The following is a 115343-nucleotide window of genomic DNA, read 5'->3' on the forward strand; positions in this document are numbered from 1 at the left end:
GGGTGCCGACGACGGCTGCCCCTTCTGCTCGATTCCGGCCAAGTCCGACGAGGACGGTCTGATCGTCCGGCGCGGCCGGCTGGTGTACGCGGTGCTCAACCTCTACCCCTACACCGGTGGCCATCTGATGGTCGTGCCCTACCGTCATGTGGCCGACTACACCGACCTCACCGAGCCGGAGACCGCCGAGCTGGCCGCGCTGACCAAGCAGGCGATGACGGCCCTGCGGACGGCCTCCGGGGCGCACGGCTTCAACATCGGCATGAACCAGGGGACCGTCGCCGGCGCCGGCATCGCCGCCCATCTCCACCAGCACATCGTCCCGCGCTGGGGCGGCGACACGAACTTCATGCCGGTCGTCGGTCATACGAAGGTGCTGCCGCAGCTGCTGGGCGACACCCGCAAGATGCTGGCGGAGGCCTGGCCGGGCGAGCAGTGACACGGGGGCCGCCGGTCCGCGGCCCCCTCACCCGTACGAGCCCGTACGAGCCCCTACGCGCCTCTACGCGTCGTAGAGATCCGCCTTCTGTGGCGCGACGTCCTGCACCTGCGTGCTCAGGAAGCCCGCCCGCGTGCCGAACTCCTTGGTGTCCACGCCGTTGTCCCGCAGGACCCGGATCGCCGCCGCGTGCACGACCCGCAGGACCGGGGTCGCGGCGCGCAACGCGTCGTCGGCCATGAAGCGGTGCCGCCACGGCTTGTCCGCCCAGGCGTGCCGCAGACCGAACGGCTCGGGCAGGGCCAGCGAGCCGCCGAGCCAGTTGAGCAGCGGTGGAAACCGGGTCAGCGGCGCCCGGGCGGTGAGCCGGACCACCTCGTCCGCGTCGACCAGCGGCAGCTTGATCTTCTTGGTCTCCCAGAACTTGACCTGCTTGGCGACTTCCTTCTCCTTGGCCGCCGGCTTCGTGGTGAACAGTCCGTGCACCGGCCCCAGGGCGTGCCCGGTGACCTCGATGCGCAGCGTCTCGTGCAGCACGGTCACCGTGATCAGCATGGTCAGGACCAGCTGCCCCTCCCACAGGGTCCACTGGACGCCCAGGTAGTGCCGGTCGCCGCCGCCGAACTGCTGCTTGTTGCAGATGTCCTGTATCGCGTGGGTCTTGACCTGGTAGGCGTCCACGTCCGTGCCTCCCGGCCGGGACACCTCCTTCGCGCCCTCCGCGATCGGCGTGACGATCCAGTGGCGCACGGACGGCTTCGGGAAGCCGCCGGTGTTGATCGTGTTGCGCTCCAGCATGCGCAACTGGTCGTGGATGGAGCGGATGACGTCCCAGCTGCGGAAGGGGTGGATCTCCCGGGTCGGGTCGGCGGACACCAGGTCCTCGGCCAACTGCCAGCTGCCCCACCGGGTGCCCATGCCGAGTATCCCCTTGGGACCGGCGTAGAAGACCGAGTTCGACTGCTGTTCGGCGCTGAGCGTGGCCAGGGACTGGCGCAACTGCTCGGCCGCGGTCTCGCCGGGGTTGCTCGGCACCGCCTCGGGCACCTTCGCGCCGACGCTGCTGCCCGCCAGCAGACTGGCCCAGCGCTCCCTCAGATCCCTCGCGGTGCGCTCGCAGATCTGCTTGGCCCAGAACCAGCCGACCACGGGCAGAGCCACGCACGCGCGTGCGTACAAGCCCCAGAAGCCGGAGAACGGCATCTTGATCAGGAAGAGCACCGCGAGCGCGCCCATCGCGACGAGCAGCGCCGTGGCGAACGCGCCGGCCTGCTTGTCCTCACGCCTGGCGATGTTGGTGCGCAGTATGAAGACCATCAGCCAGACGAGGAGCCCCGGCAGGAAGAGCACACCGCACAGCACCATCACGGCGGTCAGCCAGTTGTCGCGGTCCCGGCGGATGTTGTTCGCCGCGAGACAATGCTCGACCACGACCTGCGGCTCGGCGCCGAAGGACTGGATGAGGGGCTTGCGGCCCACGCCCAGCATGCGGGTGATCACGGCCGTGGAGAACGCCTCACCCAGGTTGGGGCGGAAGATCTTCGCCCACCGGCGGCCGCCCTTGACGGCCGACTGGTGCCATTCGTTGTTGGCCTTGAGGATCTCCTCCACCGGATTGTCCCGATAGGCCGCCGAGGCCAGAGCGAACGTCGCCGTCTGCGCCTCGTCGCCCGTGCGCGGCACCTGCGGACCGAAGATGTCCGCGTAACCGCCGTCAACGGTCATTCCCGCCCCCGATCGCCGCCGGACTCACCCACTGCGGCTTTCCCGACTTCCTTGCTTCGCACACCTGTTGATCAGGTCATCAGCGTATCCGTACGCGCTGACATTAATCGGCGGACGGCCGAAGCCGCCCGCCGATTCGGAGGGGAGCGTTCCACGAACGTCACCCGAGGGGCCCCGGACGCCACTTGTGCGCCGTCCGGACCCAACTACGAGGCGACCCGCGCCTCTTCACGGATCCGCTCGGCGATCTGCGGCGGCATGGGTTCGTGCCGCGCGTAGGAGCGGCTGAAACGCGCGGTGCCGTGCGACAGGGACCGGAGGTCGACCGCGTACCGGCCGATCTCGATCTCGGGCACCTCGGCCTTGATGAGCGTGCGCCCGCCGTTGGTCTGCTCGGTGCCCAGCACCCGGCCGCGCCGCCCCGACAGGTCGCTCATCACGGCGCCCACGTAGTCGTCGCCGACCAGCACGGACACCTCGGCGACCGGCTCCAGCAGATGGATCCTCGCGTCGGCCGCCGCCTCCCTGAGGGCCAGCGCCCCGGCCGTCTGGAACGCGGCGTCCGAGGAGTCCACGGAGTGCGCCTTGCCGTCCAGCAGCGTCACCCGGACATCGATGAGCTGATGGCCGGTGGCGACCCCCTTGGCCGCCTGCGCCCGTACGCCCTTCTCGACGGACGGGATGAACTGCCGCGGCACCGCGCCGCCGACGACCTTGTCCACGAACTCGATGCCCGAGCCGCCGGGCAGCGGCTCCACCTCGATCTCGCAGATGGCGAACTGCCCGTGCCCGCCGGACTGCTTCACATGGCGCCCGCGCCCGGTCGACGTGTCGGCGAAGGTCTCGCGCAGGGAGACCCGGTGCGGTACGACGTCCACCTGCACCCCGTAGCGGCTGCGCAGCCGCTCCAGTGCCACATCGGCGTGCGCCTCGCCCAGGCACCACAGGACGACCTGGTGGGTGTCCTGGTTCTGTTCGAGCCGCATGGTCGGATCCTCGGCGACCAGCCGGGCCAGGCCCTGCGAGAGCTTGTCCTCGTCCGCCTTGCTGTGCGCCTGGATCGCGAGCGGCAGCAGCGGGTCCGGCATCTCCCACGGCTCCATGAGCAGCGGGTCGTCCTTGGCGGAGAGGGTGTCACCGGTCTCCGCGCGGCTGAGCTTGGCCACGCACGCGAGGTCGCCCGCGATGCAGTGCGACAGCGAGCGCTGCTGCTTGCCGAAGGGAGCGGACAGCGCGCCGATGCGTTCGTCGACGTCGTGGTCCTCGTGCCCGCGGTCGGCGAGCCCGTGCCCGGAGACATGGACCGTCACGTCCGGACGCAGCGTCCCGGAGAAGACCCGCACCAGCGAGATCCGGCCGACGTACGGGTCGGACGCCGTCTTCACGACCTCCGCGACCAGCGGCCCCTCGGTGTCGCACGCCTTGATATCACGCGGCTTGCCGTCGATGGTCGTCACGCCCGGCGTGGGGTGCTCGAACGGTGTCGGGAAGCCGCCCGTGATCAGCTCCAGCAGCTCGACCGTGCCGAGCCCCTGCCTGGCGCCGTCGGCCGCGGGGGCTGCGGCCAGGACCGGATGGAACACCCCGCGCGCGACGGCCCGCTCCAGGTCCTGCACGAGCGTCTTGAAGTCGATCTCCTCGCCGCCCAGATAGCGGTCCATGAGGGTCTCGTCCTCGCTCTCCGAGATGATCCCCTCGATCAGCCGGTTGCGGGCATCCTCGATCCCCGGCAGCAGGTCCTCGCCCGGTTCGGACTCCTTGCGCTCCCCGGACGAGTAGTCGAACAGCTTCTGCGACAGCAGTCCGGTCAGCCCGGTCACGGGCGCGTGCCCGTCGGGGCCCTGCGGGGCGCGCAGCGGGAGATACAGCGGGAGCACGGCGTCGGGGTCGTCGCCGCCGAAGGCCTGCGCGCAGATCCGCGTCATCTCCTCGAAGTCCGCCCGCGCGGCCTCCAGATGCGTGATGACGATCGCCCGGGGCATCCCGACGGCCGCGCACTCCTCCCACACCATGCGTGTGGAGCCGTCCACCCCGTCCGAGGCCGAGACGACGAAAAGGGCCGCGTCCGCCGCTCGCAGACCGGCCCTGAGTTCCCCGACGAAGTCGGCGTATCCGGGGGTGTCCAGAAGATTGATCTTGTACCCGTCCCATTCGACGGGCACCAGGGAGAGCTGTACCGAGCGTTGCTGCCGGTGCTCGATCTCGTCGTAGTCCGAGACGGTGCCGCCGTCCTCCACGCGGCCCGCCCGGTTCACTGCTCCCGCGGTGAGCGCGAGAGCTTCCACCAATGTCGTCTTGCCCGATCCGGAGTGGCCGACCAGCACCACATTCCGTACGGACGCGGGGTGGTCGGCCGCTGTTGCCCTGCCGGCGGCTCCGGGGTGTGCGTTCGCCTTGTCGCCCATGGCCTTGCCTCCCGTGCACGGTGAGGTCTCTGTGGGCGCGGACATGCGGACCCGCGTGCGGTGCGGCTCCGGTGACGCCCGCGGTCCTTCGAGCTTTCCACTCCCGTCACGGTGCGTCCATACGACGGACGCGATCGCCCGGTGACCTGGATGCCACGAGCCCGTGACACGGCTACGGGTGCCCGGCCGTCACCCACGCGCGCGCGTGGCTACGATGGGCCAGCCGGTGGCCAGCAGGGGCCGCGCGGCGAAACCGACCCTCGGGAAGGCCATGCTGAACAAGTACGCGCGTGCTTTCTTCACGCGTGTTCTCACGCCGTTCGCCTCGTTTCTGATCAGAAGGGGCGTCAGCCCCGACACGGTCACACTCCTCGGCACCGCCGGAGTGGTCGCGGGCGCGCTGGTCTTCTACCCCATGGGCGAGTTCTTCTGGGGCACGGTCGTGATCACGCTGTTCGTGTTCTCCGACCTCGTCGACGGCAACATGGCCCGCCAGCTCGGCCGCTCCAGCCGCTGGGGCGCCTTCCTGGACTCCACGCTCGACCGCGTCGCCGACGGCGCGATCTTCGGCGGCTTCGCCCTCTGGTACGCCGGGGGCGGCGACGACATCACCCTGTGCGCGGTCTCCATCTTCTGCCTGGCCAGCGGCCAGGTGGTGTCGTACACCAAGGCCCGCGGCGAGTCGATCGGGCTGCCGGTCGCCGTCAACGGCCTCGTCGAGCGCGCCGAGCGCCTGGTGATCGCCCTGACTCTGGCGGGCCTCGCGGGCCTGCACAAGTTCGGCGTGCCCGGCATCCAGTACCTGCTGCCGATCGCCCTGTGGATCGTCGCCGTCGGCAGCCTGATCACGCTGATCCAGCGGGTCGTCACGGTCCGCCGGGAGTCCGCGGAGGCCGAGCAGGCCGCGGAGGCCGTGCAGGCCGCGGACGAGCCCTCCGCCACCGGTCCGGCTGCCGGGGAGTCCCGGGAGCAGGGGAGCGAGGCCGCGAAGTGAGCGCGCAGGACCGGCTGACGGACTCGCTGTACGGCCTCGGCTGGGGCGTGGTGAAGAAGCTCCCCGAGCCGGTCGCCGTACGCCTCGGCCGGAGCATCGCCGACCTGGCCTGGAAACGGCGCGGCAAGGGCGTGCTCCGGCTGGAGAGCAACTACGCGCGCGTGCTCCCCGACGCGAGCCCTCAGCGTCTCGCCGAGCTCTCGCGCGCGGGCATGCGCTCGTACCTGCGCTACTGGATGGAGTCCTTCCGGCTGCCCGCCTGGAGCAAGGACCGCATCAAGAGCGGCTTCGACCCCAAGGGCCTGCACCACCTCACCGACGGACTCGCAGCCGGCAAGGGCGTCGTCCTCGCGCTGCCGCACATGGCCAACTGGGACCTCGCCGGCGCCTGGGTCACCACCAAGCTGGAGACACCGTTCACCACGGTCGCCGAACGGCTCAAGCCGGAGACGCTGTATGACCGTTTCGTCGCCTACCGCGAGGGCCTGGGCATGGAGGTGCTCCCGCACAGCGGCGGCACCGCCTTCGGCACGCTGGCCAGGCGGCTGCGCGACGGCGGTCTGGTCTGCCTGGTAGCCGAGCGCGATCTGTCGTCGTCCGGGGTCGAGGTCCGGTTCTTCGGCGAGGCGACCCGCATCCCCGCGGGCCCGGCTCTGCTGGCCCAGCAGACGGGCGCGCTGCTGCTGCCGGTGACCCTCTGGTACGACGACTCGCCCGTCATGCAGGGCCGGGTGCACCCCCCGGTCGAGGTGCCCGAGACAGGTACGCGGGCCGAAAAGACGTCTGTCATGGCACAGGCGCTGGCCGATGCCTTCGCCACCGGGATCGCCGACCATCCGGAGGACTGGCACATGCTGCAGCGCTTGTGGCTGAAGGACCTCGAGCCCCGACCGTCGGACGGGGCGCGCCCGTGAGGATCGGCATCGTCTGCCCGTACTCCTGGGACGTACCGGGTGGTGTCCAGTTCCACATCCGCGATCTCGCCGAGTACTTCATCCGCCTGGGCCACGAGGTGTCCGTCCTCGCCCCGGCCGACGACGACACCCCGCTGCCGCCGTACGTCGTCTCGGCCGGCCGCGCGGTCCCGGTGCCGTACAACGGCTCGGTGGCCCGTCTGAGCTTCGGTTTCCTGTCGGCGGCACGGGTGCGCCGCTGGCTGCACGACGGCGAGTTCGACGTGGTGCACATCCATGAGCCGTCCTCGCCGTCGCTCGGCCTGCTGACCTGCTGGATCGCTTCGGGACCGATCGTCGCGACCTTCCACACCTCGAACCCGCGCTCCAGGGTCATGGTCGCGGCGTACTCGATCCTCCAGGCCGCCCTGGAGAAGATCAGCGCCCGGATCGCCGTCAGCGAGTACGCCCGCAACACGCTTGTCGAACACCTCGGCGGCGACGCGGTGGTGATCCCCAACGGCGTGGACGTGGACTTCTTCGCCAAGGCCGAGCCGAAGCCGGAGTGGCAGGGCGACACGATCGGCTTCATGGGCCGCATCGACGAACCCCGCAAGGGCCTGCCGGTGCTGATGAAGGCCCTGCCGAAGATCCTCGCCGAGCGCCCGGGGACCCGGCTGCTGGTCGCCGGGCGCGGCGACGAGGAGGAGGCGGTGGAGTCGCTTCCCGAGGAGCTGCGCGCGCGTGTGGAGTTCCTCGGCATGGTCAGCGACGAGGACAAGGCACGCTTCCTGCGCAGCGTCGACCTGTACGTCGCCCCCAACACCGGCGGCGAGAGCTTTGGGATCATCCTGGTCGAGGCCATGTCGGCGGGCGCCCCGGTGCTCGCCTCCGACCTCGACGCCTTCGCCCAGGTTCTGGACCAGGGCGCGGCGGGCGAGCTCTTCGCCAACGAGGACGCGGACGCGCTCGCCGAGGCGGCGGTACGGCTGCTGGGCGACCCGGCGCGGCTGTCCGAACTGCGCGCGCGCGGCAGCACGCACGTCCGCCGGTTCGACTGGTCGACCGTCGGGGCGGACATCCTGTCGGTCTACGAGACGGTGACGTCGGGCGCGGCGGCGGTGGCGGCGGCGGACGACGACCGGGGGTGGGGGCTGCGGGCACGGCTGAGGCTCGCCCGCGACTGATCGCCGACCTCGGGGCCGGGCTGGGCCGGAGTCGGTGAGCGGATCACGGCACCGGTTCACCGGCCCTCGGCAGCGCGGACCGGTCGGACCCCCGGGCACGGCTCCGCGTCGGCTGCCGCTTCCCGCGTCGACCCGCCCCGATAGCCTTGCTGCCCGTGACTCCCACCCTCATCTGGATTCTCGTCGCGCTGGTCGCGATCGGCCTTTATCTGAGCTGGACCGCGGGCCGTCTCGACCGGCTGCACGCCAGGATCGACGCCACGCGCGCGGGCCTGGACGCGCAGCTGCTCCGCCGGGCCTCCGTGACCCAGGAGCTGGCCACCTCGGGCGTGCTCGATCCGGCCGCGTCGATCGTCCTGTACGAGGCCGCGCACGCCGCGCGGCAGGCGGAGGAGGAGCAGCGGGAGGTCGCCGAGAGCGAGCTGAGCCAGGCGCTGAGGGCCGTGTTCGCGGAGCCCGCCCAGGTGGAGGCGGTGCGCGAGGCGCCCGGGGGAGAGGCGGCCGCCCATGAACTGACCGAGGCGGTACGCCGGGTCCCCATGGCCCGCCGCTTCCACAACGACGCCGTGGGCGCCGCCCGCCGCCTGCGCCAGCACCGCAAGGTCCGCTGGTTCCGCCTGGCCGGCCACGCCCCCTTCCCGATGGCCTTCGAAATGGACGACGAGCCACCGGCGGCCTTGGTGGACCGGGCCGGGTAGGGGTTATAAGACGCGGCTTCCGGCTGGGAAGCCGGGTCACGAGTCGCCGGGCCCTGGTGGACCGGGGCCGGGCCGGGCCATGACTGACGTCGGCCGCCAACGTCCTTGCGTGTCCTGGAGGGCTACCAGATCCGGCCACCGAGTTGCGCAGCTCCCCCGCACTGCCCATCCGCCGCTTCGCTGGCTGGCGCGGCCCGCCCCCCGAACCCCACAGCGGAAAAAACGATCCACCGCCTCCCCATTGGCCCTTGCTGTGGCCTGGTCCGGTGGCGTTTCCTCGGTGCTGCAGCAGTCCCTTTCACTTCAGCGAGGTCAACCCGTGTCCAGCATCGAGAACCAGGCTCCCGAGACCGGCACCGCGCGCGTGAAGCGCGGTATGGCGGAGCAGCTCAAGGGCGGCGTGATCATGGACGTCGTCACGCCGGAGCAGGCGAAGATCGCGGAGGACGCGGGCGCCGTCGCCGTCATGGCGCTGGAGCGGGTCCCGGCCGACATCCGCAAGGACGGCGGCGTGGCGCGCATGTCCGACCCGGACATGATCGAGGGCATCATCGAGGCCGTCTCGATCCCGGTCATGGCCAAGTCCCGCATCGGCCACTTCGTCGAGGCCCAGGTCCTGCAGTCCCTCGGCGTCGACTACATCGACGAGTCCGAGGTCCTCACCCCGGCCGACGAGGTCAACCACTCCGACAAGTGGTCCTTCACGACCCCCTTCGTCTGCGGTGCCACCAACCTGGGCGAGGCCCTGCGCCGCATCGCCGAGGGCGCGGCCATGATCCGCTCCAAGGGCGAGGCCGGCACCGGAAACGTCGTCGAGGCCGTCCGCCACCTGCGCCAGATCAAGAACGAGATCGCCAGGCTCCGCGGCTACGACAACCACGAGCTGTACGCCGCCGCCAAGGAGCTGCGCGCCCCGTACGAGCTGGTCAAGGAGGTCGCCGAGCTCGGCAAGCTCCCCGTGGTGCTGTTCTCCGCCGGTGGCGTCGCCACCCCCGCCGACGCCGCGCTGATGCGCCAGCTCGGCGCCGAGGGCGTCTTCGTCGGCTCGGGCATCTTCAAGTCCGGCGACCCCGCCAAGCGCGCCGCCGCCATCGTGAAGGCGACCACCTTCTACGACGACCCGAAGATCATCGCGGACGCGTCCCGCAACCTCGGCGAGGCCATGGTCGGCATCAACTGCGACACGCTCCCCGAGACCGAGCGCTACGCCAACCGCGGCTGGTAGCCACTCATGAGCACTCCTGTCATAGGCGTCCTGGCCCTCCAGGGCGACGTCCGGGAGCACCTCGTGGCCCTGGCCGCGGCCGACGCCGTGGCCAGGCCGGTGCGGCGCCCCGACGAACTCGCCGAGGTGGACGGCCTCGTCATCCCCGGAGGCGAGTCCACCACCATCTCCAAACTGGCCGTCCTGTTCGGCGTGATGGAGCCCCTTCGTGCGCGCGTGCGCGGCGGCATGCCGGTCTACGGCACCTGCGCGGGGCTGATCATGCTGGCCGACAAGATCCTCGACCCGCGCTCGGGCCAGGAGACGATCGGCGGCATCGACATGATCGTGCGCCGCAACGCCTTCGGACGTCAGAACGAGTCCTTCGAGGCGGCAGTCGACGTGAAGGGCGTTCCGGGCGCCCCTGTGGAGGGCGTCTTCATCCGCGCCCCCTGGGTGGAGTCCGTCGGCGCCGAGGCCGAGGTGCTCGCCGAGCACGGCGGCCACATCGTCGCGGTCCGTCAGGGCAACGCGCTCGCCACGTCGTTCCACCCGGAACTGACCGGCGACCACCGCGTGCACTCTCTCTTTGTCGACATGGTGCGCGCGTACCGGACGCGGGAGTCCTTGTAGGATCTCAGGCGTTGGTTGCAGAGATGGGTTACGCGAAGGAGACAGGCAGATGTCCGGCCACTCTAAATGGGCCACGACGAAGCACAAGAAGGCCGTGATCGACGCCAAGCGCGGCAAGCTCTTCGCGAAGCTGATCAAGAACATCGAGGTCGCGGCGCGCATGGGCGGCGTGGACCTGGACGGCAATCCGACGCTGTACGACGCCGTGCAGAAGGCGAAGAAGTCGTCGGTTCCGAACAAGAACATCGACTCCGCGATCAAGCGTGGCGGCGGTCTCGAGGCCGGCGGCGCCGACTACGAGACGATCATGTACGAGGGCTACGGCCCCAACGGTGTCGCGGTGCTCATCGAGTGCCTGACCGACAACCGCAACCGCGCCGCCTCCGACGTGCGTGTCGCCATGACCCGCAACGGCGGCAACATGGCCGACCCCGGTTCGGTGTCGTACCTCTTCCACCGCAAGGGCGTCGTCATCGTCCCCAAGGGCGACCTCACCGAGGACGACGTGCTCGGCGCGGTCCTGGACGCGGGCGCCGAGGAGGTCAACGACCTGGGCGAGTCCTTCGAGATCCTCAGCGAGGCCACCGACCTGGTCGCCGTCCGCACCGCTCTCCAGGACGCCGGGATCGACTACGACTCCGCCGACGCCAACTTCGTCCCGACCATGCAGGTCGAGCTGGACGAGGAGGGCGCCAGGAAGATCTTCCGGCTGATCGACGCCCTCGAGGACAGCGACGACGTCCAGAACGTCTTCGCCAACTTCGACGTCAGCGACGAGGTCATGGAAAAGGTCGACGCCTGAGCCGACGCTCAGCTGCCAACGGGCCGACGGGACACACCCGTCGGCCCGTCGCTTTGTCGGTGGCACCCGATAGCCTGCACAAACAGGCGAATCGAAGAGAGGGGGGCGCGTGCGCGTACTCGGGGTGGACCCCGGTCTCACGCGATGCGGCGTCGGCGTGGTCGAGGGGGTCGCTGGCCGCCCGCTCACGATGATCGGCGTGGGGGTCGTCCGCACGCCCGTGGACGCCGAGTTGGGGCAGCGGCTCGTCGCCGTCGAGCAGGGCATCGAGCAGTGGCTGGACGAGTACCGGCCCGAATGCGTCGCCGTGGAGCGGGTGTTCAGCCAGCACAACGTCCGTACGGTCATGGGCACCGCCCAGGCCAGCGCCGTCGCCATGCTGTGCGCCGCCCGCCGCGGCATCCCCGTCGCCCTGCACACCCCGAGCGAGGTCAAGGCCGCCGTCACCGGCAGCGGCCGCGCCGACAAGGCCCAGGTCGGTGCCATGGTCACCCGCCTGCTGCGGCTCGACGCGCCGCCCAAGCCGGCCGACGCCGCCGACGCCCTCGCACTCGCCATCTGCCACATCTGGCGCGCGCCCGCCCAGAACCGACTCCAGCAGGCCGTCGCCCTGCACGCAGCCACAGCACGGAAAGGCCGTACGGCATGATCGCCTTTGTGAGCGGCACGGTCGCCGCACTCGCTCCCGACACCGCGGTGGTCGAGGTCGGCGGTGTCGGCATGGCGGTGCACTGCACGCCGAACACGCTGTCGACCCTCCGTCTCGGTCAGCCGGCCAAGCTCGCCACCTCCCTGGTCGTCCGCGAGGACTCCCTCACCCTGTACGGCTTCGTCGACGACGACGAGCGCCAGATCTTCGAGCTGCTGCAGACCGCCAGCGGAGTCGGCCCGCGGCTGGCCCAGGCCATGCTGGCCGTGCACGCCCCGGACGCCCTGCGCCGGGCGGTGGCCACGGGTGACGAGAAGGCGCTCATCGCCGTGCCCGGCATCGGCAAGAAGGGCGCCCAGAAGCTGCTCCTGGAGCTCAAGGACCGGCTCGGCGAGCCGCTCGGCGCCCCCGCGATCGGCGCTCCGGTCAGCCAGGGCTGGCGCGACCAGCTGCACGCCGCCCTGATCGGCCTCGGCTACGCCACCCGCGAGGCCGACGAGGCCGTCGCCGCCGTCACCCCGCAGGCAGAGGCGGCCGAGGGCACGCCTCAGGTCGGCCAACTGCTGAAGGCCGCCCTGCAGACCCTGAACCGCGCCCGCTAGGAGAACGTCAGTGAACTGGGACGACACCACCGACGAGTCCGCCGTCGAGCGGCTCGTCGGTGCGTCCGCCGACCGTGAGGACCAGGCGGTGGAGGCCGCCCTGCGCCCCAAGGACCTGGACGAGTTCATCGGCCAGGAGAAGGTGCGCGAACAGCTCGACCTGGTGCTGCGGGCGGCACGCGCGCGGGGGGCCACCGCCGACCACGTGCTGCTCTCCGGCGCCCCCGGCCTCGGCAAGACCACCCTGTCGATGATCATCGCGGCCGAGATGAACGCCCCGATCCGGATCACCAGCGGCCCCGCCATTCAGCACGCCGGCGACCTCGCGGCGATCCTCTCCTCCCTCCAGGAGGGCGAGGTTCTCTTCCTCGACGAGATCCACCGCATGTCGCGGCCCGCCGAGGAGATGCTCTACATGGCGATGGAGGACTTCCGCGTCGACGTCATCGTCGGCAAGGGCCCCGGCGCCACCGCCATCCCGCTGGAGCTGCCCCCCTTCACCCTGGTCGGCGCCACCACCCGCGCGGGTCTGCTGCCGCCCCCGCTGCGCGACCGCTTCGGCTTCACCGCGCACATGGAGTTCTACGAACCCGCCGAACTGGAGCGCGTCATCCACCGCTCGGCCCACCTGCTCGACGTCGAGATCGGCTCCGACGGCGCCGCCGAGATCGCGGGCCGCTCCCGCGGCACGCCCCGTATCGCCAACCGTCTGCTGCGCCGGGTCCGCGACTACGCCCAGGTAAAGGCCGACGGAGTCATCACACGGGACATCGCCGCGGCGGCGCTCAAGGTCTACGAGGTCGACGCCCGCGGCCTCGACCGCCTCGACCGCGGAGTCCTGGAGGCCCTGCTCAAGCTCTTCGGCGGCGGCCCGGTCGGCCTCTCCACGCTCGCCGTCGCGGTGGGGGAGGAGCGCGAGACCGTGGAAGAAGTGGCCGAGCCCTTCCTCGTCCGGGAGGGTCTGCTCGCCCGCACCCCGCGCGGACGGGTCGCCACTCCCGCCGCATGGGCACATCTCGGCCTCACCCCGCCCCGCTCGGCAGCCACGGGAAACGGACAACAGGACCTGTTCGGGACGTGACGCGATCGTGACGGCGCGGGCATTGGCCGGGTCAGGAACCCTGGTGCCATGCTGAGCGTTGTTCACTGCGCGCGGACTCGCTTAGACTCCGCCGATGCCGCCCTTGTCGGCGGCAGACATACCCCCAACCATCAGGCCGCTCACCTCGCGGTCGCGTGAAGGAAGTACCGACCCGTGAGTCTCGTGACCCTCCTCCCGTTCATCGTGCTCATCGGGGCCATGTTCCTGATGACCCGCTCGGCCAAGAAGAAGCAGCAGCAGGCCGCGAGCATGCGGAACGACATGCAGCCCGGCAGCGGCGTCCGCACCATCGGGGGCATGTACGCCACGGTCAAGGAGGTCAACGAGGACACGGTCCTCCTCGACGCCGCTCCCGGCGTCGATCTTCTCTTCGCGAAGAACGCCATCGGTGCCGTCCTGACCGACGACGAGTACAACCGCATCGTCCACGGCATCGAGCACGACCTGAAGTCCGACTCCGACGTCGTCCCCGACGACGCCTCCTCCCTCACCGACACCGAGACCGACGAGTCCGCCGACGAAGCTGCCGCCGCCTCCGACGAGAAGTCCGTCGACCTCGGTAAGAAGGACACGGCAGAGGAGCCCGCCGACGACGCGCCCGCCAAGGCCGACGCCGGGACCGAGGCCGCCGAGGCGAAGTCGGACGACGAGCCGAAGAAGACCGACGGCGACTCCGACGCGAAGTAGTCGCACTCCGGGGCGCGCGGACCAGCTCCGCGCGCCCCGGACCTGCGCGGCTCGCACGGAATCCCGACACCAGTCATGGCCGCCCGCCCGCCGATCCGGCGCGAGAGCGGCCCGAGAGGGAGTACGAGAAGGTGGCAGCACCCAAAAGGGGCCGGAGCGCGAGTGCCCAGAGCAAGCCAGGGCGCACGCTGGCCCTGATCCTGATCGCCATCGTGGCGCTCACCGGTGGAATGTTCCTCTCCGGACACACCACCCCGCGTCTCGGCATCGACCTGGCCGGAGGCACCAGCATCACGCTGGAGGCCAAGGCCGAGCAGGGGTCCGCGATCAACAAGGCCAACATGGACACCGCGGTCGACATCATGAACCGCCGTGTCAACGGCCTGGGCGTCTCCGAGGCGGAGGTGCAGACCCAGGGTGATCGCAACATCATCGTGAACATCCCCAAGGGCACCAACTCCAAGGAGGCCCGCGACCAGGTCGGCACCACCGCCAAGCTGTACTTCCGTCCGGTCCTGGCCCAGGAGGCCACCGGCGGCGCCGCGGCCACCTCGCCGAGCCCGTCCGCCAGCGGCTCCTCGACCGCCTCGCCGAGCCCCTCCGCGAGCAAGTCCGGCTCCACCGGCGAGAAGGCGACCTCGTCGTCCTCCCCGTCGGCCTCCGCCACCTCGCAGGGCCGCGCCGTCACCGACGCGCTGAAGGCCGACTCCACTCCGTCGGCGTCCGCGAAGGCGTCGAGCTCCGCGTCCCCGTCGGCCTCCGCGAGCGGCGGCACCGGCACCTCCGCCGCCGACGCCAAGCTCCAGGCGCAGTACACGGCCCTGGACTGCTCCAAGAAGGCGCAGCGCAACACCGCCGGCGACGGCGCCAAGCCGACCGACACCACGGTGGGCTGCGGCGAGAGCTCCGGCGTCTGGTACAAGTACCTGCTCGGCCCGGCCGCCGTCGACGGCACCGAGGTCAAGAAGGCCCAGGCGGTCTTCGACACCCAGACCGCCGCCGGCTGGCAGGTCACCATGAACTTCAACAGCAAGGGCGCCAAGAAGTTCGCGGACATCACGGGCCAGCTCGCGAAGAACACCCAGCCGCAGAACGAGTTCGGCATCGTCCTCGACGGCGAGGTCGTCTCCAGCCCCTACGTCAGCTCCTCGATCACCGGCGGCAGCGCCCAGATCTCCGGCAGCTTCACGCAGGACGAGGCCCAGAACCTCGCCAACATGCTGTCGTACGGCGCCCTCCCGCTCTCCTTCAAGGAGCAGAGCGTGACCACGGTGACCGCCGCGCTCGGCGGTGACCAGCTGCACGCCGGTCTCCTCGCCGGTGCCATCGGCCTCCTGCTGGTCGTGATCTACCTGGTGGCCTACTACCGGGGCCTGTCGCTCGTCGCGATGGCCTCGCTGCTGGTCTCCGGCATCCTCACCTATGTGCTCATGGCGCTGCTGGGCCCGGCCATCGGCTTCGCGCTGAACCTGCCCGCCGTGTGCGGTGCCATCGTCGCGATCGGTATCACCGCGGACTCGTTCATCGTGTACTTCGAACGCATAAGGGACGAGATCCGGGAGGGCCGCTCGCTGCGCCCCGCCGTCGAGCGGGCCTGGCCGCGCGCCCGGCGCACCATCCTGGTCTCCGACTTCGTGTCGTTCCTCGCCGCCGCGGTGCTGTTCATCGTGACGGTCGGCAAGGTCCAGGGCTTCGCGTTCACGCTCGGTCTGACCACCGTGCTCGACGTCGTCGTGGTCTTCTTCTTCACCAAGCCGCTGATGACGCTGCTGGCCCGCCGGAAGTTCTTCGCGAGCGGCAGCAAGTGGTCCGGCCTCGACCCGAAGAGCCTGGGCGCCAAGCCACCGCTGCGCCGCACCCGCCGCCCCGCCCCCGCCCACACGAAGGAGGCGTGAGCATGTCGAAACTCGGCAACCTCGGCGCCCGACTGCACCGTGGCGAGATCAGCTACGACTTCATCGGTCACCGCAAGCTCTGGTACGGCATCTCGATCCTGATCACCATCACGGCGATCCTGGGCCTCGGGGTACGCGGCCTCAACATGGGCATCGACTTCCAGGGCGGCGCGGTCTTCACCACGCCGAAGACCAGCGTCTCCGTCTCCCAGGCCGAGGAGTACGCGAAGGAGGCCTCCGGCCACGACGCGGTCGTCCAGAAGCTCGGCAACGGCACGCTGCGCATCCAGATCGCCGGCATGGACACCCAGCAGTCCGACGAGATCAAGAACAAGCTCGCCACGGACTTCAAGGTCGACTCCGAGAAGATCGCCGCCGATCTCGTCGGCCCCAGCTGGGGCGACCAGATCGCCAACAAGGCCTGGCAGGGTCTGGCGATCTTCATGGTCCTCGTCGTGATCTATCTGGCGATCGCCTTCGAGTGGCGCATGGCCATCGCGGCGCTCGTCGCCCTGATCCACGACATCACCATCACCGTCGGCATCTACGCCCTCGTCGGCTTCGAGGTCACGCCGGGCACGGTGATCGGTCTGCTGACCATCCTCGGTTACTCGCTCTACGACACGGTGGTCGTCTTCGACTCCCTCAAGGAGCAGACCAAGGACATCACCAAGCAGAACCGCTGGACCTACAGCGACATCGCCAACCGTTCGATCAACGGCACCCTGGTCCGCTCGATCAACACCACGGTGGTCGCGCTGCTGCCGGTGGCGGGCCTGCTGTTCATCGGTGGCGGCTTCCTCGGCGCGGGCACGCTCAACGACATCTCGCTGTCGCTGTTCGTCGGTCTCGCCGCCGGTGCGTACTCCTCGATCTTCATCGCCACCCCGCTCGTCGCCGACCTCAAGGAGCGCGAGCCGGCCATCAAGGCCCTGAAGAAGCGGGTGCTGGCCAAGCGCTCGCAGGCCACCCCCGAGGAGGACCTCGCGGAGGTCCGCGGCGACTTCGTGGACGACGGTGAGCCGGAGGACTCCGCGCACGCGGTCGTCGGTCCGCGCACCCAGCCCGCCTCCCGCGGCCGGGGCCGTGGCCGTCCGTCGGGCAAGCGCCGATGACCGGACTCGTAGACGTCACGGCGTTGCTGCTCAGCCGTATCCGCGATGTGGCCGACTACCCGGAGCCGGGGGTGATGTTCAAGGACATCACCCCGCTCCTGGCGGACCCGGCGGCGTTCACGGCGCTCACCGACGCGCTGGCCACGGTCGCCGCGAACACCGGTGCCACGAAGGTCGTCGGTCTGGAGGCCCGGGGCTTCATCCTCGGCGCCCCGGTCGCCGTCCGCGCGGGACTGGGCTTCATCCCCGTGCGCAAGGCGGGCAAGCTCCCCGGGGCGACCCTCAGCCAGGCGTACGACCTGGAGTACGGCTCGGCGGAGATCGAGGTGCACGCGGAGGACCTGTCCGCCGACGACCGCATCCTGATCGTCGACGACGTGCTGGCCACGGGCGGCACCGCCGAGGCGTCCATCGAGCTGATCCGCCGCGCGGGGGCCGAGGTGGCGGGTCTCGCGGTGCTGATGGAGCTGGGCTTCCTGGGCGGGCGGGCCCGTCTGGAGCCGGCCCTTGCGGGCGCCCCGCTGGAAGCGCTGCTGGTGGTCTGATCGCCGACAGCACCCCGCACGCACTGCGTGACGGCCGTTCCGGAAGACCGGGACGGCCGTTTCGCATGCGGGAGCGAGGCGCCCCGCCCGATCCGGCGGAATTCCGGCGGCAGTCCCTCGTGTTCCACAGGTAGACGACCCTCACATCGGCCTGAAGGCGATCCCGGGGCGCAGGATCGCTACCATGGGTTCTCCGGAGCCTGACCTGGGGACCCGGATCGCGCACGAGGAGTCCTCTTGCCAGACGAGGCCCAGCCACTCGCCCCCGGTGCTGAACGCCTGGGGGGACCTCCAGCCGCCGAGCCCGAGCCCGCCTCGGCGCCCGCGGCGAAGCCCGCGCCGGACGCGAAGAACGCGACGAGCGACGCCCGCGGGCCGGTCGAGCACGCCCAGTCCGCGCCCGTCGACAAGCCGGCCGAGCCGCCCCGGCCCAAGCCCGCCTCCGCCGAGTCCGCCGCACCGGCCACCCCGGCGGCCCGCCCGAGTGCGGGCCAGCCCGCCCGCACCGGCTCCTCCAACCGCGTCCGCGCCCGTCTCGCCCGTCTCGGCGTCCAGCGCTCGAACCCGTACAACCCGGTCCTGGAGCCCCTGCTGCGGATAGTGCGCAGCAACGACCCGAAGATCGAGACGGCGACGCTGCGCCAGATCGAGAAGGCCTACCAGGTCGCCGAGCGCTGGCACCGCGGCCAGAAGCGCAAGAGCGGCGACCCGTACATCACGCACCCCCTCGCGGTGACCACCATCCTCGCCGAGCTCGGCATGGACCCGGCGACCCTGATGGCCGGGCTGCTGCACGACACCGTCGAGGACACCGAGTACGGCCTCGACCAGCTCCGCCGCGACTTCGGCGACTCGGTCGCCCTGCTCGTCGACGGCGTCACCAAGCTGGACAAGGTCAAGTTCGGCGAGGCCGCGCAGGCGGAGACCGTGCGCAAGATGGTCGTCGCCATGGCCAAGGACCCGCGCGTCCTGGTCATCAAGCTCGCCGACCGGCTGCACAACATGCGCACCATGCGCTATCTCAAGCGCGAGAAGCAGGAGAAGAAGGCGCGCGAGACGCTGGAGATCTACGCGCCGCTCGCCCACCGCCTCGGCATGAACACCATCAAGTGGGAGCTGGAGGACCTCGCGTTCGCGATCCTCTACCCCAAGATGTACGACGAGATCGTACGGCTGGTGGCCGAGCGGGCGCCCAAGCGGGACGAGTACCTGGCCATAGTGACCGACGAGGTGCAGTCCGACCTGCGCGCGGCCCGGATCAAGGCCACCGTCACCGGCCGCCCGAAGCATTACTACAGCGTCTACCAGAAGATGATCGTCCGCGGCCGCGACTTCGCGGAGATCTACGACCTGGTCGGCATCCGAGTCCTCGTCGACACCGTCCGCGACTGCTACGCCGCCCTCGGCACCGTGCACGCGCGATGGAACCCGGTCCCCGGCCGGTTCAAGGACTACATCGCGATGCCCAAGTTCAACATGTACCAGTCGCTGCACACGACGGTCATCGGGCCGAACGGCAAGCCGGTCGAACTGCAGATCCGCACCTTCGACATGCACCGCCGTGCCGAGTACGGCATCGCCGCGCACTGGAAGTACAAGCAGGAGGCCGTCGCCGGCACCTCCAAGGTCCGCTCGGACCAGCCGAGGACCACCGGCAAGGACGACCACCTCAACGACATGGCGTGGCTGCGTCAGCTCCTCGACTGGCAGAAGGAGACCGAGGACCCCGGCGAGTTCCTGGAGTCCCTGCGCTTCGACCTCTCGCGCAACGAGGTCTTCGTCTTCACGCCCAAGGGCGACGTCATAGCGCTGCCGGCCGGTTCCACGCCGGTGGACTTCTCGTACGCGGTGCACACCGAGGTGGGCCACCGCACCATAGGAGCCCGGGTCAACGGCCGTCTCGTACCGCTGGAGTCGACCCTGGACAACGGCGACCTCGTCGAGGTCTTCACGTCCAAGGCGGCCGGGGCCGGACCGTCCCGGGACTGGCTGAACTTCGTGAAGTCGCCGCGGGCCCGCAACAAGATCCGCGCCTGGTTCTCCAAGGAGCGCCGCGACGAGGCGATCGAGCAGGGCAAGGACGCCATCGTCCGCGCGATGCGCAAACAGAACCTGCCGATCCAGCGCATCCTCACCGGCGACTCCCTCGTCACGCTCGCGCACGAGATGCGGTACTCCGACATCTCCGCGCTCTACGCGGCGATCGGCGAGGGGCATGTCTCCGCGCAGAACATCGTGCAGAAACTCGTCTCCGCGCTCGGCGGCGAGGAGGCGGCCACCGAGGAGATCGACGAGTCGGTCCCGCCGTCCCACGGCCGCGGGCGCAAGCGCCGCACCAGCACGGACCCGGGCGTCGTCGTCAAGGGCGTCGACGACGTGTGGGTCAAGCTGGCCCGCTGTTGCACCCCCGTCCCGGGCGACCCGATCATCGGCTTCGTCACCCGCGGTAGTGGCGTATCGGTTCACCGCAGCGACTGCGTCAACGTGGAGTCACTGTCCCGGGAACCCGAGCGCATCCTCGAGGTCGAGTGGGCGCCCACGCAGTCCTCGGTCTTCCTGGTCGCCATCCAGGTCGAGGCCCTGGACCGCTCCAGGCTCCTCTCCGACGTCACCCGTGTCCTGTCCGACCAGCACGTCAACATCCTCTCCGCGGCCGTCCAGACCTCCCGCGACCGCGTCGCCACCTCCCGCTTCACCTTCGAGATGGGCGACCCGAAGCACCTCGGTCACGTCCTGAAGGCGGTCAGGGGCGTGGAGGGCGTGTACGACGTGTACCGCGTGACCTCGGCGCGGAACCGGTCGTAGAAGACATGGAAAGGGCCCCGCACCTTGGTGCGGGGCCCTTTCCCATACGGGTCAGACGCGGCCTCAGCCGCCGAACTCCTCAAGACCCTTGAGTGCCTGGTCCAGGAGCGCCTGGCGGCCCTCCAGCTCACGCTCCAGCTTGTCGGCCCTGGAGTTGTTGCCCTGGGCGCGCGCCTGGTCGATCTGGCCCCTGAGCTTGTCCACGGCGGCCTGGAGCTGGCCGGTCAGACCCGCGGCACGCGCGCGTGCCTCCGGGTTGGTCCGGCGCCACTCGGTCTCCTCGGCCTCCTGCAGGGCGCGCTCGACGGCGTGCATCCGGCCCTCGACCTTCGGCCGGGCGTCCCGCGGGACGTGACCGATGGCCTCCCAGCGTTCGTTGAGTGCGCGGAAGGCGGCGCGGGCGCTCTTCAGGTCGCCGATCGGCAGGAGCTTCTCGGCCTCCTCGGCTAGCTCCTCCTTCAGCTTGAGGTTCTCGGTCTGCTCGGCGTCCCGCTCGGCGAAGACCGAGCTGCGGGCGGCGAAGAACACGTCCTGGGCGCCGCGGAAGCGGTTCCACAGGTCGTCCTCGTGCTCGCGCTGGGCGCGGCCCGCCGCCTTCCACTCGGCCATCAGCTCGCGGTAGCGCGCGGCCGTCGGACCCCAGTCCGTCGACCCGGACAGCGCCTCGGCCTCGCCGACCAGCCGCTCCTTGGTCCTGCGGGCCTCCTCGCGCTGGGCGTCCAGCGACGCGAAGTGGGCCTTGCGACGCTTGGAGAACGCCGAGCGGGCGTGCGAGAAGCGGTGCCACAGCTCGTCGTCGGACTTGCGGTCCAGGCGCGGCAGACCCTTCCAGGTGTCCACCAGTGCGCGCAGCCGCTCACCGGCGGCCCGCCACTGGTCGGACTGGGCCAGCTCCTCCGCCTCGACGACCAGCGCCTCCTTGGCGTGCCGGGCCTCGTCGGACTGCTTCGCGCGCTGCTGCTTGCGCTCCTCGCGGCGCTTGTCGACGGTCTCCACGAGCTTGTCCAGCCGCACCTTGAGCGCTTCCAGGTCGCCGACCGCGTGATGCGCGTCGACCTGCTCGCGGATGTGGTCGATGGCCGCCTGAGCGTCCTTCGCCGACAGGTCGGTGGTCTTCACTCGCTTCTCGAGGAGGCCGATCTCGACAACCAGGCCCTCGTACTTGCGCTCGAAGTAGGCCAGGGCTTCCTCGGGGGAGCCGGCCTGCCAGGAACCGACGACCTGCTCGCCGTCGGCCGTACGCACGTACACGGTCCCCGTCTCGTCGACGCGGCCCCACGGGTCGCTGCTCACAGCGCCTCCTCCACATGATGCCTGCGGGAGGCTTCCTCGCCCCCGGACATCGTCCACAGTTTCGTCACGGCCAACATAGGCGACCGGCGGGTTGCCTGTCCGCATCCCGCGCGACCGAAATTCCGCACTTGACGGTCAGGATTTGGTGACCGTCGCCTTGTTGATCACGACGGTCGCGTTCGGCGCGCCGTCGCCCGCGCCGGTGCTCTCACCGGCCGCGGCGATCTTCTTCAGCACCTTCATACCGGAGGCCGAGATGGTGCCGAACGGCGTGTAGCTCGGCGGCAGCTGGCTGTCCTGGTAGACGAGGAAGAACTGGCTGCCGCCGGTGTGCGCCTGACCGGTGTTCGCCATCGCGACGGTGCCCGCCGGGTAGACGTTGGACTTGAGGCTCTTGTCCTTCAGGTTCTCGTCCGGGATGGTGTAGCCCGGTCCGCCGCTGCCGGAGCCCGTCGGGTCGCCGCACTGCAGGACGTAGATCTGGTTGGTGGTGAGCCGGTGGCACTTGGTGTGGTCGAAGAAGCCCTTGTTCGCCAGGAAGTCGAACGAGTTCACGGTGTGCGGGGCCGCCGACGTCTTCAGCGCGATGTCGATCTTCCCGCAGGTCGTCGCGAGGTCAAGGGTGTACTTCGCCGACTTGTCGATGGACAGCGCCGGCTCCTTCTTCCAGGTCTGCGTCTCGACCTTGCCCGCTGCCGGCTTCTCGCACGGGTCCGGCGCCTTGCTCGGCGTCGCGCTGGGAGTGGTCTGCGCGCTCGCGCTGGCCTTGTCGTCGTCCTTCATGACTCCGGACGTGTAGAGCGCCAGGCTGCCCACCAGTATCACGCCGAGCACCGACGCGATCACAGAGTTGCGTACACGGGCCTTGCGGCGCGCGGCCGTGCGCCGCTGCTGCTGCCGCAAGAACTTCTCCCGCGCGAGCTGCCGCTTCCGCTGTTCCTGGGTGACCACGGGGTTCTCTCCTCATGCGTCTCGTACGCCGACCGGTACGCATGCGTCCTATGAACCGACCGCCTGCGTGTGCCCCGTACCGTATATGGGTTCGCTGAGGAATCGGCAGCGCCGGTAGGCTCTGACCACTGGGGCAGCCGCCCGGAAGACCGCCCGTACCCACACAAAACGAGGACGATCGTGCTCATTGCCGGGTTCCCCGCCGGGGCCTGGGGGACGAACTGTTATCTCGTCGCCCCCGCCGCCGGTGAGGAGTGCGTGATCATCGACCCCGGCCACCAGGCCGCCGAAGGCGTCGAGGAGACGCTGAGGAAGCATCGGCTCAAGCCCGTCGCCGTCGTCCTCACGCACGGCCACATCGACCACGTGGCCTCGGTCGTCCCGGTGTGCGGCGCGCACGGCGTACCGGCGTGGATCCACCCCGAGGACCGCTACATGATGAAGGACCCGTCGATGGGTCTCGGGCGTTCCATCGGAATGCCGCTCATGGGCGAGATCACCGTGGGAGAGCCGGACGACGTCAAAAAGCTGACCGACGGCGCGAAGCTGGAGCTCGCGGGCCTGGAGCTGTCCGTCGCGCACGCGCCCGGCCATACCAAGGGGTCGGTGACGTTCCGGATGCCCGAGACCGCGGAGATCCCCTCCGTGTTCTTCTCCGGGGATCTGCTGTTCGCCGGCTCCATCGGACGCACCGACCTGCCCGGCGGTGACATGGCCGAGATGCTCGACTCGCTGGCCCGCGTGTGTCTGCCGCTCGACGACTCGACCGTGGTGCTGTCCGGCCACGGCCCCCAGACGACCATCGGCCAGGAGCGCGCCACCAACCCGTATCTGCGGGACGTGGCCGCGGGCCAGGGAGCCACCGAGGCTCCCCGACGAGGAATGTGACGAGAGACTTCGTGAGCACCTTTCAGGCCCCCAAGGGCACGTACGACCTGATCCCGCCGGACAGTGCCAAGTTCCTGGCCGTCCGGGAGGCGATCGCCGCTCCGCTGCGCACGTCGGGCTACGGCTACATCGAGACCCCCGGCTTCGAGAGCGTCGAGCTGTTCGCGCGCGGGGTCGGTGAGTCCACCGACATCGTGACCAAGGAGATGTACGCCTTCGAGACCAAGGGCGGCGACAAGCTGGCCCTGCGTCCCGAGGGCACGGCGTCCGTGCTGCGCGCGGCGCTGGAGGCCAACCTGCACAAGACGGGCAACCTGCCGGTCAAGCTCTGGTACTCCGGCTCCTACTACCGCTATGAGCGTCCGCAGAAGGGCCGCTACCGGCACTTCTCGCAGGTCGGCGCGGAGGCGATCGGCGCGGAGGACCCGGCGCTCGACGCCGAGCTGATCATCCTGGCCGACCAGGCGTACCGCTCGCTGGGCCTCAGGACCTTCCGCATCCTGCTCAACAGCCTGGGCGACAAGGAGTGCCGTCCGGTGTACCGGGAGGCACTGCAGAACTTCCTGCGGGGCCTGGACCTCGACGAGGACACCCTGCGCCGGGCGGACATCAACCCGCTGCGCGTCCTGGACGACAAGCGCGAGTCGGTGCAGAAGCAGCTCGGGGACGCCCCGCTGCTGCGGGACTACCTGTGCGACGCCTGCAAGGCGTACCACGAGGAGGTCCGTGAGCTGATCACCGCGGCGGGCGTGGTCTTCGAGGACGACCCGAAGCTGGTGCGCGGCCTCGACTACTACACCCGTACGACCTTCGAGTTCGTCCACGACGGTCTGGGCTCCCAGTCCGCGGTGGGCGGCGGCGGCCGCTACGACGGTCTGTCGGAGATGATCGGCGGCCCCGCGCTCCCGTCCGTCGGCTGGGCCCTCGGCGTCGACCGCACGGTCCTCGCCCTGGAGGCGGAGGGCGTGGAGCTCGAACTCCCCTCCGCGACCAGCGTGTTCGCGGTGCCGCTGGGGGAGGAGGCTCGCCGGATCCTGTTCGCCAAGGTCACCGAGCTGCGCAAGGTGGGCATCGCGGCGGACTTCTCCTACGGCGGCAAGGGCCTCAAGGGCGCCATGAAGAACGCCAACCGCAGCGGCGCCCGCTACACGATCGTGGCCGGCGAACGTGACCTCGCCGAGGGCGTCGTACAGCTGAAGGACATGGAGTCCGGGGAGCAGTCGGCGATCGGGGTCAACGAGATCGTGGCGGAGCTGGAATCCAGGCTCGGCTGACGGATTCGCATGGGAGGGGCGCCGGTCGTGAGGCCGGCGCCCTTGTCGTCCACCGGCTCGGCAGGCCCGCCGAGGGAGCGAAGGGGTGCGCGGCCGTCGCCCGGGCCCCCGGCCCGGCTACAGGGCCGGACCGGCAGCGCAGGCCGGCCCAGCGGCTCTGCCTGGCACGCAGGCTCAACGGCCGCCCCAGGGAGTGACTCGACCGCGTCGACGGCGCCCGACACGACGCCTCACTGGTCCAGCAGCCCGTGCCGCATCGCGCTGGTGACCGCGGCCGTCCGGTCGTCCACTCCCAACTTGGCGAAGACGCGCAGGAGATGGGTCTTCACCGTCGACTCGCCGATGAACAGCCTGCGGCCGATCTCCGCGTTCGTGCAGCCCTCCGCCACCAGGCGCAGCACCGCCGTCTCGCGCTCCGAGAGCCGCGGCCGTTCCGGTCTGGTGCGCAGTTGGTCGACCAGACGGGCGGCCACGGTCGGTGCCAGGACTGTCTCGCCGCGCGCGGCGGCCCTTATGGACTGCGCCAGTTCACCCCGGGGCAGGTCCTTGAGGAGATAGCCGGCCGCCCCCGCCTCCACGGCCCGCAGGATGTCCCGGTCCGTCTCGTACGTCGTCAGGACGATCACCCGGCACGGCAGCCCCGCCTCCGTCATCCGTACGATCGACTCCACGCCCGAGCCGCCCGGCATCCGCAGGTCCATCAGCACGATGTCGGGCCGCAGTTCCGCGGCCAGTGCCTCCGCCTGCGGCCCGCTGGACGCATCGGCGATCACCTCCAGGTCCGGTTCCGCCGTCAGCATGGCGCGCAGGCCCTCCCGTACGACGGGGTGGTCGTCGGCCAGGATGATCCGGATCATGAACAGCTCCTCGGGGGCGGTACGGGCAGACGGACGGCGACCGTGGTGCCGCCGCCGGGCGCGCTGTGCACCCGGACCGTCCCGCCGACCTCGGCGGCACGGGCGCGGAGCCCCGCGAGACCGTAGCCGTCACGGACGGCCCCCGGGTCGAAGCCGTGACCGTCGTCCCGTACGAAGAGGGTGAGGCTGTCGTCGGTGTAGGCCAGGTCGACACCTACCGTCGCCGAACTCCCCGCGTGCTTACGGCAGTTCGTGAGCGCCTCCTGACATGACCGCAGGGCGACGACCTCGGGCCCCGTGGGCAGCGGACGGACCTGCCCGGTCACCGCGAGCTTCGCGTAGTGTCGGGCCGCCAGGCGGTCCAGGGCGTCCGGCAGCGTCGCGCCGTACAGGTCGGCGGGGGTGCCGTCGGCGACCAGGGCCCGTGCCTCGGCGAGGTTCAGCCGGGCCGTCTCGTCCATCAGGGCCAGATGACGGCGGGCCTGCGGCACGTCGTGGTCGAGCTCCGCCTCCACGGCCTGGATCAGCATCAGCAGGCTGGTGAAGCCCTGGGCGAGGGTGTCGTGGATCTCCCGCGCCATCCGCTCCCGCTCGGCCAGCGCCCCGTGCGCCGCCGACAGCCGCGAGACCTCGTGCCGGCTGGTGTCCAACTCGGCGATCAGCGCCGCCCGTTCCTGGCTCTGCTCGATGATCCGGATGACATAGCTGCCGACGGCCACCGAGAAGACCAAGGTGACGACGGCGAACAGGCCGTTGAAGAAGACGTCCTGGTCGCTCGGCCACCAGAGCAGGGCCCAGCCCAGCACGGGCGCCAGATTGATCACGGCCACGGCGGTCAGCGCCCACCTCATCCGCAGTGTCATGAAGCACTGGGGCACGAGGGCGAACGTCATCAGCCGGGTCTCGCCGACCAGGATCGCCGAGGGCAGGAACAGCGCCATCATCGCGCCGAGATAGGTGAGCGCCTCGCGTGCGCCGGGCGGATCCTGCCGGAGCAGCGGACGACCGACCCGGACGAAGAGGGGGACCAGCGGCACCAGCAGGGCCGCCGCGGTGACGCGGACCGGCCACCCGGGCTGTGCCGTGCCCAGCACGAACACCAGGGTGGCCAGCCAGATCAGCGCGAAGTAGGTGTCCCAGAGCCGGAACGACCGGTCCCACGAGTACGCGCCCCCGGCGTCCGCCGGACCGTTCATCCGTCGCGCCGGTTCTTCCACCGGAAGGTCAGCAGACACAGGAGCAATCCTCCGACGCACCACGCCCCCAGCACCAGGGCGGTGCGCCCGAACTCCCAGCCGCCGGCCTGTTCGAGGACCTGCGCCGAGTCCGGCAGGAACACCCCGCGCAGCCCCTGGCACATCCACTTCAGCGGGAACAGCGCGCCGATGTTCAGCATCCAGTCGGGGATCGTGTCGATCGCGATGTACACCCCGGAGATGAACTGGAGGACCAGGAAGGGCAGGACGACCACGGAACTCGCGCTCTTGCCGGACTTGGGCACCGAACCGATCGCGATGCCGAGCAGCGTGCACGCCGTCAGGCCGAGCACGAAGATCCAGGCGAAGGCGAACCATTTGCCGGCGTCCGCGGGCAGGTCGACGTCGTACAGCGTGGTGCCGACGAAGAGCAGGATCGCCGTCTCCAGGATGCCGGTGACCAGAACCAGCCAGATCTTGCCGAGGAAGTACGCCGCCGGCGGCATCGGCGTCCCGCGCAGCCTGCGCAGCACCTTCTCGTCCCGCTCGACGGCGATCGAGATGCCGAGCGACTGGAAGCTCGTCGACATGATGCCGGCGGCCATCATCGCCGGCACGTAGAGCTGCGAGGCCTTGATGCCGGCCCCTTCCACGTCGTCGCTGAAGATCGACGCGAACAGGAACAGGAAGACCACCGGGAAGGCGAAGGTGAACACCACCTGGTCGCGCTGGCGGAAGAACTGTTTGATCTCCAGGGCGCCCCGTCGCAGCCCGAGTCCCCAGACGCCGGGCAGCCCTGCCCGGACATGACCGCGGGTTTCCCGCACGGCGGCCGTGGTCATCGCGCGTCCTCCTGTCCGGTGAGCCGGAGGTAGACGTCCTCCAGCGTGGGGCGGCTGACCTGGAGCCCCGGGATCTCGCCGTCGAAGCGGCGCATCAGCGCGGCGACCGTCCCGGTCGGGGTGTCCGTGCGCTCGGCGCGCTGGGTGCCGTCCGGCTCGGTCCACTCGACGGTCGCGCCGGAGCCGTACCGCTCCCGCAGAGCGGCCGGCTCGCCCTCGGCGACGACCGTGCCGCGGGAGACCACGGCCAGCCGGTCGGCGAGCGCCTCGGCCTCCTCCAGGTAGTGCGTGGTGAGCAGGATCGTGGTGCCCTCGACGGACAGCTTGCGGATCAGGTCCCAGAACTGGCGCCGGGCCGCCGGGTCGAAGCCGGTCGTCGGCTCGTCCAGGAGCAGCAGCTCGGGGCCCCCGATCACGCCCAGCGCCACGTCCAGGCGCCGGCGCTGGCCGCCCGACAGGGCCTTGATCCGGCTGCCCGCCTTGGCCTCCAGACCCACCAGCCCGATGACCTCCTCGGGGTCCCGCGGCCGCGGGTAGTAGTGGGCGAAATGCCGGACGGTCTCCGCGACCGTCAACTCGGCGGGCGCGGATTCGTCCTGCCAGACGATTCCGACTTTTGAGCGCCACGCGCGTGTGCCGTGCGCCGGGTCCGCTCCGAGCACGGACACCTCACCCGCGTCCCGGTCCCGGTTGCCCTGGAGGATCTCCACCGTGGTGCTCTTGCCCGCGCCATTGGGTCCCAGCAGGCCGAAGACCTCGCCCCTGCGGATGCCGAGATCGATCCCGTCGAGCGCGGTCACGTCGCCGTACTGCTTGCGCAGCCCCCGAACGTCCACCGCGAGTTCGTTCGCGTGTGTGGTCATGCCTGTGAGCATCGGCCGGAACCGAACGCTCAGGGACGACCGTGCGTACTTCCTTATGTCCACCGAACGGTGGACAAGCCTCCAGGTGCGGCACAATGGCCCCTGCCCGAAGAAGGTCCAACTCTCAAGCAGACGGATCGGCGTGATGAGCAAGACCACAGTGAAAGACGTCTCCACGGATCCCGAGCCCTCGTCGGCGAGCGCCGATGCCGCGCCCCGGACGGTAGGCGGCAGCCGTGCCTTCGCACTGCTGATGGTGATCACCGGTGCCGCCGGACTGCTCGCCGCGTGGGTCATCACGATCGACAAGTTCAAGATCCTCGAGGGAAAGGTCAGCGGCAAGACGTTCACGCCGAGCTGCTCCCTCAACCCGATCGTCTCCTGCGGCAGCGTGATGGAGAGCAAGCAGGCCGCCGCCTTCGGGTTCCCCAACCCGATGCTCGGCCTCGTCTGCTACGGCATCGTCATCTGCGTCGGCATGAGCCTGCTGGCCCGCGCCACTTTCCCGCGCTGGTACTGGCTCACCTTCAACTTCGGCACGCTCTTCGGCGTGGCCTTCTGCACCTGGCTGCAGTTCCAGTCGCTGTACCGCATCAACGCGCTGTGCCTGTGGTGCTCGCTGGCCTGGGTCGCCACGATCACGATGTTCTGGTATGTGACCTCGTTCAACGTCCGCAACGACCTGCTGCCGTCCCCGGGCTGGCTCAAGCGCTTCCTCGCCGAGTTCACCTGGGTCCTGCCGGTCACGCACTGCGGCATCATCGCCATGCTGATCCTGACCCGCTGGGGCGACAGGCTCTGGGCCTGACCCACGGCCGACGGCGTTGTCAGTGCCGTGAACTAGGGTTTCCGTGTGGAGCCCGATCTGTTCACCGCCGCGGCGGAAGAGCGCCAGGAGAAGGACCCGGCCGGCAGTCCCCTGGCGGTCCGGATGCGCCCGCGCACCCTCGACGAGGTGGTGGGCCAGCAGCACCTGCTCAAGCCGGGCTCGCCGCTGCGCCGGCTGGTCGGTGAGGGCAGCGGCGGTCCCGCGGGACCCTCCTCGGTGATCCTCTGGGGCCCGCCCGGCACCGGCAAGACGACCTTGGCGTACGTCGTCTCCAAGGCGACCAACAAGCGTTTCGTGGAGCTCTCCGCGATCACCGCCGGGGTCAAGGAGGTCCGCGCGGTCATCGACGGCGCCCGCCGCGCCACCGGCGGCTTCGGCAAGGAGACCGTCCTCTTCCTCGACGAGATCCACCGCTTCAGCAAGGCCCAGCAGGACTCCCTGCTCCCCGCGGTCGAGAACCGCTGGGTGACCCTGATCGCGGCGACCACCGAGAACCCCTACTTCTCGATCATCTCCCCACTGCTGTCCCGGTCCCTGCTGCTGACCCTCGAACCCCTCTCGGACGACGACCTCAGAGGGCTCCTGAAGCGGGCGCTGAGCGACGAGCGCGGTCTGAAGGACGCCGTCACCCTCCCCGAGGACACCGAGGACCACCTCCTGCGCATCGCCGGCGGCGACGCCCGCCGCGCCCTGACCGCGCTGGAGGCCGCCGCCGGGGCCGCCCTCGACAAGGGCGAGCCGGAGGTCTCCCTCACCACGCTGGAGGAGACGGTCGACCGCGCGGCCGTGAAGTACGACCGCGACGGCGACCAGCACTACGACGTGGCCAGCGCCCTCATCAAGTCCATCAGGGGCTCCGACGTGGACGCGGCCCTGCACTACCTGGCCCGCATGATCGAGGCCGGCGAGAACCCCCGCTTCATCGCCCGCCGCCTGATGATCTCCGCCAGCGAGGACATCGGCCTGGCCGATCCGAACGCCCTGCCCATAGCCGTGGCCGCCGCCCAGGCCGTCGCCATGATCGGCTTCCCCGAGGCCGCGCTGACGTTGAGCCACGCCACCATCGCCCTCGCCCTCGCCCCGAAGTCCAACGCCGCGACCACGGCGATCGGCGCGGCCATGGAGGACGTACGCAAGGGGCTGGCCGGACCGGTGCCGCCGCATCTGCGCGACGGGCACTACAAGGGCGCCGCCAAACTCGGGCACGCGCAGGGGTACGTCTACCCGCACGACCTGCCCGAGGGGATCGCCGAGCAGCAGTACGCCCCGGACGCCATCAAGGACCGCGAGTACTACGAACCCACCCGGCACGGCGCCGAGGCCCGGTACGCGGACGCGGTGGAGTGGACCCGCAGACACCTCGGTCGCAAGCGGTCCTGAGCACCCTGTAGAATCCCTCGAAGTGCTGTGTCCCGTGCAGTCAGAACGGGACGGTCAGCCGGAACCCCCCAGTGGGGTTCCCGGAGCGTCGCGCACCGTTCGAATGGTGTCGCGGGCAGCCCACCACCGCTAGCGGTAGGTGGGCCACTCGCGTGCTGCACGTATGTGCCCAGACCAGGGAGCGGCTGCCCTCCAGGTCCTTCGAGGACCCGGCGGGTTTCCCCGGCTGCGGATGCGACCTCCCTCAACCCTGACAAGCCGAAAACCAGGAAATGAGAGACAGTGGCGAACCAGCCCCGCCCCAAGGTCAAGAAGTCGCGTGCCCTCGGCATCGCGCTGACCCCGAAGGCCGTCAAGTACTTCGAGGCCCGTCCCTACCCCCCGGGTGAGCACGGCCGTGGCCGCAAGCAGAACTCGGACTACAAGGTCCGTCTGCTCGAGAAGCAGCGTCTGCGCGCGCAGTACGACGTGTCCGAGCGTCAGCTCGTCCGCGCCTACGAGCGTGCCGCCAAGACCCAGGGCAAGACCGGTGAGGCCCTGGTCATCGAGCTCGAGCGCCGTCTCGACGCCCTGGTCCTGCGTTCGGGCATCGCCCGCACCATCTACCAGGCCCGCCAGATGGTCGTCCACGGCCACATCGAGGTCAACGGCCAGAAGGTCGACAAGCCGTCCTTCCGCGTCCGTCCCGACGACGTCGTGATGGTCCGCGAGCGCAGCCGCGAGAAGACCCTCTTCTCGATCGCCCGTGAGGGCGGCTTCGCCCCCGACGGCGAGACCCCGCGCTACCTCCAGGTGAACCTCCGCGCCCTGGCCTTCCGCCTGGACCGCGAGCCGAACCGCAAGGAGATCCCGGTGATCTGCGACGAGCAGCTCGTCGTCGAGTACTACGCCCGCTGATCACCGGCAGGCCGTAGCACCCGCACCACTTCAGCCCGCCGTCTCCCCGCCCTTCCGGGTGGGCGAGGCGGCGGGTTGCTGCATGTCGAGGCCCACTTCGGTGTGCAGCACGCGCCCCCGGGGTGCCGGCAGCCCGTCGAGCGGACGTGCGCCGCCCAGCGCCCGGGACACCGCGGCCTCCCGCCCCAGTGCCCGGCCCTGCCCCAGGCACCGCTGGTACCGCTCGTCGCCCAGCCGCTCCCGGACCATCGCCTCGCACAGCTCGTGCGGGGCGTTGTAGTAGGCCGAGCCGAACAGGGGCAGGCCCACCGAAGGCCACAGCGAGGCCGCCGCACCCTGGAGGACGGCGGCCTCGGCCGCGTCGCCCTGGGCCACCGTGACCAGGGCGAGGAGTTCGATCGACAGCACCGAGCCCAGCAGGTCGTGGAAGGTGTGGGCGCAGGTCAGACAGTCGGTGAGCAGCTCACGCGCGCGTGCCGCGTCCCCCTCGCTCCAGGCCGCGTACGCCAGGACGTACAGCGCGTACGACCGCGCCCACCGCTCGCCGTGGTCCTCGCACACCCGGCGCACCTCCTCGCACAGCCGCACCGCGTCCGGCAGGTCGCCCAGGAAGGCCCGGGCCATCGCCAGCTCGACCTGAGCCATCAGCACGTTGCTGTTGATTTCGCCGATCTCCCGGTACCGCTCCAGTGCCGAGCGCAGCAGCCGCTCCGCGCGGGGCATGTCGTCCGAGACGAGCGCCAGACAGCCGGTGCGGTGCTCGGCGTACGCCACCGCCGTCGCGTTCGCGGAGCGCTCCGCCTCCTGGCGGCACTCCTGGAGCGCCGCCAGCGCCGGCACGGTGTCGCCCTGGAGGATCGCCACATAGCCGAGGACCCACAGGGCCTTCAGCCGGGTGTGCTCATGGCCCGGCTCCAGATCGACGCTGCGCTCCAGCCAGTGCCGCCCCTCGGAGAGCCGGCCGCAGCCGACCCAGCAGAACCAGAGGGAGCCCGCCAGAAGCCGGGCCAGCTCCGCCCCGTCCGGCTCGGTCAGGGAGTACTCCAGGGCACCGCGCAGGTTCGGCAGCTCGGCCTCGATCCGCGCGGCCACCTCGTTCTGGCGCGGGGAGAACCAGTCCAGCTCGCACCAGGTCGCCAGGCCCACGTACCAGTCGCGGTGCCGTCTGCGCAGCCGGACCGCGTCGCCCGTCGCCTCCAGCCACTCGGCGCCGTACGCCCGGACCGTGTCGAGCATCCGGTAGCGCACGCCGGTCGCGGTCTCCTCACGGGCCACCACCGACTGGGCGAGCAGCGCGGACAGGACGTCGAGAACGTCGTCGCAGTGCAGACCGCCGCCGCTGCACACGTACTCCGCGGCCTCCAGGTCGAACTGTCCCGCGAACACCGAGAGCCGTGACCACAGCAACCGCTCCTCGGCCGTGCACAGTTCATGGCTCCAGCCGATCGCCGTGCGCAGTGTCCGATGGCGGGGCAGAGCGTCCCGGCCACCACCGGTCAGCAGCCGGAACCGGTCGTCGAGCCGCTCCAGCAACTGCCCGGAAGACAGTGCCCCCAGCCGGCCCGCGGCCAGCTCGATCGCCAGCGGAATGCCGTCCAGGCGCCGGCACAGCTCCCGTACGTGCGGATCGTCGCCGACCGTCACCCCCAGCCGTCCGGCCCGCTCCGCGAACAGTTCCACCGCCTCGTCCTCGCCCAACGGGCCCAGCGCGAAGACCTGTTCGCCGGCGACGGCCAGCGGCCGGCGTCCCACCGCGAGGACGGCCAGCGTCGGCACCTGCCCCAGCAGATCGACCACCAGGGCCGCGCACGCGTCCACCAGATGCTCGAAACCGTCCAGAACCAGCAGGAGTTGACGTCCGGTCAGATGAGCCAGCAGCGCCTCGCGCGGTGGCCGCCCGGTGTGGTCCGTCAGCCCCAGCGACTCCACGACGGCGTAGTCGACGAACTCCGGATCGCGTACGGCGGCCAGCTCGACGTGCCACGCACCGTCGGCCGGTGCGCACCGGCCGCCCGCCACCCGTGCCGCGAGCCGTGACTTGCCGATACCGCCGGGACCCGTCACCGTCACCAGCCGCGAGGTGTCGAGCGCCCGTGCCAGCTCCGGGAGTTCCGCGCGCCGGCCCACGAAGCCGTCGAGCTCCAGCGGGAGATTGCCGTTCACCTCGGTGTCGTCGGGCTGATCACTGCGCATGGAACACGGAGGGTACTGAAGCGTATGCACTCCGTACAATCGGCACGGGCAACCCGGCTGCGGGCGAGGGGCGATCCGGTGCGGACCGCCGTCCCCGGCGCGATAGGCTCGGCGGAGACTTTTTCCATAGACAGCACGTATCAGGGAGCGGGTGCACACAGTGTCCGGTGGAGAGGTTGCCGGGATCCTGGTGGCCGTCTTCTGGGCGATCCTGGTCTCCTTCCTCGCCGTCGCGCTGGCGAGGCTGGCCCAGACGCTCAAGGCGACCACCAAACTCGTGGCGGACGTGACCGACCAGGCCGTCCCGCTGCTGGCCGAGGCCTCCACCGCGGTGCGCTCCGCGCAGACCCAGATCGAGCGCGTCGACGCGATCGCCTCGGACGTCCAGGAGGTCACGTCGAACGCCTCCGCGCTGTCCACCACCGTCGCCTCCACCTTCGGCGGCCCACTGGTCAAGGTCGCGGCCTTCGGCTACGGCGTGCGCCGCGCGATCAGTGGCCGCAAGGACGACGACGTGCCCGCGGAATCCTCCCGGCGTACCGTGATCACGGGCCGGACGGTTTCCCGGGGCCGAGGCAAGAAGGACTGAGGCTCAAGAGATGTTCCGCCGTACTTTCTGGTTCTCCTCGGGCGTGGCCGCCGGTGTCTGGGCCACCACCAAGGTGAACCGCAAGCTGAAGCAGCTGACCCCCGAGAACCTCGCCGTGACGGCGGCCAACAAGGCGATCGAGACGGGCGCCCGGCTCAAGGACCGCGCGGTCGGTTTCGCGCTCGACGTCCGCGACAACATGGCCCAGCGGGAGGCCGAGCTGACGGACGCCCTGGGCATCCGGGAGGATCCCGAACTTCCCGCCCCCAGGCGCATCGCCGCCATCGAGAACACGACGTACCCCAAGCATTCGTACAACCGGAATGAGGACCACTGATGGAGTCGGCCGAGATTCGCCGCCGCTGGCTGAGCTTCTTCGAGGAGCGCGGGCACACCGTCGTCCCTTCGGCGTCGCTCATCGCGGACGACCCGACTCTGCTCCTCGTCCCCGCCGGCATGGTGCCCTTCAAGCCCTACTTCCTGGGTGAGGTCAAGCCGCCCTTCGCGCGTGCCACCAGCGTCCAGAAGTGCGTGCGCACGCCGGACATCGAAGAGGTCGGCAAGACCACCCGGCACGGCACGTTCTTCCAGATGTGCGGCAACTTCTCCTTCGGCGACTACTTCAAGGAAGGTGCCATCAAGTACGCCTGGGAGCTGCTCACCAGCCCCCAGGACAAGGGTGGTTACGGCCTTGAGGCCGATCGTCTGTGGATCACCGTCTACAAGGACGACGACGAGGCCGAGCGCATCTGGCACGAGGTCGTCGGTGTGCCCAGGGAGCGCATCCAGCGCCTCGGCATGAAGGACAACTACTGGTCCATGGGCGTCCCCGGACCCTGCGGCCCCTGTTCCGAGATCAACTACGACCGCGGCCCCGAGTTCGGCGTCGAGGGCGGCCCCGCCGTCAACGACGAGCGGTACGTGGAGATCTGGAACCTCGTCTTCATGCAGTACGAGCGCGGCGAGGGCATCGGCAAGGACAACTTCGAGATCCTCGGCGAGCTCCCCAGCAAGAACATCGACACCGGCCTCGGACTCGAGCGCCTGGCGATGATCCTGCAGGGCGTGCAGAACATGTACGAGATCGACACCTCCATGGCCGTCATCAAGAAGGCCACCGAGCTGACGGGCGTCGCGTACGGCGAAGCCCACGCGTCGGACGTCTCGCTGCGCGTGGTCACCGACCACATGCGCACGTCCGTGATGCTCATCGGCGACGGTGTCACCCCCGGCAACGAGGGCCGCGGCTACGTCCTGCGTCGCATCATGCGCCGCGCCATCCGTAACATGCGCCTGCTCGGTGCCACCGGTCCGGTCGTGCTCGACCTGATCGACACCGTGATCGCCATGATGGGGCAGCAGTACCCGGAGCTCGTCACCGACCGCGAGCGGATCGAGAAGGTCGCCGTCGCCGAGGAGAACGCGTTCCTCAAGGCCCTCAAGGGCGGCACGAACATCCTCGACACCGCCGTCACCGAGACCAAGCAGGCCGGTGGCACGGTCCTGTCCGGCGACAAGGCGTTCCTGCTCCACGACACCTGGGGCTTCCCGATCGACCTCACCCTGGAGATGGCCGCCGAGCAGGGGCTGTCCGTGGACGAGGACGGCTTCCGCCGCCTGATGAAGGAGCAGCGGGAGCGCGCCAAGGCCGACGCCCAGGCCAAGAAGACCGGTCACGCCGGCGCCGGCGCCTACCGTGAGATCGCCGACCAGGCCGGCGAGACCGACTTCGTCGGGTACACGGACACCGAGGCCGAGTCGACGATCGTCGGCATCCTCGTCGACGGCGCCTCCTCGCCGGCCGCCACCGAGGGCGACGAGGTCGAGATCGTCCTCGACCGCACCCCGTTCTACGCCGAGGGCGGCGGCCAGATCGGCGACACCGGCCGTATCAAGGTCGACTCCGGTGCCGTCATCGAGATCCGCGACTGCCAGAAGCCGGTCCCGGGCGTCTACGTCCACAAGGGCGTCGTCCAGTTCGGCGAGGTGACCGTCGGGGCCAAGGCCCAGGCCTCGATCGACAACCGCCGGCGTACGGCCATCGCGCGTGCCCACTCGGCCACCCACCTCACCCACCAGGCCCTGCGGGACGCGCTCGGCCCGACGGCCGCCCAGGCCGGGTCGGAGAACCAGCCCGGCCGCTTCCGCTTCGACTTCGGCTCCCCGTCGGCGGTGCCCACGGCCGTGATGACCGACGTCGAGCAGAAGATCAACGAGGTGCTCGCCCGTGACCTCGACGTCCGCGCCGACGTCATGGGCATCGACGAGGCCAAGAAGCAGGGCGCCATCGCCGAGTTCGGCGAGAAGTACGGCGAGCGGGTCCGCGTGGTGACCATCGGCGACTTCTCCAAGGAGCTGTGCGGCGGCACCCATGTGCACAACACCTCGCAGCTCGGCCTGGTCAAGCTGCTCGGCGAGTCGTCCATCGGCTCCGGGGTCCGGCGTATCGAGGCGCTCGTCGGTGTCGACGCCTACAACTTCCTCGCCCGCGAGCACACCGTCGTCGCCCAGCTCCAGGAGCTGATCAAGGGCCGTCCGGAGGAGCTCCCGGAGAAGGTCTCCGCCATGCTCGGCAAGCTGAAGGACGCCGAGAAGGAGATCGAGAAGTTCCGCGCGGAGAAGGTCCTGCAGGCCGCCGCCGGTCTCGCCGAGTCCGCCAAGGACGTCCGCGGGATCGCCGTCGTCACCGGCCAGGTCCCGGACGGCACCACCGCCGACGACCTGCGCAAGCTGGTCCTCGACGTACGCGGCCGCATCCAGGGCGGCCGGGCCGCCGTGGTCGCCCTCTTCACCGTCAACAACGGAAAGCCGCTGACGGTCATCGCCACCAACGAGCCCGCCCGCGAGCGCGGTCTCAAGGCCGGTGAGCTGGTCCGCACGGCCGCCAAGACCCTCGGCGGCGGCGGTGGCGGCAAGCCGGACGTCGCCCAGGGCGGCGGCCAGAACCCGGCCGCGATCGGTGCGGCCGTGGACGCCGTGGAGCGCATGGTCGGGGAGACGGCCAAGTAATGCGCCGAGGCCGCAGACTCGCGATCGACGTCGGGGACGCCCGCATCGGGGTCGCCTCGTGCGACCCCGACGGGATCCTCGCCACTCCGGTGGAGACGGTCCCGGGCCGGGACGTCCCGGCGGCCCACCGCCGGCTGAAGCAGCTGGTCGAGGAGTACGAACCGATCGAGGTCGTCGTCGGTCTCCCTCGCTCCCTCAAGGGGGGCGAGGGTCCGGCCGCCGTGAAGGTCCGCGGCTTCGTCCAGGAGCTCGCCCGGGCCATCGCGCCCGTTCCGGTCAGGCTCGTCGACGAGCGGATGACCACGGTGACGGCCAGTCAGGGACTGCGCGCATCCGGAGTGAAATCCAAAAAGGGCAGATCGGTCATCGACCAGGCGGCAGCCGTGATCATTCTTCAGCAGGCCCTGGAATCCGAACGGGTGTCAGGTAAAGCACCCGGCGAGGGCGTCGAAGTGGTCATCTGATCGCGATACGGTAACGTTCCGCGCGATGCGGCGACATTCGAACAGTCACCGCACAGAAAGAGGCGGATCGGTAGCCGGATCGTGGACGAGGGAGACCGCCGCCTCGCGGCTCTAGGGGATCGATGACTGAGTATGGCCGGGGCCAAGGCTCCGAACCGTGGCATCCGGAGGACCCGTTGTACGGGGACGACGGATGGGGTGGACAGCAGGCCCAGGCGGGCCAGCAGTCCCCCTACGGCGGCCAGCCGCAGCACTATCCGCAGCAGCCGCAGCAGCCGCAGTACGACAACGGCGGCTGGGGCGACGGCCAGCAGGCCGCCTATGGGCAGGCGCAGCAGCAGTACCCGCAGCACGACGGCCAGTACGATCAGCAGCAGTACGACCAGCATCAGCAGCAGTACGACCAGCAGGCCTATCAGGACCAGTCGCAGCAGTCGTACGACAACAACGGCTGGCCGGCCGGCACCCAGGCGCAGATCCCGTACCCCGCCGACCCGTCGGACCCCTACGGTCAGCAGCAGGCCGCCGCGTACGGCGCTGAGCAGCAGGACTACTACGGCAGCCCGGACGCCTATCCGCCGCCGGAGCCGCCGAGCCGTCGGCGGGCCGAGCCGGAGCCCCAGATCGACTGGGATCCGGGACCCGACCAGGGCGAGCACGCCTTCTTCGCGGGCGACGACGCCGACGAGGACGAGTCCGACGACCCGAAAGGCGGCCGTGGCGACCGGCGCGGGCGCGGCGGCAAGGGCGGCAAGAAGCGCAAGAGCGGATGTGCCTGTCTGGTGGTCCTGCTGGTGTTCGGCGGCGGCACCGCGGGCGTCGGCTACTTCGGCTACCAGTTCTACCAAAATCGTTTCGGCGCGGCTCCGGACTATGCCGGGAACGGGACGAGCCAGGTGGTCACCGTCCAGATTCCCAAGGGCGCGGGCGGGTACGTGATCGGCCGGCTGCTCAAGGACGCGGGTGTGGTCAAGAGCGTCGACGCGTTCGTGTCCGCTCAGGAGCAGAACCCCAAGGGGAAGTCGATCCAGGCCGGCGCCTATCTCCTGAAGAAGGAAATGTCCGCCAAGAGCGCCGTCGTGATGATGCTCGACCCGGACAGCCAGAACAACGTGCAGGTGGTTCCGGGAGCGAGGAACCTCAAGGTCTACGAGCGGATCGACGAGAAACTCGATCTTGCTTCCGGCACCACGAAGAAGATCGCCGAGAAGGAATACAAGAGCCTCGGTCTGCCGAGCTGGGCGAACGACAACGAGGACATCAAGGACCCGCTCGAGGGTTTCCTCGCTCCGGGTAACTATCCGGCGGCGAAGGGCATGAAGCCCGAGACGGTGCTGAAGGACATGGTCACCCAGGCCGCCGAGACGTACCGCAAGTACGACCTGGAGGCGAAGGCCAAGGCGCTCAAGCTGGACAGTCCGCTGCAGGTCATCACGGTCGCCAGCCTCGTCCAGGCCGAGGGGAAGACCGAGGAGGACTACCGCAGGATGGCGGAGGTGGTCTACAACCGCCTCAACCTCGCGAACCCCGAGACCTACGGCCTGCTCCAGTTCGACTCGACCTTCAATTACCTGAAGAACGAGAGCAACATCCGCATCTCCGAGTCCGAGATCAAGAGCAACAAGGACCCGTACAACACATACACGAACAAGGGTCTGCCGCCCGGCCCGATCGACAACCCGGGTGATGTCGCGCTGAAGGCGGCGCTGAATCCGACCGATCAGGGCTGGTACTACTTCGTCGCGACCGACGGAGTGAAGACCACCGAATTCGCCAAGACCCACGCTGAATTCCTGAGGCTCAAGGACAAGTTCGATGAGAGCAGCGGCAGCTGACGCCCGCCGGGCCGCCGTTCTCGGCAAGCCCATCGCCCACTCCCTGTCGCCGGTCCTGCACCGGGCCGCCTACGAGGAACTGGGCCTCACGGGCTGGTCGTACGACCGGTTCGAGCTCGACGAGACCGCACTGCCCGGGTTCATCGAGGAACTCGGGCCGGAGTGGGCCGGGCTGTCGGTGACCATGCCGCTCAAGCGGGCGGTCATCCCGCTGCTCGACGGGATCAGCGACACGGCCGCCTCGGTGGAGGCGGTCAACACGGTCGTGTTCACCGACGACGGCCGCCGTCTCGGCGACAACACCGACATCCCGGGGATGGTCGCCGCCCTCAGGGAGCGGGGCATCGAGCAGGTCGACTCGGCGGCGATCCTCGGCGCCGGCGCCACCGCCTCCTCCGCGCTCGCCGCGCTGGCCCGGATCTGCACCGGCGAGGTCGTCGCCTATGTACGCAGCGAGGCCCGGGCCGCCGAGATGCGGCAGTGGGGCGAGCGACTCGACATCGAGGTCCGCACCGCGGACTGGGCGGACGCGGCCCAGGCCCTGCGCGCCCCCCTGGTGATCGCGACCACCCCCGCCGGGGCGACGGACGCCCTCGCCCACGCCGTACCGGAGCGCCCCGCGGCCCTCTTCGACGTGCTCTACGACCCCTGGCCGACGGAGTTGGCGGCCCGCTGGTCGATGATCGGCGGAGCCGTGGTCGGCGGCCTCGACCTGCTCGTGCACCAGGCGGTGCTCCAGGTCGAGCAGATGACGGGACTGCGGCCCGCGCCCGTGGAGGCCATGCGCAAGGCGGGCGAGCACGCGCTGGCGGCCCGCTGAGACCCGTCCACGTCCGTCTGCTGGACCTGTGACCGGCTCCCGGCGCCGGACGTGGGAGGATCGGAGGTGGCGGGCCGGGGCCGCGCACCTGGTCGCGCCGTTGGCTTACGCGAGGACGCGCGTAAGCAGGGCAGCAGTACCAGGGCGCGAGCACTGAGGAGCACCGTTGAGCAGGTTGCGCTGGCTGACCGCGGGGGAGTCCCACGGTCCCGCACTCGTGGCGACGCTGGAGGGCCTTCCCGCCGGTGTGCCGATCACCACGGAGCTGGTGGCGGACCACTTGGCGAGGCGGCGGCTGGGCTACGGCCGCGGTGCCCGGATGAAGTTCGAGCAGGACCAGGTCACCTTCCTCGGCGGTGTCCGGCACGGCCTGTCCCTGGGTTCCCCGGTCGCGATCATGGTGGGCAACACCGAGTGGCCGAAGTGGGAGCAGGTCATGTCGGCCGACCCCATCGACCCGGAGATCCTGGCGGGCCTCGCGCGCAACGCCCCGCTGACCCGGCCACGGCCCGGCCACGCGGACCTGGCAGGGATGCAGAAGTACGGCTTCGATGAGGCCCGGCCGATCCTGGAGCGGGCCTCGGCGCGGGAGACGGCGGCCCGGGTGGCGCTGGGCGCGGTGGCCCGGTCGTACCTGAAGGAGACGGCCGGCATCGAGATCGTCAGCCATGTCGTCGAGCTGTGCTCGGTGAAGGCCCCGGCCGGGGTGTACCCGACGCCGGCCGACGTGGAGAGGCTGGACGCCGATCCGCTGCGCTGCCTGGACGCGGACACGTCGAAGGCGATGGTGGCCGAGGTCGACCAGGCCCACAAGGACGGCGACACCCTGGGCGGGGTGGTGGAGATCCTGGCGTACGGCGTGCCGGTGGGGCTTGGTTCGCATGTGCACTGGGACCGCAAGCTGGACGCCCGGCTGGCCGGTGCCCTGATGGGCATCCAGGCGATCAAGGGGGTCGAGCTCGGCGACGGGTTCGAGCTGGCGCGGGTGCCGGGTTCGAAGGCGCACGACGAGATCGTGAACACCCCCGAGGGCATCCGGCGCGTCTCGGGCCGTTCCGGCGGGACCGAGGGCGGGCTGTCCACGGGTGAGCTGCTCCGGGTGCGGGCGGCGATGAAGCCGATCGCGACCGTGCCGCGGGCCCTTCAGACCGTGGACGTGACCACCGGCGAGGCCGCGCAGGCCCACCACCAGCGCTCGGACGTGTCCGCGGTTCCGGCCGCCGGGATCGTGGCCGAGGCGATGGTGGCCCTGGTGCTGGCGGACGCGGTGGCGGAGAAGTTCGGCGGCGACAGCGTGCCCGAGACCCGCCGCAACGTGCAGTCCTACCTCGACAACCTGGCCATCCGGTGAGCCCTCTGGTGGTGCTCGTCGGTCCGATGGGCGTGGGCAAGTCCACCGTCGGGCGGCTGCTGGCCGACCGGCTCGGCACGGGCTACCGGGACACCGACGAGGACATCGTCACCGAGCAGGGCCGCTCGATCGCGGAGATCTTCGTCGACGAGGGCGAGCCGGTCTTCCGGGCGATCGAGAAGGCCGCGGTGGCGCGGGCGCTCGCCGAGCACGACGGCGTTCTCGCGCTGGGCGGCGGCTCCATCCTCGACGAGGACACCCGCTCCCTGCTGGCCGGGCAGCGGGTGCTGTACCTGTCGATGGACGTCGAGGAGGCCGTCAAGCGCACCGGCCTGAACGCCGCGCGGCCGCTGCTCGCGGTCAACCCGCGCAAGCAGTGGCGCGAGCTGATGGAGGCCCGGCGCTCGCTGTACGAGTCGATCGCCACGGCGGTCGTCGCCACGGACGGCCGTACGCCCGAAGAAGTCACCCGAATCGCGTTGGACGCACTGGAGTTGAAGGAAGCATGAGCGAGGCAGTGACGCGCATCCAGGTCGGCGGCACCGCGGGCAGCGAGCCGTACGAGGTCCTGGTGGGCCGTCAACTCCTGGGTGAGCTCGGTTCGTTGATCGGGGAGAAGGCCCAGCGGGTCGCCATCGTCCACCCCGAGGCCCTCGCGGACACCGGTGAGGCGCTGCGTGCCGACCTGGCCGGGCAGGGGTACGAGGCCGTCGCCATCCAGGTGCCGAACGCGGAGGAGGCCAAGACCGCCGAGGTCGCCGCCTACTGCTGGAAGGCGCTCGGGCAGTCCGGCTTCACCCGCACCGATGTCGTGGTCGGCGTCGGCGGTGGCGCCACCACCGACCTCGCCGGGTTCGTGGCCGCGACCTGGCTGCGCGGGGTGCGCTGGATCGCCATCCCGACCACCGTGCTCGCCATGGTCGACGCGGCGGTCGGCGGCAAGACCGGCATCAACACCGCCGAGGGCAAGAACCTCGTCGGCGCCTTCCACCCGCCCGCCGGTGTCCTGTGCGACCTGGCCGCGCTGGACTCCCTGCCCGTCAACGACTACGTCTCCGGACTCGCCGAGATCATCAAGGCCGGCTTCATCGCCGATCCGGTGATCCTGGAGCTCATCGAGTCCGACCCCGAGGCCGCGCGCACCCCGGCCGGCCCGCACACCGCCGAGCTCATCGAGCGTTCGATCCGGGTCAAGGCCGAGGTGGTCTCCTCCGACCTCAAGGAGTCGGGCCTGAGGGAGATCCTCAACTACGGCCACACGCTCGCCCACGCCATCGAGAAGAACGAGCGGTACAAGTGGCGGCACGGCGCCGCCGTCGCCGTGGGCATGCACTTCGCCGCCGAACTGGGCCGCCTCGCGGGCCGGTTGGACGACGCGACGGCCGACCGCCACCGCACCGTCCTCGAATCGGTGGGCCTGCCGCTGCACTACCGCTACGACCAGTGGCCCAAGCTGCTCGAGACCATGAAGGTCGACAAGAAGTCCCGCGGCAACCTGCTCCGCTTCATCGTCCTCGACGGACTGGGCAAGCCCACAGTCCTGGAGGGTCCGGACCCGGCCGTCCTGCTCGCCGCCTACGGCGAGGTCGGCCAGTAGGTCCCGCGACGGCGTGTTCCGCCGATTCGCCTTCCCCCAGGGGCACTTCGGGCCGCCCCCGGCCGTTTCACCAAATGACGGCCGGGGGCGGTACCGTTCGGTGACGAACGGGTATGCACCACCCCGTAACCAGCGCCGATCAGCCTGACGCGAGTGAGCCGGAGGGGCGCGTCGGAGACGAGAGGACGAGCGGGCGAAGGCCTTCGGGCCGCGCACGGTCGGGCTCCCGCCACCGACGCGAGCGCCTCGGAGGCGAGCGAGCCGAAAAAGACGAGACGGAGTGGCACCGGATGCAGCACGCAGTGGGTTCTCCGCTGCCGCCGCCCCATCAGCCGGGGCACGGACCGTCCGCCGGCTGGTCGCCGGCCGCACATCACCCGGGACCGCCGCATCACCCGGGTGCGCAACCGGGCCCCGCCCCGGCGCCCCCGCCGCCTTCGGCACCGGGCTTCTCCCCGGCTCCGGTACCGCCGACGCCACCGCACTCCCAGGCACCGCCGGCGCCGCAGCACGCACCGGTCCCGCCCGCGCCCCAGCACTCACCGGGGCCGGTACCGGACACCACCGGCCATGTGCCGCTGCCGCCCGGCGCCCCCATGGGCGCCTACAGCACCCCGCCCGTCGCCGCGCCCGACCCCGCGGGCACGACCCTCGCGGTGCTGCTCATCGGTCCGGCGGGCGCCGGGAAGACGAGCGTCGCCAAGTACTGGGCCGACCATCGCCGGGTCCCCACCGCCCACATCAGCCTCGACGACGTGCGCGAGTGGGTCCGCTCCGGCTTCGCCGACCCGCAGTCCGGCTGGAACGACCACTCCGAGGCCCAGTACCGGCTCGCCCGCCGCACCTGCGGCTTCGCCGCCCGCAACTTCCTCGCCAACGGCATCTCCTGCATCCTCGACGACGCGGTCTTCCCGGACCGGCCGGTGGTCGGTCTCGGCGGCTGGAAGCGGCACGTGGGCCCGGGACTGCTCCCGGTGGTCCTGCTGCCCGGCCTGGAGATCGTCCTGGAGCGCAACGCCGAACGCTCGGGCAACCGCCGCCTGACCGACGAAGAGGTCGCGCGGATCCACGGCCGGATGGCCGGCTGGTACGGCTCCGGCCTGCCGATCATCGACAACTCGCAGTTGGACGTCCCGCAGACGGCGAGGCTGCTGGACGACGTACTGGCGAGGTCGATCGCGAGCCCGCCGAGCTGGTAGTCGAGCGTGGCGCTGCCCCACTCGGCTCTCCCGAACGGCGCCGAGCCCGCAGCGCTCCTACGCTCAAAACATGTCAGAGGTGTACGCCACCCGCAGAGCCCGCCTGCGCGACCGCTGCCGAGCCGGCGGCAGCCAGTCCGCGCTGATCTCCCGCCCCGCCAACGTCCGCTATCTCGCGGGCGCGGCCCCGAGGGGCGCCGTACTGCTGCTCGGCGGGGCCGAGGACCTGCTGCTGTGCCCCGGCCCGCCCGACGACCGCGTCGACGGCCGTCCCGACGAGGCGCTGCGCGTCCGGACCCTGCCCGGGCCCGGCGGCGACCCCGCCGTGGCCGCGGCCGGTCTCGCGGCAGCGCACGGCGGCGGCTCCCTCGCCGTCGAGGAACACCACCTCACCATGGCCCGCCACCGAGCCATCCGCTCGGTCGTCCCGCACCTGCGCCTCGCCGACCTCGGCGGCGCGGTCGAACAGCTCCGCGTCATCAAGGACGAGGAGGAGATCTCCTGCCTGCGCATCGGCGCCGAGATCGCAGACCAGGCACTGGGCGAGCTCCTGGAGTCCATCCTGGTCGGCCGCACCGAGCGGCACCTGGCCCTCGAACTGGAGCGCCGCCTCGTCGACCACGGCGCCGACGGCCCGGCCTTCGCCACCTCCGTCGGCACCGGTCCGAACTCCGGCCGTCCCGCCCACCGCCCCACCGACCGCCGCGTCGAGGAGGGCGACTTCCTCTCCGTCTGCCTGGGCGCCAGCTACCGCGGATACCGGTGTGAGATCGGCCGTACCTTCGTCATCGGTACGTCTCCCGCCGACTGGCAGATCGATCTCTACGACCTCGTCTTCGCCGCTCAGCGGGCCGGACGGGAGTCGCTGACACCGGGCGCCGCCTACCGTGACGTGGACCGGGCGGCCCGCCAGGTACTGGAGTCCGCGGGCCACCACGAGGGGCTCCCGACCCTCACCGGACACGGTGTGGGACTCGAAATCGACGAGGACCCGCAGTTGGCCCCCGCGGCCATGGGTAAACTGGACGCTTGCGTGCCGGTCACCGTCGAACCGGGAGTCCACCTCCCGGGACGGGGCGGCGTCCGGATCGATGACACGCTCGTCGTACGCCCCGAGGCGGACGGCGGACCCGAGCTACTCACCATCACGACCAAGGAGCTGCTCGCACTATAGGCAACGTGCGTGCGCCGGGGTCGTCCACGTCAGTCCAGGAGATTCCGCAACCGTGGCTTCCACGAACGACCTCAAGAACGGCCTGGTGCTCAAGCTCGAAGGCGGCCAGCTCTGGTCCGTCGTCGAGTTCCAGCACGTCAAGCCCGGCAAGGGCCCCGCATTCGTGCGCACCAAGCTCAAGAACGTGCTGTCCGGCAAGGTCGTCGACAAGACCTTCAACGCCGGCGTCAAGGTCGAGACGGCCACTGTCGACAAGCGCGACATGCAGTTCTCGTACATGGACGGCGAGTACTTCGTCTTCATGGACATGGAGACCTACGACCAGCTCATGGTCGACCGCAAGGCTGTCGGCGACGCCGCCAACTTCCTGATCGAGGGCTTCACGGCCACCGTCGCGCAGCACGAGGGCGAGGTGCTCTTCGTCGAGCTGCCGGCCGCCGTCGAGCTGACCATCCAGGAGACCGAGCCGGGTGTCCAGGGCGACCGCTCCACCGGTGGCACCAAGCCCGCCATCCTGGAGACCGGCCACCAGATCCAGGTCCCGCTCTTCATCACCACCGGTGAGAAGATCAAGGTCGACACCCGCACGAGCGACTACCTCGGCCGGGTGAACAGCTAACCGTGGCTGCCCGCAACACGGCCCGCAAGCGCGCCTTCCAGATCCTCTTCGAGGGCGACCAGCGCGGCGTCGATGTCCTGACGGTCCTGGCGGACTGGATCCGGCTCTCCCGGGAAGACACCCGGCAGCCGCCGGTGAGCGAGTACACGATGCAGCTGGTCGAGGGCTACGCGGAGCACGCGCAGCGCATCGACGAGCTGATCGCGCAGTACTCGGTCGGCTGGACGCTGGACCGGATGCCGGTCGTCGACCGCAACATCCTGCGTCTGGGCGCCCACGAGCTGATCTGGGCCGACGAGACCCCGGACGCGGTGGTCCTCGACGAGATGGTGCAGCTGGCCAAGGAGTTCTCCACGGACGAGTCGCCCTCGTTCGTGAACGGCCTGCTGGGCCGGCTCAAGGACCTGAAGCCGTCGCTGCGCCGGGAGTAGCCCCACCGCACCGCGCCCTTCGGGGCAGGAACTTGCCTGAGGGCCCACAGCGAACCGCTGTGGGCCCTCAGGCATCCCCGGGCCCCGGGGCTCCTCCAAGCCCGCAGAAAGCCGCCGGGGGGGGGGGGGGCCGGGGGGGGGGGGGCGCCCCCCCGCGCGGGGGGGGGGGGGGGGGGGGGGGGGGGCGGGGCGGCGCGGGGGGGCCCGCGGGCGGCGGGGCGCGGGGGCCCCGCCCCCCCGGGGGCGCGGGCGCCCGCCCCCCCCCGGGGGGGCCGGGGGGGGGGCCCCCCCCGGCCGCGCCCCCCCCCCCCCCCGGGCGCCACGTTTCTGCTGAGGCTGGGAGCGGCTCAGCTCTCCTCGTGGGACACCGCGCGACGCGCGTCCGCGTCCAGCACGCCCCAGCTGATCAGCTGCTCGGTGAGGACCGAGGGCGACTGGTCGTAGATGACGGCGAGTGTGCGCAGGTCGTCCTGGCGGATCGAGAGCACCTTGCCGTTGTAGTCACCGCGCTGGGACTGGATCGTCGCGGCGTAGCGCTGGAGCGGGCCCGCCTTCTCGGCCGGGACGTGGGCCAGCCGCTCCAGGTCCAGGACCAGCTTCGGCGGGGGCTCGGCGGCCCCGCCCGGAGTGGTGCCGGGCAGCAGCTCCTGCACCGGAACGCCGTAGAAATCCGCCAACTCGGCAAGACGCTGCACGGTCACCGCGCGGTCGCCACGCTCGTACGAACCGACCACGACCGCCTTCCAGCGTCCCTGGGACTTCTCCTCGACACCGTGGAGGGAAAGGCCCTGCTGGGTGCGGATGGCCCGGAGCTTGGCCCCGAGCTGTTTGGCGTATTCGCTGGACATATAGCTCCCCGGACACTGGATCGACGCGGCCGCAGTGGTTTCGAGCCGCGCGTCTGGTAACTCACTGTGAGGTTACGCAGCGTGACTCTTGTGCGTCAAGCCGAATGGTCCACACCGACTCTTCCGTGAGAGTGGTGGCTGATTAGGCCAACGGGGTGATCCGGGGCCTCCTTCGGGCCTGGTACGGTGGATGGCGCAAATCCGACGTCCTTTAAGGTCCGTCCCGTGAGGCGGAGAAGGAGGTCCGTTTCGTATGGACAAGCAGGACATTTCCGATAACCAGGCGTCCGATGCCCGGCCCGTTCTCGAAGGCCCCGACATCGCACGCGTGCTGACCCGCATCGCCCACGAGATCGTCGAGCGCGCCAAGGGCGCCGACGACGTGGTACTCCTCGGCATCCCCACCCGAGGCGTCTTCCTCGCCCAGCGGCTCGCCGCGAAGCTGGAGGAGATCACCGGCCGCGGCATCCCGGTCGGTTCACTCGACATCACCATGTACCGCGACGATCTGCGCATGCACCCGCCGCGTGCGCTGGCGCGCACCGAGATCCCCGGTGACGGCATCGACGGCCGCCTGGTCGTCCTCGTCGACGACGTGCTCTTCTCCGGCCGCACCATCCGCGCAGCCCTGGACGCCCTGAACGACATCGGGCGCCCCCGCGCGGTGCAGCTCGCGGTCCTCGTCGACAGAGGCCACCGCGAACTGCCCATCCGCGCCGACTACGTCGGCAAGAACCTCCCCACGTCGTTGCGGGAGACGGTCAAGGTCCAGCTCGTCGAGGAGGACGGTCGCGACACCGTGCTGCTCGGTGTGAAGCAGACCTAGCAGCAGGTGTACGAGGGCACTTGTTGGTGCGCCCTCGCCTGCCCGGATCCTCCCGATACCTGAACTGCCTTACGGAGCCTGACAGATGCACCGTCATCTCATCTCGGCCGCCGACCTCACCCGCGACGACGCCGTCCTGATCCTCGACACCGCCGAGGAGATGGCCCGGGTCGCCGACCGGCCGATCAAGAAGCTGCCGACCCTGCGCGGCCGCACGATCGTCAACCTGTTCTTCGAGGACTCCACGCGTACGCGTATCTCCTTCGAGGCCGCCGAGAAGCGTCTCTCGGCGGACGTCATCAACTTCACCGCCAAGGGCTCCAGCGTGTCCAAGGGCGAGTCCCTCAAGGACACCGCCCAGACCCTGGAGGCCATGGGCGTCGACGCCGTCGTCATCCGGCACGGAGCCTCGGGGGCGCCGTACCGCCTCGCCAACTCCGGCTGGATCGACGCGGCCGTCATCAACGCCGGTGACGGCACCCACCAGCACCCGACCCAGGCCCTGCTGGACGCGTTCACCATGCGCCGCCGGCTCGTCGGGCGGGACGCCGGGATCGGCCAGGACCTCTCCGGCAAGCGCATCACGCTCGTCGGGGACATCCTGCACAGCCGCGTCGCCCGCTCCAACGTCGACCTGCTGCACACCCTCGGCGCCGAGGTCACCCTCGTCGCCCCGCCCACCCTGGTGCCGGTCGGCGTCGAGACCTGGCCCTGCCAGGTGGCGTACGACCTCGACAGCACGCTCGCCAAGTCCGACGCCGTGATGATGCTGCGCGTCCAGCGCGAGCGGATGAACGCCGCGTTCTTCCCGACCGAGCGCGAGTACTCGCGGCGCTACGGCCTGGACGGCGACCGCATGGCGCGGATGCCGGAGCACGCCATCGTCATGCACCCCGGCCCCATGGTCCGCGGCATGGAGATCACCGCCGAGGTCGCCGACTCCGACCGCTGCACCGTCGTCGAGCAGGTCGCAAACGGAGTCTCCATCCGGATGGCCGTTCTGTACCTGCTTCTGGGCGGCAACGAACCCGCCGTGAGCCACACCCGTATCGAGGAGAAGTAAGTCACATGAGCAAGATCCTGATCCGCGGTGCGAAGGTGCTCGGCGGCGAGCCGCAGGACGTGCTGATCGACGGCCCGGTCGTCGAGGCGGTCGGCAGCGGGCTCCCGGAAGAGGGCGCCGAGGTCGTCGAGGCGGCCGGCAAGCTGCTCCTGCCGGGCCTGGTCGACCTGCACACCCATCTGCGCGAGCCGGGCCGCGAGGACTCCGAGACCGTCCTGACCGGCACCCGCGCGGCGGCCTCCGGCGGCTACACGGCCGTGTTCGCCATGGCCAACACCTTCCCGGTCGCCGACACCGCCGGTGTGGTCGAGCAGGTGTACCGGCTCGGCCAGGAACACGGTTACTGCGACGTGCAGCCCATCGGAGCCGTCACCGTCGGCCTGGAGGGCAAGAAGCTCGCCGAACTGGGCGCCATGCACGAGTCGGCCGCCGGTGTCACCGTCTTCTCCGACGACGGCAAGTGCGTCGACGACGCCGTGATGATGCGGCGGGCGCTGGAGTACGTGAAGGCCTTCGGCGGGGTCGTCGCCCAACACGCGCAGGAGCCGCGGCTGACCGAGGGCGCCCAGATGAACGAGGGCGTCGTCTCCGCCGAGCTGGGGCTCGGGGGCTGGCCCGCGGTGGCCGAGGAATCGATCATCGCCCGGGACGTCCTGCTCGCCGAGCACGTCGGATCCCGCGTCCACATCTGCCACCTGTCGACCGCCGGGTCCGTCGAGATCGTGCGCTGGGCCAAGTCCCGCGGCATCGACGTCACCGCCGAGGTCACCCCGCACCACCTGCTCCTCACCGACGAGCTGGTGCGGTCGTACAACCCGGTCTACAAGGTGAACCCGCCGCTGCGCACCGAGCGGGACGTGCTCGCCCTGCGCGAGGCGCTCGCCGACGGCACGATCGACATCGTCGCCACCGACCACGCCCCGCACCCGCACGAGGACAAGGACTGCGAGTGGGCCGCCGCCGCCATGGGCATGGTCGGCCTGGAGACCGCGTTGTCAGTGGTGCAGGAGACCATGGTGGACACCGGGCTCCTCGACTGGGCCGGGGTCGCCGAGCGCATGTCCTTCGCGCCCGCCCGCATCGGACGGGCCACGGGACACGGCCGTCCCGTCTCGGCTGGTGAGCCCGCCAACCTCACGCTGGTCGACACGGAATACCGTGGGTCGGTGGACCCCGCGGGCTTCGCCTCGCGCAGCCGCAACACTCCGTACGCGGGGCGTGAGCTGCCGGGCCGTGTCACGCACACGTGGCTCCGGGGCAAGGCCACGCTCGTCGACGGGAAGCTCACGTGACATCTGAAATCCTGCTGGCCGCCGGTCTCGCAGCCGAGAAGAAGTCGGCCGAGGTCACCGACTGGGCCGCCCGCATCGGCTGGCTCGTCGGCCTCGCCCTCTTCGTCGCGCTCGTCTACTGGCTGATGCGCGAGGGCTGGAAGTGGCGCGGCACGCTCCAGGGCGACCTGCCCGAGCTCCCCACCGTGCCGGACGACCCCGGCCCGGCGAGACTGGGCATGAGCGGCCGCTACCACGGCTCCACCACCGCGGGGCAGTGGCTCGACCGGATCGTGGCGCACGGCCTGGGCACCCGCAGCCGGGTCGAGCTCACGCTCACCGACAAGGGCCTGGACGTCGTACGCCCCGGAGCCACCGACTTCTTCGTCCCGCGCGAGGCCCTGCGGGAGGCCGTGCTCGGCAAGGGCATCGCCGGCAAGGTCCTGACCGAGGGCGGGCTGCTCCTGGTGACCTGGGCGCACGGCGAGCGGCTGATCGACTCGGGGTTCCGCTCGGACCACGCGGCCGAGCACACCGAGTGGGTCGACGCCATTAACTCCATGATCAACAAGACGGAAACGGAAGGCGCACGATGACGACCTCCACTAGGGGAGCCTCGAAGGCTCCCGCGGTACTCGTCCTGGAGGACGGCCGGATCTTCCGCGGCCGTGCCTACGGGGCCGTGGGGGAGACCTTCGGCGAGGCCGTGTTCTCCACCGGCATGACGGGCTACCAGGAGACCCTGACCGACCCGTCGTACGCCCGCCAGATCGTCGTCGCGACCGCCCCGCAGATCGGCAACACCGGCTGGAACGACGAGGACGACGAGTCGCGGCGCATCTGGGTCTCCGGCTACGTGGTGCGCGACCCCGCGCGCGTGCCGTCCAACTGGCGCTCCCAGCGCTCCCTGGACGACGAGCTGGTCGCGCAGGGCGTCGTCGGCATCAGCGGCATCGACACCCGCGCGCTCACCCGCCACCTGCGCGAGCGCGGCTCCATGCGGGCCGGGGTCTTCTCCGGCGAGGCGATCGCCGCCGAGTCCGAGCTCGTCGCACGCGTGCAGGCCCAGCCGCACATGAAGGGCGCCTCGCTGTACGAGGAGGTCGCCACCAAGGAGGCGTACGTCGTCCCCGCGGTCGGCGAGAAGAGGTTCACGGTCGCCGCGATCGACCTCGGCATCAAGGGCATGACCCCGCACCGCATGGCCCAGCGAGGTATCGAGGTCCACGTGCTGCCGGCCACGGCCACCCCGGAGGAGGTCTACGCCGTCGCTCCCGACGGGGTCTTCTTCTCCAACGGCCCCGGCGACCCGGCCAACGCCGACGGCCCGGTCGCGCTCATGACCGCCGTTCTGGAGCGCCGGACGCCGCTGTTCGGCATCTGCTTCGGCAACCAGATCCTCGGCCGCGCGCTCGGCTTCGGCACCTACAAGCTGAAGTACGGCCACCGGGGCATCAACCAGCCCGTGCAGGACCGGACCACCGGCAAGGTCGAGGTGACCGCCCACAATCACGGATTCGCCGTGGACGCGCCGCTCGACAAGGTCAGCGAGACGAAGTTCGGTCGCGCCGAGGTCTCCCATGTGTGCCTGAACGACGACGTCGTGGAAGGGCTCCAACTGCTGGACCAGCCGGCCTTCTCCGTCCAGTACCACCCCGAAGCGGCAGCCGGCCCGCACGATGCCGCCTACCTGTTCGACCGCTTCGTATCCCTGATGGAGGGCCAGCGTGCCTAAGCGCACCGATATCCAGTCCGTCCTGGTCATCGGCTCCGGCCCGATCGTCATCGGCCAGGCCGCCGAGTTCGACTACTCAGGTACCCAGGCATGCCGCGTGCTCAAGGCCGAGGGCCTGCGCGTCATCCTCGTCAACTCCAACCCGGCGACGATCATGACCGACCCGGAGATCGCCGACGCCACCTACGTCGAGCCGATCACCCCGGAGTTCGTCGAGAAGATCATCGCCAAGGAGCGCCCCGACGCCCTGCTGCCCACCCTGGGCGGCCAGACGGCCCTCAACACGGCGATCTCCATGCACGAGCAGGGTGTGCTGGAGAAGTACGGCGTCGAGCTGATCGGCGCCAATGTCGAGGCGATCAACAAGGGCGAGGACCGCGACCTGTTCAAGGGCGTCGTCGAGGCCGTCCGCGAGAAGATCGGGCACGGCGAGTCCGCCCGGTCCTACATCTGCCACTCCATGGACGACGTACTGAAGGGCGTCGAGCAGCTCGGCGGCTACCCGGTCGTCGTCCGCCCGTCCTTCACCATGGGCGGCGCCGGCTCCGGTTTCGCGCACGACGAGGAGGAACTGCGCCGCATCGCCGGACAGGGCCTCACGCTCTCGCCGACCACCGAGGTGCTCCTGGAGGAGTCCATCCTCGGCTGGAAGGAGTACGAACTGGAGCTGATGCGCGACAAGAACGACAACGTCGTGGTCGTCTGCTCCATCGAGAACTTCGACCCGATGGGTGTGCACACCGGCGACTCGATCACCGTCGCGCCGGCCATGACGCTCACCGACCGCGAGTACCAGGTACTGCGCGACGTCGGGATCGCGATCATCCGCGAGGTCGGCGTCGACACCGGCGGCTGCAACATCCAGTTCGCGGTGAACCCCGAGGACGGCCGCGTGATCGTCATCGAGATGAACCCGCGCGTGTCGCGTTCCTCGGCGCTCGCGTCCAAGGCGACCGGCTTCCCGATCGCCAAGATCGCCGCGAAGCTCGCCGTCGGCTACACGCTGGACGAGATCCCGAACGACATCACCGAGCAGACCCCGGCCTCCTTCGAGCCGACGCTCGACTACGTGGTGGTCAAGGCCCCGCGGTTCGCGTTCGAGAAGTTCCCGTCCGCCGACTCCACCCTCACGACCACCATGAAGTCGGTCGGCGAGGCCATGGCTATCGGCCGGAACTTCACCGAGGCCTTCCAGAAGGCGCTGCGCTCGCTGGAGAAGAAGGGCTCGCAGTTCACCTTCGTGGGCGAGCCCGGCGACAAGGCCGCCCTCCTGACGGAGGCCGTGCGCCCCACCGACGGCCGTATCAACACCGTCATGCAGGCCATCCGCGCGGGTGCCACGCCCGAGGAGGTCTTCGAGTACACGAAGATCGACCCCTGGTTCGTCGACCAGCTCTTCCTCATCAAGGAGATCGCGGACGAGCTGGCCGCCGCCGCCCGCCTCGACGCCGACCTGCTCGCCGAGGCCAAGCGGCACGGCTTCTCCGACCAGCAGATCGGCGAGATCCGCGGCCTGCGCGAGGACGTGGTGCGCGAGGTGCGGCACGCGCTGGGCGTGCGCCCGGTCTACAAGACGGTCGACACCTGCGCGGCCGAGTTCGCCGCCAAGACGCCGTACTTCTACTCCTCCTACGACGAGGAGAGCGAGGTCGCGCCCCGGACCAAGCCCGCGGTGATCATCCTGGGCTCCGGTCCGAACCGCATCGGCCAGGGCATCGAGTTCGACTACTCCTGCGTGCACGCGTCCTTCGCGCTGTCGGACGCCGGGTACGAGACGGTGATGGTCAACTGCAACCCGGAGACCGTCTCCACCGACTACGACACCTCCGACCGGCTGTACTTCGAGCCGCTCACCCTGGAGGACGTCCTGGAGATCGTCCACGCGGAGCAGCAGGCCGGTCCGGTCGCGGGTGTGATCGTGCAGCTGGGCGGGCAGACCCCGCTGGGTCTGGCGCAGGCGCTCAAGGACAACGGCGTGCCCATCGTGGGCACCCCGCCCGAGGCGATCCACGCCGCCGAGGACCGCGGCGCGTTCGGCCGCGTCCTCGCCGAGGCGGGCCTGCCGGCCCCCAAGCACGGCACCGCCACCACCTTCACCGGCGCCAAGGCCATCGCCGACGAGATCGGCTACCCGGTCCTCGTGCGGCCCTCCTACGTCCTCGGCGGCCGCGGCATGGAGATCGTCTACGACGAGACCCGCCTGGAGTCCTACATCGCCGAGTCGACCGAGATCAGCCCCTCGCGACCGGTCCTGGTCGACCGGTTCCTGGACGACGCGATCGAGATCGACGTCGACGCCCTCTACGACGGCCAGGAGCTCTACCTGGGCGGCGTGATGGAGCACATCGAGGAGGCCGGCATCCACTCCGGCGACTCGGCGTGCGCGCTGCCGCCGATCACCCTGGGCGGCTTCGACATCAAGCGGCTGCGGGCCTCCACGGAGGCCATCGCGCGCGGGGTGGGCGTCCGGGGCCTGATCAACATCCAGTTCGCGATGGCCGGGGACATCCTCTACGTCCTGGAGGCCAACCCGCGCGCGTCCCGCACCGTCCCCTTCACCTCGAAGGCGACCGCGGTGCCGCTCGCCAAGGCCGCCGCCCGGATCTCGCTGGGCGCGACCGTCGCCGAACTGCGTGCCGAGGGCCTGCTGCCCGCCAAGGGCGACGGCGGCGAACTCCCGCTGGACGCGCCGATCTCCGTCAAGGAGGCCGTCATGCCGTGGTCGCGGTTCCGCGACATCCACGGCCGCGGCGTCGACACGGTCCTCGGCCCGGAGATGCGCTCCACCGGCGAGGTCATGGGCATCGACTCCGTCTTCGGCACGGCGTACGCCAAGTCGCAGGCGGGTGCCTACGGCCCGCTGCCCACCAAGGGGCGCGCGTTCATCTCGGTCGCCAACCGTGACAAGCGCTCGATGATCTTCCCGGCGCGCGAGCTCGTCGCCCACGGCTTCGAGCTGCTCGCCACCTCCGGCACGGCCGAGGTCCTCAAGCGCAACGGCATCAACGCCACCGTCGTGCGCAAGCAGTCCGAGGGCACCGGCCCCAACGGCGAGAAGACCATCGTCCAGCTCATCCACGACGGCGAGGTCGACCTGATCGTCAACACCCCGTACGGCACCGGCGGCCGCCTCGACGGCTACGAGATCCGTACGGCGGCCGTGGCGCGGTCGGTCCCGTGTCTGACGACGGTCCAGGCGCTCGCCGCCGCCGTCCAGGGCATCGACGCCCTGAATCACGGTGACGTGGGCGTCCGTTCGCTCCAGGAACATGCGCAGCACCTGACCGCGGCCCGCGACTAGCAGCCCTGAGGGGGACACCGGAAACGGTGTCCCCCTCTTGGTGAGGACACCATGTACAAGATCTTCTTCAATCTCGTCTTCAAGCGCCTGGACCCCGAGCAGGCCCATCACCTGGCCTTCCGGTGGATCCGCCTCGCCGTCCGCGTCCCCGTGCTGCGCACCTTCCTCGCGGCCGCTCTCGCACCCCGCCACAAGGAGCTGCGCACCGAGGCCTTCGGGCTGCGCATGCACGGCCCCTTCGGTCTCGCCGCGGGCTTCGACAAGAACGCGGTCGCGATCGACGGCATGGCGATGCTGGGCTTCGACCACATCGAGATCGGCACGGTGACGGGGGAGGCCCAGCCCGGCAACCCCAGAAAGCGGCTGTTCCGCCTCGTGCCGGACCGCGCGCTCATCAACCGCATGGGCTTCAACAACGAGGGCTCGCTGGCCGTGGCGGCCCGTCTGGCGTCCCGTGAGCCGGTCTTCAAGACCGTCGTGGGCGTCAACATCGGCAAGACCAAGGTCGTCCCCGAGGCCGAGGCGGTCGGCGACTACGTGAAGTCGGCCGAGCGCCTCGCGCCCTTCGCGGACTACCTCGTCGTGAACGTGTCGTCGCCCAACACACCCGGCCTGCGCAACCTCCAGGCCACGGAGGCGCTGCGTCCGCTCCTGACCGCCGTCCGCGAGGCCGCCGACCGTATCGTCGCGCACCGGCATGTCCCGCTCCTGGTGAAGATCGCGCCCGACCTGGCCGACGAGGACGTCGACGCGGTCGCCGACCTGGCCGTCGAGCTCGGGCTGGACGGCATCATCGCCACCAACACCACCATCGCGCGCGAGGGACTCGGTCTGACCTCCGGACCCGCCCTGGTGAACGAGACGGGCGGCCTCTCCGGGGCACCCCTGAAGCAGCGCTCCCTGGAGGTCCTCAGGCGCCTGTACGCGCGCGTGGGCGACCGGATCACCCTGGTGGGCGTCGGGGGCGTGGAGAACGCCGAGGACGCCTGGCAGCGCATCCTGGCGGGCGCCACGCTGGTCCAGGGGTACAGCGCCTTCGTCTACGAGGGCCCCTTCTGGGCCCGTGCCATTCACAAGGGCCTCGCCGCGCGCCTGCGCACCAGCCCGTACGCCACTCTCGCCGACGCGGTCGGCGCCGACGTGAGAAAGGTCACGGCATGACCGAGCCCTTCGGCGCGCGCCTGCGCCGTGCCATGGACGAACGCGGCCCGCTGTGCGTGGGGATCGACCCGCACGCCTCCCTGCTCTCCGAGTGGGGCCTGGACGACGACGTGGCCGGTCTGGAGCGGTTCAGCCGCACGGTCGTCGAGGCGCTGTCCGACCGGGTCGCCGTGTTCAAGCCCCAGAGCGCGTTCTTCGAGCGCTTCGGCTCGCGGGGCGTCGCCGTCCTGGAGAAGACCGTCCAGGAGGCCCGTGCGGCCGGTGCGCTGGTCCTCATGGACGCCAAGCGCGGTGACATCGGCTCGACCATGGCCGCGTACGCCGAGGCCTTCCTGCGCGAGGACTCCCCGCTGTTCTCGGACGCGCTGACCGTCTCGCCGTACCTCGGCTACGGCTCGCTCTCGCCGGCCATCGCGCTGGCCCGCGAGAGCGGCGCGGGTCTGTTCGTGCTCGCCCTCACCTCCAATCCGGAGGGCGGCGAGGTCCAGCACGCCGTCCGCGCGGACGGCCGGAACGTCGGCGCGACCATGCTGGGCCACCTGGCCGCCGAGAACATCGGCGAGGAGCCCCTGGGGTCCTTCGGCGCCGTCGTGGGGGCCACACTGGGCGATCTGTCGTCGTACGACCTCGACATCAACGGTCCGCTCCTCGCGCCCGGCGTCGGCGCCCAGGGGGCCACCCCGGCCGATCTCCCCCGGGTGTTCGGGGCGGCGATCCGCAATGTGGTCCCGAACGTGAGCCGGGGACTGCTGCGGCACGGCCCCGGCGCCGGAGCTCTGCGGGCCTCCGCCGATCGGTTCGCGCAGGAGATCCGAGCCGCGCAGCCGCCCGCGTGACGTCTTTCGAACCCCACGTTCGAGTCCTCGACGAGGGGTTCGTGGCCCGCTTGAGTCTGAATACATCCTCAAATCCGGGGCAGTATGTCTGAAATGTCCGGCCTGACGGAGGCTGACCAGGACTTTTCCGCTGTTCTCGCTGACTCTGGCGGACTTGGCCGCTAGTCTCCGACGCAGAGTCAACGGGCGAGCGTGTTGCTCGTGGCTCCCCAGGTGTGGGGCGACTAGGTTCCTCACCGGTCCGTATCCGACAGTTCGACATCCGAGGTGACGTAGGCGTGGCTCTTCCGCCCCTTACCCCTGAACAGCGCGCAGCCGCGCTCGAAAAGGCCGCCGCGGCTCGCCGGGAGCGGGCCGAGGTCAAGAATCGACTCAAGCACTCCGGCGCCTCTCTCCACGAGGTCATCAAGCAGGGCCAGGAGAACGACGTCATCGGGAAGATGAAGGTCTCGGCCCTGCTCGAGTCCCTGCCGGGCGTGGGCAAGGTCCGCGCCAAGCAGATCATGGAGCGGCTCGGCATCTCCGAGAGCCGCCGGGTGCGCGGTCTCGGCTCCAACCAGATCGCTTCTCTGGAGCGTGAGTTCGGCAGCACCGGTTCCTGAACCGGGTCACTCCGGGAAGGGAGTCCCGGGCACTCCGGGATTGCTGGAATAATCGCTGCATGGCTGCAACATTCCGGGGGACGACCCCCGAGCCCCCGGACGTACGTCCGCGGCTGACCGTGCTCTCCGGCCCCTCGGGGGTCGGCAAGAGCACGGTCGTCGCCCATATGCGCAAGGAACACCCCGAGGTCTGGCTCTCGGTGTCGGCGACGACCCGCAGGCCCCGCCCCGGCGAGAAGCACGGCGTCCAGTACTTCTTCGTCACCGACGAGGAGATGGACAAGCTGATCGCCAACGGCGAGCTGCTGGAGTGGGCGGAGTTCGCCGGCAACCGCTACGGCACGCCGCGTGCGGCCGTGCTGGAGCGGCTGGAGGCGGGCGAGCCCGTCCTCCTGGAGATCGACCTCCAGGGGGCCCGGCAGGTCCGTGAGTCCATGACGGACGCCCAGCTGGTGTTCCTGGCTCCTCCCTCCTGGGAGGAGCTCGTGCGCAGGCTCACCGGGCGGGGCACCGAGCCGCCCGAGGTGATCGAGCGCCGACTGGACGCGGCGAAGATCGAACTGGCCGCTGAACCCGAGTTCGATGTGACCTTGGTCAACACCTCCGTCGAGGACGTGGCGCGCGAGCTGCTAGCCTTGATGGATGTTGTGTGATCGTGCCTGCTCACTGAGGCTTGATCATTCGCACTGATTCTTTCCCATCCATCGGAAGGTAGAGCGTGTCCTCTTCCATCTCCGCGCCCGAGGGCATCATCAACCCGCCGATCGACGAGCTCCTCGAGGCAACCGACTCGAAGTACAGCCTCGTGATCTACGCGGCCAAGCGGGCCCGCCAGATCAACGCGTACTACTCGCAGCTCGGCGAGGGCCTGCTTGAGTACGTCGGTCCGCTGGTGGACACCCACGTCCACGAGAAGCCGCTCTCGATCGCCCTCCGCGAGATCAACGCGGGTCTGCTGACGTCCGAGGCCGTCGAGGGTCCGGCGCAGTAGTAGTACTTTCAGCTTTTCGCTGACTTATCCACAGGCCCGGCAGCGCGACTGTCGGGCCTGTGGTGTGTGATGGACCCGTACGTCGCACTCGTACGTTGCCGAGCCGATCAGAGACGGGGAGAGACGGTGGACAAGCCGAAGGTCGTGCTGGGGGTCAGCGGCGGCATCGCCGCGTACAAGGCCTGCGAGCTGCTGAGAAGGCTCACGGAGTCCGGCCACGACGTCCGCGTCGTCCCCACCGCCTCCGCGCTGCACTTCGTGGGCGCCGCCACCTGGTCCGCCCTGTCCGGCCACCCGGTCTCCACCGAGGTCTGGGACGACGTCCACGAGGTCCCGCACGTCCGCATCGGGCAGCACGCCGACCTCGTGGTCGTGGCCCCGGCCACCGCCGACATGCTCGCCAAGGCGGCCCACGGCCTGGCGGACGACCTGCTCACCAACACCCTCCTGACAGCCCGCTGCCCGGTCGTCTTCGCGCCCGCCATGCACACCGAGATGTGGGAGCACCCGGCCACCCAGGAGAACGTGGCGACCCTGCGCCGCCGCGGCGCCCTCGTGATCGAACCGGCCGTCGGCCGGCTGACCGGCGTCGACACCGGCAAGGGCCGGCTGCCGGACCCCGCCGAGATCTTCGAGGTCTGCCGTCGTGTACTGGCCCGCGGTGTCACCGAGCCCGACCTCGAGGGCCGGCACGTCGTCGTCAGCGCCGGCGGCACCCGCGAGCCCCTCGACCCGGTCCGCTTCCTCGGTAACCGCTCCTCCGGCAAGCAGGGGTACGCCCTCGCCCGCACCGCCGCCGCGCGGGGCGCCCGGGTGACGCTGATCGCGGCGAACACCGGCATCCCGGACCCGGCCGGCGTGGACGTCGTCCCCGTGGGTACGGCTGTGCAGCTGCGCGAGGCGGTTCTGAAGGCGGCGGCCGACGCCGACGCGGTCGTCATGGCGGCGGCGGTCGCGGACTTCCGGCCGCAGACGTACGCGGCCGGAAAGATCAAGAAGAAGGACGGCCGGGACCCCGACCCCATCGTCCTGGTGCGGAATCCGGACATCCTCGCCGAGATCTCGGCCGAGCGCGCCCGCCCCGGCCAGGTGATCGTCGGATTCGCCGCGGAGACCGACGACGTGCTGGCCAACGGCCGTACGAAACTGGAGCGCAAGGGCTGCGACCTCCTCGTCGTCAACGAGGTGGGCGAGCGCAAGACCTTCGGGTCGGAGGAGAACGAGGCGGTGGTTCTGGGCGCCGACGGCAGCGAGACTCCCATACCGCACGGCCCGAAGGAGTTTTTGGCCGAAACCGTCTGGGACCTGGTGGCGCGGCGGCTGAGCTGAATGTTTCATTCGCTTTTCGATCCCCAGGAACCTCCGCAGTACAGGCGTGGCGCCCCTGGCCAAGTCCGCTCCGAATTGGGCACAATGCCCGTGCCGCAGGTCACAGCCCTCCCGAGAGGCGAGACAGGGGGGCCGGTGGCCGAGCACGACCGATAAACTGTTCTCGGACTGTGCCGGGCGCAGCCCCCGAGCCCGTCCGCCAATGATCAGCCAGCAGCCGCTGCAACCCCAGGGAGCGTTGTGTCCCGTCGTCTGTTCACCTCGGAGTCCGTCACCGAGGGCCACCCCGACAAGATCGCTGACCAGATCAGTGACACCATCCTCGACGCGCTCCTCAAGGAGGACCCGACCTCCCGGGTCGCGGTCGAGACCCTGATCACCACCGGTCTGGTGCACGTGGCCGGTGAGGTCACCACCAAGACCTACGCGCCGATCGCCCAGCTGGTCCGCGACAAGATTCTGGAGATCGGATACGACTCCTCCAAGAAGGGCTTCGACGGCGCCTCCTGCGGTGTCTCGGTGTCGATCGGCGCACAGTCCCCGGACATCGCCCAGGGCGTCGACACCGCCTACGAGAACCGGGTCGAGGGCGACGAGGACGAGCTGGACCGCCAGGGCGCGGGCGACCAGGGTCTGATGTTCGGCTACGCGACGGACGAGACGCCCACGCTGATGCCGCTGCCGATCTTCCTGGCGCACCGGCTGGCCAAGCGCCTGTCCGAGGTCCGCAAGAACGGCACCATCCCCTACCTGCGCCCGGACGGCAAGACGCAGGTCACCATCGAGTACGACGGCGACAAGGCCGTCCGGCTCGACACGGTCGTGGTCTCCTCGCAGCACGCGTCCGACATCGACCTGGACTCCCTGCTGGCCCCCGACATCCGCGAGTTCGTCGTGGAGCCGGAGCTCAAGGCGCTCCTGGACGAGGGCATCAAGCTGGACACGGACAGCTACCGCCTCCTGGTCAACCCCACCGGCCGCTTCGAGATCGGCGGCCCGATGGGCGACGCCGGCCTGACCGGCCGCAAGATCATCATCGACACGTACGGCGGCATGGCCCGCCACGGCGGCGGCGCCTTCTCCGGCAAGGACCCCTCCAAGGTGGACCGCTCGGCGGCGTACGCGATGCGCTGGGTCGCCAAGAACGTCGTCGCCGCGGGTCTCGCCTCGCGCTGCGAGGTCCAGGTCGCGTACGCCATCGGCAAGGCCGAGCCCGTGGGTCTGTTCGTCGAGACCTTCGGCACCGCGAAGATCGACGCGGACAAGATCGAGAAGGCGATCGACGAGGTCTTCGACCTCCGTCCGGCCGCCATCATCCGCGACCTCGACCTGCTGCGCCCGATCTACTCCCTGACGGCGGCGTACGGCCACTTCGGCCGTGAGCTCCCGGAGTTCACGTGGGAGAAGACGGACCGCGTGGAGGCGTTGCGGAAGGCCGCGGGCCTGTAGGTCCGTCAGCCCGCTGCGGTGTGCCGCGAGGCCCGGTGTCCCTCTGGGGCGCCGGGCCTCGGCGTTTCCGGGGCCCGATCGTCCGGCCGAGCGAGTTCGAGCGGCGCCGGTTGTCAGTGGGGTTTGGTAAGAATGCAAGCGTGAGCAGCGAGAACGGGTCGGTGGACGGCGGCGCAGAGGGAGCGCAGCCCGAGCAGCTTGCGCTCATTCGGGAGAGTGTGCGCAAGGCCAAGGTGCCCCGGGCCAAGCCGCGGACCTGGCGGGGGGCCGCGCTGGCCAGGGAGCTGCCGGTCGCGCGGGTGCTGGTCGACAAGGGGGTGCTGCACCTCGACCGGTACTTCGACTACGCCGTGCCCGAGGAGCTCGACGCGGACGCGCAGCCGGGGGTGCGGGTGCGGGTGCGGTTCGGCGCCGGGCGCGGGCGGGTGCGAGACGGGCGGCGTGAGGGCGGGGGGCTGATCGGCGGGTTTCTGATCGAGCGGCTCGCCGAGTCGGACTACTCCGGGCCGCTGGCGGCGCTCGCCCAGGTCGTCTCGCCCGAGCCGGTGCTCGGCGAGGAGCTGCTGGGGCTCGCCCGGGCCGTCGCCGACCGGTATGCGGGCAGTCTCGCCGATGTGCTCCAGCTCGCCGTGCCGCCGCGTAGCGCCCGCGCCGAGCAGCGGCCTTCGCCCGAGCCGCTGCCGCCGCCCGCCGCGCCGGAGACGGGGTCCTGGGAGCGGTACGAGCGCGGCGGCGCGTTCCTGGAGTCGCTGGCCTCGGGCGGCGCGCCGCGCGCGGTGTGGAACGCCCTGCCGGGCCCGCAGTGGAGTGAGGAGCTGGCCCGGGCCGTTGCCGCGACCCTGGCCTCGGGGCGGGGGGCGCTCGTCGTCGTGCCGGACGGCCGAGCCGTCGCGCGCGTCGATGCCGCGCTGACCTCGGTGCTGGGGGAGGGGCGGCATGCCGTCCTGACCGCCGATGCCGGGCCCGAGAAACGGTATCGGGAGTGGCTGGCCGTGCGGCGGGGGGCCGTGCGGGCCGTGGTCGGGACGCGGGCCGCCATGTTCGCCCCGGTGCGGGACCTGGGGCTCGTCGCTCTCTGGGACGACGGCGACGACAGTCACAGTGAGCCGCACGCCCCGCAGCCGCACGCGCGCGAGGTGTTGTTGTTGCGGGCCGCACTGGACAAGTGCGGTTTCCTGCTGGGCGGTTGGAGCTGCACCGTGGAGGCCGCGCAGCTCGTGGAGAGCGGGTGGGCCCGGCCGCTGGTGGCCTCGCGGGAACAGGTGCGGGCGGTCGCCCCGCTGGTGCGGACGGTCGGGGACCAGGATCTCGCGCGGGACGAGGCGGCGCGGGCGGCCCGGCTGCCGACGCTCGCCTGGCAGGCCGTCAGGGAGGGTTTGCGGCACGGGCCGGTGCTCGTCCAGGTGCCGCGGCGGGGGTATGTGCCGCGGATGGCCTGCGCCAACTGCCGGGCACCCGCGCGGTGTCGGCACTGCGCCGGACCGTTGGAGGGGCAGGAGTCCGGGGCGGCGCTGCGGTGCGGGTGGTGCGGGCGCGAGGAGGGGGCCTGGCACTGTGCGGAGTGCGGGGGGTTCCGGCTGCGGGCGCAGGTGGTGGGGGCCCGGCGTACCGCGGAGGAGTTGGGCCGGGCCTTTCCGGCTGTTCCGGTGCGCACGTCCGGGCGTGAGCACGTGCTGGACACCGTGCCCGGGGCGCCGGCGCTGGTGGTGAGTACGCCGGGGGCGGAGCCGGTCGCCGAGGGCGGGTACGCGGCGGCGCTGTTGCTGGACGGCTGGGCCATGCTCGGGCGGCCTGACCTGCGGGCCGGGGAGGACGCGCTGCGGCGCTGGATCGCGGCGTCGGCGCTGGTGCGGCCGCAGGAGGCCGGGGGCACGGTGGTGGTGGTCGCCGAACCCACGCTGAGGCCGGTGCAGGCGTTGGTGCGCTGGGACCCGGTGGGGCATGCGGTGCGGGAGCTGGGGGAGCGGGCCGAATTGGGATTTCCGCCGGTGTCGCGGATGGCCGCGGTGTCGGGGACCGGGGAGGCCCTCGCCGAGTTTCTCGCGGCTCTGGAACTTCCGGGTGAGGCGGAGGTGCTGGGACCTGTGCCCTTGCCGGTGACGGTGGCGGGGGGGCCTCGGCGGGTGGGGGCGCCGCCGGCCGGGGAGCGGTGGGAGCGGGTGCTCGTCCGGGTTCCGCCGGGGAAGGGGGGCGCGTTGGCGGCCTCGCTCAAGGCCGCGCAGGCTTCGCGGATGGCTCGCGGTGGGGGGAGCGGGGGTGAGGGGGCGGTCTGGGTGCGGATCGATCCGCCTGACATCGGGTGACGGATGCGGGTGGGCGCGGGGTGTGGAAGGGCGGCCGGACTGTTTCGCGGTCGGCAGGGGCTACGCGATGTCGGCTCACCGCCGGGACACGGCCGTATCCACCATGGCGGCCGCAGCCGGCGAGAGCGGACATGCGTCTGCCCTCCCGGTCGTGGGGTGGGAGGGCAGAGAGGGGACGGGTCAGCCGTTGCGGGGGCCGGGGAAGGCTGTGGGCCTTGCCTCCTCGCGGAGGGTGGGGCTGCCCGCGGTGGGCTGGGTGGGCATGGAACGGGCCGCGGGGACCGTGGGCACCGACGGCACCGTGGGGATACCGGTGTTGACGCTGACCGTGCGGGTCCCCGACGTCTCCGTGGCGCGCTCGGCGTCGGCTGTCGCCTGGGCCGCGGCGCGGCGGGCGCCGTAACGACGGTGGACCGCCTGCTTGGTGACGCCGAGGGCGGAGCCCACCGCGTCCCACGAGAAGCCGAGCGAGCGGTCGAAGTCGACCGCGGCCGTCACCAGGGTCTCGACGCTGTCCCGCAGTTCCTGTGCGAGCCGGACCGTGGGAGCGGGGGCGCGTCCGTAGACGACGAAGCCCGTGGAGGGACCGGAGCGGCGCGGGCGGTAGACGTTGCCCAGCTGAGCGGTCAGGGTGCGCAGTGCGTCCACCTGCCGGCGGACCCGCTCGATGTCCCGCACCAGCAAGTGCAGGCTGGCCCGAGCCTGGGCGTCGTGGGTTGCGTGGTCGGCCATGAACAAGCCTCTCGAACCGGCGTTGAAAAGGATGAGGCCGCGATCGCGGCCCGTTGTGGTCAACTCTTTCTTGACCAACGCGTTTACGCTCCGCTGGTCACGCAGTGGGGGCGTACAGGCATATGCGTGCGCCGGGGGCGGGTGGCTCGCGCCTTGGCCGGGGAGCGCGTGCCAGGCCCTACGCGGCCATGCGGCGGTCGAGCCCCGCCATAGACTTGTGCGTTGCCCGTCGTCATCCGTCCGAGAGGCCCTGCCCACTCATGAAGCTCGTCTTCGCCGGTACCCCCGAGGTCGCCGTTCCCGCTCTGGACGCTCTCATCGCCTCCGGGCGGCACGAGGTCGCCGCCGTCGTCACGCGGCCGGACGCGCCGGCCGGGCGGGGGCGCAGGCTGGTCTCGAGCCCGGTCGCGCAGCGGGCCGAGGAGGCGGGCATCGAGGTGCTGAAGCCCGTCAAGCCGCGGGATCCGGAGTTCCTCGAGCGGCTTCGCGAGATCGCCCCGGACTGCTGCCCCGTCGTCGCCTACGGCGCCCTCCTGCCGCGCGTCGCCCTCGACATCCCCGCGCACGGCTGGGTCAACCTGCACTTCTCGCTGCTGCCGGCCTGGCGTGGGGCCGCCCCTGTACAGCACGCCATCATGGCGGGGGACGAGATCACGGGTGCCTCGACCTTCCTCATCGAGGAGGGGCTGGACTCCGGGCCCGTCTACGGCACCGTCACCGAGGAGATCCGGCACACCGACACCAGCGGTGACCTGCTGACCCGGCTCGCCTTCGCCGGCGCGGGGCTGCTCGCCGCGACCATGGACGGCATCGCGGACGGCACGCTGAAGGCCGTACCGCAGCCGTCCGAGGGCATCACCGTCGCGCCGAAGATCACCGTCGAGGACGCGCGGGTCGACTGGACCGCGCCCGCGCTGCGGGTGGACCGTGTCGTGCGCGGGTGTCACCCGTCGCCCGGTGCCTGGACGACCTTCCGCGGCGAGCGGCTCAAGCTCATCCAGGTCCAGCCGGTTCCCGACCGTACGGATCTCGCCCCCGGCGCGCTCTCGGTCGGCAAGAACAGCGTCCACGTCGGTACCGGGTCGCATGGCCTGGAGCTGCTGTGGGTGCAGGCCCAGGGCAAGAAGCCGATGAAGGCCGCGGACTGGGCACGGGGCGTGAGGATCTCCGACGGGGAGACCGTCGGCGAGTGAGGCGGGGCCGGTCGGGCGGTGGCGCTGTCGGCCGGTGCGGGGCTTTCCGGGGTGCCTGTGCGGTCGCCAGGGTGCATATGAGGGCGGTCGGTGTGGTGGTGGTTGTCAGGGCGCCGCTGTGTCGGGCTCGTCGTGCGGGCGGTGGTCGCGGGTCCGGTCGTCCGCGTGAGCACGAGGTGAGACGGTGCGGTGCGTCGGATCGGCCGTGCCGCGTCTCCGGCGAGTGACGCCCCGCTCCCGGGATCACCCGGCCCCCTCGAAGGGTCACGTGGTTCTCGGCGGACGTACCCTTGGGGCGTATCCAGACCTTGAACCCGGAGCACCTTTTTCGTGAGCGACCAGCCCCGTCGGCCCCACAAGCCCGGCAAGCCCTACCGTCGGCCCCAGAAGGACCCCGTCCGCTTCCTCGCCTTCGAGGCGCTGCGGGCCGTGGACGAGCGGGACGCGTACGCCAACCTCGTCCTGCCGCCGCTGCTCAGGAAGGCACGGGAGAAGGGCGGCTTCGAGGCGCGGGACGCCGCCCTCGCCACCGAGCTCGTGTACGGGACGCTGCGCCGGCAGGGGACGTACGACGCGATCATCGCGGAGTGCGTGGACCGGCCGCTGCGCGAGGTCGATCCGCCGGTGCTCGACGTCCTGAGCCTCGGGGCGCATCAGCTGCTCGGGACGCGCATCCCGACGCACGCGGCCGTGTCCGCCTCCGTCGAGCTCGCGCGGGTCGTGCTCGGGGACGGACGGGCCAAGTTCGTCAACGCCGTGCTGCGGAAGATCGCGCAGGACGACCTCGACGGGTGGATCGCCAAGGTCGCTCCGCCCTACGACGACGATCCCGAGGACCATCTCGCCGTCGTCCACTCCCACCCCCGCTGGGTGGTCTCCGCGCTGTGGGACTCCCTCGGCGGCGGGCGGGCGGGCATCGAGCGGCTGCTGGAGGCCGACAACGAACGGCCGGAGGTGACCCTCGTCGCCCGGCCGGGGCGGTCCACCACCGAGGAACTGCTGCGCGAGGAGTCGGCCGTGGCGGGGCGCTGGTCGCCGTACGCCGTACGGCTGTCCGAGGGCGGTGAGCCCGGGGCCGTCGACGCGGTACGGGAGGGCCGGGCCGGCGTGCAGGACGAGGGCAGTCAGCTCGTCGCTGTGGCGCTGGCGAACGCGCCTCTCGACGGGCGGGACGAGAAGTGGCTCGACGGGTGTGCGGGACCCGGCGGCAAGGCCGCGCTGCTCGCCGCGCTCGCCGCCGAGCGCGGGGCCGCGCTGCTCGCCTCCGAGAAGCAGCCGCACCGGGCCGGGCTCGTCGCCAGGGCGCTCGCCGGAAATCCCGGGCCGTACCAGGTCATCGCCGCCGACGGGACCCGGCCGCCGTGGCAGCCGGGGAGTTTCGACCGGGTCCTGATGGACGTGCCGTGCACGGGGCTCGGCGCGCTGCGGCGGCGCCCGGAGGCCCGGTGGCGGCGTCGGCCCGAGGACCTGGAGGGGTTCGGGCCCTTGCAGCGGGCGCTGTTGAGCACCGCGATGGACTCCGTCCGGGTGGGCGGGGTCGTCGGGTACGCGACCTGTTCGCCTCATCTCGCGGAGACGCGGGCCGTTGTCGAGGACGTGCTCAAGCAGTGGCCGGCCGCCGAGCTTGTCGATGCCCGGCCGTTGTTCCCCGGCGTGCCGGAGCTGGGGGAGGGGCCGGACGTTCAGTTGTGGCCGCATGTGCACGGGACCGATGCGATGTACATGGCGGTCATCCGCAGGACAGGATGATCCAGAGGACAGGATGATCTAGTCGCGCGTCTGCGGCGCCGTCGTGGCCGGTCGCGCAGTTCCCCGCGCCCCTGGGTGGGTCTCCTCCTCCCTGGACAGGCTGTGGGGCCACCACACCTTCGGCCCCACGTCCAGGAACAGGGACGTGACCAGCACCGACCGCACGATGAACGTGTCCAGCAGGACGCCCAGCGCCACCGTGAAGCCGATCTCCGCGAAGGCGACCATCGGGAGGGTGCCGAGAGCGGCGAAGGTGCCGGCCAGGACCAGACCGGCGGAGGTGATGACCGCACCGGTCGCGGCCAGACCCGTGACCACGCCCGCGCGGGTGCCCCCGTGGGCCGTCTCCTCGCGGATGCGGGTGGTCAGGAAGATGTTGTAGTCGATGCCGAGTGCCACCAGGAAGACGAACACGAACAGCGGGAAGTCCGTGGCCTCGCCCGCGTAGTCGAACAGGTGGCGGAAGGCCAGGGCGCTGATGCCCAGGGCCGCCGCGAAGGACAGGATCACCGTCCCGATCAGCAGCAGCGGGGCGATCAGGGCGCGCAGCAGGGCGCACAGGATCAGCATCACCACGACCAGCACCAGCGGGATGATCAGCTTGTTGTCGTGCGTGGTCGCCCGGTCCATGTCGAGCAGGGCGGCCGTACCGCCGCCGACCTGGGCGTCGGCGTCCGGGACGGCGTGGACGGCGTCCCGGACCCGTTCCACCGTCTGTTTCGCGGCCTCGCTGTCGGACGGGGCGGTCATCGTCGCCTCGAAGAGGACCTTGCCCTCGTGCGACGGTTTCGTGCCCGGTGGCAGGCCCAGGGACTCTGGCACGACTCCCCGGGTTCCCGCGACCGCCTCGCCGACCTGGCGTGCCTGGGCCTGGTTGCTGACGACGACCAGGGGATCGCCGCTGCCCGCGGGGAAGTACTTCGCGGACACCTCCTGGCCGGTGATCGAGTCCGGTTTCCCGGTGAACGCGTCCGCGTTGCTGATGCCTTCGGCGCGCAGCTGGATCAGGCCGAGCGAGCAGATCACGAGGGCCGCGGCCGTGGCGCTCCAGACCATCCGGGGGCGGAGGGCCATACGGCGGCCGGCGCGGGCCCAGAGCCCGGTGTCGATGCGGTCGGGGTCGCCGAAGCGCGGGATCGCCGGCCAGAACATCCAGCGGCCGAAGATCACCAGCAGGGCCGGGAACAGGGTCATCATCGCCAGCAGGGCGACCGCGACACCGATCGCGGCGACCGGGCCGAGGCCCCGGGTCGAGTTCATCTCGGCGGTCAGCAGGACCAGCATGCTCAGGACGACGGTCGCACCGGAGGCGAGCACGGCCGGGCCCGCACGGTGCAGGGCGCGGGCCATCGCCTCGTGGCGGTCCTCGTGGTGGTGCAGTTCCTCGCGGTAGCGGGCGACCAGCAACAGGGCATAGTCGGTCCCCGCGCCGAAGACGAGCACGGTCAGAATGCCCGCGCTCTGGCCGTTGACGGTCAGTCCCGCATGCTGGGCGAGCAGGTAGATGAAGGCCTGCGCGGTGAACAGCGCGGCGACCACGGAGAGCAGGGGGACCAGGAGCAGAGTGGGGCTGCGGAAGGTGATGAGCAGCATGACGATGACGACGGCCATCGCCGACAGCAGCAGAGTCGAGTCGATGCCCTCGAAGGCCTCGGAGAAGTCCGCGGAGGTGCCGCCCGGGCCGGTGATGTGCACGGCGAGGCCGTCGCCGCCCTCGCCCACGACGTCACGGATCGAGTCGACGGCGGGCGAGATCTCCTCCCAGCCCTTCTCGTCCATGGTGATCGGGACGATGATCTGGGCCGCGCGCGGGTTGCCCTGCCGGTCGTAGACCGGGCCCCGGGTCTCCGAGCCGCGGATGCCGTGTGCCGTGAGCCGCTTGATCTCGGCCGCGTCCTCGGCGATCGTGGCCCGCTCCTGGGGCGTGAGACCGCTGTCGCGCGCGTAGACGACGACCGCGGGGATCTGTTCCGGCCTGAAGTCCTCGGAGATCTGCAGGACCTGGGTCGACTCCGCGGAGCCGGGCAGCCAGGAGGCCGCGTCGTTGTCCTGGGCGTCGGTGAGCTTGGAGGCGAGGGGCGCCGTCAGGAAGAGCACCACCAGCCACAGGGCCAGCACCAGCCACTTGGCACGGCGTCCGCAGACGAGATGCGCGATGCCCCGATTTCCGCTCATGGCCACCCCCGGTGCCATCTGTCGAGCCGACCGGCCGCCCAGCATGACACGCGCGGCCCGTTCACAACATCGGATGAACGGCTGAGGTCTGGACCGGCGCGCCCGTTCGCCCCCGGGCATGGGAGGCTTGGGGCATGGCCGCGCAGATCAACCCCAGCATCCTGTCCGCCGACTTCGCCCGCCTCGCGGACGAGGCGAAGGCGGTCGAGGGAGCCGACTGGCTCCATGTCGACGTCATGGACAACCATTTCGTTCCCAACCTCACGCTCGGTGTGCCGGTCGTAGAGTCGTTGGCCCGTGCGACGGACACCCCGCTGGACTGCCATCTGATGATCGAGGCCCCCGATCGCTGGGCGCCCCAGTACGTAGAGGCGGGGGCCTCCTCCGTCACCTTCCATGTGGAGGCGGCTGCCGCTCCGGTCCGGCTCGCCCGGGAGATCCGCGCCAAGGGTGCCCGCGCCTCCATGGCGCTGAAGCCCGCGACGCCCATCGAGCCGTACGAGGACCTGCTCCCCGAGCTCGACATGCTGCTGATCATGACGGTGGAGCCCGGTTTCGGGGGTCAGGCCTTCCTCGACATCATGCTCCCCAAGATTCGCCGGACCCGCGAGTTGATCAGCAAGCACGGTCTTGAGCTGTGGGTCCAGGTCGACGGCGGGGTCTCGGCCGCCACCATCGAGCGCTGCGCGGACGCCGGCGCCGACGTCTTCGTCGCCGGGTCGGCGGTGTACGGGGCGTCCGACCCGGCCGAGGCGGTACGTGCACTGCGCAACCAGGCAGAGGGGGCGACCGCGAAGGCCTCGTGGGCGTGCGACCACTGAGCGTCAGGAACGTGAACGGCTCCCATCAGGGCTGATCAAGTGCGCCGGATCTGCAAGGATGAACGGCGAATCCAGAGTGTGAACAGCAGTGAGGAGATCGCCGTGTCGGGTATGTCGGCTGGCCGGTCAGCCATGCGGATGGGACCCGCTGAGCTGGTGCAGGCGGCGGCCATGGCCCGCCGCTTCTACCTCGAGGGCAAATCCAAGATCCAGATCGCGGAGGAGTTCGGCGTCAGCCGCTTCAAGGTGGCCCGGGTCCTGGAGACCGCTCTCGAACGGGATCTCGTGCGGATCGAGATCCGCGTGCCGGCCGAGCTGGACGCCGAGCGCTCCGACGCGCTCCGCGCCCGCTACGGCCTCAGGCACGCCGTCGTGGTCGAGTCCCCAGCCGAGGCCCAGGACTCGCCCGACCCCGAGAACCTGGGAGAAGTGGCCGCCGACCTGCTCGGCGAGCTGGTCGACGAGGGTGCCATCCTGGGCCTGGCCTGGGGCCGTTCCACCATCCACATGGCGGCCGCCCTCGACCGGCTCCCGCCGTGCACGGTGGTGCAGCTGACGGGGGTGTACGACGCCGGGACCGCCGAGCGCGGTTCGGTGGAGGCGGTGCGGCGGGCCGCCCAGGTGTCCGGCGGGGACGCCCACCCCATCTACGCGCCGATGCTGCTGCCGGACGCGGCCACCGCGCAGGCGCTGCGCCACCAGACCGGGATCGCCCGGGCCTTCGAGTACTTCGACAAGGTCACGGTCGCCTGTGTCTCCATCGGCTCCTGGGAGCCGGGCATCTCGACGGTGCACGACATGCTCAGCGACGAGGAGCGGGCCCACTACGCCTCCCTCGGTGTCGCCGCCGAGATGTCCGCGCACCTCTTCGACGCCGAGGGCCGCCGGGTCGGACGGGACCTGGGCGAGCGGTGCATCACCGTCAAGACCGAGCAGCTCCGCCGTATCCCCGAGGTCGTCGCGATCGCGGGCGGCCAGCGGAAGGGGGCCGCGATCGACGCCGTGCTGCGGTCCGGACTCGTCACCAGCCTGGTGACGGACACCTCCGCCGCGGACTACCTGATGACGGCGGGGACGCCGCCGAAGCCGGCGCTCAACAGGGCCGACCCGGACGGGCCCTGACGGACGGTCATGAGGGGCGGCCGTGGCAGCATCGCGTTCATGCTGCTGCGGTTCGTCTCCCGAATGCTTCTGTCCCTGCTGGTCCTGACGGGGTGTTCGGCCACCGACAACGATCCCTCGCGCGGCGGCGGCCTCGCCTCCGTCCAGGAGTCGAAGCTCCCGGCCGAGGCCCGGCAGACCCTCGAACTCATCGACAGGGGCGGTCCGTTCCCCTACGCCAAGGACGGCGCGGTCTTCGGGAACTTCGAGCGGCTGCTGCCCGCGCACCAGCGCGGTTACTACCACGAGTACACCGTCCCGACGCCGGGCTCGCGCGATCGCGGGGCCCGGCGCATCGTCACCGGACAGGGTGGGGAGATCTACTACACCGATGATCACTACGACTCGTTCAGGGCGGTCCTGAGATGACGGCACGGGTGGTCACGCTGGACCTGGACCTGGACGGGGTCGCGGACAAGGCGGGCCTGATGGACCGCTGCGCCCGGGACCTGCGGCTGCCGGACTGGTTCGGCCGCAACTGGGACGCGCTGGCCGACGTCCTCTCCGACCCGGGCCTGTGGTCCGGGGACGGCGTCGACGAGGAGACCGTCGTGGTCGTACGGCACTGGGACCGGTACGCCGCGGCGCGGCCGGACGAGTGGGCGACCGCGCGCGAGGTGTTCTCGCAGGCGTCGGCAGTCACCGTGGCGCTCGCCCTTGGAGGTTCGTCCTAGGGCCCCCGCGGCCGGTCTGGACGATCCGCCCGTGGGTGGCGTTCCGCCCGGCGTGGGAGAATGAAGTACGTGCTCTTTCCCCCTGGCTGACCTGTCCGGGGGCCACCTCTGATCGACTGGGATGTGCAGCACGTGCGTTTCCTCAACGACATCCAGCCCCCGTACGACCTGACCTACGACGACGTCTTCATGGTCCCGAGTCGCAGCGCCGTCGGCTCGCGGCAGGGGGTGGACCTCAGCTCGCCGGACGGCACGGGCACCACGATCCCGCTGGTCGTCGCCAACATGACCGCCATCGCCGGGCGCCGCATGGCCGAGACCGTGGCCCGCCGTGGTGGCCTCGTGGTCATCCCGCAGGACATCCCGATCGAGGTCGTCACCGAGGTCGTCTCCTGGGTGAAGAGCCGCCACCACGTCCTGGACACCCCGATCGTGCTGGCCCCGCACCAGACCGTCGCCGACGCGCTCGCCCTGCTGCCCAAGCGCGCGCACAACGCCGGTGTGGTCGTCGACGAGGCGGGCCGGCCCGTCGGTGTCGTCACCGACCGGGACCTGTCCGGGGTCGACCGTTTCACGCAGCTGAACGAAGTCATGTCGCGCGACCTGGTGCTGCTCGACGCGGACATCGACCCGCGCGAGGCCTTCAACCGCCTCGACGCGGCCAACCGGCGCTACGCCCCCGCCGTGGACCAGGAGGGCCGCCTCGCCGGCATCCTCACCCGCAAGGGCGCCCTGCGCGCCACGCTGTACACGCCCGCCGTCGACGCGCAGGGCAGGCTGCGCATCGCCGCCGCCGTGGGCATCAACGGCGACTTCGCGGAGAAGGCCAAGCAACTGCTCGACGCGGGCGTCGACACGCTCGTCATCGACACCGCGCACGGCCACCAGGAGTCGATGATCACCGCGATCAGGACGGTGCGGGCGCTCGACCCGCAGGTCCCGATCGTGGCCGGCAACATCGTGGCCGCCGAGGGTGTGCGGGACCTGATCGAGGCCGGCGCGGACATCGTCAAGGTCGGTGTGGGCCCCGGTGCCATGTGCACCACCCGCATGATGACCGGTGTCGGCCGGCCGCAGTTCTCGGCGGTCCTGGAGTGCGCGGCCGAGGCGAAGAAGTACGGCAAGCACGTGTGGGCCGACGGCGGTGTCCGGCACCCCCGCGACGTCGCCATGGCGCTGGCCGCCGGCGCGTCCAACGTGATGATCGGCTCGTGGTTCGCGGGCACCTACGAGTCGCCGGGCGACCTCCAGCAGGACGCGAGCGGACGGCTCTACAAGGAGTCCTTCGGCATGGCGTCCGCGCGGGCGGTGCGCAACCGCACGTCGGACGAGTCGGCGTACGACCGGGCCCGCAAGGCGCTGTTCGAGGAGGGCATCTCGACCTCCCGGATGTTCCTCGACCCGGCCCGCCCGGGCGTCGAGGACCTGATCGACTCGATCATCGCGGGCGTCCGCTCCTCCTGCACCTATGCCGGTGCGGGCTCCCTGGAGGAGTTCGCCGAGAAGTCGGTCGTGGGCATCCAGAGCGCGGCCGGCTACGCGGAGGGCAAGCCGCTGCACGCCAGCTGGAGCTGAGTCCGTCCGTGGTGCGGGGCCCCCGCCTGAAAACCGGGGGCCGTCCGCCTTCCCGGTCCGTACGGTCGTCGTATGGAGATCAGCGTCTGCCGGAGCGGCGATGTCGCGCTGCTCGACCGGTACATGGGCTCGCCGGGAGCCACGTCCTTCCACGCCAGGCGGTTCGCGCGGCAGGAGGCGGGGGAGTGCACCTACCTCGTGGCGTGGCTGGACGGGCGGCCCGTGGGGCACACGGAGCTGCGCTGGACCGGGTGTGCGGCGCCGGAGGTCACGTGGGACTGCCCCGAGATCGGCGGCCTCGCGGTCTGGCCCGAGGAGCTGCGCTCGCGGGGGATCGGCACCGAGCTGATCCGGGCCGCCGAGGAACTGGTCCGGGAACGGGGTCTGACGATTGTGGGCATCGGCGCCGGGCAGGACAACCCGCGCGCGGCCGCCCTGTACGCACGGCTCGGCTACCGGCCGGTGACGGACTACCTGGACCGCTACGCGTACGAGGAGCACGACGGCACGACCCGTGAGTGCGTCGACGCCTGCGTGTTCCTCGTTCGAGAAATCGCGTCAGGCAACCTTGACGTCAAGCCCGCTTGACGCGAGCCTGGGGGCATGACGACACCCGAGAGCATCGAGCCGCAGTACACCTTGCTGACCGCCGTCTCCCGGCTCGACGAGCTGCGCATGCGGGAGGCGCTGGGCGGGGCCACGGACGCCCCCGACCGGGCCGAACTGCTCGAACTCCTCGCCCTGAGCGAGGTCGTGGCCCGCAAGGCGTCCTACGGCCGTCAGTTGACCGTGCGCGCGGCCCGCGCGGCCGGCGCCTCCTGGTCGCAGATCGGGGCCGCGACGGGCACCAGCAAACAGGCCGCGTGGGAGGCCCACACACGGTGGATCGACGCCCAGCGGGAGGCGTACGGCAAGCCCGGCCGGATGGGGTTCGACGAGGCGGACGTGGCTGAGGCAAGGGCCGTGGCGGGGGAGCCGGAGGACCGCTGACGGCCACCGGTCGGAGGCGTGCGCAACGAACGCCCGTCCATCGGCCAGGAACGCAACGATCTTGCGAGTGCGTGCAAGGTTGCTGCATTACGACTGTGACGTCCGGGCTCGTAGGGTGCTTCGCTGTACTCACCTGCACCGACGAAGGAGTCAGCGCGTGCTCGACCAAGGCGCACCCCCACAACAGCGCACACCACGGGCCACGGGGCTCGGCGCGCGCCTCATGCGGCGCAAGCCGGTGGAACGCCTGGTGGCGGAGGGCGGTCAGGGCGAGGGAGGAGCCCTCAGGCGCTCCCTCGGACTGTGGCAGCTGACGATGATCAGCATCGGCGCCACCCTCGGCACCGGCATCTTCGTCGTGCTGGGCGAGGCGGTGCCGAAGGCAGGTCCCGCCGTCACCCTCTCCTTCGTGATCGCCGGCCTCACCGCCCTCTTCTCGGCCCTGTCCTACGCCGAGCTCGCCGGCACCATCCCGGTCGCCGGGTCCTCGTACTCGTACGCGTACGCAACCATGGGCGAACTGATCGCCTGGATATGCGGCTGGTGTCTGGTCCTGGAGTACGGCGTCTCGGTCGCCGCCGTGGCCGTCGGCTGGGGCGAGTACCTCAACGAGCTGCTCGACGGGACCATCGGCGTCACCATCCCGGACGCGCTGTCCGCCCCGCCCGGCGACGGCGGCGTCTTCAACCTCCCGGCGCTGATCGTCGTCCTGCTGGCCATGGCCTTCCTGCTGGGCGGCGCCCGCGAGTCGGCCCGCGCCAACACCGTCATGGTGGTCGTGAAGATCGCCGCGCTGGTGCTGTTCTGCGCGATCGGCGTCCAGGGCTTCCGCTCGGGCAACTACGAGCACTTCATGCCGCTCGGGATGGCCGGGGTCAGCGCGGCCGGTGCCACGCTCTTCTTCTCGTACATCGGCTTCGACGCCGCCTCCACGGCCGGTGAGGAGGCGAAGGACGCCCAGCGCGACCTGCCACGCGCGATCATGCTGTCGCTGGTCATCGTGACCGCGCTGTACGTCCTGGTCGCGGCCGTCGCGGTCGGCGCGAAGCCCTGGCGGCACTTCAACGACTCCGAGGCCGCGCTCGCCCAGATCATGCGCGAGGTCACCGGGCAGAGCTTCTGGGGCACCCTGCTGGCGTTCTGCGCGGTCATCGCCATCGCGAGCGTCGTCCTGACCGTCCTCTACGGCCAGACCCGCATCCTCTTCGCGATGTCCCGGGACGGACTGGTGCCGAAGGTGTTCTCCCGGGTCCACCCGAAGACCGGCGCGCCCCGCGCCAACACGGTGATCGTGTCCCTGTTCTGCGGGGTGCTGGCCGCGGCGATCCCGCTCGGCCAGCTGGCCGACGCCACCAGCATCGGCACGCTCTTCGCCTTCGCGCTGGTCAACATCGCCGTCGTGGTGCTGCGCCGGACCAGCCCGGACATGCCCCGGACCTTCCGCGTCCCGCTCTCGCCGGTGTTCCCGGCGCTGGGCTTCGGCTTCTGCGTGTGGATGATGGGCAGCTTGTCCACCGTCACCTGGGTGGTCTTCGGGGTCTGGATGGCCGTCGGGCTCGTGTTCTACTTCGTATACGGCCATCGCCGTTCCCGACTCGCAACACCCGAAGGCTGATCCACCCACCGTGCTGAACGATCTCGACGAACGCATCGTGCACGCCCTCGCCGAGGACGCCCGCCGCTCCTACGCGGACATCGGGCAGATCGTCGGCCTGTCCGCGCCCGCCGTGAAACGGCGCGTGGACCGGCTGCGTGCCACCGGGGCCATCACCGGATTCACCGTACGCGTGGACCCGGCGGCCCTCGGCTGGGAGACCGAGGGGTTCGTCGAGATCTACTGCCGGCGCAACACCTCCCCGGAGACCATCCAGCGGGGCCTGGAGCGCTACCAGGAGGTCGTGGCCGCCTCCACCGTCACCGGCGAGGCGGACGCGGTCGTGCAGGTCTTCGCCTCCGACATGCGGCACTTCGAACGCGTCCTGGAGCGGATCGCGGGCGAGCCGTTCGTGGAGCGCACCAAGTCGGTCCTGGTCCTTTCCCCGCTGCTGCGCCGCTTCTCCTCGGGCTCGCCTACCTGACGTGTTCGGCGCGGCGACGGACCGCCGCGAGGAGCCGCCGTACGGAGATCGCGTGCCCGCGCGTACCGATCACGAGCAGCCGGTAGAGGGTGCCGACCGGCCCGGGGAACCGTGCCCGGGTCTCGGCCCGCAGCCGGGTGAGACCGGGACCGGTCTCGTCGAGGCGGAAGACCAGGGCGTACGTCGAGAAGTAGTGGCGGCCCACCAGGACGAGCTCCCGGCCCGGGTCGGCGGACCGCACATGGAAGCCGGGGTAGACCGAGCCCTTTGCCATGGGGCGCGGTCCGGCCGGCGTGCGGTCCGGGCAGCCCACCAGGCGGGCGTACCCGGCGAAGCGTCCCTCGGAGAAGGAGCGGTCCAGAACCTCGCCGATGCTCTGCCACACGGCGTGGGCGTCCGCAGCCACGATCTGCGTGTGCACGTCCACGTGCGGGAGGCCGGTGATCTCCATGAGGGTCCCCTTCAGTCGGCCGTCTTCCTGGCCAGCGCGTTGTTGCCTATCGAGTTGTGCACGCTGAAACTCACCGCGTCCGAACGGTAGCGGTCGTCCGACCACTCGACCGGGCGGCCCTCCCGGGTGGTGGTCACCCGGCGGACCCGCAGGAGCGGACTCGTGCGGCGGACTCCCAGCAGCTCCGCGTCCCGCGCCCCCGCAGCCACCGCGTCGATGACGTGCTCCCCGTAGGCGAAGATCAACCCCGTCTCGTCGTACAGGCGTTGAGTGACCGAGGGGCACTCGGGCTCGATGGCCTCGACGGTCGGGGAGATCCAGTCGGCGTACACCGTCCGCTCCAGCAACACCGGTTCGCCGTCCAGGCCGCGCACCCTGAGGACGTGCAACACCGGTGTACCGACGGCCAGTTGGAGGCGTATCGAGTCCTCCTTGGAGGCCGGCCGGGACTCCTGCGCCACCACACGGCCCGTCGCCCGACGCCCCATCGCCCGCGCCCACTCCGCGAAGCTCCGCAGTTCGGCGAAGCTCTGGCTGCGGCGGCTGGTCAGCACCACCCGGCGGGCGCCCTGGCGGGAGCCGATGAGGCCCTCGGCCGTGAGCGCCGCCACCGCCTGGCGGACCGTGCCGCGCGAGACGCCGTAGTGCGCCGCGAGCTCCGTCTCGGCGGGCAGCAGACTGCCGACGGTGTACTCCTCGCGGTCGATCGCCCGGCGCAGTTCGTCGGCGATCTCCTCGTGTCGCGCCCCCATGCTTCCCCTCTGAGTCGGTCGCTGTGCACAGCGTGACCAGCGTAGTCCACATCCCCGGCGGCTCGGAGAAGCCCTGACTGTGCGGGAATTCAGGGGTCATCGTTTCGCCAGTGTTTACCGCCAGGACACCAGCGGCGGCCTTACTGAGGCCAACTTGTTCAGACAAGTTCTCTCCGTTTGGCTCCACCCTCGCGCGTCCCCTGGAGAAGCCGTGACCGTGTCCCTGCCGAGAACAGCCGCCCTCGGTGTTCTCGCCGCACTCGCCCTGAGCGCCTGCGGCGCCGCCCCCGACAACGCGTCGACCACCGCCGACGGCAAGAACGCCGCCACCGCCACCTCCGCCGCCGACTTCGGGGGCCTCGCCGCACTCGAGAAGGCGGCGAAGAAGGAGGGCACGCTCAACGCCATCGCGCTGCCCCGCGACTGGGCCAACTACGGCGCCCTCATCGACGGCTTCCGGAAGAAGTACGGCATCAAGGTCGCCGTCGAGAATCCCGACGGCTCCAGCCAGGACGAGATCAACGCCGTGACCTCGCGCAAGGGCCAGACCCGGGCGCCCGACGTGCTCGACCTCGGCAGCTCCTTCGCGATCAGCGCCGCCCAGCAGGGCCTGCTCGCGCCGTACAAGGTGGCGTCGTACGGCGACATCCCGACCGGGCAGAAGGACCCGCAGGCCCGCTGGTACAACGACTACGGCGGCTACATCTCCATCGGCTGCGACGCCAAGCGGGTCAAGACCTGCCCCACCACCTTCGCCGACCTGCTCAAGCCCCAGTACAAGGGCCAGGTCGCCCTCAACGGCAACCCCACCAAGTCCGGTTCGGCCTTCGGCGGCGTCTACGCGGCCGCGCTGGCGAACGGTGGCTCCTTCGACGACATCCAGCCCGGCCTGGACTTCTTCGCCAAGCTGAAGAAGAACGGCAACTACACGCCCGTCGAGTCCACCCCGGCCACCGTCGAGAAGGGCGAGACGCCGATCAGCATCGACTGGGACTACCTGAACGCCGGGTACGCCGACGAGTTCAAGTCCAAGGGCGTCGACTGGAAGGTCACGGTCCCGAGCGACGGCCAGTTCTCGCAGTACTACTCCCAGGCCGTCAACAAGGGCGCCCCGCACCCGGCGGCCGCCCGCCTGTGGCAGGAGTACCTCTACAGCGCCGAGGGCCAGAACCTCTGGCTCAAGGGATACGCCCGTCCAGCCCTGATGACCGCCATGGAGAAGGCCGGCACCCTCGACAAGGCCGCCGCGGCCAAGCTGCCCGCGGTCTCCGGAACGCCCAAGTTCCCGACCGAGGCCCAGCAGGACAAGGCCAAGACGGTCCTCGGACAGGGCTGGGCGAAGGCCGTCTCCGGATGACGGCCACCGCCGTACGGGTGGACACGGCGCCCGCCGCTCGCGCGAAGCGGCGGCGCCGGTCCCTCGGCTGGGTCGCGGTCGTCCCGCTGCTCGCGTTCGTCGCGGTCGCCTTCGGGCTCCCCGCGATCGCCATGCTCAACGGCGCGTTCACCGCCAAGGACCAGGCCACCGGGGCGACTTCGTACACTCTCGACAACCTGACGGCCTCCCTGAAGGGCGCGTATCTCACCGCGCTGCTCGGCAGCGTGAAGCTGTCGGCCGTGTCCGCCGCCCTCGCCACCCTGGTCGGACTGCCGCTCGCCCAGGCCGTGGTGACCTCCCGCTTCCGCGCCCTGCGCGAGGCCGTGCTCACCGCGTCCGGGGTCCTCGCCAACTTCGGCGGCGTGCCGCTGGCCTTCGCCTTCGTCGCCACGCTCGGCAACGCCGGTGTCCTGACCCGGCAGTTCGGCCTCACCGACAAGGGCTGGGACCTCTACAGCTTCTGGGGCCTGGTCATCGTCTACCTGTACTTCCTGATCCCCCTCATGGTTCTCACGATCACCCCGGCCCTCGACGGGCTGCGCGTCCAGTGGCGCGAGGCCGCGCAGAACAACGGGGCAACGGGCGTGCAGTACTGGCGGTTCGTCGCCCTGCCCGTCCTGCTGCCCACGCTCCTCGGCGGGTTCGTGCTGCTCTTCGGCAGCGCCTTCGCCGCCTACGCCACCGCCGCCGCGATGGTGGGCAGCTCCATCCCGCTCGTCACCCTCCAGATCGCCGACGCCATCTCCGGCAACGTGCTGGTCGGCCAGGAGAACGTGGCGCTCGCCCTCAGCCTCGACATGGTCCTGGTCGCGGGCCTGGTCATGGCCGTGTACCTGCCCCTGCAGCGGAGGAGTGCGCGATGGCTCGCCTGAACCTGTGGCGGTGGGGTGTGCTCGGCCTCGCAGGCCTGTACTTCCTGGTGCCGCTGGCCGCCTCCGTCGTCTTCACCGTCGACGTGCCCGGCCAGGGCATCACCTTCGACGCCTACACCCAGATCTTCTCCACCGACGGCTTCGTCTCCAGCCTGCTGCTCTCGCTGGAGCTGGCCCTCGCCACCATCGCGGTCGTCCTGCTGCTGATGGTGCCCGCCATGGTCGCGCTGCGGCTCGGCGCGCCCCGGCTGCGGCCTCTCGTCGAGGTGGTGTGCTCGCTGCCGCTGGTCGTCCCGCCGATCGCGTTCGTCGCCGGCATCGGCACGGTCCTCAAGTGGGGCCCCGACCACCTCTCCCGCACCCCCCTGTTCGAGACCTTCGTGGCCATCCAGAACCCCGACTTCCCGTTCATCCTGGTCCTGGCCTACGTCGTCATGGCGTTGCCCTTCGTCTACCGGGCCCTGGACGCGGGGCTGCGCGCGATCGACGTCCGCACCCTCGTCGAGGCCGCTCGCAGCTGCGGTGCCGGCTGGCCGCAGGCCCTCGTCCGGGCCGTCCTGCCCAACCTGCGCGGCGCCCTGCTCAACGCCTCCTTCCTCACCCTGGCCCTGGTGCTCGGCGAGTTCACCGTGGCCCAGCTGCTGGGCTTCCAGCCCTTCGCCGTGTGGATCGTCAACGTCAGCGGCTCGCAGGCCCAGTTGTCCGTCGCCGTGTCCGTGCTCAGCCTGCTCGTGACGTGGGTGCTGCTCCTCGTCCTGGCCGGCTTCGGCGGCCGTACCCGCACTACCTCCCGGGGATGACCATGCCTGAATCAGCTGCCACCGTCGAATTCCGCGGCCTCAGGCGGGAGTTCGGTCCGACCGTCGCCCTGGACGGACTCGACCTGACCGCCCGGCCGGGTGAACTGCTCGCCCTGCTCGGCCCGTCCGGCTGCGGCAAGACCACCGCTCTGCGGATGCTCGCCGGCTTCGAACACCCCGACTCCGGCGAGGTGCTGGTGGACGGTGAGGACGTGACCCGGGTGCCGGCCCACCGCCGGGACGCCGGAATGGTCTTCCAGTCGTACAGCCTCTTCCCGCATCTCGACGCGCTCGACAACGTGGCCTTCGGACTGCGGATGCGCAGGGTCCGTACGGCCGAACGGCGGTCCCGTGCCGCCGAGTTGCTGGACCTCGTCGGGCTCGCCGACAAGGGCGCGCGGTTCCCGCACCAGCTCTCCGGCGGCCAGCAGCAGCGGGTCGCGCTGGCCCGCGCGCTCGCCCTGCGCCCGCGCGTGCTGCTCCTCGACGAGCCGCTGTCTGCGCTGGACGCCAAGGTGCGGCTCAGCCTCCGCGAGGAGATCCGGCGGCTCCAGCAGGAGCTCGGCATCACCACCCTGTTCGTCACCCACGACCAGGAGGAGGCCCTGTCCATGGCGGACCGGGTCGCCGTGATGCACGCCGGCCGGCTCGAACAGTGCGCGCCACCGAGTGAGTTGTACGGCCGTCCCGCCACCGCCTTCGTCGCCGAGTTCGTGGGCACGATGAGCCGGATCCCGGGCCGGCTCGTCCAGGACACGGTCGACGTGCTCGGGCAGCGGCTGCCGGTCGACGGCCCGGTGCCGTCCGCCACCGAGGTCGATGTGCTGGTACGGCCGGAGGCGGTGCGGGTAAGGGCCGAGGCGGACGGCAAGTCCCGGGTGATCGCCACGTCCTTCCTGGGCGCGGCCGTCCGCGTCACCGTCCGGCTCGCCGACGGCACCGAGGTCAAGGCCGACCTGCCCGCGCACGAGGCCGCAGCGCTCACCGCCGGCGCCGCGGTGAGCGTGTCGCTGCCCGAGCGGCCGGTGCTCGTGGCCGAACGCACGTCCTGATCGTCCAGAAAGAGGCACCCGTGAACCGACTCCCCCTCCAGGCCGTCCTGTTCGACATGGACGGCACGCTCGTCGACACCGAGCGGCTGTGGTGGGAGGCGGTGGAGCAGGTCGCCGGACGGGCCCTGACCGAGGAGGACCGGCCCGATGTTCTCGGCCGCCCGGTCGAGCACACGGCCGCCTGGCTGGCCGCGGCCACGGGCACCCCGGCCGCCGACCTCGCCGACACCCTCCACCGGGAGTTCGCGGACCGCGTCCGCACCGGCATCGTGCCCCGCCCCGGCGCCCTCGACCTGCTCGACGCCCTGGCCCGCGAGGGCGTCCCCACGGCTCTGGTGACCGCGTCCCCCCGGGCCGTCGCCGACACCGTGCTCGACGCGCTCGGCGCCGATCGCTTCGCGGTCTCCGTCACCGCCGACGACACGCCGCACACCAAGCCGGCCCCCGACCCCTACCTCGCCGCGTGCCAGGCCCTCGGCGTCGATCCGGCGGTCTGCGTGGCCGTCGAGGACACGGAGACCGGCGTCGCCTCGGCGGAGGCGGCGGGCTGCGCGGTGCTCGCGGTGCCCTCGCTCGCCCCCATCGAGGCCGCGCCCGGCCGGACCGTACTGGCCAGCCTGGCGGGCGCCACCGTGGACAGACTCCGCGCCCTGCTGCCGCACCGGTTCCGCGTGATGACCTGGAACCTCTGGTACGGCGGCACCAAGGTCCACGACCACCGGGCCAAGCAGCTCAAGGTCATCGCCGAGACCGACGTGGACGTGGTCGGGCTCCAGGAGACGTACGGCACCGCCGCCGAGGAACTCGCCGAGGCGCTCGGCTGGCACCACCACCGTGCCGGGACGAACCTCGGCATCATCAGCCGCTTCCCGGTCACGGCCGTGCTGGGCGACCCGGACGTCGGTTTCTACGGGGCGGCCGGCGCGCGGATCGCCGTAGGGGAGCGGGAGGTCGACGTGTGGACGGTCCACCTGGATGCCGAGGCGTACGGGCCCTACGCCACCGCCGGGGATCCGGCCGCTCACGAGGAGGTGCGGCTCACGCACTTGCGGGAGGCCCTGCGCCGCGTCGGAGATGCCGAGCCCGCCGTCCTCGTCGGGGACTTCAACTGCCCCTCCCACCTGGACCGCCCGGACGCCGAGTGGCCGGTGACCAGGGCGGCCGAGGAAGCGGGCTTCGCCGACTCCTACCGGCAGGCGCATCCCGATCCCGTACGGGAGCCCGGTCACACATGGTCCCCGGTCCACGCCGGGCCGGAGCCCCAGGACCGGATCGACTTCGTCCTCCACCGCGGCCTGCGGGTTCTCGACTCGCGCACCTACGTCAGCGGCACCCCGCGGACCTGGCCGGATGTCGGGGACAACGACTGGCCGTCCGACCACGCCGCGGTGATCACCACATTTTCGCTGGGCAGCGGGCCCGCGACTGTCTAGCATCGGTGCCATGACCTGGCGACATTGATCCACCAGCCGTGCCTCCCGAGGGCCGCCTCGGACGCCGTACCCACGACGTCCGAACCGCCCTTCAGGGAAGGCCCCATGACACTCTCACGCGCACGTGTGCCCGCGACCGGCGTCCGCCGGCTGACGACCACGCTGTACGGCTACGCGTTCCTCGACGACCTCGTGCTGCTCTACCCGGTGTACGCGCTGCTGTTCGCCGACACCGGTCTGCCCCTCTGGCAGATCTCCTCGCTGTTCGCCCTGTGGTCCCTCACGGCCGTCGTCCTCGAGGTGCCCTCCGGCGCCTGGGCCGACACCGTCTCGCGGCGCCGCCTGCTGTGGATCGGACCGCTGCTCACGGCCGCCGGCTTCGCGCTGTGGGTGACCGTGCCGTCGTACGCGGCCTTCGCGCTGGGCTTCGTCCTGTGGGGGGCCGGCGGCGCGCTCGGCTCCGGCTCGCTGGAGGCCCTGGTCTACGACGAACTGGGACGACTCGGGGCCGCCGAGCGGTACGCGCGCGTGATGGGGCGGACCCGGGCGGCACGGCTGCTGGCCACGGTCGTGGCGATGGGCCTGGCCGGACCCGTCCTCGCGCTGGGCGGCTACCGGGCCGTGGGCGCAGCGAGCGTCCTGGCCTGTCTGCTGGCCGCGGCGACGGCGACCAGGCTCCCGGAACACCGGGTACCGGCCGGGAAGGGGAGCACCCGCTGGTCGGCGACCCTGCGGGCCGGACTCGCCGAGGCCCGCGCGGACCGGTCCGTCCAGTGGGCCCTGCTGCTCGTGCCGGCCGTCGCCGCGGTGTGGGGCGCGCTCGACGAGTACGTCTCGCTGCTGATCCGCGACCTCGGCGTGGCCGACGCGACCGTGCCCTACCTGGTCCTGCTGGTCTGGGCGGCCGTGACCGTCGGCAGCCTGTTCGCCGGGCCCGCCGAGCGCCTCGGCACCCGGGGCCTCGCCGCCCTGATCGCGGGGGCCGCGCTCGCCCTGGCCGTGGGCGCCGGGGTCCGCACCCCGGCCGGCATCGCCCTCGTCGGCCTCGCCTTCGCCGGCTTCCAGCTCGCCGAGGTGCTCGCCGACGTCCGCCTCCAGCACCGCATCGACGACGCCCGCCGGGCCACCCTCACCTCGGTGGCGAGCCTGGGCACGGAACTGGTCACGGTCGCCGTGTTCGGCGTGTACACCCTGCTCGGGGCGTCCATGGCGCACAGCACGGTGTTCGTGGTCCTGTCGGTGCCGTATCTGGTGACGGCGCTGGTACTGGGCCGGGCGGGCAGGCGTCCGCGCAACGAATCGCCGCAGGAGCGTGCTCGTACGCAATGAAACGCTTACCGGCGCGCAACGGCTTCTCCTTGTCCCCCCTGGTGAGCCGCCCGTACCGTCTACATGGCCCCTTCATGTGGCCCCCACATCCACCTTCCGCCCGGTGAGGATCACGCATGCGCACCGCCCTGCTCCAGAGCTCCGGCCGCCCCGGCTCCGTCGAGGGGAACCTCAAGGTCCTCGACGAGGCCGCGGGCCGGGCCGCCGCCGCGGGCGCCGCGCTGCTGGCCGCACCCGAGATGTTCCTCACCGGGTACGCGATCGGCGATGACGTCGCCCGCCTCGCCGAGGCCGCCGACGGGGAGTCGGCGGACGCGGTCGCGGAGATCGCCTGCCGGCACGGCGTCGCGATCGCCTACGGCTATCCCGAGCTGGCCGGCGGTTCCGTCTTCAACTCCGCCCAGCTGATCTCCGCCGACGGCACCCGGCTCGCCAACTACCGCAAGACCCACCTCTTCGGCTGCTTCGAGCGCGACCACTTCGAGCCGGGCGAACAGCCGGTCGTCCAGGCCGAGGTGGCCGGTCTCACCGTCGGCCTCATGATCTGCTACGACGTCGAGTTCCCGGAGAACGTCCGCGCCCACGCCCTCGCCGGCACCGACCTCCTCATCGTGCCGACGGCCCAGATGCACCCCTTCCAGTTCGTCGCCGAGTCCCTCGTGCCGGTGCGCGCCTGGGAGAACCAGCTGTACGTCGCCTACGTCAACCGGGTCGGCCCGGAAGAGGAGTTCGAGTTCGTCGGGCTCTCCGTGCTGGCCGGCCCCGACGGGGTGGCCCGCGCCCGCGCCGGACGCGGTGAGGAACTGGTGTTCGCCGACGCCGACCCCGCGTTCCTCGCCGCCTCCCGCGAGGCGAACCCGTACCTGGCGGACCGCAGGCCCGGCCTCTACGGGTCCCTCGTCTGAACCACCCCCCTGCTTCAAGGAGTCCGTACCCCATGACGTCCACCGTGCCCAACGCCGTCGAGCACGCAGACGAGCAGCAGCCGCCGATCACCATGTTCGGACCGGACTTCCCTTACGCCTACGACGACTTCCTCGCCCACCCGGCGGGCCTCGGCCAGATACCGGCGACCGAGCACGGCACCGAGATCGCGGTGATCGGCGGCGGTCTCTCCGGGATCGTGGCCGCGTACGAGCTGATGAAGATGGGCCTCAAGCCGGTCGTGTACGAGGCCGACCGGATCGGCGGACGGCTGCGGACCGTGGGTTTCGAGGGCTGTGACCCCACGCTGACCGCGGAGATGGGCGCGATGCGCTTCCCGCCCTCCTCCACCGCCCTCCAGCACTACATCGACCTCGTCGGCCTGGAGACCCGCCCCTTCCCCAACCCCCTTGCGGAGACCACCCCTTCGACGGTCGTCGACCTCAAGGGCGAGTCCCACTACGCCGAGACCATCGCCGACCTCCCGCAGGTCTACCGCGATGTCGCCGAGGCCTGGAACAGGTGCCTGGAGGAAGGCGCCGACTTCACCGACATGAACCGCGCCCTGCGCGAGCGGGACGTGCCGCGCATCCGCGAGATCTGGGCGCGGCTCGTCGAGAAGCTCGACAACCAGACCTTCTACGGCTTCCTCTGCGACTCCGAGGCCTTCAAGTCCTTCCGGCACCGCGAGATCTTCGGCCAGGTCGGCTTCGGTACCGGCGGCTGGGACACCGACTTCCCCAACTCCATCCTGGAGATCCTGCGCGTCGTCTACACCGAGGCCGACGACCACCACCGCGGGATCGTCGGCGGTTCCCAGCAGCTGCCGCTCAGGCTGTGGGAGCGCGAGCCCGAGAAGATCGTGCACTGGCCGTACGGGACGTCGCTGAAGTCGTTGCACGTCGATGGTGAGCCCCGTCCGGCCGTGACCCGCCTGCACCGCACGGCCGGCAACCGGATCACCGTGACGGACGCCCGGGGAGACATCCGCACCTATCCGGCGGCGATCTTCACCGCGCAGTCCTGGATGCTGCTCTCCAAGATCGCCTGCGACGACTCGCTCTTCCCGATCGACCACTGGACCGCGATCGAGCGGACCCACTACATGGAGTCGTCGAAGCTCTTCGTCCCGGTCGACCGGCCGTTCTGGCTGGACAAGGACGAGGAAACCGGACGTGATGTCATGTCGATGACCCTCACCGACCGTATGACCCGCGGCACGTACCTCCTCGACGACGGTCCGGACAAGCCCGCCGTCATCTGCCTCTCCTACACCTGGTGCGACGACAGCCTGAAGTGGCTGCCGCTGTCCGCGAACGAGCGGATGGAAGTGATGCTGAAGTCGCTCGGCGAGATCTATCCCAAGGTCGACATCCGCAAGCACATCATCGGCAGCCCGGTGACGGTCTCCTGGGAGAACGAGCCCTACTTCATGGGCGCGTTCAAGGCCAACCTGCCAGGCCACTACCGCTACCAGCGGCGCCTGTTCACCCACTTCATGCAGGACGCGCTGCCCGAGGACAAGCGGGGCATCTTCCTCGCCGGCGACGACATCTCCTGGACGGCGGGCTGGGCCGAGGGCGCGATCCAGACGGCCCTGAACGCGGTCTGGGGCGTCATGCACCACTTCGGCGGCGAGACCGACGCGAGCAACCCGGGGCCGGGGGACCTGTACGAGGAGATCGCGCCGGTGGAGCTGCCGGAGGACTAGACCGCGGAACCCAACCGGTGCCACGTGCCGGAGAGTTGCCGGACAGGCCGGCCCGGGGCCCGGTCGGCTCAGTCCGGCAGCGGTGTGAGCAGCATGCGTCCCGCGAAGCCCACCGCCGTGTCCAGGCGTTCGGTGAACTCCCCGGCCACGTCGGGCAGTCCGCGCAGCGCCCACAGGGCCCGGGCCGCGGTCCAGGTGGCGTCGCGGGCGCGGTCCAGGCTCCAGGAGCCCAGCAGATGGGTGAGCGGGTCGGCGATCTGGAGGAGGTCGGGGCCCGGCATCAGCTCTTCGCGGATGCGCTCCTCCAGCGAGACGAGGAGATCGCCCACGCGGTCGAACTCGTCCTCCACATCGGCGGGTTCGCAGCCGAGGCTACGACAGGTGTCCACCACGGCGAGCGCGAGGTCGTGCCCGATGTGCGCGTTGATGCCCGCGAGCGCGAACTGCAGTGGCCGTACGCCGGGGTGGCGCCGGAACTGGAACAGGGGCCGCCAGCAGGCCGGCGGACGGCGTTCGCCCCCGACCGCCTCCACCGCCGCGAGATAGCGCTCGGCGAACCGCACGTCCAGCGTGATCGCGGCCCGCGCGTCCGTGAACCGGCCCCCGTCGACGCACCGGTCGACCGCCTCGGTGACGGCGAGGTAGACGCGGTTGAAGACCGCCACACCGTCCCGCTCCGGCAGGCCCTCGTCCAGGGCGCGCATACGGGAGACGACCGCGTCGAGGGGAGTGGTGAACTGTTCCAATTGCGCCATACCGGCAGGGTCCCAGTCCTAGGCTGGCCGGGGTACCGGCGGGCCCGACGCTTCCCCAGAACGGGGGAACGCGCCCGTCGCGCGAGGGGGGAGCGACCGGGTGTCAGGCCTACGCGCCCAGCGACTGGCCGCGCGCCGCGCCGCACGCAGGCGTGCCGTGGGCCGCACCGCGATGGTCGCGGCGGCCTCCCTGGTGGTCGCCGTCGGTACCGCGACCGGGATGCTCTCCGCGCTCGACGGCCGCCCCGGCACCGACGAGGCGCGGCCGGGGCTCGTCAGCGGCTCCCCGAGCCCGGAGCCGGATGCGCCGTCCGCCGTGCCGTCGACGTCCGAGCCGGCCTCTCCCTCTCCCCCCGCCTCCGCCACCGCCTCGCCTGCCGCGAAGGCGAGCGCGCCCCCGTCCCCCAAGAAGGCGAGCCCCGTTCCACCAAAGGTGCTCCTCTACCGCCACCCCTCCTCCCAGGTGCTCGACTGGCTGCGGGACAACCCGCGCGACTGGCGCGCCGACGTCATAGAGGCCCGCATCGCCGACCGGCCGGCCGCGGTCTGGTTCGCCGACTACACCCCGGCGACCGTCACCTCCCGGGTGCGCGCGGTCACCTCGGACGGTGCCGTGCAGGGCCGGGTCCCGGTGGTCGTGGCGTACGCGATCCCGGACCGCGACTGCGGGGGTGCTTCCCAGGGCGGGGCACCGGATCTCGGCGCGTACGACGCCTGGATCGACCGGTTCGCCGCGGGGCTCGGCTCCGGCGAGGTCGTCGTCGTCCTGGAGCCCGACGCGATCGCCCAGTCCGACTGCCTCTCGGCCGCCGGACGGGCCGACCGCTTCGCCTCGCTGGCCCGCGCGGGCCGCGTCCTGAAGGCCGCCGATCCCAGGGCCCGCGTCTACTACGACGCCGGTCACTCCGGCTGGCATCCGGCGGCCAAGCAGGCGGCCCTGCTGAAGCAGGCGGGCGCCGCCTCGGCCGCCTCCTCCGACGGGATCTTCAGCAACGTCTCCAACTTCCACACCACGTCCGCCGAGATCGCCTACGACCGCCAGGTCCTCGCCGCCCTCGCCGGACCGTCGAGCCTGGGTGCCGTCATCGACACCAGCCGCAACGGCAACGGAGCCCCGCCCGACGGCGAGTGGTGCGACCCGGCGGGCCGGAAGATCGGCCGGCCCCCGACCCTGGACACCGGCGAGCCGAAGATCGACGCCTACCTGTGGGTGAAGCTGCCGGGGGAGTCGGACGGCTGCAAGGGCACACCGGGCACGTTCAGCCCTGCGTACGCCTATGACCTGGCCTCGCCGTAGGCCGGCCCACGGCCACTCCGGCCTGGGGTGAGCGAACGCTTAGGATGGGGTCGTTGCCCCATACACCCAGGAGTCCCGCCCGTGACCGCCGACGCCACCCTCGCCCCCGCCCTGTCCTACGGCCGGCTGATCCCGGTAACCGTCCACTTCGATGACCTGGACGCCCTGGGCATGCTCCACAACGCCCGCTACCCGCTGCTCGTCGAGCGGGCCTGGACCGAGTTCTGGCAGGAGCGCGGCATCCGCTTCGAGGGTGACTGGGCGAGCGCTGGGGACGCCTGCAACGTCGTCAAGGAGCTGCTCATCGGCTACGACGTCCCCGTCACCCGCAGCGGCCCCTACGCCGTCCACCTGTGGCTGGAGCGCCTCGGCACCACCGGCCTGACCTACGGCTTCCGGTTCTGTTCCGCGGACGGGGTCACGACGTACGCGCGCGGCACCCGGGTGCTGGTCCGGCTGGACCCCGAAACCCTGCGCCCCGCACCCTGGAGCGAGGGCTTCAGGGCCGCCGGTCGGGAACTGCTGCCGACGCGGGACTGAGCTTCGGGCGGTCCCGGTCTCCGGCGCGCAGCACGCCCGCGAAGGCGACGAGGCCGCCGGCCAGGACGGTCACCAGGACGAAGGAGACCGTCAGGTTGGTGGCCTGGGCGACCCCGCCCAGCAGGCTCGGCGCGATGAGCCCCGAGGTGTAGGTGATGGTCGCGACACCCGCGATCGCCTGGCTCGGGTTGGGCCCGCTGCGCCCCGCCGCCGCGAAGCACAGCGGCACGACCACGGCGATGCCGAGACCCATCAGGGCGAAGCCGGTCATCGCCACCGCCGGATGGTTCGCCAGGACGATGAGCAGCCCGCCGCCGGCGCCCAGGACACCGCCCAGGCGGACCGTGCGGACCGACCCGAAGCGGTTGACCACGGCGTCGCCCACGATCCGGGCCACCGCCATGGTGAGCATGAAGCCGGTCGTGCAGGCGGCGGCGAGTCCCGCCGAGGAGTCCAGCCGGTCCTTGAGGTACACCGCCGACCAGTCCAGGCTCGCCCCCTCCGCGAACACCGCGCAGAAACCGACCGTGCCGATCAGCAGGGCCGACTTCGGGGGCAGCGTGAACCGGGGCGGCGCCTCCTCGTCCGCACCGGCCTGCACGTCCAGGACCCACTGGCACGCCACCACGCCGAGGACGGTGAGGCAGGCCGCCGCCAGCGCGAAGTGCGCCCGCGCGTCCGCGCCCAGGTGGGCTGCGAGCGTGCCGCCCGCCGACCCGACGAGCGCACCCGCGCTCCACATGCCGTGCAGCCCGGACATGATCGACTTGCCCAGCAGGTTCTCGACCTCCACGCCGAGCGCGTTCATGACCACGTCGGCCATGCCGGCGCTCGCGCCGTACACGAACATCGCCGGGCACAAGGTGTAGAGGTTGGGCGCCAGCGCCGGCAGGACCAGGGACAGCGTCCACAGCACGAGCAGTCCGCGCAGCGCCGCCCGGCTGCCGAAGCGGTGGCTGATCCGGGCGGCGAGCGGCATCGCGCAGGACGCGCCGAACGCCGTGAAGGCCAGGGCGAAGCCCAGTTGACCCGCGCTCACCGAGGCATGGTCCTGGATCCACGGCACGCGCGTCGCGAACGAGCCGGTCACGGCTCCGTGCACGGCGAAAACGGCGGCCACGGCGTACCGGGCCCGCCGCACCTCTGCCGGCGCGTACCCCACATCGCTCATGATCGGGCCCCTCCAGATCCTCGTCACCACGCTGCTGCCGCCGTAAACTATCAGGGACCCTGCCTGATAGATAGCGCGTATTCGGCAGTGCGGATCTGAGAGGATTCCCGGCATGCCCGCATCCCCGAGCACTGCCCGGGCCATCAACGACCGGCTCGCCCTGCGACTGCTCCAGCAGGAAGGCCCGCTGACGGCAGGGCAGTTGAAGCAGCTCACCGGACTGTCCCGGCCGACCGTCGCCGACCTCGTCGAGCGCCTCGCCGCCGCCGGACTGATCGACGTGGTCGGGGAGTCGGGGGAGCAGCGCCGCGGCCCCAACGCGAAGCTGTACGGCATCGTCGCCGACCAGGCCCACCTCGCGGCCCTCGACGTGCGCACCGAGGGCGTCTCCGTCGTCGTCTCCGACCTGCTGGGACGGGTGCTGACCGAGGCTTCGGTGCCCATCGGCGGGGACACCGGGACCGGGCCCGCGGTCGAGCAGGCCGTCGCGCTGGTCGAGCGGGCGGCGAAGGAGGCGGGGGTGCCCGAGCTGCACACCGTCGGCATCGGCGCCCCCGGTCTGATCGACCCGGCCACGGGCGAACTGCGTGACACCGGCGGCCTGCCCGCCTGGCACCGACGCCTGGCGCTGGCACTGCAGGAACGGCTCCCGCGGACCCGCGTCCACGTCGAGAACGAGACCAACCTCGCGGCGCTGGCCGAACAGCGCGACGGCGTGGCCCAGGACCGGGACACCTTCGTCCTGCTGTGGCTCGGCCACGGCACGGGCGCGGCAGTCGTCCTGGAGGGCACCCTGCGCCGGGGCGTGTCCGGCGGCACGGGGGAGATCGGGTTCCTGCCGGTGCCGGGTACGGCGGTGCTGCCGTCGGCGAGGGACTGCGAAGGAGGCTTCCACTCCCTGGCCGGGTCGGCGGCGATCGTGGAACTGGCGGAGCGGCACGGGCTGACGGTCGCGGCGCAAGGGCACGAGCCCCTGGCCGCGAACGTGGTCCGGGAGGCGGTGGCGGGCGCCGCGACGGACTTCCTCGACGCCCTCGCCGACCGCCTCGCCGTGGGAGTCGCCGCGGTCGTCGCCATCCTCGACCCGGGCTGTCTGGTCCTGGCCGGCGAGGTGGGTCGGGCGGGCGGTGCGGACCTCGCAGCGAGAGTGGAGCAACGGGTCCGCCGTATGTCACCGCTGCCCACCGAGGTGCGGGCGAGCGTGCTGGGCGGAGGGGCGGTGCTGCGAGGAGCCCTGCTCACGGCGAGGGAAAAGGCCCAGGACGAGTTGTTCGCACCCTTTCCGGGACGCGGCGCTCTGCCGTGAAGGAGACCCGGCGGCGGGCAAGGGCCGTCGTCACCGCCGCCGGGCCCGTCTCTACGGGTGTCCACGCAGGGCGACCCTAAAAAGGACTAGACCATTTCGTCAATGGATCTGCGCCATCCGCCCGTTGGGAATAAATCCGGCCGCACAAGTCCATCGGTACGGTCTGTGAGCCACCCCACACTGTTCGCTTGTATGGACGTCGATCAGGCGTGGCAGACTGGCTCTGTACCAGAAGCAGCGCACTCCGGGGTCGGTGAAAGTCCGAACCGGCGGTTACAGTCCGCGACCCGTCCGCTTCCAGCGGCCGGTTGACCAGGTGAAATTCCTGGACCGACGGTTAAAGTCCGGATGGGAGGCAGTGCGCGGCGGGCGGGCATTCGTGCGCGCCGTCGTATCCGTTCGTCCTGAGGGACGAGTGCGTCCGGCGTCGCCCCCGATGTCCCCGCTCGTTCATTCTGTCGTCATCGACAGCCCCGGAGTCCGTGCCCGAAGAGGCAGGGAGGACCCGGGAAGTGTTCACCGGAATCGTCGAAGAGCTGGGCGAGATCACCGCCGTCGAGAACCTCGGCGACGCCTGTCGCTTCCGACTGCGCGGCCCCGTCGTCACCGAGGGCGCCAAACACGGGGACTCCATCGCCGTCAACGGCGTCTGCCTCACCGTCGTCGACCACGAGGGCGACGAGTTCACCGCCGACGTCATGGCCGAGACCCTCGACCGCTCCAGCCTCGGCGAACTGGGCGTCGGCTCCCGCGTCAACCTGGAGCGCCCCACCGCCGTGGGCGCACGCCTCGGCGGGCACATCGTGCAGGGACACGTGGACGGCACCGGCGAGGTCCTGGAGCGCAAGCCCTCCGAGAACTGGGAGATCATCAAGATCTCGCTGCCCGCGGACCTCTCGCGCTATGTCGTGGAGAAGGGCTCCATCACGGTCGACGGCATCAGCCTCACCGTCGTGGACGCCGGCCCCGACTACTTCACCGTCAGCCTCATCCCCACCACCCTCGCCCTGACCACGCTCGGCCTCAAGCAGCCCGGCGCCCCGGTCAACCTCGAGGTCGACGTCGTCGCCAAGTACGTCGAGCGCCTGCTCGCGAGCGGTCAGGGGGCGGGGAAGTGAACTCCCTCAACACCGAGGCCTTCACCCTGTTCGGCCAGCACATCCTCTGGTCGGACATGATCGGCAACGTCCTCGGCCTGATCGCCCTCGCCCTCGGCTGGCGCCGCAACCTGTGGAGCTGGCCGGTGCAGTTCGCCTCCGGCCTCATCCTCTTCGGCGCCTTCTACGGGCACCTCACCGGCAGCGCCGGCAAGCAGGCCGTCGTCATGGTCGTCGCCGTGTACGGCTGGTGGCAGTGGAACCGCAACAAGGGCGAGTCCGGCGACGGACACATCGCCCCCCGGTTCGCCACCTGGCGTGAACGCGGCGCCCTCGCCGGCGCCGCCGCCGTCGGCACCGTCGCCGTCGCCCTGCTCTTCAAGGCCTACCCGACCCTGTCCTGGGACCCCTGGCCGGACGCCTACATCTTCGTCGGCACCGTCGTCGCCATGTACGCCCAGGCCCGCGGCATGGTCGAGTTCTGGTTCGCCTGGCTCCTCGTCGACCTCGTCGGCGTCCCACTGAACTTCGCCAACGGCTATGCCTTCTCCGGCTTCGTCTACGTCATCTACGGCGCGCTCGTCCTGTGGGGCATGCGCGACTGGTGGCTGCGCTCCCGCGAGTCCGAGCAGCCCGCCCTGGAAGGAGCGCCGGCATGACCGCCGCACCCATTCTGTACAGCACCGACGGCTTCGAGGACTTCGCGCTGGACCCGGTCGAGCAGGCCATCGCGGACATCGCGGCCGGCCGCCCGATCGTGGTCGTCGACGACGAGGACCGCGAGAACGAGGGCGACCTGGTCGTCGCCGCCGAGAAGATCACCCCCGAAATCGTCGCCTTCATGATGAGCGAGTGCCGCGGCCTGATCTGCGCCCCCATGGAGGGCGACGAACTGGACCGGCTCAAGCTGCCGCAGATGGTCGACGACAACACCGAGTCGATGAAGACCGCGTTCACCGTCTCCGTGGACGCGTCCGGCGCGCACGGTGTGACCACCGGGATCTCGGCAGCCGACCGCGCGACCACGCTCCAGCTCCTGGCGAGCGGCGCCGCCGAGCCCACCGACTTCGTCCGGCCCGGCCACATCTTCCCGCTGCGCGCCAAGGACGGCGGCGTCCTCACCCGCAACGGCCACACCGAGGCCGCCGTCGACCTGACCCGGCTCGCGGGACTGCGCCCGGCCGGCGCCATCGTCGAGATTGCGGGCGAGGACGGCCGGATGCTGCGGCTGCCCGAGCTGATCCCCTTCGCCCGCAAGCACGGCCTGACGATCATCTCCATCGAGGACCTGATCGCCTACCGCCGCAGCAGCGAGCCCACGGTCCGCCGCGAGGCCGAGACCCGGCTGCCCACCGCCCACGGCACCTTCACGGCGTACGGCTACCGCTCCACCGTCGACGGCGTCGAGCACGTCGCCCTCGTCCACGGCGAGATCGGCGACGGCGAGGACGTCCTGGTCCGCGTCCACTCCGAGTGCCTCACCGGCGACATCTTCGGCTCCCTGCGCTGCGACTGCGGCCCCCAGCTCGACGCCTCCCTGGAGCGCATCCAGGCCGAGGGCAGGGGAGTGGTGGTCTACCTGCGCGGCCACGAGGGCCGAGGCATCGGGCTGCTGTCCAAGCTGCGCGCCTACGAACTCCAGGAACAGGGCCACGACACCCTCGATGCCAACCTGGAACTCGGCCTGCCCGCCGACGCCCGCGACTACGGCGCCGGCGCGCAGATCCTCGAGGATCTCGGCGTCCGCAGCCTGCGTCTGATGACCAACAACCCCGACAAGTCCGACGCCCTCCTGCGCCACGGCCTCAAGGTCACCGGGCGGGAGCCGATGCCCGTACAGGCGGGCGAGCACAATCTCCGCTACCTGCGCACCAAGCGGGACCGGATGGGCCACGACCTGCCCTGGCTGGACACCACCCCCGTGTCCACCTGCAGCAACCAGTAAGTACTTCGAGGAGACTTGAGAACGTGAGCGGCAAGGGTGCACCGGAGCTGTCCGTACGCAACGTGGGTGACCTTCGGGTCGCCGTCATCGCGGCGCAGTGGCACGAGAAGGTGATGGACGGACTGGTCGACGGCGCCCTGCGGGCCCTGCACGACCTGGGCATCGACGAGCCGACCCTGCTCCGGGTCCCCGGCAGCTGGGAGCTCCCGGTCGTCGCCAAGGTCCTCGCGGGCCGCGGCTACGACGCGATCGTCGCCCTCGGTGTCGTCATCCGCGGCGGCACCCCGCACTTCGAGTACGTGTGCCAGGGCGTCACCCAGGGCCTCACCCAGGTCTCGGTGGAGACCGGCGTCCCCGTCGGCTTCGGCCTCCTCACCTGCGACACCGAGGAGCAGGCCCTGGACCGCGCGGGCATCGAGGGCTCCCATGAGGACAAGGGGCACGAGGCGGTGACCGCCGCGGTGGCCACGGCGGCCACCCTCCGCTCAGTATCTGAACCGTGGCATTAGGTGGTGCGGGCTTACGCGTAAAGTGGGCGCCACCATGTCCAATAAGACGTTCGAGGAGCTCTTCACCGAGCTCCAGCACAAGGCCGCCAACGGCGATCCCGCCACGTCCCGCACCGCAGAGCTGGTCGGCAAGGGTGTCCATGCCATCGGCAAGAAGGTCGTCGAAGAGGCCGCCGAGGTCTGGATGGCCGCCGAGTACGAGGGCAAGGAGGCGGCCGCCGAGGAGATCTCGCAGCTGCTCTACCACGTCCAGGTGATGATGGTCGCGCGCGGGATCTCCCTCGACGACGTCTACGCCCACCTGTAAGCCAGTCGCCGAAACCACCCCTCAGAGCAAAGGAAGCCGACCTCATGCTGCGCATCGCCGTCCCCAACAAGGGTTCCCTGTCAGGCCCCGCGGGGGAGATGCTGCATGAGGCCGGCTACCAGCAGCGCCGCGAGTCCAAGGAACTGCGGATCGTCGACCCGGTCAATGACGTGGAGTTCTTCTACCTCCGCCCCCGGGACATCGCGATCTACGTCTCCTCCGGCCAGCTCGACATCGGCATCACCGGCCGCGACCTGCTCGTCGACTCCGGAGCCGACGCCGAGGAGATCCTCCCGCTCGGCTTCGCCCGCTCCACCTTCCGCTTCGCGTCCAAGCCGGGCACCGCGAGCGGCGTCGAGGACCTCAAGGGCAAGACGGTCGCCACCTCGTACGAGGGGATCGTCGCGGGGCACCTCGCCGACAACGGCATCGAGGCCTCCGTCGTCCACCTCGACGGCGCCGTCGAGACCGCCATCGAGCTCGGGGTCGCCGAGGTCATCGCGGACGTCGTCGAGACCGGTACCAGCCTGCGCAACGCGGGCCTGGAGGTCTTCGGCGAGCCGATCATGAAGTCCGAGGCCGTCGTCATCCGCCGCACCGGCGCCGACTCCGACGACGCCGCCGAGTCGAAGGTGCAGCAGTTCCTGCGCCGCCTCCAGGGCGTCCTCGTGGCCCGGACGTACGTGATGATGGACTACGACTGCCGTGTCGAGCAGCTCGAGAAGGCCGTCGCGCTCACGCCGGGCCTGGAGTCCCCGACCGTGTCCCCGCTGCACAATGAGGGCTGGGTCGCCGTCCGCGCGATGGTCCCCGCCAAGGAGGCGCAGCGGATCATGGACGACCTGTACGACATCGGCGCGCGGGCCATCCTGACGACGGCCATCCACGCCTGCCGTCTCTGAGGGGCGCGTCACAGATGTCCTCCGAACTTCCCGAACTTCCCGTCACCTTCCGGCCGGGCCGCACCCGTGCCGTGCTGATCACCGCCGGTGTCGCGATCTTCGTGACCATCACGGTGATCGCGCTCCTGCTGGAACAGCTCGGCCCGGGCGAGCGCCTGAGCTTCATCGTCACGGCGGCCCTGCTCGCCGGCGTGCTGTTCCTGCTGGCGAGGGTGAAGGTCGTCGCCGACGAGTCCGGTGTCACCGTCCAGAACATCGCCGGCCGGCGGCATCTCGAATGGGCCGAGATCATCCAGGTGAACCTCCGCCCGGGTGACCCGTGGGTGTTCCTCAATCTCAGCGACGGCACCAGCCTGCCCGCGCTCGGCATCCAGCCGGGCATCGCGAAACAGCAGGCCATCGCCGACGCGAAGGCCCTGCGGGCGCTCGCCGAGGCCCGCTCCACAGCCCGCTCCGACGAAGATCAGGGCTGACTCGGGGGATTCCACCCTGCCGCAGTGGGCCTTGTCTTGATTAATCTGTTGGCGGAGGCGTTTTCCTTGCGTCTCCGCCTCACGTTGTTCCTGCTACCCGAGGAGTGACTCCCTCCAGCGATGGACGGATCGTCCTGTAGTACCTGCGCCGCCCCCTCCCGAGATATCGAGCGCGATATCGAGGCGGCGGCATGACCATCCCCTTGCTGCTCCTCGGAGCGGCGTTCCTGCTGATTCTCGCCAACGGCTTCTTCGTGGCGGCCGAGTTCGGCCTCGTCACCGTCGAGGCCACGGACGCCGAGAAAGCCGCCGCGGAAGGCGACCGTCGTGCCCGCAGGGTCGCCGAGTCGCTCAAGGAGCTGTCGTTCCAGCTCTCCGGCACCCAGCTCGGCATCACCATCACCTCCCTCGTCGTCGGCATGCTCGCCGAACCGGCGCTCGCGGAACTGCTGCACGGCCCGTTCAGGGCCATCGGCATCCCCGGGGGCGCCGTCTCCGGTGTGGCCGTCGTCGTCGGCATGCTGCTGGCCTCCGCCGTGCAGATGGTGATCGGCGAACTCGTGCCCAAGAACTGGGCGGTGTCCAAGCCGATGCAGGTCGCCCGCTTCGTCGCCGGCCCGCAGCACGCCTTCGCCCGCCTGTTCCGGCCGGTGATCGCCGCGCTGAACGCGGTCGCCAACCGTCTCGTCCGCGCGCTCGGCATCGAGCCCGCCGACGAACTGGCCTCCGCCCGCACCCCCGGCGAGCTCGTCTCCCTGGCCCGCCACTCGGCCCAGGCCGGCACCCTGGAACAGGACACCGCGGACCTCTTCGTCCGCACCCTGTCGCTCGCCGAGCTCACCGCGCAGCACGTCATGACCCCGCGCGTGAAGGTCAGCTCCCTCCAGGCCTCGGCCACCGCCGAGGACGTCGTCAACCTCACCCGCGCCACCGGCCTGTCCCGCTTCCCGGTCTACCGCGAGAAGATCGACGAGATCGTCGGCATGGTCCACCTCAAGGACGCCCTGGCGGTTCCGGTGCAGGACCGGCTGCGCACCCCCGTCGGCCGCATCGCCCGCCCGGCGCTGCTGGTGCCCGAGACCCTCCCCGTCCAGCCCCTCCTCGCCCAGCTGCGCAACGAGCAGCCCATCGCCGTCGTCGTCGACGAGTACGGCGGCACGGCCGGCGTGGTCACCCTGGAGGACATCGTCGAGGAGATCGTCGGGGAGGTCCGCGACGAGCACGACGGTCAGGACGTCCCCGAACTCGCCGCCGCCCCCTCCGAGGACGGCCGCCTCGCCTGGGACGCCGACGGCAGCTGCCGCGTCGACATCCTCCTACGCATCGGCCTCGACGTGCCCGAGGGGCCGTACGAGACCGTCGCCGGGCTGGTCGCCGACCTGCTCGGCCGTATCCCCGCCGTCGGCGACCGGGCCGAACTGCCCGGCTGGCGGCTCACCGTCCGCCAGGTCGGGCACTACCGTGCCGAGCGGGTCCGCCTGGTCCGCACGGTCCCCGCGGTCAACGTCATGGAGGCCGCCCGATGAGCGTGCTCCAACTCCTCTTCGCCGCCCTGCTCGTGCTCGCCAACGGCTTCTTCGTCGGCGCCGAGTTCGCGCTGGTCTCCGTGCGCCGCAGCCAGGTCGAACCGCTCGGCACGGCGCGCGCCCGCCAGGTCCTGTACGGCCTGGAGCGGCTCCCCCAGATGATGGCGGCGGCCCAGTTCGGCATCACGGTGTGCTCGCTGACGCTCGGCGCGGTCGCCGAACCGACGGTCGCGCACCTGCTGGAGCCGGTCTTCGAGTGGGTTCACATGCCGCACGGCATGATCCACCCGCTGGGCTATGTGATCGCCCTGGCCGCGGTGGTCTTCTTCCATCTCGTCATCGGCGAGATGGTCCCGAAGAACCTCGCGATGGCGGCCCCGGAGAAGGTCGCGCTGTGGCTCAGCCCCGGGCTGGTCTACTTCGCCCGCTTCTGCCGGCCGATCACCATCGCCCTCGGCGCCTGCGCCCGGGCCATCCTGCGGCTCTTCCACGTCGAGCCCAAGGACGAGGTCGAGGCCGTCTTCACCAGCGAACAGCTGAACCGGCTGGTGGAGGACTCCGGTCAGGCGGGCCTGCTGGACCCCGAGGAACAGGAGCGCCTGGAGGACGCGCTGGAACTGGGCTCGCGCCCGGTGACGGACGTCCTGCTGAAGCGCGAGTCCCTGGTGACGGTGCGCCCCTCGGTGACCCCGGGCCAGATCATCGAGCTCACCGGTCGCACCGGGTACTCGCGCTTCCCGGTCGCCGCGGACAACGGCGCGTTCATGGGGTACCTGCACGTGAAGGACGTACTGGACCTGGAGGACTCGCAGCGGGCGGTGCCGCAGCAGATCTGGCGGCCGATGACGAAGCTCAGGTCCGACCTGCCGTTGGACGACGCCCTCACGGTGATGCGCAGGGCGGCGACTCACCTCGCCCAGGTGGCGGACGGTTCCGGGAAGGTGCTGGGGCTGGTGGCCCTGGAGGACGTACTGGAGCTGCTGGTCGGTGAGGTACGGGATCCTGCGCACCGGGAGCTGCCGGAGGTCCGGGTGACCGAGCCCCGGAGCAGCGAGGAGGCGCTGGCGTCGTAGTTGGTCGGCTGCGGCCTTTCAGGGGCGCGGGGAACTGCGCGACAAGCCTCCACCGGCCCGCAGCCGACGAACTACATCGGCGACGGATCCTGCGGCCCCCGCCCCGACAGGACCTCCCCGTACGCCTGCATCAGGTCCGGCAGCCGCAAGGTCGACAAGTCGTCCCGGGTCAACGTCCCCGGGTACACGGACAACCGCAGATCCCGGTACGCGCAGCTCTTCTCGTACAGCGTCCGCAGGAACCGCCCGTTGCCCAGCTCGTCGATCCACCCCTGGTCCACCACATGCCCGGCGATGGAGCGCAGCTCGTCCAGTGCCTCCTCGTCCCAGATGTCGCCGTTGTCCGCCGCCAGCACCTCGCCGATGGAGGTGAGTTCGAGGGGGCGGTACGACGGGAAGTCCACCCGGGTCGTGAAGCGCGACGACAACCCCGGGTTCGCGGCCAGCAGACGGTCCATGCCCTCCGGGTAACCCGCCAGGATCACGACCAGGTGGTCCCGGTTGTCCTCGGCCCGTTTCAGCAGGACCTGGAGCGCCTCGTCGCCGTACGCGTCCCCCTTGCCGTAACCGGAGTTGGAGAGCGAGTAGGCCTCGTCGACGAAGAGCACCCCGCCGAGGGCCGAGTCGATCAGTTCGTTCGCCTTGACCGCCGTCTGGCCGAGGTACTCCCCGACCAGATCGGCCCGCTGCGCCTCCACGAGATGGTCGCCGCCGAGCAGTCCGAGGGCGTAGAAGACGCGGCCCAGGATGCGGGCCACCGTGGTCTTGCCGGTGCCGGAGGGGCCCGAGAAGACGAAGTGACGTTTGGGCGGCTGGACCGGCAGGCCCTGCCCGGCGCGCAGGCGGGCCATGTTCAACTGCGCGGACAGGGCCTTGACCTGGCGCTTCACGGGCTCCAGTCCCACCATGCGCTCCAGCTCGGTGAGCGCCTCCTCCAGTAAGACCGGATCGGTGGGCCCCGCGGGCAGCGGCCCCGACGGCACGCCGGACCTCTCGCGTCCGGCCGGGTCGGTCATCGAGGGCAGCGGACCCGTGGGCGGCGGCTCCGGACCGGAGAGCTTCAGCTCCCGTCCCTCGCCGCCGAACAGCGGGTCGATCCCGTCGGGTCCCTCCAGCACGTCCTGGCCGAACCCGGTGAGCGTGATCGCCGCGAGGTCGGCGGAGTCGTCGTACCCGTCGCCCTCGGCGATCGCGGCGAGGCGGGCCGAGGTGTCCATGAAGGCGGGGTCGACGCGGTGCACGGCCCGGTAGAGGGGAACCGCGGCGGCGGACCGGCCCGTCCCCTCGTGCGCCCGGGCCAGCCAGTACCGCAGCTCCTTGCGCTGGGGCTGTTCGCTGCGACAGCGCATCAGGGCCGCCGAGAGCAGGGGTTCGGCCTGGCCGTACATCTCCAGGCGGACCCGGGCCATGCCGCCGAACAACCCCGCCTCGATGCCGAGCATGGCGTCGTCGATCAGCGGGTCGGTGTGCCGGACCAGTTGCTCCCAGTCCTTGACGAGATAGGCACGGCAGGCGTGCAGGAAGCGGACCTGGTGGTCGGTGTCCACCGGGGGCAGGCCCGCGAGGGCCCGGTCGAGCTCGGGAACATGGCGGCCGTCCAGCCAGTGCGAGGCGTGCGCCAGGAGCAGGTCACGCGGGCTCTCCAGGACCGGTTGCACCCACCACCCCAGCCAGTACCAGGAGTTGAGGGTGCGTCGGTGCCGGGCGCGCTGTTCGCCGAAACGCTCGCGGTGCCGGAACATCCTGAGCAGCGCGGTCGTCGTGTCGACGCGCAGCGCGTGCAGTCCGAGCCAGCCGTCGGCCATCCCGGGATCGATCCGCACCGCGGTCCGGAACTCCTCCTCCGCCTGTGGATAGGCGCCCATCGTGTAGGCGTCCACACCTCGCAGCCAGGCCAGCTCGGCCGGGGCCTCGGGGCCCTGCGTGCCGAAATCCATCACGTCCCCCACAAACCGTGCCCCCGTGGTTTCACCACCGGGCCGACGCCCGGTGGCCGCCTTCGTCAACCGCTGTGCCGCGGACCGGAGTTCAACGGTGCGAAGAGCAGTCGTCCGTAGGTCGCACCGAGGGCATCGTACCTGCGGTGGTGCCGCCCGCCGTAGGGTGCCGCACGGGCCGTTTGGCGAGGTGGGAGCAGATGAGGCGCACCACGAGTGGTGACCGAGGGTGAGCGAATCGCGCCTCACGGCGTCCGGAAATCCGTGTGAGGGCAGAACGAAGCCCCCGATCACGGGGGAACAATCGGGGGCTTCGCGTCTGCGGGCGGCCTCGAACGGCCGCACATTGAGAACGTAAGACCTGTACGGCCCCTCGGTCAAGCGGAGTTGGGCGACTCAGGCAAGTTCCTGCCGACGGGTCTTCACAGGTTCAACACATCGCCGCTGGACCGTCACCCTGGGTGACATCGCGGTCCGGTCCAACGGTCACACCGGGCCCTTCGGTGATCTCGTATCCCTTCTGGCACTGCTGTACCAATTGGTCGGCGAAGGGGCGGGAGGGGTCTTCGGCGAAATGCCGTTGTTCCGCCAGGACCCACTGGTCCCAGAACTCCCGCAGCTCCGTCCCGTCCCGGAAGCGGCCGCGTGCCCAGGACTCCTCGCGCGGCAGCTCCATCCACAGCAGTCGCGCCAGGTGCGGCCGCAGCGCGCGCCGGCCCGCGCCGACCCCCTCCAGCAGGATCACCGGCGCGGGCGGCAGGGTGCGGGACGGTCCGAAGCGGCGGGCGTGCCAGTCGTAGGGCGCGTAGTGCGCGGTCTCGCCACGGCCGAGCGGAGCGATCACCTCGCGCAGCAGCCGCCCGGTCCAGTCGAACAGTTCATCGTGGCTCGCGATGTCGTCGAGGTGCAGCACCGGAGCGCCGTCGAGAGCCTCGGCCAACTGCCCGGCGAACGTGGACTTTCCCGAACCGGCGTGTCCGTCGACGCCGATCAGACGGACCGGGCCGCAGGACGGGGGCAGTCGGCGGAGCCGGGAGGCGAGGAAGTGGATGAGAAGTTCCTGAGGTGCTCATACGGATGGGCGGGCGGGCCCGTCCAGTCTAGTGAGGGGCCTGTGATCGCCGCCGGAACCGCAGCTTCCCAGGTCATGCCAGTGGACGAGACCAATATTCGTGGGCGTGGCATGGGCCGAAGTGCTGGCAGGAGCATGCCGCCTCATCCATAGTTGGCGCACAACCGTGCATTGGACCCGCCCCGACGCGGACACCTGGGGGTCTTCCCACCCATGAGCAGAGCCGAACAGCCGTCCCGCAGAACCGTTCTGGCCGTCGCGGTCGCCGCCGCGGTGGCAGGCGGCGCGGGCCCCGCGACCGCCGCCGACACCGAGGCCGTCGCGGAGTCCGGTGACCCCGCCGCCCGCCCGGTCGACAACCACGCCTGGACCACCTACAGCGACTGGCGCAGCGGCACCGCCGAAGGCACCCGTGCCGTCGCCGGCAAACGCCCCGGCCTCGTGATCGGCGCCCCCACGGGCACCACCGAGTACACCGACCCGCACACCGGGACCACCGCCACCTGGGAGTACGCGACCTGGACCGCCCCGGTCCACCAGCTCGCCGTGCCCTCGACCGAGGTGATCGCCTCCTGGAACGCCCACACCCCGGCGGGCACCTGGATCCAGATCGAGCTCCAGGGGACGTACTCCGACGGCACGGCCACCCCCTGGTACGTGATGGGCCGCTGGGCGGCCGGCGACGGGGACATCAAGCGGACCTCGGTCGACGACCAGACCGACGGCAGGAGCACGATCTGGACGGACACCTTCGCGATCGACGACCCGTCGACCGGGCTGCGGCTGTCCTCGTACCGGCTGCGGCTGACCCTGTACCGCAAGCCCGGCGCCAAGAACACGCCGACCGTCTGGCGGCTCGGCGCGATGGGCTCGGACGTCCCGGACCGCTTCACCGTCCCGGCCTCCGCGCCCGGTCTCGCCAAGGAACTGATCGTCCCGCGCTACTCGCAGGAGATCCACAAGGGCCAGTACCCGGAGTACGACAACGGCGGCGAGGCCTGGTGCAGCCCCACCTCCTCGCAGATGATCATCGAGTACTGGGGCGGCCGGCTCACCAAGGAGCAGCTGGCCTGGGTCGACCCGTCGTACGCCGACCCGCAGGTCTGCCACGCGGCCCGGTTCACCTACGACTACCAGTACGCGGGCTGCGGCAACTGGCCGTTCAACGCGGCCTACGCGGCCACCTTCAAGGATCTCCAGGGAGTGGTGACCCGGCTGGGCTCGCTCACCGACCTGGAGACCCTGATCGCGGCCGGCATCCCGGCCATAACGTCCCAGTCGTTCCTGAAGGAGGAGCTCACCGGGGCCGGCTACGGCACCTCCGGCCACCTCATGACCGTCATCGGCTTCACCGCCGAGGGTGATGTGATCGCCAACGACCCGGCCTCGCCGAGCGACGCGGCGGTGCGGCGCGTCTACAAGCGGCGCGAGTGGGAGAACATCTGGCTGCGTACCAAGCGGTACAACGCCAGCGGCAAGGTCGTCTCCGGCACCGGAGGCGTCTGCTACCTGTATTTCCCCGCCTGTCCGACCCCGCGCCAGCGCAAGGCCCTCGCGGCGGTGGGCGTCCGCTGAGAACGTTCAGGGCCCCGGGCGACCGGGGCCCTGTGACCAAGGTCTCTGCCGCAAAAGCCGCTGCCGGTGGCAAAGTGGACGGATCGGTGGGGGGATCCACCCAGTCGCCCGAGATCAGCGAGACACCATGACCGCACAGCCAGCCGCCGCCACCCGCACCCGTACCGGCGGCCCCCAGGAAGACGGCCCGAAAATCGTCGAACACATCGCGGGCTGGGCCCTGGTCGCGGTGATCGCGATGCTTGTCACGCAGCTCGGTCTCCTGTGACCTGACACATAGGTGACCTGACATACTGCGGATGTCCCGCCGCCGCCCGAGACCAGGGTCGAAACGTGAATATCAGTGAGCAGCGTGAAGCCGCCCGGCCGCGGGCTCGCGGCACCGAGCGCTCGGTCGCGCGCCGCGCCGAACTCATCGCCATCGGGCGGAAGTTGTTCGCGGACACGTCCTACGACGCGCTCTCCATGGACGACATCGCCAAGCAGGCGCATGTCGCCAAGGGCCTGATCTACTACTACTTCCAGTCCAAGCGTGGCTACTACCTGGCGATCATCCAGGACTCCGTCGCCGACCTGGTCACCTACGCGGCGAGCGGCCTGGAGATGGAGCAGGTCGACCGCGTCCAGCGCACCCTGGACAGCTATCTGCGCTACGCCGAACACAACCAGGCGGCCTACCGCACCGTCGTCAGCGGCGGTGTCGGTTTCGACGCCGAGGTGCACGCCATCCGGGACGGGGTGCGCGAGGCGATCGTCGCGACCATCGCCGAAGGGGCGTACGGCCGTACCGACATCTCCCCGCTGGCCCGCATGGGTCTGCTCGCCTGGGTGTGCAGTGTGGAGGGCGCCGCCCTCGACTGGATCGACCGCCCGCCCCAGCTCTCCCGCGACACCCTGTGCTCCCTCCTGGTGAAGACGCTCGGCGCCTCGATGCGCGCCATCGAGGAGCTGGACCCCGCCCACCCGGCGCCCGAGCCCGCTCGCCGGGACGGCTGACGGCAAGGGGCGGAGGCTCGTGGTCCCCCGCCCCAAGTCCCCCGTGGAACCGGTCGGTTCACGACCTGGTCCCGGCTAGCTGATCGCCTTGATCAGTTCGCCGCCCGAGGTGTCCCCGCTCAGCTCCCAGAAGAAGGTGCCGCCCAGGCCCTGCTGGTTCTTGTAGGTCATCTTCGTGGCGATGGTCGCGGGGGTGTCGTAACTCCACCAGTTGTTGCCGCACTTGGCGTACGCGGTGCCGCCGACCGTCCCCGTCGCCGGGCACTTGGCCTTGAGCACCTTGTAGTCGTCGATGCCCTGCTCGTAGGTGCCCGCCGCCGGGCCGGTCGCGGTGCCGCCCGGCGCCGACTGGGTCACGCCGGTCCAGCCGCGGCCGTAGAAGCCGATGCCGAGCAGCAGCTTCGAGGCCGGGATGCCGAGGCCCTTGAGCTTGGCGATGGTCGCCGAGGTGTGGTAACTCGCCTTCGGGATGCCGGAGTAGGAGTTCAGCGGCGAGTGCGGGGCCGTCGGTCCTGAGGCGTCCCAGGCGCCGAAGTAGTCGTAGGTCATCGGGTTGTACCAGTCGACGTACTGGGCCGCGCCCGCGTAGTTCGCCGCGTCGATCCTGCCGCCGGCCGTGGCGTCCGCGGTGATCGCGGCGGTGACCAGCGAGCCGCTGCCGAACTTCGAACGCAGCGCCGCCAGCAGGTTCTTGAACGCCTCCCTGCCGCTGGTGTCACAGGTGTTGCCGCAGGCGTTCGGGTACTCCCAGTCGATGTCGATGCCGTCGAAGACATCGGCCCACTTGGAGTTCTCGACCAGGTCGTAGCAGGACTGCGCGAACGCGGCCGGGTTGCGGGCGGCCTCGCCGAAGCCGCTCGACCAGGTCCAGCCGCCGAACGACCAGATGACCTTCAGGCCCGGGTGCTTCTTCTTCAGCTCGCGCAACTGGTTGAAGTTGCCCCGCAGCGGCTGGTCCCAGGTGTCCGCGACCCCGTCCACGGACTCGGCCGCGGTATAGGTCCGGTCGGTCGCGGCGTAGGCGTCGCCCATCGCGCACTTGCCGCCGGTGACGTTGCCGAAGGCGTAGTTGATGTGGGTCAGTTTCGCCGCCGAGCCGGAGGTCTCGATGTTCTTGACGTAGTACTTGCGGTCGTAGGTGCCCCATTCCGTGAAGTAGCCGACGACCTTGGAGCCGGCGGCCTTCACGTGGGGAGCCTCGGAGGTCGCTGTCGCGCTGCTCGCGCCGGCCAGCAGGCCCGCGCCGAGGACCGCGCAGCACGCGGCGGAGATCAGCGCCCGGAAGCGGGCGCGGTGGGGAAGGTGCATCGGTGTCTCCTCGTGGGGGAGAGGGGAACGCCAGCCGATTGGCATGAACGCGGTGAAGCGCTGCCGGAACAGTAGGAGGACTAGACCACCTCGTCAATGGTTCGGACCAATCCCAGGTCGATTCGAGGCCGGTTGCCGACGGGCTGGGCTATCTTGAAGTAAGCGGTCGTTAACCAGTGACCGGGTGTCTCCTTTCGGGCATACTCACAGGACGCAGCCGCTGGTCAGCAGCTTCCGTGACCCGGGAGACGCGAGCAGCGACCGGCGTCCAGTGAGACCTGCGGAGCCGCCCCACCCCACGGCGTGCGCCCGCCAGCGCCCTACAGGGAGGAGAGCGTCGCCATGCCCGACCGCGCCCCGCAGCCGGTGGACCGGCAACTGCCCACGGACGAGGCCCGGGAGCTGATCTCGCTCGTCCGCGACATCGCGCAGCACGAGATCACCCCGAAGGCGGCCGAGGAGGAGGACGCCGGGCACTTCCCGCGCGAGGTCTTCACCCTGCTCTCCCGCACCGGCCTGCTCGGTCTGCCCTACGCCTCGGAACACGGCGGCGCCGACCAGCCGTACGAGGTCTACCTCCAGGTCCTCGAAGAGCTCGCCGCGGCCCGCCTGACCGTCGGCCTCGGCGTCAGCGTGCACATCCTCGCCTCCTATGCGCTGGCCACCTACGGCACCAAGGAGCAGCGGGTCGAGCACCTGCCCGCGATGCTCGGCGGCGGACTGCTCGGCGCCTACTGCCTCTCCGAGGCCTCGTCCGGCTCGGACGCGGCCTCGCTGCGCACCCGAGCGGTCCGGGACGGCGACGAGTGGGTGATCACCGGCACCAAGGCGTGGATCACCCACGGCGGGGTCGCCGACTTCTACACCGTCATGGCGCGCACCGGCGAGGAGGGCCCGCGCGGGATCACCGCGTTCCTGGTGCCCGCGGACGCGGAGGGCGTGAGCGCCGCGGCGCCGGAGAAGAAGATGGGCATGAAGGGCTCGCCCACCGCCCAGGTGCACTTCGACGGGGTGCGCGTCCCGGACGGACGGCGCATCGGCGACGAGGGGCAGGGATTCGCGATCGCCCTGTCCGCGCTCGACTCGGGACGGCTCGGCATCGCGGCCTGCGCGATCGGAGTGGCCCAGGCGGCCCTCGACGAGGCGGTCGGCTATGCGACCGGGCGACAGCAGTTCGGGCGGCCGATCGCCGACTTCCAGGGGCTGCGCTTCATGCTCGCCGACATGGCGACCCAGATCGAGGCGGGCCGTGCCCTCTACCTCGCGGCGGCGCGGCTGCGCGACGCCGGGCGGCCCTTCGCCAAACAGGCGGCCATGGCCAAACTGCACTGCACCGACACCGCGATGAAGGTCACCACCGACGCCGTCCAGGTCCTCGGCGGCTATGGGTACACGGCGGACTTCCCGGCCGAGCGGTACATGCGCGAGGCCAAGGTCCTGCAGATCGTCGAGGGCACCAACCAGATCCAGCGGATGGTCATCGCCCGTCACCTAGCGGGTCCGGAGACGCGCTGAACTGCCCCGGCCTGACCTGCGGCGCCGCGAGCCGCACCCACTCCGGGTCGTGGCGCCCGGGCAGAGTGCGGCCGCCGCTCGCCCAGGTGCGCAGCAGGTCACGGTAGATGGGCGGGTCCTGGAGCGGCGGCGGGGCCGGGCGAAAGGCGGACGGTGCCGACGGAACCGATTCTGCGACCGGTGCATACGTACGGGTCATACCGGGGCAACGCGGAAGTCGGCGGTCGGGTCACGGTGTCCGCAATCGAGCGTGAGTTCACGGACGTCCGGCCGAACATACGGGCAGGCGCAGCCGTCTGACATACCGTCAGGCAACTGCCTGATCCGGAGAGTCGGGACACGCTGAACCCGCACCACGGCAGCCTGCGAGCCGTGGTGCAGGGCAGCAGCTACTGGGATCGGAAGTGGCGGCTCAGGCGGCCTGACGGCGCAGCACCGGCACGCGCATGGGGCGGGAACCCGGGCCGGCGATGTGCGAGAACGGCTGGGTCCGCCAGTCGAGCCCCTGAGGGAGCGTCAACAGCAGGGCGGTGTCCTGCTCCTGGGGCTCCGCCGACTCGTCCGCGGACCGGGCCTCGGCCGCCTTGCGGCCCGTACCGGCACAGACCGTGAGGCCGAACGGATTCCACGGCGAGGCGCACAGCGCGTGCTCCGGCAGAACCTCCTCGTCCGCCAGCAGGGCGATGGGCTGCGCGCAGTCCGGGCAGATCACCCGGTACATCTCGAAGGTGTCGTACGCGTCGAACTCCTCGTCCAGGGCGTCCGGTTCGACACCCTCCGGCTCGGACTCGACAACCGCCTGGAGGCGCTTGGGCGCGGTGCGACCAGGGCGCTGAAGACTCTGCATTGGGTTCTCCCCCTCGGACTGGGCCGTGAAGGCGCTGCGGCCTCGACCACAGCAAGCACTTCCCGTCCCGTCACGGCGGTAATCACGCGGACATCACGGAGGCCCTCGCAGGGGTGTGGCCTTCGTCACATGCCGCTCGCAGATGCCCGTGGCGGTCGCTTTGTCCCGCAGGCGACTCACAGGCACCTCTCGGTCACATCACGAACCGGGCATGACCTGGGGCGCTCAGGTATCCGAGGAGATCAGCCGCACTGTAGGTTCTTGCGCCATGGAGGAGCTGGACCAACACATCGTGCAGCTGCTCGTCAAGGACGGGCGGATGAGTTACACGGACCTGGGCAAGGCCACGGGCCTGTCCACCTCGGCCGTGCACCAGCGGGTGCGGCGGCTGGAGCAGCGAGGTGTCATCCGCGGGTACGCCGCGGTGGTCGACCCCGCGGCGGTGGGCCTGCCCATGACCGCGTTCATCTCGGTGAAACCGTTCGACCCCAGCGCCCCCGACGACATCGCGGACCGGCTGGCCGGCGTCCCCGAGATCGAGGCGTGCCACAGCGTGGCGGGCGACGAGAACTACATCCTCAAGGTGCGGGTGGCGACGCCGCACGAGCTGGAGGAGCTGCTGGCCAGGGTGAGGTCACTGGCGGGCGTCTCCACGCGTACCACGGTGGTCCTGTCGACCCCGTACGAGGCAAGGCCGCCGAGGATCTGACGGAGCTGGGCCGACCCTTTCGGGGGCGCGGGGAACTGCGCGACCAGCCACAACGCACCGGCCCCCGAAAGGCGACCCGCACCGCCTCCGGCCCGAACCCCCCTGCAAAACTGTCCCCATGAGTGAACCGAAGACCGTCCTCCTCCGCCGCGGCGAGGTCCACAGCCCCGCCGACCCGTTCGCCACCGCGATGGTCGTCGAACGTGGACAGGTGGCCTGGGTCGGTTCCGAAGGCGCCGCCGACGCCTTCGCGGACGGCGTCGACGAAGTCGTGGACCTGGACGGCGCTCTGGTCACCCCCGCGTTCACCGACGCACATGTGCACACCACGGCCACCGGCCTGGCCCTCACCGGCCTCGACCTCTCCGACGCCCCCTCCCTGGACGCGGCCCTGCGTCGCGTACGAGAGTTCACGGCCGCCCGCCCGGACGACCACGTCCTCCTCGGCCACGGCTGGGACGCCTCCCGCTGGCCCGACGGCCGCCCTCCCACCCGCGCGGAACTCGACGAGGCCACAGGTGGCCGCCCTCTCTACCTGAGTCGTATCGACGTCCATTCGGCGGTGGTGACGACCGCGCTCCTCGACATGACGCCCCTGGGAGCGGTGGACGGCCCCCTCACGGCCGACGCCCACCACACCGTCCGTTCGACGGCGCTCGGCTCGGTCTCTTCGGCCCAGCGCGCGGAAGCGCAGCGCGCCGCCCTCGCCCACGCCGCCTCGCTCGGCATCGGCACCCTTCACGAATGCGCAGGCCCCGAGATCTCCTCCGAGGACGACTTCACCGGGTTGCTGCGGCTCGCGAGCGAGGAGCCGGGCCCCAGAGTGGTCGGCTACTGGGCTGAGCAGGATGTCGACAAGGCACGCGAACTCGGCGCGCTCGGCGCCGCCGGAGACCTCTTCGTCGACGGCGCCCTCGGCTCCCACACCGCGTGCCTGCACGAGCCGTACGCCGACGCCGACCACACCGGTCTCACCTACCTGGACGCCGACGCCGTGGCCGCCCATGTCGCGGCCTGCACCGAGGCGGGCCTCCAGGCCGGCTTCCACGCGATCGGCGACGCGGCGGTGACCGCGGTGGTCGAAGGCGTCCGCGCCGTGGCGGAGAAACTCGGCCTCGCCCGCGTCCGTGCCGCCCGGCACCGCGTCGAGCACGCCGAGATGCTCACCCCCGAGGCCGTCGCCGCCTTCGCCGAACTCGGCCTCACCGCGTCCGTCCAGCCCGCCTTCGACGCCCTGTGGGGCGGCGAGGACGGGATGTACGCCCGGCGCCTGGGCCGGGAGCGGGCGGGCCGTCTGAACCCCTTCGCGGCCCTCCTGCGCGCCGGTGTCCCGCTCGCCTTCGGCTCCGACAGCCCGGTCACCCCCCTCGACCCGTGGGGCACGGTCCGCGCGGCCGCCTTCCACCGCACCCCCGAGCACCGCGTCTCCGTGCGCGCCGCCTTCACCGCGCACACCCGCGGTGGCTGGCGGGCGATCGGCCGGGACGACGCGGGCGTCCTGGTGCCCGGCGCCCCCGCCGACTACGCCGTGTGGCGCACCGGTGAACTGGTGGTCCAGGCCCCCGACGACCGGGTCGCCCGCTGGTCCACCGACCCCCGCTCCGGCACCCCTGGCCTGCCCGACCTGACGCCGGGCCGTGACCTGCCCGTCTGCCTGCGCACCGTGGTCGGCGGACGGACGGTCTTCGTACGGCCGGGCGAGTGATCTCCGGGGTGGCGCGGTACCGATCGCCCGCCGCCCCGCTGTCGTGCGACCTGCGCATCCTCGGCCCTGACCAGGGCATTGCCCGAAGATGCGCAGGTCGCACGACTGTTGACAGCCGACGGCAGGAGGCCGGTAGGTTCGGCCGGGTCCACCACCGGACGCCCGACCGGGGAACCTCCGCCCAGTCGTCGCAGCGCCGCTGAGTCAGGGACGGTGTGCCGCACCGGAACACCGCCACTGGGAGCCAGGCTCAGCGCCCGCGCCACGGCGAGGGAACGTTCAGTCCGGCCGGGGAGGTGTGACCCGGGTGGGGCCCGGGCGTTCAGTAGACAACGGCTTTCGGTCGACCCGCAGCCAGCGGGCCCCAGGTCGGCCCGAAGGGCGCCGGGCCCCCATCCGCAGCGAGGGCGGACATTCGGCGAGGGGGGACATTCGGCCAGGGCGGCCGAAAATTGTATTCTTACCCCGATCTTGCGGAAACGACACCAGCATACGAACGCCTTGTCACGTCATCGCAGGCCGTGCGCACTATGGTGGACGCCTGCGTATTGACTCGAAGGGGCAGCGGTGAACGACGGCGACGGGACCCACACGGGCCAGGAGAGGCGATTCGGCCCGCTCGGCACGGCGTTGGTGATCATTCCGACCTACAACGAGGCGGAGAACATCAAGGCCATCGTCCGCCGGGTGCGCAAGGCCGTCCCGGAGGCGCACGTCCTCGTGGCCGACGACAACAGCCCCGACGGCACCGGCAAGCTCGCCGACGAACTGGCCGTCGAGGACGACCAGGTCCACGTCCTGCACCGCAAGGGCAAGGAGGGCCTCGGCGCCGCCTACCTCGCGGGCTTCCGCTGGGGCCTGGAGCACGGCTACGGCGTCCTGGTCGAGATGGACGCCGACGGCTCCCACCAGCCCGAGGAACTGCCCCGCCTGCTGACCGCCCTCAAGAGCGCCGACCTGGTCCTCGGCTCCCGCTGGGTGCCCGGCGGCCGGGTCGTGAACTGGCCCAGGTCCCGCGAGATCATCTCCCGCGGCGGCAGCCTCTACTCGCGCGTCGCCCTCGACCTTCCGCTGCGTGACATCACGGGCGGCTACCGCGCCTTCCGCCGCGAGACCCTCGAAGGCCTCGGCCTCGACGACGTCGCCTCCCAGGGCTACTGCTTCCAGGTCGACCTCGCCCGCCGCGCCGTCAAGGCCGGCTACCACGTCGTCGAGGTGCCGATCACCTTCGTCGAGCGTGAACTCGGCGACTCCAAGATGAGCCGCGACATCCTCGTGGAGGCCCTGTGGCGGGTCACCACCTGGGGCGTGGGGGAGCGGGTCGGCAGGATCGCAGCCCGGGCAAAGCGCGCACAGTCGTAGCCCTACGGCCCCACAGGCTCGGCTGATCGTCCCCTTATGCCGTGCTGAGCCGCGCCCAGGCACACTGGACGTATGACGACAGGCGCTCCGACCCCCACATACCCCGCCCGACCCCGCCGCTCCCGTATGCGGACCGTTCTGCCGCTGGGCGTCGCCGCGTGGCTGGTGCTGGAGATCTGGCTGCTGACCGTGGTCGCGGGCGCGGCGAGCGGGTTCGCGGTGTTCCTGCTGCTGGTCGCCGGCTTCGTGCTCGGGTCGGTGGTCATCAAGCGGGCCGGCCGCCGCGCCTTCCAGAACCTGAACGAGGCGCTCCAGCGGGGCGGCGCCCCGTCGAGCTCCGGCAGTGGTGGCAACGGCCTGATGATGCTGGGCGGCCTGCTCCTGATGATCCCCGGCCTGCTCTCCGACGCGGTGGGGCTGCTCCTGCTGATCCCACCGGTCCAGAAGGCCGTCGGGCGGTACGCCGAGCGCACCCTCGACCGCAAGATCCGTGCCGCCGCCCCCGGCACTCTGGGGGACGCGTTCCAGCAGGCCCGTATGCAGCGCCCGGACGGCAAGGTGGTCCAGGGCGAGGTGATCGTCCGGGACGAGCCGGGCGGCGACACCCCGCAGGAACCGCGCCCGCCGCTCACCCGCTGAGCCGAAGCGGAGCAGCGCAAACCGCGGGCGCGGTACGTGAATCACGTACCGCGCCCGCGGTTACTTGTATGCGCTGTTGTTCCCGCTCAGGCCGACTTGCGGCTGTCCCGGGGATGAACAGCGATGTTCATCGCGCCGGAACGCAGAACCGCCAGACGCTCCTCGAGGACCTCTTCGAGTTCCTCTCGGGTGCGTCGCTCCATCAGCATGTCCCAATGCGTACGCGCGGGCTTGGCCTTCTTCTCTTCAGGGCCGTCGCCGTCCACGAGGAGTGCTGGGGC

General features: G+C 70.9%; 108 protein-coding genes and 1 riboswitch (2 of these 109 only partly in view). Of the genes, 87 read left to right on the forward strand and 21 right to left on the reverse strand.

Features of this window, described 5'->3' with window-relative positions:
• Positions 1–439: the 3' portion of an HIT domain-containing protein gene (locus ACGFWE_RS34820; protein WP_352390004.1), read on the forward strand. Its footprint begins 125 nt before the window's first position; the window shows 439 of its 564 coding nt (coding positions 126–564); the start codon falls outside the window, past its left edge; its stop codon occupies positions 437–439.
• A gap of 63 nt (positions 440–502) precedes the next feature.
• Here the strand turns inward: ACGFWE_RS34820 and ACGFWE_RS34825 are convergent, their stop codons facing one another.
• Together ACGFWE_RS34825 and ACGFWE_RS34830 are read right to left on the reverse strand one after the other, a co-directional pair.
• A complete protein-coding gene (locus tag ACGFWE_RS34825; protein ID WP_352390003.1) occupies positions 503–2164 on the reverse strand; it encodes a hypothetical protein in 1662 nt (553 codons plus the stop codon).
• 206 nt (positions 2165–2370) lie between these two features.
• Positions 2371–4569, reverse strand: coding sequence for an elongation factor G-like protein EF-G2 (locus tag ACGFWE_RS34830; protein ID WP_393604211.1), 2199 nt, complete (start codon positions 4567–4569; stop codon positions 2371–2373).
• 214 nt (positions 4570–4783) lie between these two features.
• On the opposite strand from ACGFWE_RS34830, the gene pgsA reads away from it, so the two are divergent.
• The 15 genes from pgsA to ACGFWE_RS34905 all read left to right on the forward strand — a co-directional run bounded on the left by pgsA (position 4784) and on the right by ACGFWE_RS34905 (position 20380).
• On the forward strand, positions 4784–5563 hold the full coding sequence (gene pgsA / locus ACGFWE_RS34835) for a phosphatidylinositol phosphate synthase (protein WP_393604213.1): 780 nt from the start codon (positions 4784–4786) through the stop codon (positions 5561–5563).
• Entirely contained in the window at positions 5560–6477 is a 918-nt protein-coding gene (locus ACGFWE_RS34840; protein ID WP_352390002.1) for a phosphatidylinositol mannoside acyltransferase, read from the forward strand. The genes pgsA and ACGFWE_RS34840 overlap by 4 nt, the downstream gene beginning before the upstream one ends.
• Positions 6474–7643: a glycosyltransferase family 4 protein gene (locus ACGFWE_RS34845; RefSeq protein ID WP_352390001.1), complete on the forward strand. Its 1170-nt coding sequence runs from the start codon at positions 6474–6476 to the stop codon at positions 7641–7643. Before ACGFWE_RS34840 ends, ACGFWE_RS34845 begins: the two co-directional genes overlap by 4 nt.
• Positions 7644–7798: 155 nt before the next feature.
• On the forward strand, positions 7799–8341 hold the full coding sequence (locus tag ACGFWE_RS34850) for a hypothetical protein (RefSeq protein ID WP_352390000.1): 543 nt from the start codon (positions 7799–7801) through the stop codon (positions 8339–8341).
• A 319-nt stretch (positions 8342–8660) separates the two neighbouring features.
• Complete coding sequence (pdxS, locus tag ACGFWE_RS34855) at positions 8661–9566, forward strand: pyridoxal 5'-phosphate synthase lyase subunit PdxS (protein ID WP_057614185.1); 906 nt, start codon at positions 8661–8663, stop codon at positions 9564–9566.
• A 6-nt stretch (positions 9567–9572) separates the two neighbouring features.
• Positions 9573–10178 (forward strand): pyridoxal 5'-phosphate synthase glutaminase subunit PdxT, encoded by a 606-nt coding sequence (gene pdxT, locus ACGFWE_RS34860; RefSeq protein WP_393604071.1) that lies wholly within the window; start codon positions 9573–9575, stop codon positions 10176–10178.
• 49 nt (positions 10179–10227) lie between these two features.
• Positions 10228–10980, forward strand: coding sequence for a YebC/PmpR family DNA-binding transcriptional regulator (locus tag ACGFWE_RS34865; protein ID WP_352389998.1), 753 nt, complete (start codon positions 10228–10230; stop codon positions 10978–10980).
• A gap of 109 nt (positions 10981–11089) precedes the next feature.
• Positions 11090–11629 (forward strand): crossover junction endodeoxyribonuclease RuvC, encoded by a 540-nt coding sequence (ruvC, locus tag ACGFWE_RS34870; protein ID WP_393604073.1) that lies wholly within the window; start codon positions 11090–11092, stop codon positions 11627–11629.
• On the forward strand, positions 11626–12231 hold the full coding sequence (ruvA, locus tag ACGFWE_RS34875; RefSeq protein WP_352389996.1) for a Holliday junction branch migration protein RuvA: 606 nt from the start codon (positions 11626–11628) through the stop codon (positions 12229–12231). The genes ruvC and ruvA overlap by 4 nt, the downstream gene beginning before the upstream one ends.
• 10 nt (positions 12232–12241) lie before the next feature.
• On the forward strand, positions 12242–13312 hold the full coding sequence (gene ruvB / locus ACGFWE_RS34880) for a Holliday junction branch migration DNA helicase RuvB (protein WP_393604075.1): 1071 nt from the start codon (positions 12242–12244) through the stop codon (positions 13310–13312).
• Positions 13313–13486: 174 nt separating this feature from the next.
• On the forward strand, positions 13487–14020 hold the full coding sequence (yajC, locus tag ACGFWE_RS34885) for a preprotein translocase subunit YajC (protein ID WP_393604077.1): 534 nt from the start codon (positions 13487–13489) through the stop codon (positions 14018–14020).
• A 131-nt stretch (positions 14021–14151) separates the two neighbouring features.
• On the forward strand, positions 14152–15915 hold the full coding sequence (gene secD, locus ACGFWE_RS34890) for a protein translocase subunit SecD (protein WP_393604079.1): 1764 nt from the start codon (positions 14152–14154) through the stop codon (positions 15913–15915).
• 2 nt (positions 15916–15917) lie between these two features.
• Positions 15918–17030, forward strand: a complete 1113-nt coding sequence (gene secF, locus ACGFWE_RS34895; RefSeq protein ID WP_393604215.1) for a protein translocase subunit SecF — start codon at positions 15918–15920, stop codon at positions 17028–17030.
• Positions 17027–17575 (forward strand): adenine phosphoribosyltransferase, encoded by a 549-nt coding sequence (locus ACGFWE_RS34900; protein ID WP_389821527.1) that lies wholly within the window; start codon positions 17027–17029, stop codon positions 17573–17575. The genes secF and ACGFWE_RS34900 overlap by 4 nt, the downstream gene beginning before the upstream one ends.
• A 237-nt stretch (positions 17576–17812) precedes the next feature.
• Positions 17813–20380, forward strand: a complete 2568-nt coding sequence (locus ACGFWE_RS34905) for a RelA/SpoT family protein (RefSeq protein WP_393604081.1) — start codon at positions 17813–17815, stop codon at positions 20378–20380.
• A 63-nt stretch (positions 20381–20443) separates the two neighbouring features.
• On the opposite strand, the gene ACGFWE_RS34910 is transcribed toward ACGFWE_RS34905, so the two are convergent.
• Entirely contained in the window at positions 20444–21673 is a 1230-nt protein-coding gene (locus ACGFWE_RS34910; RefSeq protein ID WP_352389991.1) for a DUF349 domain-containing protein, read from the reverse strand.
• Between the two features lie 135 nt (positions 21674–21808).
• Positions 21809–22624 (reverse strand): peptidylprolyl isomerase, encoded by an 816-nt coding sequence (locus ACGFWE_RS34915; protein WP_352389990.1) that lies wholly within the window; start codon positions 22622–22624, stop codon positions 21809–21811.
• Between the two features lie 180 nt (positions 22625–22804).
• Between ACGFWE_RS34915 and ACGFWE_RS34920 the strand changes: the two genes are divergently transcribed.
• Both ACGFWE_RS34920 and hisS read left to right on the forward strand, forming a co-directional pair.
• Complete coding sequence (locus ACGFWE_RS34920; protein WP_393604084.1) at positions 22805–23512, forward strand: MBL fold metallo-hydrolase; 708 nt, start codon at positions 22805–22807, stop codon at positions 23510–23512.
• An 11-nt stretch (positions 23513–23523) separates the two neighbouring features.
• Positions 23524–24786 carry a histidine--tRNA ligase gene (hisS, locus tag ACGFWE_RS34925; RefSeq protein WP_393604086.1) on the forward strand — a complete coding sequence of 421 codons (1263 nt, stop codon included), beginning with the start codon at positions 23524–23526 and terminating at the stop codon, positions 24784–24786.
• A gap of 230 nt (positions 24787–25016) precedes the next feature.
• Here the strand turns inward: hisS and ACGFWE_RS34930 are convergent, their stop codons facing one another.
• The 4 genes from ACGFWE_RS34930 to ACGFWE_RS34945 are packed head-to-tail and all read right to left on the reverse strand — an operon-like array spanning position 25017 to position 28544.
• Positions 25017–25643 carry a response regulator transcription factor gene (locus ACGFWE_RS34930; protein ID WP_352389987.1) on the reverse strand — a complete coding sequence of 209 codons (627 nt, stop codon included), beginning with the start codon at positions 25641–25643 and terminating at the stop codon, positions 25017–25019.
• A complete protein-coding gene (locus ACGFWE_RS34935) occupies positions 25640–26839 on the reverse strand; it encodes a sensor histidine kinase (protein WP_393604089.1) in 1200 nt (399 codons plus the stop codon). The genes ACGFWE_RS34930 and ACGFWE_RS34935 overlap by 4 nt, the downstream gene beginning before the upstream one ends.
• On the reverse strand, positions 26836–27681 hold the full coding sequence (locus ACGFWE_RS34940; protein ID WP_393604091.1) for an ABC transporter permease: 846 nt from the start codon (positions 27679–27681) through the stop codon (positions 26836–26838). Before ACGFWE_RS34940 ends, ACGFWE_RS34935 begins: the two co-directional genes overlap by 4 nt.
• On the reverse strand, positions 27678–28544 hold the full coding sequence (locus ACGFWE_RS34945) for an ABC transporter ATP-binding protein (protein ID WP_393604093.1): 867 nt from the start codon (positions 28542–28544) through the stop codon (positions 27678–27680). The genes ACGFWE_RS34940 and ACGFWE_RS34945 overlap by 4 nt, the downstream gene beginning before the upstream one ends.
• Before the next feature lie 145 nt (positions 28545–28689).
• Here ACGFWE_RS34945 and ACGFWE_RS34950 point away from each other — a divergent pair, with 145 nt between their 5' ends.
• The 3 genes from ACGFWE_RS34950 (at position 28690) to rpsD (ending at position 31650) form a co-directional block, all read left to right on the forward strand.
• The gene (locus ACGFWE_RS34950; protein ID WP_393604095.1) at positions 28690–29352 is read left to right on the forward strand and encodes a vitamin K epoxide reductase family protein; all 663 of its coding nucleotides are present in this window, start codon (positions 28690–28692) and stop codon (positions 29350–29352) included.
• 45 nt (positions 29353–29397) lie between these two features.
• The gene (locus ACGFWE_RS34955) at positions 29398–30753 is read left to right on the forward strand and encodes a replication-associated recombination protein A (protein ID WP_393604097.1); all 1356 of its coding nucleotides are present in this window, start codon (positions 29398–29400) and stop codon (positions 30751–30753) included.
• 282 nt (positions 30754–31035) lie between these two features.
• Positions 31036–31650, forward strand: coding sequence for a 30S ribosomal protein S4 (gene rpsD, locus ACGFWE_RS34960; protein WP_037714931.1), 615 nt, complete (start codon positions 31036–31038; stop codon positions 31648–31650).
• Between the two features lie 30 nt (positions 31651–31680).
• On the opposite strand, the gene ACGFWE_RS34965 is transcribed toward rpsD, so the two are convergent.
• On the reverse strand, positions 31681–33843 hold the full coding sequence (locus tag ACGFWE_RS34965) for an ATP-binding protein (protein WP_393604099.1): 2163 nt from the start codon (positions 33841–33843) through the stop codon (positions 31681–31683).
• A 151-nt stretch (positions 33844–33994) separates the two neighbouring features.
• Between ACGFWE_RS34965 and ACGFWE_RS34970 the strand changes: the two genes are divergently transcribed.
• The 13 genes from ACGFWE_RS34970 to nusB all read left to right on the forward strand — a co-directional run bounded on the left by ACGFWE_RS34970 (position 33995) and on the right by nusB (position 46931).
• Complete coding sequence (locus tag ACGFWE_RS34970) at positions 33995–34432, forward strand: DUF948 domain-containing protein (RefSeq protein ID WP_393604101.1); 438 nt, start codon at positions 33995–33997, stop codon at positions 34430–34432.
• 10 nt (positions 34433–34442) lie between these two features.
• Positions 34443–34769, forward strand: coding sequence for a hypothetical protein (locus tag ACGFWE_RS34975; RefSeq protein ID WP_352389980.1), 327 nt, complete (start codon positions 34443–34445; stop codon positions 34767–34769).
• A complete protein-coding gene (alaS, locus tag ACGFWE_RS34980; protein ID WP_393604103.1) occupies positions 34769–37441 on the forward strand; it encodes an alanine--tRNA ligase in 2673 nt (890 codons plus the stop codon). Before ACGFWE_RS34975 ends, alaS begins: the two co-directional genes overlap by 1 nt.
• Positions 37441–37905 (forward strand): Holliday junction resolvase RuvX, encoded by a 465-nt coding sequence (gene ruvX / locus ACGFWE_RS34985; protein ID WP_352389978.1) that lies wholly within the window; start codon positions 37441–37443, stop codon positions 37903–37905. Before alaS ends, ruvX begins: the two co-directional genes overlap by 1 nt.
• Before the next feature lie 122 nt (positions 37906–38027).
• The gene (gene mltG / locus ACGFWE_RS34990; RefSeq protein WP_393604105.1) at positions 38028–39740 is read left to right on the forward strand and encodes an endolytic transglycosylase MltG; all 1713 of its coding nucleotides are present in this window, start codon (positions 38028–38030) and stop codon (positions 39738–39740) included.
• Entirely contained in the window at positions 39721–40560 is an 840-nt protein-coding gene (locus ACGFWE_RS34995; protein ID WP_352389976.1) for a shikimate dehydrogenase, read from the forward strand. The genes mltG and ACGFWE_RS34995 overlap by 20 nt, the downstream gene beginning before the upstream one ends.
• A 166-nt stretch (positions 40561–40726) precedes the next feature.
• Positions 40727–41911 carry a chorismate synthase gene (aroC, locus tag ACGFWE_RS35000; RefSeq protein WP_352389975.1) on the forward strand — a complete coding sequence of 395 codons (1185 nt, stop codon included), beginning with the start codon at positions 40727–40729 and terminating at the stop codon, positions 41909–41911.
• Between the two features lie 26 nt (positions 41912–41937).
• Positions 41938–42420, forward strand: coding sequence for a shikimate kinase (locus tag ACGFWE_RS35005; protein WP_352390137.1), 483 nt, complete (start codon positions 41938–41940; stop codon positions 42418–42420).
• Positions 42417–43508 (forward strand): 3-dehydroquinate synthase, encoded by a 1092-nt coding sequence (aroB, locus tag ACGFWE_RS35010; RefSeq protein ID WP_352389974.1) that lies wholly within the window; start codon positions 42417–42419, stop codon positions 43506–43508. Before ACGFWE_RS35005 ends, aroB begins: the two co-directional genes overlap by 4 nt.
• A 290-nt stretch (positions 43509–43798) precedes the next feature.
• Entirely contained in the window at positions 43799–44707 is a 909-nt protein-coding gene (locus ACGFWE_RS35015) for a Pro-rich N-terminal domain-containing protein (RefSeq protein WP_393604108.1), read from the forward strand.
• Between the two features lie 70 nt (positions 44708–44777).
• On the forward strand, positions 44778–45881 hold the full coding sequence (locus ACGFWE_RS35020; RefSeq protein WP_393604110.1) for an aminopeptidase P family protein: 1104 nt from the start codon (positions 44778–44780) through the stop codon (positions 45879–45881).
• A gap of 52 nt (positions 45882–45933) precedes the next feature.
• The gene (gene efp, locus ACGFWE_RS35025; RefSeq protein ID WP_352389971.1) at positions 45934–46500 is read left to right on the forward strand and encodes an elongation factor P; all 567 of its coding nucleotides are present in this window, start codon (positions 45934–45936) and stop codon (positions 46498–46500) included.
• A 2-nt stretch (positions 46501–46502) separates the two neighbouring features.
• Entirely contained in the window at positions 46503–46931 is a 429-nt protein-coding gene (gene nusB / locus ACGFWE_RS35030; RefSeq protein ID WP_352389970.1) for a transcription antitermination factor NusB, read from the forward strand.
• Positions 46932–47278: 347 nt separating this feature from the next.
• Here the strand turns inward: nusB and bldD are convergent, their stop codons facing one another.
• Positions 47279–47779 carry a transcriptional regulator BldD gene (gene bldD, locus ACGFWE_RS35035; RefSeq protein WP_003956405.1) on the reverse strand — a complete coding sequence of 167 codons (501 nt, stop codon included), beginning with the start codon at positions 47777–47779 and terminating at the stop codon, positions 47279–47281.
• 253 nt (positions 47780–48032) lie between these two features.
• Here bldD and pyrR point away from each other — a divergent pair, with 253 nt between their 5' ends.
• From pyrR to ACGFWE_RS35105, 14 genes are all read left to right on the forward strand, one after another.
• On the forward strand, positions 48033–48605 hold the full coding sequence (pyrR, locus tag ACGFWE_RS35040; protein ID WP_352389969.1) for a bifunctional pyr operon transcriptional regulator/uracil phosphoribosyltransferase PyrR: 573 nt from the start codon (positions 48033–48035) through the stop codon (positions 48603–48605).
• Positions 48606–48690: 85 nt separating this feature from the next.
• Positions 48691–49668: an aspartate carbamoyltransferase catalytic subunit gene (locus ACGFWE_RS35045; RefSeq protein ID WP_352389968.1), complete on the forward strand. Its 978-nt coding sequence runs from the start codon at positions 48691–48693 to the stop codon at positions 49666–49668.
• A gap of 5 nt (positions 49669–49673) precedes the next feature.
• Positions 49674–50960, forward strand: coding sequence for a dihydroorotase (locus tag ACGFWE_RS35050; RefSeq protein ID WP_393604113.1), 1287 nt, complete (start codon positions 49674–49676; stop codon positions 50958–50960).
• Complete coding sequence (locus tag ACGFWE_RS35055) at positions 50957–51535, forward strand: hypothetical protein (RefSeq protein WP_393604115.1); 579 nt, start codon at positions 50957–50959, stop codon at positions 51533–51535. The genes ACGFWE_RS35050 and ACGFWE_RS35055 overlap by 4 nt, the downstream gene beginning before the upstream one ends.
• On the forward strand, positions 51532–52674 hold the full coding sequence (gene carA / locus ACGFWE_RS35060) for a glutamine-hydrolyzing carbamoyl-phosphate synthase small subunit (RefSeq protein ID WP_352389965.1): 1143 nt from the start codon (positions 51532–51534) through the stop codon (positions 52672–52674). The genes ACGFWE_RS35055 and carA overlap by 4 nt, the downstream gene beginning before the upstream one ends.
• Positions 52667–55975, forward strand: coding sequence for a carbamoyl-phosphate synthase large subunit (gene carB, locus ACGFWE_RS35065; protein ID WP_352389964.1), 3309 nt, complete (start codon positions 52667–52669; stop codon positions 55973–55975). The genes carA and carB overlap by 8 nt, the downstream gene beginning before the upstream one ends.
• A 51-nt stretch (positions 55976–56026) precedes the next feature.
• Entirely contained in the window at positions 56027–57136 is a 1110-nt protein-coding gene (locus tag ACGFWE_RS35070; protein ID WP_393604117.1) for a quinone-dependent dihydroorotate dehydrogenase, read from the forward strand.
• Complete coding sequence (gene pyrF, locus ACGFWE_RS35075; RefSeq protein WP_393604119.1) at positions 57133–57972, forward strand: orotidine-5'-phosphate decarboxylase; 840 nt, start codon at positions 57133–57135, stop codon at positions 57970–57972. The genes ACGFWE_RS35070 and pyrF overlap by 4 nt, the downstream gene beginning before the upstream one ends.
• Positions 57973–58250: 278 nt before the next feature.
• The gene (locus tag ACGFWE_RS35080) at positions 58251–58574 is read left to right on the forward strand and encodes an integration host factor (RefSeq protein WP_003977346.1); all 324 of its coding nucleotides are present in this window, start codon (positions 58251–58253) and stop codon (positions 58572–58574) included.
• 59 nt (positions 58575–58633) lie between these two features.
• Entirely contained in the window at positions 58634–59227 is a 594-nt protein-coding gene (gene gmk / locus ACGFWE_RS35085; RefSeq protein ID WP_352389961.1) for a guanylate kinase, read from the forward strand.
• A 65-nt stretch (positions 59228–59292) separates the two neighbouring features.
• Positions 59293–59565 (forward strand): DNA-directed RNA polymerase subunit omega, encoded by a 273-nt coding sequence (gene rpoZ / locus ACGFWE_RS35090; RefSeq protein WP_003988945.1) that lies wholly within the window; start codon positions 59293–59295, stop codon positions 59563–59565.
• 126 nt (positions 59566–59691) lie between these two features.
• A complete protein-coding gene (gene coaBC / locus ACGFWE_RS35095) occupies positions 59692–60894 on the forward strand; it encodes a bifunctional phosphopantothenoylcysteine decarboxylase/phosphopantothenate--cysteine ligase CoaBC (protein WP_352389960.1) in 1203 nt (400 codons plus the stop codon).
• 240 nt (positions 60895–61134) lie between these two features.
• Positions 61135–62343 (forward strand): methionine adenosyltransferase, encoded by a 1209-nt coding sequence (metK, locus tag ACGFWE_RS35100; protein ID WP_352389959.1) that lies wholly within the window; start codon positions 61135–61137, stop codon positions 62341–62343.
• A 140-nt stretch (positions 62344–62483) separates the two neighbouring features.
• Complete coding sequence (locus ACGFWE_RS35105) at positions 62484–64646, forward strand: primosomal protein N' (protein WP_393604122.1); 2163 nt, start codon at positions 62484–62486, stop codon at positions 64644–64646.
• Positions 64647–64826: 180 nt separating this feature from the next.
• On the opposite strand, the gene ACGFWE_RS35110 is transcribed toward ACGFWE_RS35105, so the two are convergent.
• On the reverse strand, positions 64827–65378 hold the full coding sequence (locus ACGFWE_RS35110; protein WP_352389957.1) for a hypothetical protein: 552 nt from the start codon (positions 65376–65378) through the stop codon (positions 64827–64829).
• A gap of 260 nt (positions 65379–65638) precedes the next feature.
• Between ACGFWE_RS35110 and fmt the strand changes: the two genes are divergently transcribed.
• Both fmt and ACGFWE_RS35120 read left to right on the forward strand, forming a co-directional pair.
• Complete coding sequence (fmt, locus tag ACGFWE_RS35115) at positions 65639–66571, forward strand: methionyl-tRNA formyltransferase (protein ID WP_352389956.1); 933 nt, start codon at positions 65639–65641, stop codon at positions 66569–66571.
• Between the two features lie 330 nt (positions 66572–66901).
• On the forward strand, positions 66902–68320 hold the full coding sequence (locus tag ACGFWE_RS35120; RefSeq protein ID WP_352389955.1) for a transcription antitermination factor NusB: 1419 nt from the start codon (positions 66902–66904) through the stop codon (positions 68318–68320).
• An 18-nt stretch (positions 68321–68338) separates the two neighbouring features.
• Here the strand turns inward: ACGFWE_RS35120 and ACGFWE_RS35125 are convergent, their stop codons facing one another.
• Positions 68339–70495, reverse strand: coding sequence for an MMPL family transporter (locus tag ACGFWE_RS35125; protein WP_393604123.1), 2157 nt, complete (start codon positions 70493–70495; stop codon positions 68339–68341).
• A 134-nt stretch (positions 70496–70629) separates the two neighbouring features.
• On the opposite strand from ACGFWE_RS35125, the gene rpe reads away from it, so the two are divergent.
• The 9 genes from rpe to ACGFWE_RS35170 all read left to right on the forward strand — a co-directional run bounded on the left by rpe (position 70630) and on the right by ACGFWE_RS35170 (position 77794).
• The gene (gene rpe / locus ACGFWE_RS35130) at positions 70630–71316 is read left to right on the forward strand and encodes a ribulose-phosphate 3-epimerase (RefSeq protein ID WP_393604124.1); all 687 of its coding nucleotides are present in this window, start codon (positions 70630–70632) and stop codon (positions 71314–71316) included.
• 78 nt (positions 71317–71394) lie between these two features.
• Complete coding sequence (locus tag ACGFWE_RS35135) at positions 71395–72438, forward strand: sugar-binding transcriptional regulator (protein WP_393604125.1); 1044 nt, start codon at positions 71395–71397, stop codon at positions 72436–72438.
• Between the two features lie 39 nt (positions 72439–72477).
• Entirely contained in the window at positions 72478–72846 is a 369-nt protein-coding gene (locus ACGFWE_RS35140) for a ribonuclease domain-containing protein (protein WP_393604126.1), read from the forward strand.
• Positions 72843–73151: a barstar family protein gene (locus ACGFWE_RS35145; RefSeq protein ID WP_393604127.1), complete on the forward strand. Its 309-nt coding sequence runs from the start codon at positions 72843–72845 to the stop codon at positions 73149–73151. Before ACGFWE_RS35140 ends, ACGFWE_RS35145 begins: the two co-directional genes overlap by 4 nt.
• Before the next feature lie 132 nt (positions 73152–73283).
• Positions 73284–74726: a GuaB1 family IMP dehydrogenase-related protein gene (locus tag ACGFWE_RS35150; RefSeq protein WP_393604217.1), complete on the forward strand. Its 1443-nt coding sequence runs from the start codon at positions 73284–73286 to the stop codon at positions 74724–74726.
• Between the two features lie 72 nt (positions 74727–74798).
• Positions 74799–75314, forward strand: a complete 516-nt coding sequence (locus ACGFWE_RS35155) for a GNAT family N-acetyltransferase (protein ID WP_393604128.1) — start codon at positions 74799–74801, stop codon at positions 75312–75314.
• Positions 75315–75329: 15 nt separating this feature from the next.
• Positions 75330–75716 carry a hypothetical protein gene (locus tag ACGFWE_RS35160; protein ID WP_393604129.1) on the forward strand — a complete coding sequence of 129 codons (387 nt, stop codon included), beginning with the start codon at positions 75330–75332 and terminating at the stop codon, positions 75714–75716.
• Positions 75717–75873: 157 nt separating this feature from the next.
• Positions 75874–77331, forward strand: coding sequence for an amino acid permease (locus tag ACGFWE_RS35165; RefSeq protein ID WP_393604130.1), 1458 nt, complete (start codon positions 75874–75876; stop codon positions 77329–77331).
• 10 nt (positions 77332–77341) lie between these two features.
• A complete protein-coding gene (locus ACGFWE_RS35170) occupies positions 77342–77794 on the forward strand; it encodes an Lrp/AsnC family transcriptional regulator (RefSeq protein ID WP_007380661.1) in 453 nt (150 codons plus the stop codon).
• On the opposite strand, the gene ACGFWE_RS35175 is transcribed toward ACGFWE_RS35170, so the two are convergent.
• Entirely contained in the window at positions 77787–78245 is a 459-nt protein-coding gene (locus ACGFWE_RS35175) for a hypothetical protein (RefSeq protein ID WP_393604132.1), read from the reverse strand. The two genes, ACGFWE_RS35170 and ACGFWE_RS35175, sit on opposite strands and share 8 nt — an antisense overlap.
• An 11-nt stretch (positions 78246–78256) precedes the next feature.
• Entirely contained in the window at positions 78257–78997 is a 741-nt protein-coding gene (locus ACGFWE_RS35180; protein ID WP_393604134.1) for a GntR family transcriptional regulator, read from the reverse strand.
• A gap of 211 nt (positions 78998–79208) precedes the next feature.
• Between ACGFWE_RS35180 and ACGFWE_RS35185 the strand changes: the two genes are divergently transcribed.
• From ACGFWE_RS35185 to ACGFWE_RS35220, 8 genes are all read left to right on the forward strand, one after another.
• Positions 79209–80354 (forward strand): ABC transporter substrate-binding protein, encoded by a 1146-nt coding sequence (locus tag ACGFWE_RS35185; RefSeq protein WP_393604136.1) that lies wholly within the window; start codon positions 79209–79211, stop codon positions 80352–80354.
• A complete protein-coding gene (locus ACGFWE_RS35190; protein ID WP_352389942.1) occupies positions 80351–81247 on the forward strand; it encodes an ABC transporter permease subunit in 897 nt (298 codons plus the stop codon). The genes ACGFWE_RS35185 and ACGFWE_RS35190 overlap by 4 nt, the downstream gene beginning before the upstream one ends.
• Positions 81235–82047, forward strand: coding sequence for an ABC transporter permease subunit (locus ACGFWE_RS35195; protein WP_352389941.1), 813 nt, complete (start codon positions 81235–81237; stop codon positions 82045–82047). The genes ACGFWE_RS35190 and ACGFWE_RS35195 overlap by 13 nt, the downstream gene beginning before the upstream one ends.
• A gap of 2 nt (positions 82048–82049) precedes the next feature.
• Complete coding sequence (locus ACGFWE_RS35200) at positions 82050–83099, forward strand: ABC transporter ATP-binding protein (RefSeq protein ID WP_393604138.1); 1050 nt, start codon at positions 82050–82052, stop codon at positions 83097–83099.
• Positions 83100–83119: 20 nt separating this feature from the next.
• Positions 83120–84532 (forward strand): HAD-IA family hydrolase, encoded by a 1413-nt coding sequence (locus ACGFWE_RS35205; protein ID WP_393604140.1) that lies wholly within the window; start codon positions 83120–83122, stop codon positions 84530–84532.
• Between the two features lie 105 nt (positions 84533–84637).
• The gene (locus ACGFWE_RS35210) at positions 84638–85861 is read left to right on the forward strand and encodes an MFS transporter (protein ID WP_393604142.1); all 1224 of its coding nucleotides are present in this window, start codon (positions 84638–84640) and stop codon (positions 85859–85861) included.
• A 116-nt stretch (positions 85862–85977) separates the two neighbouring features.
• On the forward strand, positions 85978–86766 hold the full coding sequence (locus ACGFWE_RS35215; RefSeq protein WP_393604144.1) for a carbon-nitrogen hydrolase family protein: 789 nt from the start codon (positions 85978–85980) through the stop codon (positions 86764–86766).
• A gap of 32 nt (positions 86767–86798) precedes the next feature.
• Positions 86799–88496 carry a flavin monoamine oxidase family protein gene (locus ACGFWE_RS35220; protein ID WP_393604146.1) on the forward strand — a complete coding sequence of 566 codons (1698 nt, stop codon included), beginning with the start codon at positions 86799–86801 and terminating at the stop codon, positions 88494–88496.
• A 68-nt stretch (positions 88497–88564) separates the two neighbouring features.
• Here the strand turns inward: ACGFWE_RS35220 and ACGFWE_RS35225 are convergent, their stop codons facing one another.
• A complete protein-coding gene (locus tag ACGFWE_RS35225) occupies positions 88565–89251 on the reverse strand; it encodes a DUF5995 family protein (protein ID WP_393604148.1) in 687 nt (228 codons plus the stop codon).
• Positions 89252–89423: 172 nt separating this feature from the next.
• Between ACGFWE_RS35225 and ACGFWE_RS35230 the strand changes: the two genes are divergently transcribed.
• Positions 89424–90548: a glycoside hydrolase family 6 protein gene (locus tag ACGFWE_RS35230; RefSeq protein WP_393604219.1), complete on the forward strand. Its 1125-nt coding sequence runs from the start codon at positions 89424–89426 to the stop codon at positions 90546–90548.
• A gap of 81 nt (positions 90549–90629) precedes the next feature.
• Positions 90630–91088, forward strand: a complete 459-nt coding sequence (locus ACGFWE_RS35235) for an acyl-CoA thioesterase (protein WP_393604150.1) — start codon at positions 90630–90632, stop codon at positions 91086–91088.
• Here ACGFWE_RS35235 and ACGFWE_RS35240 read toward each other — a convergent pair.
• Complete coding sequence (locus ACGFWE_RS35240; RefSeq protein WP_393604152.1) at positions 91048–92259, reverse strand: MFS transporter; 1212 nt, start codon at positions 92257–92259, stop codon at positions 91048–91050. The genes ACGFWE_RS35235 and ACGFWE_RS35240 overlap by 41 nt on opposite strands.
• 112 nt (positions 92260–92371) lie before the next feature.
• Between ACGFWE_RS35240 and ACGFWE_RS35245 the strand changes: the two genes are divergently transcribed.
• From ACGFWE_RS35245 to ACGFWE_RS35290, 10 genes are all read left to right on the forward strand, one after another.
• Positions 92372–93565 (forward strand): ROK family transcriptional regulator, encoded by a 1194-nt coding sequence (locus ACGFWE_RS35245; RefSeq protein ID WP_352389932.1) that lies wholly within the window; start codon positions 92372–92374, stop codon positions 93563–93565.
• Positions 93566–93800: 235 nt separating this feature from the next.
• Positions 93801–93931, forward strand: a riboswitch (FMN riboswitch).
• A gap of 146 nt (positions 93932–94077) precedes the next feature.
• On the forward strand, positions 94078–94683 hold the full coding sequence (locus tag ACGFWE_RS35250; protein WP_352389931.1) for a riboflavin synthase: 606 nt from the start codon (positions 94078–94080) through the stop codon (positions 94681–94683).
• Positions 94680–95321: a nicotinamide riboside transporter PnuC gene (locus tag ACGFWE_RS35255; protein WP_393604154.1), complete on the forward strand. Its 642-nt coding sequence runs from the start codon at positions 94680–94682 to the stop codon at positions 95319–95321. The genes ACGFWE_RS35250 and ACGFWE_RS35255 overlap by 4 nt, the downstream gene beginning before the upstream one ends.
• A complete protein-coding gene (locus tag ACGFWE_RS35260) occupies positions 95318–96607 on the forward strand; it encodes a bifunctional 3,4-dihydroxy-2-butanone-4-phosphate synthase/GTP cyclohydrolase II (protein ID WP_393604156.1) in 1290 nt (429 codons plus the stop codon). The genes ACGFWE_RS35255 and ACGFWE_RS35260 overlap by 4 nt, the downstream gene beginning before the upstream one ends.
• Positions 96608–96630: 23 nt before the next feature.
• Positions 96631–97116 carry a 6,7-dimethyl-8-ribityllumazine synthase gene (gene ribH / locus ACGFWE_RS35265; protein ID WP_352389928.1) on the forward strand — a complete coding sequence of 162 codons (486 nt, stop codon included), beginning with the start codon at positions 96631–96633 and terminating at the stop codon, positions 97114–97116.
• Between the two features lie 34 nt (positions 97117–97150).
• Positions 97151–97423: a phosphoribosyl-ATP diphosphatase gene (locus tag ACGFWE_RS35270; protein ID WP_020117406.1), complete on the forward strand. Its 273-nt coding sequence runs from the start codon at positions 97151–97153 to the stop codon at positions 97421–97423.
• A 44-nt stretch (positions 97424–97467) separates the two neighbouring features.
• The gene (gene hisG / locus ACGFWE_RS35275; protein WP_393604159.1) at positions 97468–98325 is read left to right on the forward strand and encodes an ATP phosphoribosyltransferase; all 858 of its coding nucleotides are present in this window, start codon (positions 97468–97470) and stop codon (positions 98323–98325) included.
• Positions 98326–98339: 14 nt separating this feature from the next.
• Positions 98340–98798 (forward strand): PH domain-containing protein, encoded by a 459-nt coding sequence (locus tag ACGFWE_RS35280; protein ID WP_352389926.1) that lies wholly within the window; start codon positions 98340–98342, stop codon positions 98796–98798.
• A 191-nt stretch (positions 98799–98989) separates the two neighbouring features.
• Positions 98990–100324: a hemolysin family protein gene (locus tag ACGFWE_RS35285; protein ID WP_393604161.1), complete on the forward strand. Its 1335-nt coding sequence runs from the start codon at positions 98990–98992 to the stop codon at positions 100322–100324.
• Positions 100321–101397, forward strand: coding sequence for a hemolysin family protein (locus ACGFWE_RS35290; protein WP_393604163.1), 1077 nt, complete (start codon positions 100321–100323; stop codon positions 101395–101397). Before ACGFWE_RS35285 ends, ACGFWE_RS35290 begins: the two co-directional genes overlap by 4 nt.
• 71 nt (positions 101398–101468) lie before the next feature.
• Here ACGFWE_RS35290 and ACGFWE_RS35295 read toward each other — a convergent pair whose 3' ends face one another.
• Both ACGFWE_RS35295 and ACGFWE_RS35300 read right to left on the reverse strand, forming a co-directional pair.
• On the reverse strand, positions 101469–103334 hold the full coding sequence (locus ACGFWE_RS35295) for an AAA family ATPase (protein ID WP_393604165.1): 1866 nt from the start codon (positions 103332–103334) through the stop codon (positions 101469–101471).
• A 430-nt stretch (positions 103335–103764) separates the two neighbouring features.
• Positions 103765–104385, reverse strand: a complete 621-nt coding sequence (locus tag ACGFWE_RS35300) for a hypothetical protein (RefSeq protein ID WP_352390134.1) — start codon at positions 104383–104385, stop codon at positions 103765–103767.
• A gap of 234 nt (positions 104386–104619) precedes the next feature.
• On the opposite strand from ACGFWE_RS35300, the gene ACGFWE_RS35305 reads away from it, so the two are divergent.
• From ACGFWE_RS35305 to ACGFWE_RS35315, 3 genes are all read left to right on the forward strand, one after another.
• A complete protein-coding gene (locus ACGFWE_RS35305) occupies positions 104620–105981 on the forward strand; it encodes a peptidase C39 family protein (protein WP_352389922.1) in 1362 nt (453 codons plus the stop codon).
• Between the two features lie 127 nt (positions 105982–106108).
• Complete coding sequence (locus ACGFWE_RS35310) at positions 106109–106249, forward strand: SCO1431 family membrane protein (protein WP_393604167.1); 141 nt, start codon at positions 106109–106111, stop codon at positions 106247–106249.
• Between the two features lie 65 nt (positions 106250–106314).
• Complete coding sequence (locus ACGFWE_RS35315) at positions 106315–106977, forward strand: TetR/AcrR family transcriptional regulator (protein WP_393604169.1); 663 nt, start codon at positions 106315–106317, stop codon at positions 106975–106977.
• Between the two features lie 75 nt (positions 106978–107052).
• Here ACGFWE_RS35315 and ACGFWE_RS35320 read toward each other — a convergent pair whose 3' ends face one another.
• Positions 107053–108285: a glycoside hydrolase family 18 protein gene (locus ACGFWE_RS35320; protein ID WP_393604171.1), complete on the reverse strand. Its 1233-nt coding sequence runs from the start codon at positions 108283–108285 to the stop codon at positions 107053–107055.
• 342 nt (positions 108286–108627) lie between these two features.
• Between ACGFWE_RS35320 and ACGFWE_RS35325 the strand changes: the two genes are divergently transcribed.
• On the forward strand, positions 108628–109800 hold the full coding sequence (locus ACGFWE_RS35325) for an acyl-CoA dehydrogenase family protein (protein WP_393604173.1): 1173 nt from the start codon (positions 108628–108630) through the stop codon (positions 109798–109800).
• 412 nt (positions 109801–110212) lie between these two features.
• Here the strand turns inward: ACGFWE_RS35325 and ACGFWE_RS35330 are convergent, their stop codons facing one another.
• Complete coding sequence (locus ACGFWE_RS35330) at positions 110213–110647, reverse strand: hypothetical protein (protein ID WP_352389916.1); 435 nt, start codon at positions 110645–110647, stop codon at positions 110213–110215.
• Between the two features lie 268 nt (positions 110648–110915).
• Between ACGFWE_RS35330 and ACGFWE_RS35335 the strand changes: the two genes are divergently transcribed.
• The 4 genes from ACGFWE_RS35335 to fxsA all read left to right on the forward strand — a co-directional run bounded on the left by ACGFWE_RS35335 (position 110916) and on the right by fxsA (position 115062).
• Entirely contained in the window at positions 110916–111356 is a 441-nt protein-coding gene (locus tag ACGFWE_RS35335) for an Lrp/AsnC family transcriptional regulator (RefSeq protein ID WP_393604175.1), read from the forward strand.
• Between the two features lie 118 nt (positions 111357–111474).
• Positions 111475–113061 (forward strand): amidohydrolase, encoded by a 1587-nt coding sequence (locus tag ACGFWE_RS35340; RefSeq protein ID WP_393604177.1) that lies wholly within the window; start codon positions 111475–111477, stop codon positions 113059–113061.
• Between the two features lie 567 nt (positions 113062–113628).
• Positions 113629–114423 (forward strand): polyprenol monophosphomannose synthase, encoded by a 795-nt coding sequence (locus ACGFWE_RS35345; RefSeq protein ID WP_393604179.1) that lies wholly within the window; start codon positions 113629–113631, stop codon positions 114421–114423.
• A 72-nt stretch (positions 114424–114495) separates the two neighbouring features.
• Positions 114496–115062: an FxsA family membrane protein gene (gene fxsA, locus ACGFWE_RS35350; RefSeq protein ID WP_352389912.1), complete on the forward strand. Its 567-nt coding sequence runs from the start codon at positions 114496–114498 to the stop codon at positions 115060–115062.
• 86 nt (positions 115063–115148) lie between these two features.
• Here fxsA and ACGFWE_RS35355 read toward each other — a convergent pair whose 3' ends face one another.
• On the reverse strand, positions 115149–115343 hold the 3' portion of the coding sequence (locus ACGFWE_RS35355) for an RNA polymerase-binding protein RbpA (RefSeq protein WP_009187548.1). It continues 180 nt past the right edge of the window; 195 of the gene's 375 nt are visible here — the last part of the coding sequence; its start codon lies beyond the right edge, outside the window; the stop codon is at positions 115149–115151.

The organism is Streptomyces sp. NPDC048523, assembly GCF_043199815.1.
Lineage (GTDB): Bacteria > Actinomycetota > Actinomycetes > Streptomycetales > Streptomycetaceae > Streptomyces.

Coding starts and splice junctions, on each gene's coding strand:
- ACGFWE_RS35190 (WP_352389942.1), top strand. CDS start 80,351: ATGACGGCCACCGCCGTACGGGTGGACACGGCGCCCGCCGCTCGCGCG.
- ACGFWE_RS35230 (WP_393604219.1), top strand. CDS start 89,424: ATGGTCGCGGCGGCCTCCCTGGTGGTCGCCGTCGGTACCGCGACCGGG.
- ACGFWE_RS35045 (WP_352389968.1), top strand. CDS start 48,691: ATGCACCGTCATCTCATCTCGGCCGCCGACCTCACCCGCGACGACGCC.
- ACGFWE_RS35145 (WP_393604127.1), top strand. CDS start 72,843: ATGACGGCACGGGTGGTCACGCTGGACCTGGACCTGGACGGGGTCGCG.
- mltG (WP_393604105.1), top strand. CDS start 38,028: ATGACTGAGTATGGCCGGGGCCAAGGCTCCGAACCGTGGCATCCGGAG.
- fmt (WP_352389956.1), top strand. CDS start 65,639: ATGAAGCTCGTCTTCGCCGGTACCCCCGAGGTCGCCGTTCCCGCTCTG.
- ACGFWE_RS34900 (WP_389821527.1), top strand. CDS start 17,027: ATGACCGGACTCGTAGACGTCACGGCGTTGCTGCTCAGCCGTATCCGC.
- ACGFWE_RS35180 (WP_393604134.1), bottom strand. CDS start 78,997: ATGGGGGCGCGACACGAGGAGATCGCCGACGAACTGCGCCGGGCGATC.
- ACGFWE_RS35125 (WP_393604123.1), bottom strand. CDS start 70,495: ATGAGCGGAAATCGGGGCATCGCGCATCTCGTCTGCGGACGCCGTGCC.
- ACGFWE_RS35020 (WP_393604110.1), top strand. CDS start 44,778: ATGTCAGAGGTGTACGCCACCCGCAGAGCCCGCCTGCGCGACCGCTGC.
- ACGFWE_RS34945 (WP_393604093.1), bottom strand. CDS start 28,544: ATGACCACACACGCGAACGAACTCGCGGTGGACGTTCGGGGGCTGCGC.
- pdxT (WP_393604071.1), top strand. CDS start 9,573: ATGAGCACTCCTGTCATAGGCGTCCTGGCCCTCCAGGGCGACGTCCGG.
- ACGFWE_RS35295 (WP_393604165.1), bottom strand. CDS start 103,334: ATGGATTTCGGCACGCAGGGCCCCGAGGCCCCGGCCGAGCTGGCCTGG.
- ruvX (WP_352389978.1), top strand. CDS start 37,441: ATGCGCCGAGGCCGCAGACTCGCGATCGACGTCGGGGACGCCCGCATC.
- ACGFWE_RS34965 (WP_393604099.1), bottom strand. CDS start 33,843: ATGCGCAGTGATCAGCCCGACGACACCGAGGTGAACGGCAATCTCCCG.
- pyrF (WP_393604119.1), top strand. CDS start 57,133: ATGACCGAGCCCTTCGGCGCGCGCCTGCGCCGTGCCATGGACGAACGC.
- ACGFWE_RS35175 (WP_393604132.1), bottom strand. CDS start 78,245: ATGGAGATCACCGGCCTCCCGCACGTGGACGTGCACACGCAGATCGTG.
- ACGFWE_RS35335 (WP_393604175.1), top strand. CDS start 110,916: ATGGAGGAGCTGGACCAACACATCGTGCAGCTGCTCGTCAAGGACGGG.
- ACGFWE_RS34825 (WP_352390003.1), bottom strand. CDS start 2,164: ATGACCGTTGACGGCGGTTACGCGGACATCTTCGGTCCGCAGGTGCCG.
- bldD (WP_003956405.1), bottom strand. CDS start 47,779: ATGTCCAGCGAATACGCCAAACAGCTCGGGGCCAAGCTCCGGGCCATC.
- pgsA (WP_393604213.1), top strand. CDS start 4,784: ATGGGCCAGCCGGTGGCCAGCAGGGGCCGCGCGGCGAAACCGACCCTC.
- ACGFWE_RS35325 (WP_393604173.1), top strand. CDS start 108,628: ATGCCCGACCGCGCCCCGCAGCCGGTGGACCGGCAACTGCCCACGGAC.
- ACGFWE_RS34975 (WP_352389980.1), top strand. CDS start 34,443: ATGTTCCGCCGTACTTTCTGGTTCTCCTCGGGCGTGGCCGCCGGTGTC.
- ACGFWE_RS35330 (WP_352389916.1), bottom strand. CDS start 110,647: ATGCAGAGTCTTCAGCGCCCTGGTCGCACCGCGCCCAAGCGCCTCCAG.
- ACGFWE_RS35305 (WP_352389922.1), top strand. CDS start 104,620: ATGAGCAGAGCCGAACAGCCGTCCCGCAGAACCGTTCTGGCCGTCGCG.
- ACGFWE_RS35050 (WP_393604113.1), top strand. CDS start 49,674: ATGAGCAAGATCCTGATCCGCGGTGCGAAGGTGCTCGGCGGCGAGCCG.
- ACGFWE_RS35240 (WP_393604152.1), bottom strand. CDS start 92,259: ATGAGCGATGTGGGGTACGCGCCGGCAGAGGTGCGGCGGGCCCGGTAC.
- fxsA (WP_352389912.1), top strand. CDS start 114,496: ATGACGACAGGCGCTCCGACCCCCACATACCCCGCCCGACCCCGCCGC.
- aroB (WP_352389974.1), top strand. CDS start 42,417: ATGAGCGAGGCAGTGACGCGCATCCAGGTCGGCGGCACCGCGGGCAGC.
- carA (WP_352389965.1), top strand. CDS start 51,532: ATGACGACCTCCACTAGGGGAGCCTCGAAGGCTCCCGCGGTACTCGTC.
- hisG (WP_393604159.1), top strand. CDS start 97,468: ATGCTGCGCATCGCCGTCCCCAACAAGGGTTCCCTGTCAGGCCCCGCG.
- ACGFWE_RS35215 (WP_393604144.1), top strand. CDS start 85,978: ATGCGCACCGCCCTGCTCCAGAGCTCCGGCCGCCCCGGCTCCGTCGAG.
- ACGFWE_RS35005 (WP_352390137.1), top strand. CDS start 41,938: ATGGGCGTGGGCAAGTCCACCGTCGGGCGGCTGCTGGCCGACCGGCTC.
- rpe (WP_393604124.1), top strand. CDS start 70,630: ATGGCCGCGCAGATCAACCCCAGCATCCTGTCCGCCGACTTCGCCCGC.
- ACGFWE_RS35270 (WP_020117406.1), top strand. CDS start 97,151: ATGTCCAATAAGACGTTCGAGGAGCTCTTCACCGAGCTCCAGCACAAG.
- ruvA (WP_352389996.1), top strand. CDS start 11,626: ATGATCGCCTTTGTGAGCGGCACGGTCGCCGCACTCGCTCCCGACACC.
- ACGFWE_RS35155 (WP_393604128.1), top strand. CDS start 74,799: ATGGAGATCAGCGTCTGCCGGAGCGGCGATGTCGCGCTGCTCGACCGG.
- ACGFWE_RS35245 (WP_352389932.1), top strand. CDS start 92,372: ATGCCCGCATCCCCGAGCACTGCCCGGGCCATCAACGACCGGCTCGCC.
- ACGFWE_RS35280 (WP_352389926.1), top strand. CDS start 98,340: ATGTCCTCCGAACTTCCCGAACTTCCCGTCACCTTCCGGCCGGGCCGC.
- ACGFWE_RS35320 (WP_393604171.1), bottom strand. CDS start 108,285: ATGCACCTTCCCCACCGCGCCCGCTTCCGGGCGCTGATCTCCGCCGCG.
- ACGFWE_RS35015 (WP_393604108.1), top strand. CDS start 43,799: ATGCAGCACGCAGTGGGTTCTCCGCTGCCGCCGCCCCATCAGCCGGGG.
- ACGFWE_RS35195 (WP_352389941.1), top strand. CDS start 81,235: ATGGCTCGCCTGAACCTGTGGCGGTGGGGTGTGCTCGGCCTCGCAGGC.
- ACGFWE_RS35220 (WP_393604146.1), top strand. CDS start 86,799: ATGACGTCCACCGTGCCCAACGCCGTCGAGCACGCAGACGAGCAGCAG.
- ACGFWE_RS34830 (WP_393604211.1), bottom strand. CDS start 4,569: ATGGGCGACAAGGCGAACGCACACCCCGGAGCCGCCGGCAGGGCAACA.
- ACGFWE_RS34950 (WP_393604095.1), top strand. CDS start 28,690: ATGAGCAAGACCACAGTGAAAGACGTCTCCACGGATCCCGAGCCCTCG.
- secF (WP_393604215.1), top strand. CDS start 15,918: ATGTCGAAACTCGGCAACCTCGGCGCCCGACTGCACCGTGGCGAGATC.
- ACGFWE_RS34935 (WP_393604089.1), bottom strand. CDS start 26,839: ATGAACGGTCCGGCGGACGCCGGGGGCGCGTACTCGTGGGACCGGTCG.
- ACGFWE_RS35290 (WP_393604163.1), top strand. CDS start 100,321: ATGAGCGTGCTCCAACTCCTCTTCGCCGCCCTGCTCGTGCTCGCCAAC.
- ACGFWE_RS35160 (WP_393604129.1), top strand. CDS start 75,330: ATGACGACACCCGAGAGCATCGAGCCGCAGTACACCTTGCTGACCGCC.
- gmk (WP_352389961.1), top strand. CDS start 58,634: ATGGCTGCAACATTCCGGGGGACGACCCCCGAGCCCCCGGACGTACGT.
- ACGFWE_RS35285 (WP_393604161.1), top strand. CDS start 98,990: ATGACCATCCCCTTGCTGCTCCTCGGAGCGGCGTTCCTGCTGATTCTC.
- ACGFWE_RS34940 (WP_393604091.1), bottom strand. CDS start 27,681: ATGACCACGGCCGCCGTGCGGGAAACCCGCGGTCATGTCCGGGCAGGG.
- ACGFWE_RS35200 (WP_393604138.1), top strand. CDS start 82,050: ATGCCTGAATCAGCTGCCACCGTCGAATTCCGCGGCCTCAGGCGGGAG.
- ACGFWE_RS35110 (WP_352389957.1), bottom strand. CDS start 65,378: ATGGCCGACCACGCAACCCACGACGCCCAGGCTCGGGCCAGCCTGCAC.
- ACGFWE_RS35225 (WP_393604148.1), bottom strand. CDS start 89,251: ATGGCGCAATTGGAACAGTTCACCACTCCCCTCGACGCGGTCGTCTCC.
- ACGFWE_RS35210 (WP_393604142.1), top strand. CDS start 84,638: ATGACACTCTCACGCGCACGTGTGCCCGCGACCGGCGTCCGCCGGCTG.
- ACGFWE_RS35070 (WP_393604117.1), top strand. CDS start 56,027: ATGTACAAGATCTTCTTCAATCTCGTCTTCAAGCGCCTGGACCCCGAG.
- pyrR (WP_352389969.1), top strand. CDS start 48,033: ATGGACAAGCAGGACATTTCCGATAACCAGGCGTCCGATGCCCGGCCC.
- ACGFWE_RS35310 (WP_393604167.1), top strand. CDS start 106,109: ATGACCGCACAGCCAGCCGCCGCCACCCGCACCCGTACCGGCGGCCCC.
- ACGFWE_RS34995 (WP_352389976.1), top strand. CDS start 39,721: ATGAGAGCAGCGGCAGCTGACGCCCGCCGGGCCGCCGTTCTCGGCAAG.
- ACGFWE_RS34930 (WP_352389987.1), bottom strand. CDS start 25,643: ATGATCCGGATCATCCTGGCCGACGACCACCCCGTCGTACGGGAGGGC.
- ACGFWE_RS35340 (WP_393604177.1), top strand. CDS start 111,475: ATGAGTGAACCGAAGACCGTCCTCCTCCGCCGCGGCGAGGTCCACAGC.
- ACGFWE_RS35260 (WP_393604156.1), top strand. CDS start 95,318: ATGACCGCCGCACCCATTCTGTACAGCACCGACGGCTTCGAGGACTTC.
- ACGFWE_RS34865 (WP_352389998.1), top strand. CDS start 10,228: ATGTCCGGCCACTCTAAATGGGCCACGACGAAGCACAAGAAGGCCGTG.
- alaS (WP_393604103.1), top strand. CDS start 34,769: ATGGAGTCGGCCGAGATTCGCCGCCGCTGGCTGAGCTTCTTCGAGGAG.
- ACGFWE_RS35140 (WP_393604126.1), top strand. CDS start 72,478: ATGCTGCTGCGGTTCGTCTCCCGAATGCTTCTGTCCCTGCTGGTCCTG.